This is a genomic window from Magnetococcales bacterium, assembly GCA_015231175.1.
In the GTDB taxonomy this organism is placed as follows: Bacteria; Pseudomonadota; Magnetococcia; order Magnetococcales; family DC0425bin3; genus HA3dbin3.
Map to the genome: position 1 here is coordinate 1 of JADGBZ010000004.1, position 93,645 is coordinate 93,645.

The 93,645-nt window shown below is 57.8% G+C and carries 73 protein-coding genes, 1 tRNA gene and 1 pseudogene; 42 read left to right on the plus strand and 33 right to left on the minus strand.

Annotated features, from left to right (window positions below; genetic code table 11):
• A partial coding sequence (locus HQL63_01390) for an IS1 family transposase (GenBank protein MBF0175492.1) occupies window positions 1–382 on the plus strand: 382 nt, incomplete at its 5' end.
• 132 nt (window positions 383–514) lie between these two features.
• Here the strand turns inward: HQL63_01390 and HQL63_01395 are convergent.
• From HQL63_01395 to HQL63_01405, 3 genes and pseudogenes are all read right to left on the minus strand, one after another.
• Window positions 515–1,900 (minus strand): annotated as a pseudogene (locus HQL63_01395) (DEAD/DEAH box helicase).
• A gap of 296 nt (window positions 1,901–2,196) precedes the next feature.
• Window positions 2,197–3,501: an insulinase family protein gene (locus HQL63_01400; GenBank protein ID MBF0175493.1), complete on the minus strand. Its 1,305-nt coding sequence runs from the start codon at window positions 3,499–3,501 to the stop codon at window positions 2,197–2,199.
• Window positions 3,502–3,521: 20 nt separating this feature from the next.
• Window positions 3,522–3,595 (minus strand) — tRNA-Gly (locus HQL63_01405).
• A gap of 119 nt (window positions 3,596–3,714) precedes the next feature.
• On the opposite strand from HQL63_01405, the gene HQL63_01410 reads away from it, so the two are divergent.
• Together HQL63_01410 and HQL63_01415 are read left to right on the plus strand one after the other, a co-directional pair.
• Complete coding sequence (locus HQL63_01410) at window positions 3,715–4,695, plus strand: sel1 repeat family protein (protein MBF0175494.1); 981 nt, start codon at window positions 3,715–3,717, stop codon at window positions 4,693–4,695.
• Between the two features lie 10 nt (window positions 4,696–4,705).
• Window positions 4,706–5,953: a glycosyltransferase gene (locus HQL63_01415; GenBank protein MBF0175495.1), complete on the plus strand. Its 1,248-nt coding sequence runs from the start codon at window positions 4,706–4,708 to the stop codon at window positions 5,951–5,953.
• Between the two features lie 12 nt (window positions 5,954–5,965).
• Here the strand turns inward: HQL63_01415 and HQL63_01420 are convergent, their stop codons facing one another.
• The 3 genes from HQL63_01420 to trpB are packed head-to-tail and all read right to left on the minus strand — an operon-like array spanning window position 5,966 to window position 9,194.
• Window positions 5,966–7,153, minus strand: coding sequence for an NnrS family protein (locus HQL63_01420; GenBank protein ID MBF0175496.1), 1,188 nt, complete (start codon window positions 7,151–7,153; stop codon window positions 5,966–5,968).
• Window positions 7,150–7,941, minus strand: coding sequence for a tryptophan synthase subunit alpha (locus HQL63_01425; GenBank protein MBF0175497.1), 792 nt, complete (start codon window positions 7,939–7,941; stop codon window positions 7,150–7,152). The genes HQL63_01420 and HQL63_01425 overlap by 4 nt, the downstream gene beginning before the upstream one ends.
• 8 nt (window positions 7,942–7,949) lie before the next feature.
• The gene (gene trpB, locus HQL63_01430) at window positions 7,950–9,194 is read right to left on the minus strand and encodes a tryptophan synthase subunit beta (protein ID MBF0175498.1); all 1,245 of its coding nucleotides are present in this window, start codon (window positions 9,192–9,194) and stop codon (window positions 7,950–7,952) included.
• A gap of 369 nt (window positions 9,195–9,563) precedes the next feature.
• On the opposite strand from trpB, the gene HQL63_01435 reads away from it, so the two are divergent.
• The 6 genes from HQL63_01435 to HQL63_01460 all read left to right on the plus strand — a co-directional run bounded on the left by HQL63_01435 (window position 9,564) and on the right by HQL63_01460 (window position 16,278).
• Window positions 9,564–9,977: a hypothetical protein gene (locus HQL63_01435; protein MBF0175499.1), complete on the plus strand. Its 414-nt coding sequence runs from the start codon at window positions 9,564–9,566 to the stop codon at window positions 9,975–9,977.
• 92 nt (window positions 9,978–10,069) lie between these two features.
• Window positions 10,070–10,993, plus strand: coding sequence for a UTP--glucose-1-phosphate uridylyltransferase GalU (galU, locus tag HQL63_01440; protein ID MBF0175500.1), 924 nt, complete (start codon window positions 10,070–10,072; stop codon window positions 10,991–10,993).
• Window positions 10,994–11,188: 195 nt separating this feature from the next.
• Window positions 11,189–12,505: a UDP-glucose/GDP-mannose dehydrogenase family protein gene (locus HQL63_01445; protein MBF0175501.1), complete on the plus strand. Its 1,317-nt coding sequence runs from the start codon at window positions 11,189–11,191 to the stop codon at window positions 12,503–12,505.
• Between the two features lie 5 nt (window positions 12,506–12,510).
• Window positions 12,511–13,908: a phosphomannomutase/phosphoglucomutase gene (locus HQL63_01450; protein ID MBF0175502.1), complete on the plus strand. Its 1,398-nt coding sequence runs from the start codon at window positions 12,511–12,513 to the stop codon at window positions 13,906–13,908.
• A gap of 261 nt (window positions 13,909–14,169) precedes the next feature.
• Window positions 14,170–15,273 (plus strand): hypothetical protein, encoded by a 1,104-nt coding sequence (locus tag HQL63_01455; GenBank protein ID MBF0175503.1) that lies wholly within the window; start codon window positions 14,170–14,172, stop codon window positions 15,271–15,273.
• A 30-nt stretch (window positions 15,274–15,303) separates the two neighbouring features.
• A complete protein-coding gene (locus HQL63_01460) occupies window positions 15,304–16,278 on the plus strand; it encodes a dihydroorotate dehydrogenase (GenBank protein ID MBF0175504.1) in 975 nt (324 codons plus the stop codon).
• A 128-nt stretch (window positions 16,279–16,406) separates the two neighbouring features.
• Here the strand turns inward: HQL63_01460 and HQL63_01465 are convergent, their stop codons facing one another.
• A complete protein-coding gene (locus HQL63_01465; GenBank protein MBF0175505.1) occupies window positions 16,407–16,613 on the minus strand; it encodes a hypothetical protein in 207 nt (68 codons plus the stop codon).
• A 266-nt stretch (window positions 16,614–16,879) separates the two neighbouring features.
• On the opposite strand from HQL63_01465, the gene HQL63_01470 reads away from it, so the two are divergent.
• Entirely contained in the window at window positions 16,880–18,277 is a 1,398-nt protein-coding gene (locus HQL63_01470) for an autotransporter outer membrane beta-barrel domain-containing protein (GenBank protein MBF0175506.1), read from the plus strand.
• 243 nt (window positions 18,278–18,520) lie between these two features.
• On the opposite strand, the gene HQL63_01475 is transcribed toward HQL63_01470, so the two are convergent.
• Window positions 18,521–20,596, minus strand: a complete 2,076-nt coding sequence (locus HQL63_01475) for an elongation factor G (protein MBF0175507.1) — start codon at window positions 20,594–20,596, stop codon at window positions 18,521–18,523.
• A 317-nt stretch (window positions 20,597–20,913) separates the two neighbouring features.
• Here HQL63_01475 and apbC point away from each other — a divergent pair, with 317 nt between their 5' ends.
• The gene (apbC, locus tag HQL63_01480) at window positions 20,914–21,783 is read left to right on the plus strand and encodes an iron-sulfur cluster carrier protein ApbC (GenBank protein MBF0175508.1); all 870 of its coding nucleotides are present in this window, start codon (window positions 20,914–20,916) and stop codon (window positions 21,781–21,783) included.
• Between the two features lie 532 nt (window positions 21,784–22,315).
• Here apbC and HQL63_01485 read toward each other — a convergent pair.
• From HQL63_01485 to HQL63_01510, 6 genes are all read right to left on the minus strand, one after another.
• The gene (locus HQL63_01485) at window positions 22,316–24,385 is read right to left on the minus strand and encodes a peptidoglycan DD-metalloendopeptidase family protein (GenBank protein ID MBF0175509.1); all 2,070 of its coding nucleotides are present in this window, start codon (window positions 24,383–24,385) and stop codon (window positions 22,316–22,318) included.
• An 86-nt stretch (window positions 24,386–24,471) separates the two neighbouring features.
• On the minus strand, window positions 24,472–25,167 hold the full coding sequence (locus HQL63_01490; GenBank protein ID MBF0175510.1) for a protein-L-isoaspartate(D-aspartate) O-methyltransferase: 696 nt from the start codon (window positions 25,165–25,167) through the stop codon (window positions 24,472–24,474).
• Window positions 25,149–25,886 (minus strand): 5'/3'-nucleotidase SurE, encoded by a 738-nt coding sequence (gene surE / locus HQL63_01495; GenBank protein ID MBF0175511.1) that lies wholly within the window; start codon window positions 25,884–25,886, stop codon window positions 25,149–25,151. The genes HQL63_01490 and surE overlap by 19 nt, the downstream gene beginning before the upstream one ends.
• A 12-nt stretch (window positions 25,887–25,898) precedes the next feature.
• The gene (locus tag HQL63_01500; GenBank protein ID MBF0175512.1) at window positions 25,899–26,234 is read right to left on the minus strand and encodes a MerR family transcriptional regulator; all 336 of its coding nucleotides are present in this window, start codon (window positions 26,232–26,234) and stop codon (window positions 25,899–25,901) included.
• Between the two features lie 377 nt (window positions 26,235–26,611).
• Window positions 26,612–27,511 (minus strand): TolC family protein, encoded by a 900-nt coding sequence (locus HQL63_01505; protein MBF0175513.1) that lies wholly within the window; start codon window positions 27,509–27,511, stop codon window positions 26,612–26,614.
• Window positions 27,512–27,666: 155 nt separating this feature from the next.
• Window positions 27,667–28,563 (minus strand): methyltransferase domain-containing protein, encoded by an 897-nt coding sequence (locus tag HQL63_01510; GenBank protein ID MBF0175514.1) that lies wholly within the window; start codon window positions 28,561–28,563, stop codon window positions 27,667–27,669.
• Here HQL63_01510 and HQL63_01515 point away from each other — a divergent pair.
• The 4 genes from HQL63_01515 (at window position 28,562) to HQL63_01530 (ending at window position 31,150) form a co-directional block, all read left to right on the plus strand.
• On the plus strand, window positions 28,562–29,368 hold the full coding sequence (locus HQL63_01515; protein ID MBF0175515.1) for a ComF family protein: 807 nt from the start codon (window positions 28,562–28,564) through the stop codon (window positions 29,366–29,368). The two genes, HQL63_01510 and HQL63_01515, sit on opposite strands and share 2 nt — an antisense overlap.
• A gap of 150 nt (window positions 29,369–29,518) precedes the next feature.
• On the plus strand, window positions 29,519–29,779 hold the full coding sequence (grxC, locus tag HQL63_01520) for a glutaredoxin 3 (GenBank protein MBF0175516.1): 261 nt from the start codon (window positions 29,519–29,521) through the stop codon (window positions 29,777–29,779).
• Between the two features lie 5 nt (window positions 29,780–29,784).
• A complete protein-coding gene (locus HQL63_01525) occupies window positions 29,785–30,633 on the plus strand; it encodes a carbon-nitrogen hydrolase family protein (GenBank protein MBF0175517.1) in 849 nt (282 codons plus the stop codon).
• Between the two features lie 130 nt (window positions 30,634–30,763).
• Window positions 30,764–31,150, plus strand: coding sequence for a hypothetical protein (locus tag HQL63_01530; protein MBF0175518.1), 387 nt, complete (start codon window positions 30,764–30,766; stop codon window positions 31,148–31,150).
• Between the two features lie 31 nt (window positions 31,151–31,181).
• Here the strand turns inward: HQL63_01530 and HQL63_01535 are convergent, their stop codons facing one another.
• The 12 genes from HQL63_01535 to HQL63_01590 all read right to left on the minus strand — a co-directional run bounded on the left by HQL63_01535 (window position 31,182) and on the right by HQL63_01590 (window position 45,022).
• Entirely contained in the window at window positions 31,182–31,436 is a 255-nt protein-coding gene (locus tag HQL63_01535) for a hypothetical protein (protein MBF0175519.1), read from the minus strand.
• A gap of 41 nt (window positions 31,437–31,477) precedes the next feature.
• Complete coding sequence (locus tag HQL63_01540) at window positions 31,478–32,413, minus strand: 4-deoxy-4-formamido-L-arabinose-phosphoundecaprenol deformylase (GenBank protein MBF0175520.1); 936 nt, start codon at window positions 32,411–32,413, stop codon at window positions 31,478–31,480.
• 13 nt (window positions 32,414–32,426) lie between these two features.
• Window positions 32,427–33,482: a bifunctional UDP-4-keto-pentose/UDP-xylose synthase gene (locus tag HQL63_01545; protein MBF0175521.1), complete on the minus strand. Its 1,056-nt coding sequence runs from the start codon at window positions 33,480–33,482 to the stop codon at window positions 32,427–32,429.
• 219 nt (window positions 33,483–33,701) lie between these two features.
• On the minus strand, window positions 33,702–35,132 hold the full coding sequence (locus tag HQL63_01550; GenBank protein ID MBF0175522.1) for an HU family DNA-binding protein: 1,431 nt from the start codon (window positions 35,130–35,132) through the stop codon (window positions 33,702–33,704).
• Between the two features lie 164 nt (window positions 35,133–35,296).
• Window positions 35,297–35,923 carry a TIGR04282 family arsenosugar biosynthesis glycosyltransferase gene (locus HQL63_01555; GenBank protein ID MBF0175523.1) on the minus strand — a complete coding sequence of 209 codons (627 nt, stop codon included), beginning with the start codon at window positions 35,921–35,923 and terminating at the stop codon, window positions 35,297–35,299.
• Between the two features lie 13 nt (window positions 35,924–35,936).
• The gene (locus HQL63_01560; protein MBF0175524.1) at window positions 35,937–36,677 is read right to left on the minus strand and encodes a ThiF family adenylyltransferase; all 741 of its coding nucleotides are present in this window, start codon (window positions 36,675–36,677) and stop codon (window positions 35,937–35,939) included.
• Window positions 36,678–37,028: 351 nt separating this feature from the next.
• Window positions 37,029–37,850 carry a formylglycine-generating enzyme family protein gene (locus HQL63_01565; protein ID MBF0175525.1) on the minus strand — a complete coding sequence of 274 codons (822 nt, stop codon included), beginning with the start codon at window positions 37,848–37,850 and terminating at the stop codon, window positions 37,029–37,031.
• Between the two features lie 52 nt (window positions 37,851–37,902).
• Window positions 37,903–38,943 carry a tRNA (5-methylaminomethyl-2-thiouridylate)-methyltransferase gene (locus HQL63_01570; protein MBF0175526.1) on the minus strand — a complete coding sequence of 347 codons (1,041 nt, stop codon included), beginning with the start codon at window positions 38,941–38,943 and terminating at the stop codon, window positions 37,903–37,905.
• A gap of 36 nt (window positions 38,944–38,979) precedes the next feature.
• Entirely contained in the window at window positions 38,980–39,969 is a 990-nt protein-coding gene (gene hemB, locus HQL63_01575) for a porphobilinogen synthase (GenBank protein MBF0175527.1), read from the minus strand.
• A gap of 145 nt (window positions 39,970–40,114) precedes the next feature.
• Window positions 40,115–40,654 carry an SET domain-containing protein gene (locus HQL63_01580; protein ID MBF0175528.1) on the minus strand — a complete coding sequence of 180 codons (540 nt, stop codon included), beginning with the start codon at window positions 40,652–40,654 and terminating at the stop codon, window positions 40,115–40,117.
• Between the two features lie 34 nt (window positions 40,655–40,688).
• Window positions 40,689–41,948, minus strand: a complete 1,260-nt coding sequence (locus HQL63_01585) for an alanine racemase (GenBank protein ID MBF0175529.1) — start codon at window positions 41,946–41,948, stop codon at window positions 40,689–40,691.
• Window positions 41,949–42,049: 101 nt separating this feature from the next.
• Window positions 42,050–45,022 (minus strand): MFS transporter, encoded by a 2,973-nt coding sequence (locus HQL63_01590; protein ID MBF0175530.1) that lies wholly within the window; start codon window positions 45,020–45,022, stop codon window positions 42,050–42,052.
• A gap of 581 nt (window positions 45,023–45,603) precedes the next feature.
• Between HQL63_01590 and HQL63_01595 the strand changes: the two genes are divergently transcribed.
• The 3 genes from HQL63_01595 (at window position 45,604) to HQL63_01605 (ending at window position 48,735) form a co-directional block, all read left to right on the plus strand.
• Window positions 45,604–46,461, plus strand: a complete 858-nt coding sequence (locus HQL63_01595; protein MBF0175531.1) for a serine/threonine-protein phosphatase — start codon at window positions 45,604–45,606, stop codon at window positions 46,459–46,461.
• 120 nt (window positions 46,462–46,581) lie between these two features.
• Window positions 46,582–47,496 carry an adenylate/guanylate cyclase domain-containing protein gene (locus HQL63_01600; GenBank protein MBF0175532.1) on the plus strand — a complete coding sequence of 305 codons (915 nt, stop codon included), beginning with the start codon at window positions 46,582–46,584 and terminating at the stop codon, window positions 47,494–47,496.
• 120 nt (window positions 47,497–47,616) lie between these two features.
• Window positions 47,617–48,735, plus strand: a complete 1,119-nt coding sequence (locus HQL63_01605) for a glycosyltransferase family 4 protein (GenBank protein MBF0175533.1) — start codon at window positions 47,617–47,619, stop codon at window positions 48,733–48,735.
• 135 nt (window positions 48,736–48,870) lie between these two features.
• On the opposite strand, the gene HQL63_01610 is transcribed toward HQL63_01605, so the two are convergent.
• Entirely contained in the window at window positions 48,871–50,040 is a 1,170-nt protein-coding gene (locus HQL63_01610) for a glycosyltransferase family 1 protein (GenBank protein ID MBF0175534.1), read from the minus strand.
• Between the two features lie 286 nt (window positions 50,041–50,326).
• Here HQL63_01610 and HQL63_01615 point away from each other — a divergent pair, with 286 nt between their 5' ends.
• Both HQL63_01615 and HQL63_01620 read left to right on the plus strand, forming a co-directional pair.
• Complete coding sequence (locus tag HQL63_01615) at window positions 50,327–52,348, plus strand: tetratricopeptide repeat protein (GenBank protein ID MBF0175535.1); 2,022 nt, start codon at window positions 50,327–50,329, stop codon at window positions 52,346–52,348.
• 311 nt (window positions 52,349–52,659) lie between these two features.
• Window positions 52,660–54,678 (plus strand): tetratricopeptide repeat protein, encoded by a 2,019-nt coding sequence (locus HQL63_01620; GenBank protein ID MBF0175536.1) that lies wholly within the window; start codon window positions 52,660–52,662, stop codon window positions 54,676–54,678.
• A 270-nt stretch (window positions 54,679–54,948) separates the two neighbouring features.
• Here the strand turns inward: HQL63_01620 and HQL63_01625 are convergent, their stop codons facing one another.
• On the minus strand, window positions 54,949–55,113 hold the full coding sequence (locus HQL63_01625; GenBank protein ID MBF0175537.1) for a hypothetical protein: 165 nt from the start codon (window positions 55,111–55,113) through the stop codon (window positions 54,949–54,951).
• Window positions 55,114–55,390: 277 nt separating this feature from the next.
• On the opposite strand from HQL63_01625, the gene HQL63_01630 reads away from it, so the two are divergent.
• A complete protein-coding gene (locus HQL63_01630) occupies window positions 55,391–56,980 on the plus strand; it encodes an NAD(P)H-hydrate dehydratase (GenBank protein ID MBF0175538.1) in 1,590 nt (529 codons plus the stop codon).
• Window positions 56,981–57,188: 208 nt separating this feature from the next.
• Here the strand turns inward: HQL63_01630 and nhaR are convergent, their stop codons facing one another.
• Window positions 57,189–58,076 carry a transcriptional activator NhaR gene (nhaR, locus tag HQL63_01635; GenBank protein MBF0175539.1) on the minus strand — a complete coding sequence of 296 codons (888 nt, stop codon included), beginning with the start codon at window positions 58,074–58,076 and terminating at the stop codon, window positions 57,189–57,191.
• A gap of 446 nt (window positions 58,077–58,522) precedes the next feature.
• On the opposite strand from nhaR, the gene HQL63_01640 reads away from it, so the two are divergent.
• Entirely contained in the window at window positions 58,523–60,760 is a 2,238-nt protein-coding gene (locus tag HQL63_01640; protein MBF0175540.1) for an NADP-dependent isocitrate dehydrogenase, read from the plus strand.
• Window positions 60,761–61,041: 281 nt separating this feature from the next.
• Here HQL63_01640 and HQL63_01645 read toward each other — a convergent pair whose 3' ends face one another.
• On the minus strand, window positions 61,042–62,535 hold the full coding sequence (locus tag HQL63_01645; protein ID MBF0175541.1) for a dynamin family protein: 1,494 nt from the start codon (window positions 62,533–62,535) through the stop codon (window positions 61,042–61,044).
• A 160-nt stretch (window positions 62,536–62,695) separates the two neighbouring features.
• Here HQL63_01645 and gltA point away from each other — a divergent pair, with 160 nt between their 5' ends.
• The 16 genes from gltA to HQL63_01725 all read left to right on the plus strand — a co-directional run bounded on the left by gltA (window position 62,696) and on the right by HQL63_01725 (window position 84,077).
• Entirely contained in the window at window positions 62,696–63,994 is a 1,299-nt protein-coding gene (gene gltA, locus HQL63_01650) for a citrate (Si)-synthase (protein MBF0175542.1), read from the plus strand.
• A 422-nt stretch (window positions 63,995–64,416) separates the two neighbouring features.
• Complete coding sequence (gene ilvB, locus HQL63_01655; protein ID MBF0175543.1) at window positions 64,417–66,117, plus strand: biosynthetic-type acetolactate synthase large subunit; 1,701 nt, start codon at window positions 64,417–64,419, stop codon at window positions 66,115–66,117.
• A gap of 11 nt (window positions 66,118–66,128) precedes the next feature.
• A complete protein-coding gene (ilvN, locus tag HQL63_01660) occupies window positions 66,129–66,614 on the plus strand; it encodes an acetolactate synthase small subunit (protein MBF0175544.1) in 486 nt (161 codons plus the stop codon).
• 53 nt (window positions 66,615–66,667) lie between these two features.
• On the plus strand, window positions 66,668–67,687 hold the full coding sequence (gene ilvC, locus HQL63_01665) for a ketol-acid reductoisomerase (protein MBF0175545.1): 1,020 nt from the start codon (window positions 66,668–66,670) through the stop codon (window positions 67,685–67,687).
• Between the two features lie 236 nt (window positions 67,688–67,923).
• Window positions 67,924–68,703, plus strand: coding sequence for a phosphatidylserine decarboxylase family protein (locus HQL63_01670; GenBank protein MBF0175546.1), 780 nt, complete (start codon window positions 67,924–67,926; stop codon window positions 68,701–68,703).
• A complete protein-coding gene (gene pssA, locus HQL63_01675; protein ID MBF0175547.1) occupies window positions 68,690–69,493 on the plus strand; it encodes a CDP-diacylglycerol--serine O-phosphatidyltransferase in 804 nt (267 codons plus the stop codon). Before HQL63_01670 ends, pssA begins: the two co-directional genes overlap by 14 nt.
• A 347-nt stretch (window positions 69,494–69,840) precedes the next feature.
• Window positions 69,841–71,379 carry a 2-isopropylmalate synthase gene (locus tag HQL63_01680; GenBank protein ID MBF0175548.1) on the plus strand — a complete coding sequence of 513 codons (1,539 nt, stop codon included), beginning with the start codon at window positions 69,841–69,843 and terminating at the stop codon, window positions 71,377–71,379.
• A gap of 975 nt (window positions 71,380–72,354) precedes the next feature.
• Window positions 72,355–72,819: a hypothetical protein gene (locus HQL63_01685; GenBank protein ID MBF0175549.1), complete on the plus strand. Its 465-nt coding sequence runs from the start codon at window positions 72,355–72,357 to the stop codon at window positions 72,817–72,819.
• A 53-nt stretch (window positions 72,820–72,872) separates the two neighbouring features.
• The gene (gene lepA / locus HQL63_01690) at window positions 72,873–74,696 is read left to right on the plus strand and encodes an elongation factor 4 (protein ID MBF0175550.1); all 1,824 of its coding nucleotides are present in this window, start codon (window positions 72,873–72,875) and stop codon (window positions 74,694–74,696) included.
• A gap of 78 nt (window positions 74,697–74,774) precedes the next feature.
• On the plus strand, window positions 74,775–75,644 hold the full coding sequence (gene lepB, locus HQL63_01695) for a signal peptidase I (protein MBF0175551.1): 870 nt from the start codon (window positions 74,775–74,777) through the stop codon (window positions 75,642–75,644).
• A 4-nt stretch (window positions 75,645–75,648) separates the two neighbouring features.
• On the plus strand, window positions 75,649–76,398 hold the full coding sequence (gene rnc / locus HQL63_01700; protein ID MBF0175552.1) for a ribonuclease III: 750 nt from the start codon (window positions 75,649–75,651) through the stop codon (window positions 76,396–76,398).
• Window positions 76,399–76,668: 270 nt separating this feature from the next.
• Window positions 76,669–76,992 carry a DNA-binding transcriptional regulator gene (locus HQL63_01705; protein ID MBF0175553.1) on the plus strand — a complete coding sequence of 108 codons (324 nt, stop codon included), beginning with the start codon at window positions 76,669–76,671 and terminating at the stop codon, window positions 76,990–76,992.
• A gap of 425 nt (window positions 76,993–77,417) precedes the next feature.
• Entirely contained in the window at window positions 77,418–79,397 is a 1,980-nt protein-coding gene (locus HQL63_01710) for a hypothetical protein (protein MBF0175554.1), read from the plus strand.
• A 5-nt stretch (window positions 79,398–79,402) separates the two neighbouring features.
• Window positions 79,403–79,837 carry a ferric iron uptake transcriptional regulator gene (gene fur, locus HQL63_01715; GenBank protein ID MBF0175555.1) on the plus strand — a complete coding sequence of 145 codons (435 nt, stop codon included), beginning with the start codon at window positions 79,403–79,405 and terminating at the stop codon, window positions 79,835–79,837.
• A gap of 437 nt (window positions 79,838–80,274) precedes the next feature.
• On the plus strand, window positions 80,275–81,756 hold the full coding sequence (locus HQL63_01720; protein ID MBF0175556.1) for a hydroxylamine oxidoreductase: 1,482 nt from the start codon (window positions 80,275–80,277) through the stop codon (window positions 81,754–81,756).
• A 347-nt stretch (window positions 81,757–82,103) separates the two neighbouring features.
• Entirely contained in the window at window positions 82,104–84,077 is a 1,974-nt protein-coding gene (locus HQL63_01725; protein MBF0175557.1) for a cytochrome b/b6 domain-containing protein, read from the plus strand.
• Between the two features lie 98 nt (window positions 84,078–84,175).
• Here the strand turns inward: HQL63_01725 and HQL63_01730 are convergent, their stop codons facing one another.
• On the minus strand, window positions 84,176–86,473 hold the full coding sequence (locus HQL63_01730) for an SPOR domain-containing protein (protein MBF0175558.1): 2,298 nt from the start codon (window positions 86,471–86,473) through the stop codon (window positions 84,176–84,178).
• 485 nt (window positions 86,474–86,958) lie between these two features.
• On the opposite strand from HQL63_01730, the gene ubiE reads away from it, so the two are divergent.
• From ubiE to ubiB, 3 genes are read left to right on the plus strand one after another with little or no spacing between them, the layout of a single operon-like run.
• Window positions 86,959–87,711 carry a bifunctional demethylmenaquinone methyltransferase/2-methoxy-6-polyprenyl-1,4-benzoquinol methylase UbiE gene (gene ubiE, locus HQL63_01735; protein MBF0175559.1) on the plus strand — a complete coding sequence of 251 codons (753 nt, stop codon included), beginning with the start codon at window positions 86,959–86,961 and terminating at the stop codon, window positions 87,709–87,711.
• A gap of 2 nt (window positions 87,712–87,713) precedes the next feature.
• On the plus strand, window positions 87,714–88,391 hold the full coding sequence (locus tag HQL63_01740; GenBank protein ID MBF0175560.1) for an SCP2 sterol-binding domain-containing protein: 678 nt from the start codon (window positions 87,714–87,716) through the stop codon (window positions 88,389–88,391).
• Window positions 88,392–88,401: 10 nt separating this feature from the next.
• Complete coding sequence (ubiB, locus tag HQL63_01745; protein ID MBF0175561.1) at window positions 88,402–90,045, plus strand: 2-polyprenylphenol 6-hydroxylase; 1,644 nt, start codon at window positions 88,402–88,404, stop codon at window positions 90,043–90,045.
• On the opposite strand, the gene HQL63_01750 is transcribed toward ubiB, so the two are convergent.
• Window positions 90,037–90,630, minus strand: a complete 594-nt coding sequence (locus HQL63_01750) for a sel1 repeat family protein (protein ID MBF0175562.1) — start codon at window positions 90,628–90,630, stop codon at window positions 90,037–90,039. The genes ubiB and HQL63_01750 overlap by 9 nt on opposite strands.
• Before the next feature lie 81 nt (window positions 90,631–90,711).
• On the opposite strand from HQL63_01750, the gene HQL63_01755 reads away from it, so the two are divergent.
• Complete coding sequence (locus HQL63_01755) at window positions 90,712–92,499, plus strand: ABC transporter ATP-binding protein (protein ID MBF0175563.1); 1,788 nt, start codon at window positions 90,712–90,714, stop codon at window positions 92,497–92,499.
• A gap of 320 nt (window positions 92,500–92,819) precedes the next feature.
• Here HQL63_01755 and HQL63_01760 read toward each other — a convergent pair whose 3' ends face one another.
• Window positions 92,820–93,197, minus strand: coding sequence for a DUF2934 domain-containing protein (locus tag HQL63_01760; protein MBF0175564.1), 378 nt, complete (start codon window positions 93,195–93,197; stop codon window positions 92,820–92,822).
• Window positions 93,198–93,645 lie beyond the last annotated feature (448 nt).

The following is a 93,645-nucleotide window of genomic DNA, read 5'->3' on the forward strand; positions in this document are numbered from 1 at the left end:
TGAAATGTGGAGTTTTGTTGGCAACAAGGGCCAACAACGTTGGCTGTGGCATGCGATAGACCATGTTTCTGGACAGGTTTTGGCATATGTATTTGGGCCACGGCAGGACCAGGCGTTTTTGGAGTTGATGGATTTGTTGGATCCTTTTGGAATTAAAAAGTTTTTTACGGACGACTGGGGATCTTATGGCCGCCACATTCCACCTGGGAAACATGTTGTGGGCAAAAAAGACACATGGAAAATCGAGCGCAAGCACTTGACATTACGAACAAGAATCAAAAGGTTGACACGTAAGACCATCTGCTTTTCCAAATCAGTTCACATGCACGACATCGTGATCGGCCTTTTTATCAACCGATTCGAGTTTGGTAGGGCTGTGTGACCGCGATCAACCAAGAAGGGACACTACCTGAAAAACCTTGCAACGCTCGGTTTCGAGTCTGATGAACTGACACTGCTGCCGCTTTTTGCGTCCCCGTCATATGTCAAGCCTCAAAAAACTTGAACATCGAGTTTCAAGCTCCTGGATGGTTTGTGCAGCGGTTGCCTGATCGACCAGTTTTTCCGCCCAGGTTTCGTACTCGCCTCCGGTCAGTTCCTCCTGGGCCTCGTCGAGATCGTCCGGAACATCAGTATGATATTCAGCCAGGGTTTCGGCCAATCTGTGACCGCGTTCGACCAGTCGTACATCGTCCCGGCGACTTTCAAGCCGTTTGCATCGGCGCTTGATGGACTGGTAGATGGCTTCCGGGCTGGAGGCAAGACGACGCTGTAACTGGGTCAAGGCAAATCCGATAGTTCCTTTTCTTTTACCATCAAGTCGATCCGCCCGGTTCATCTCGTTACGGACGTAATCCGTGACATGGGCGTAAAGCATGACCTCCAGGTCGGACAGCTCATATTCTGCCGTATAGGCGCGTCGTTCCGGAAACAAAGGGGTACCATCAAACTTGAGCAGATCCTCCTTGACCATACGGCGCATCATGTCGGAGACATCGACTTGGTGCGCCCCTTCCCGAAACTTGCCATAAAAGCGGTCACCGTCCAGCAGGGAGAGAAAAAGTTGAAAGTCGGTCTCCTTGCCGTTGTGCGGCGTGGCCGTCATAAGGAGGAAGTGACGACAAACCGATCCCAGTAACTTACCCAGCTTGAATCGTTTGGTCTCTTTGACCTGCTGGCCATAATAACCGGCAGACATTTTGTGGGCTTCATCGACGATGATCAGATCCCAATCCGTATGGGTCAATTTGTCCTGGAGTTCATCATTCCTGGAGAGTTGATCCATGCGGACAATGAGCAGGTTGTGCTCCTCGAAGGCATTTCCCGAAACAGAGGTTTGATCCAGTTCACGACTGAATACTGTGAACTCAATGCTGAATTTTTCGTACATCTCATCTTGCCACTGCTCCACCAGGCTACCGGGGGCGACGATGAGAACGCGCCTGGCATCCGCCCGTATCAGCAGTTCGCGGATCAGGAGGCCCGCCATGACGGTTTTCCCGGCCCCCGGGTCATCGGCCAGTACAAATCGTAATGGTTGTTTGGGCAACATGGATTCGTAGACAGCGGTAATTTGGTGCGGCAGAGGTACCACGTTGGATGTGTGGACCGCCATCATGGGATCAAACAGGTGTGCCAAACGAATACGGAAGGCCTCGACGCCCAGCTTGAAGTCGACACCCGCTGCATCAAACCCCCAGGGGCGACCTGTTTGTGCGAGAGTCAAACGCCCCTCATCCGAGCGGAATAACATCTGCTCGCCCAGGTGGCCCTGACTGTTTTTGTAATAGACCGTCAGGGCGTCCTGGCCAATCAAGTCGACGCTGACGACCCGAACGATTTCCCCATCCTCAATGCCACGGATCTGACAATTTTTTTTAACATCTTCCAGCTTCATCATGGTGTCAGGCCTGTTTTTTTTATGAATTGTCCAGGAGCAGGCAGGCTGCTATCAAGCCGCTGGGTCATAGCTTAGGTTGCGACAACCCGCTTATATCTCTGGGAGCGTGGGCGTCTCGCCCGCAAGAGGCGGGTACGATGCGGGCGAGACGCCCGCGCTCCCAGGGGGTCATCTGGATGCGGTTTAGGCCTGTTTTTTTACGAATTATCCAGGGACAGGCATGCTGCATCAAGCCACTGATTGTATGAATGGTCAAGGGTGGTCCAGGGCCTGTCGCACTGTCCGGATTTTGGCGTCTACGAGAGTTTTTTCAGCTCAGGCAGCAGGGTGTGGGCATCGGGTCCGACCAGGACGACGACCATGTTGGTGGGGTGGGTCAACTCCCTGGCCAGGGCGGGGAGGGTGGCGGGGTCGATGGCATTGATTCGTTCCCAGGCCATGGAGAGGGTCTCCACGTCGGCGAAGAGGCGGTCGGCGACGTAGCGTTCCATGAGTTCTGCCGGGCGATCCAGGGTGGTGGCGATGGCGGCCTGCCAGCGGGTGAGAATGCGGTCCCACTCTTCGGTGGTTGGGGGGCTTTGGCGCAGGTTGGCCAATTCGTGCAAAATGGCGGCGAACACGGCAGGAAGATTTTCGGGGGAGACAGAGGCGCCGATTTCCAAGGTACCGGCGTCGGAGAGGGCGGTGTAGGAGGCCCAAAGGTCGTAGACCAACCCCTGTTTTTCGCGGAGCGTGGCCTGGAGGCGGGAGGCGAAACCATCGTCAAGGATGCGCCGCAAGGCCGTCAAAGGGTGGTGATCCCGTGCCAAAAAACCCTTGGCGCGGAAGAACAGAACGAGGGAGAGTTGGGCGGTTTGATCGTTGACCGCCACCCAGTGCGGTCCCGGGGAGAGAGGGGGAGGTGGCATGGAGGGTGTGGGGTTGCCCCGGGGCAGATCACCCAAGGCGGCGCGGGTCAGGCGCACGGCCTGCCGGTGTCTGATGGGACCGAAAAAGGCCATGGCCATGTTTTGGCCGCAATAGTGCTGGGCGAGGAATGTTCTCAGGCGGTGGGTGTCGAACGTACCGATGGTTTGCCGGGAGCCGAGAACGGAACGGGCCAACGGGTGATCGGGCCATAATTTTTCACCGGCAAGGATGGCGGGAACGGTGATCTCGCCCTGGTCGTTCTCATCTTCCCGCATTTCGGCGATGACCACCTGGCGTTCGGTCTCGATGCCGGTGAAGGCGGGCCGGGTGAACATGGCGCAAAAGGCGGCGAACCCGGCCTCCAAAAAAACAGGAGGAAGGGTGATCCAATAAGCGTTATACTCCTGGCTGGTGGCGGCGTTCATGTCGGCGGCCATCGCCTCCAGGTGGATGTGGAACGCCGTGGGGTCCGGTATGGGTTCGATGCCCTTGAACAGCATGTGTTCCAGGAAGTGGGCCATGCCGGCATCGGAAGGGCTTTCAAAGCGGCTGCCGGCCCGCACGAGCAGCGTGGCGCCGACCTCATGCAGCCATGGCATGGGAAAGGTGCAAACGGTCAGGCCGTTGCGGAGACGGGAGAGCTGAAAGTTTGGTTCCGTGACGAGGGTCGGGCTGGGGACCGGTATGCTCAACGTGTCAGTCTGTATGGAGTTGGAGCGGGTGAGGGGAATCGAACCCCCGCCTTAAGCTTGGGAAGCTTAGGCCCTACCATTAGACGACACCCGCTTGACATGACCCTGGATTGTAGTCGATTTTTTTGGCGGGTCAACTCGGTGTGAACAAAAGAAGTGAAAAACGTCGCTGTGCCGATTCATGACAATTGACTGAACGACGAGGAAGTGACCGTGACACGGAAACATGCATATCGACTGGGATTTTTGCTCTGGGTTGCCGGCATGGGCATGGCGCATGCGGGTGGGCCGGCATTGCCCCAGTCCCGGGTTTGTCTTTCCCACTTTCTGGCCCAGGAGTGGGACGAGGCTGTTTCCGTGTGTCGTCCTCTGGCCGAGGAGGGGAACGATCCAGCGGCCCACTTTGTGATGGGCACCCTGTGGGAGGAGGGGAAGGCCCTGCCGCAGGATTTGGTCAAGGCCCTGCACCACTATACCCTGGCTGCCAAGGCCGGGCGTCCGGAGGCGCAATTCAATCTGGGGTTGATGTTTCAGCGTGGCCGAGGGGTCAGGCAGGATGCGGACGGGGCGCAGCTCTGGCACCGCCGCTCCGCCGAGCAGGGATTTGCCCCGGCCATGCACCATCTGGCTTCCCTTTTGCCGTTGACCGAGGCCCAGGCATGGTATCGGCGTGCCGCCGAGGCGGGATATACCCCCTCCATGAACAGTCTGGCCCAGTTGTTGTCGCAACTGTCTTCCGAGGGTGGGGAGAGGGAAAAAAATCTGGCCGAGTCGGTCACCTGGTGGCGGCAAGGAGCGGAAAAAGGGGATGGCGAAAGCGCCTTTTGGTTGGCCTTGGCCCTGATGGAGGGGCGGGGGGTTCCGGCAGATCTGGTTCAGGCGCGGGCATGGCTGGAAAAGGCGGCGGCCCAGGGCTCCGCCGATGCCCATTTGATGCTGGGGCGGCTCTACCGCTCCGGGCATGGGGTGGCCAAGGATGAAGAAAAATCCGTGGATCATTTGCGGCAGGCGGCGGAAAAGGGTTTGGCGCCGGCCCAATACAATCTGGGCATGCTTTTATTGACCGCATCGCCCCGTTTTTCCCGTCGCGACGAGGCCATGATCTGGTTGCGTCGTGCGGGTCAGAGTGGATTTCCCCCCGCCGTTGACCTGTTGGATCGGCTGAAGGGGTCATCTGGGTCAGAGACACCCTGAGTGACGTTTTGTGGCCAGAATTCTGATCCTGATCGGCAACCATCTGGCGACCGCTCCGCGTCCGCAGAAAGAGGCCATGGCTTTGGTGGCTGCCGGGCACCAGGTGGAGGTGATGGGTGTCTGGTCCGATGCCGCCGTTGTGGCGCGTGACGAGCTGCTGTTGCGTCGAGGGGTGTGGCGGTTTCAACCAGTGTTGGATTTTCGTCCCCAGGGGTGGTTGGGCAGGGTCACGCATCTGCGCGTGCGTCTCCTGGCCCGGGTGGCCCGGAAGCTCTATCGAACGACCGGGTTGCTGACGCCTGAATTGCTGGGCTACGGCGTGCGGGAGTTGTTGCGGGCGGCTTTGCAGCGGCGGGCCGATTTGACCATTGTGCATGCCGAAGGTGGGTTGTGGATTGGCCAACGTCTGCTTGCAGCGGGTTTGCGGGTGGGTGTTGATTTTGAGGATTGGTTTTCCGAGGATTTGCCTCCCGAGGTCAACCGGGACCGGCCCATTGCCCACTTGCGCGTGATGGAGCGGGCGTTGCTGCGCGGCAGTTGTTATGCTCTGGCCACGTCGCAGGCCATGGCCGCAGCTTTGGCGGCTCGTTATGATTTGCCCGCGCCCAGGGTGGTTTACAACGTTTTTCCCTGGGCGGACCGGGAGACGTTGGACGGAGAGTGTGTGGATCGCTCCCCGGAGCGGCGGGGTGTCTCTCTCCACTGGTTTTCCCAGACTTTGGGTCCGGGGCGTGGTCTGGAATTCTTATGGGCTGCCTTGCCCTATGTTCAGGCCCCTGTCGAGATCCATCTGCGTGCCGGGGCTTCGCCGGCGGCGCGGCAGTGGCTGGAGCAAAACGTGGCGCCTGCGTGGCGTTCCCGGGTTGTTGTGCATCCCATCGTTCCCAACCATGCCCTGCTCTCCCGCATCAGCGAACACGATGTGGGTTTATCTTTGGATGACACGCGCATTTTCAGCCGGGATTTGACGGTGACGAACAAGTTGTTTCAGTATCTTTTGGCTGGCTTGCCGGTGATTGCCACGGCGACTCGGGGGCAGAGGGAAGTTTTGGGTTCGTTTCCTGCGGCGGGTTGCCTGGTTGCGCCGGGGGATGCCAGAGGGTTGGCAGCAGCCATTGATGATCTCGCCGGGTGTTCCGAGCGTCTGGTGGCGGGCAAAAAGGCGGCTTTGGCATTGGCCAGAACCCGTTATTGTTGGGAGCTGCAAGCCCCGGTTGTGCAGGGGGCGGTTGCAGAGGCCTTGCAAAAAAACGATTGAAAAACCAGTCTTTCAAGCGTTGTTCTGTTTGATCCGTCGCCCAAAGGCCAGCAAACGTTGGCCAACCCTGACGCCCCAGTAGGCCAGTAGAAGGATGGCCAGCAAGGAGGCCACCGGCGCCCAGGCATCTCCCGACAGGATGCCCAGGGGAACGGCGGTACGCACGCCGGCCACCCCCATCCAAAGGATCAGCAGCAGTGACAACAACCGGTCATGCATGACCAAACCCCCGGAGAAAAAACCCGCCACCCGCGCCGTTATCCCCAGAATCATGGTGGTCACTCCACCAGCTGCGATAAGGTGCAACAGGGGATCCAGGGGGGGCATGTTCAGCAGGAACAACGCGCCTCCAGTCAAGGCTATGGATGCCAGGCCAGCGATCAACGTGACACCGATGGATGCCAGGGGTTGGGTCATCTGCACCGGGAAAAGGCGCGTGGCGAACATGAGCCACAGGGTGGCAACGGCCCAAAGCAGGCCTGTCCACGACCAGGGAAGCCAAACCAGAGCAGAACCCCAGGCGGCCAGCCAAGCCATGAACCAGATCAGGGTGAACAGATAAGCAGGCCTCCCTGTTGGGCGCGTACCCCCCAGAATGTTGGCCACCAGATGCTGAACGATGGCCAGGATGCAGGAGACAGGTCCAGCCAGGAGGGCGGCCAATGCCCAACCAGGTTCGGCCAGGTTCAGCCAAGGCGCTGCACCCAAACTGGCCACACCGATGACGAGAGGTATGCCCACTGGCAAAGCACGCTGCCGATCCGCCGTGCGCACCACACCCACCAGAGCGATTGCGGCGCCAATAAAAGATATTGAAATAAGCGTGTTACCGATATATTGGATGGCAGGTTCCGGCAGGACGCTGAGCAGAAAACCAAACCACAGGGGAAACAACAGGCGCAAGAGGGATGGGGAAGGGGGGGGTGTGCCGCCGATCACATGGGGTCCAGCCTGAAGGGCAAAGCCGAGGATGTAGGAACCGGCGAACAGGATGAGCTGCATTCTGCCGTGGAGATGGCGCAGTTCCGGGTAGAGGGGTGTCCAGGGGAGCAGGCCCCATTGTTGACACCAAAGAATGATTCCCAACGAGAATCCGCCTGCCAGGGCGATCAGGCCACTGCCCCAGAAGCGGTGTGCGACGGGTTCCCGGGTGATCGGGGTGGGGGCGGGAGGTGGAGAGATGGGAAAGAGCGGGATCATATGGTTTTGAGTGTTTTGAAAAAGTCCCCTACGGCTTCGGCGCCACCTGTTCGATGGATTTCGATGGCTGCGGTACCCACCACGGCGATATCGGCTTTGCCGACAAGATTACGAACATCATCGCCGGTTTTGACGCCGAAACCCAGGGCGAGCGGTACGGAGGTTGCGGCGCGGCAGCGGGCCAGGAAGGCATAGATGGCGCTGTCGAAGGCGGTCTGCCGTCCCGTCACCCCTTTGCGGGCCACGCAATAACAGAGACCTGCCGCCGCCGCGCCGATCTCGGCCAGGCGTTGTTCCGGGGTGGTTGGGGTCATGAGTTGAATCCAATCGACGCCGACCTCCCGGCACAGGGAGATGGCCGATCCTGCCTCATCCAGGGGGAGATCCGGCACGATCAATCCACTGCCACCCAGGGCGGCGGTTTGTCGAATGAAAGGTTCCCAACCACGGGCGTGCAAAATGTTGTAGTAGGTCATGAGCAGAAAGGGCACGGCGTGTCGTTGCACCATCTCTCCCAGAAAGGCCAAACCCTCTTCCACCCGAAAGCCGCGATCCAGGGAGGCCTGATTGGCCATGGCAATGACAGGCCCATCGGCGATCGGTTCGGAAAAGGGAATTTGCAGTTCGATGAGATCAACCCCCTGGGCCACCATGGCCGCGATGACCCGGCGGTTCTCCTCCAGGGAGGGGTAACCCAGCACGAGATGAGACATCAGCAAGATGGGAGCGGCTCCGTTTTGGCGGCGTCGGGTCAGGGTGTCACGAAGATGTCTCTCCAGGCTGGTCATTCTGGCGTTCATGTGGCACCTGTTGTGTCTCTGTTTGCATATTGCGTTGCCTTGGCGCGGATGAAATGCCGCCAGCCGGGATCGTCGATGGCATCGGCCACCGTGAAGATATCCTTATCTCCACGACCGGAGAGATTGATGATCACCACGGCGTCTGGGGGGAGACGCGGGAGTTCCTTCAAGGCCTGGGCCACGGCATGACTGGACTCCAGGGCGGGGATGATCCCCTCGGCCCGCATGAGTCGTTTGAGCGCGGCGACAACCTCGTGATCGGTGGCGGCGGCAAAACGCACCCGACCCGCGTCCCGCAGATGGGACAGGATCGGTGAAACGCCGACATAATCGAGTCCTGCTGCGACCGAGTGGGTATCGCGCATTTGGCCATCGGCGTCTTGGAGAAAGTAGGTTTTATAGCCATGGGCGACGCCGATGACCCCGTCTCCGGCCAGGCGGGCGGCATGTTTTCCGGTGGCCAGGCCATGCCCGCCCGCTTCGACGCCGACCAGTTCCACCCCGGTATCTTCCAGAAAGGCCTGGAAGATGCCCAGGGCATTGGATCCCCCGCCGACGCAGGCGTAGATGTGTGTGGGCAAGCGTCCTTCCTGGGCCAGGATTTGCCGTCGGGCCTCTTCACCGATGATGGATTGAAACCAGGCGACCATCTCCGGGAAAGGGTGGGCGCCACAGGCGGTTCCCAGGACATAGTGGGTATCATCCATGCTGCCGACCCAGTCGCGCAGGGCCTCGTTGATGGCATCTTTGAGGGTTTTGGACCCGGAGGTGACCGGAACCACCCGGGCGCCGAGCTGCTCCATCCAGAAGACGTTGGGTCGTTGGCGCTCGACATCTTCGGCGCCCATGTAGATGACGCACTCCAGCCCCATGCGGGCGGCCATGGTGGCCGTGGCCATGCCGTGTTGACCGGCGCCGGTCTCGGCAATGACCCGGTGTTTGCCCATGCGCTTGACCAAAAGCCCCTGTCCCATGACATTGTTGGCCTTGTGGGCGCCGGTATGGTTCAAATCCTCCCGCTTGATGTAGACCCGGCGCCCGCCAAACTCTTGGGAAATGTTTTCAGCCAGGGTGAGTGGCGTGGGTCGTCCCGAATAGTTTTCCATCAGGCGCAGATAATCGTCCCAAAAGGTGGGATCCCTTCTGGCCGTGCGGTAGGCTTCGGTCAGCTGGCGGAAGGTCTCCCGCAGGATTTCGGGTATGAATGCCCCGCCGAACGCGCCGTGATAGCCTTGAGACATGGGAACACAACTCCTTGAAAATAAAATATCTGCCCAGCAGAAACGACCAGGACCGGAACCAGTTTAGCCACCAGGTTGGTTGTGTGCCAAGTGGGAATGGAGCGTGATGAAAAAAAACCGTAATGATGCGCCCTGCTTTCGCGCCGATTTCCTGATGGTAGGCATAAACATTGCATGCAGACGTTATCTGGTTTTGGGTCACCCAGATCCTTCCCGGAAAAGGGTGTTGTGGCGCTTGCGCCGTGGTAAAAGGGGTGTCGCCGCTCTCGATCCGTGGTACAAGGGGGAGGGACGTGTTTTGCCGGAGGCGGTGGGTTGGATTGAACTGTCGCAACAAGACAAATGGGACAGCATGGGAAGGAGAACAACATGAACAGAGATTCCCGGGTGGGACCGATTTTGGCTGGAGCGGTGGCGTTTTTGGGGTTGTCGATCATGTGTACCCCGGCGAGCGCCGGCGAGGGCAGCAAGATTGCTGCGGCCAATGAGACCAGCTTTGCGAACGACATTCAGCCGATCCTTGTCTACCGCTGCCTGGAGTGTCACGCGGAGGGGGGAAAAGGTGAGGTCGAGAGTGGTCTGCGCCTGGATACCTACGAAGGGCTCATGAAGGGGACCAAAAACGGCAAGATCATCATTCCGGGCAACGCTCTTGCCAGCACGCTCAATCAATTGGTCAGTGGTCAGGCAGCCCTGCGCATGCCGCATAACAAAAAACCCTTGACCCCGTGCGAGGTTGAATCCTTCCGACGCTGGATTCAGCAGGGAGCCAAGAACAACTGAGGAAGGGGAGATGGTGGCTCGTTCGCAAGGAAGGGAAAGGTCGATCGACCGGGTGGGACAATGGGTATTCCATGGAAAAGGAAAGAGTCAATATGAAGATTCGTAAGGCGGTTTTCCCGGTCGCTGGGCTGGGAACGCGCTTTTTGCCTGCGACCAAGGCCATCCCCAAGGAAATGCTGCCGGTTGTGGACAAACCCTTGATCCAGTACACGGTCGAGGAGGCCCTGTCGGCTGGTATCGAGGAGATCATTTTTGTGACCAGCCGGGGCAAGACCCCCATGGAGGATCATTTCGACCGGGCGCCGGAACTGGAAGAGAAACTGCGTTGTCGTGGCCAGATCGAACTTTTGCACCAGATCGAATCCCTGGTGGCTGAGGAGACGTGGTCGGTTTGTTCTGTGCGCCAGTATGATCCGCTGGGGCTGGGTCACGCGGTCTGGTGCGCCAGGGATCTGGTAGGCGATCAACCGTTCGCGGTTATGCTTCCCGATGACCTGATTCAGCCCGTCCTGCCGGATGGCACGCTGGTGCAACCGGTGATGAAGCAGATGGTTGAGCAGTTCCAGCAGGTCCAATCCCCCCTCATGGCGGTGATGGAGGTGCCTGCCGATCATACCAACCGCTATGGCATCCTCAATCCGGGCGGGCCCCAATCCGCAGCCGGTCTGATTCCGATCAAGGGGTTGGTGGAGAAACCCAAGCCGGCGGATGCCCCCTCACGGATGGCCATCATTGGCCGATATATTTTGACGCCGGATATCTTTGGCCTTCTGGGACAGCAGCGCGCCGGTACCGGTGGCGAGATCCAGTTGACCGATGCCATGGCTGCCCTGCTGAAAAATCACGACCTGTATGGCTACCGTTTCCAGGGCATTCGCTACGACTGCGGTACCAAGGCGGGTTATCAGATGGGCAATCTCGCCCTGGCCCTGGAGGTTCCGGAGCTGCGTCGGCATCTGCTCCCCTTCATGCAGGAGCGGTTGGACCATTGGGCCGGTAGGACGCCACCGGCCTGAAGAGGGGTGGGGGGTGTGCCTCTGGCGTTATCACTCAACGGGGTGGAGTGGGAACGCTCCATCCGTGTTCAAGTCAACGTAGCTGTTCCGCGCTCCTTCACGAAAAATATTGACGTGAAAGACTTTGTCAGGGTCTTTCAATCGTTTTTTGGGTGGTGCTGAGCAGGTACAAGTCAACAGGGAATGCGATCTGACATGCGTATCACCATGATTGGTGCCGGATATGTAGGGCTTGTTTCCGGCGCCTGCTTCTCCGAATTTGGCGTGGATGTCACCTGCCTGGACACGGATGCGGAAAAAATCGCCCGGTTGCGGCAGGGTCGCATCCCCATTTACGAACCTGGTCTGGACAGGCTTGTGGAGCGCAACAGCCAAGCCGGGCGGCTGCACTTCACCACCGATGCCCCTACCGCCATTCGTGAAAGCGATGTCGTTTTCATCGCCGTCGGCACGCCTGAGCGGGGCAGCGACGGGGCGGCGGATCTGAGTTATGTCTACGAAGCTGCCCGCACCGTGGCCAGGCACCTGGACAAATTCACGGTGGTGGTGACCAAATCGACCGTTCCGGTTGGGACCGGCATGGAGGTGGAGAAGATCATCCTGGGGGAGAATCCCCGCGCCGAGTTTGCCATGGCCTCCAACCCCGAATTTTTGCGGGAAGGGTCCGCCATCGAAGATTTCATGCGGCCCAACCGGGTGGTGATCGGCGCCAGCGACCAGCGCGCCATCGACATGCTGAAAGATCTGTACCGTCCCCTCTATCTGATTGAGACCCCCATCCTGATCACCAACATTCCCACGGCGGAGCTGACCAAGTATGCCGCCAATGCCTTTTTGGCCACCAAAATCATGTTTATCAACCAGGTGGCCAATCTGTGCGAAAAGGTGGGGGCGGATGTCCATGGTGTTGCCCGGGGCATGGGGCTGGATCAGCGCATTGGCAAAAAGTTTTTGCATCCCGGCCCTGGTTTTGGTGGATCCTGTTTTCCCAAGGACACTCTGGCGTTGGCGACGACGGCCCGGGAGAACGATGAACCCATCACCATCGTGGAGGCGGTGATTGCCGCCAACCGGCACCAGAAGGAGCGCATGGCCAAAAAGATTGAGCTGGCCATGGAGGGCCAACTGCGCGGCGCTACCATTGCCGTGTTAGGCTTGACCTTCAAGCCCAACACCGATGATATGCGGGACGCACCCTCTCTGACCATTCTGCCGGCTCTGTTGCAAGCCGGCGCGCGCTTGCGCGCCTATGATCCGGAGGGCATGGGGGCAGCCCGCAAATATTTGCCCGATATCGAGTATGTGGATGGGGTCCATGAGGCCTGCCGGCAGGCGGATGCCATACTCATTCTGACCGAGTGGAACCAGTTTCGGAATCTGGATCTGGAGCGCATCAAGGCGGCCATGCGTCCGCGTACCGACGGCACCCATGTATTTTGCGATTTTCGTAACATTTATGAACCGGACACCATGCGTCGGGCCGGTTTTCGCTATGTTTGCGTGGGACGGTGAAGGTCATGGTCAATCCGCATATTTTTCGTGAGTACGATATTCGTGGTGTGGCAGGGCGTGATTTGACTCCAGAGGTCATGGTTGCACTCGGGCGTGTTTTTGCCGCTCTGGCGCGGGAGGCTGGGGGCGCCCGCGCCAACCCTCCGACCGTTGCCCTGGGACGTGATGGGCGTCTCTCCTCGCCTGAACTTGCCCAGGCGTTGGCTGCCGGTCTGGCGGCTGGGGGCATGGCGGTGATCGATGTGGGTCTGGTGACCAGCCCTGGACTCTACTATGCCACCCACCACTTCCAGACGGATGCCGGCATCATGGTCACCGGCAGTCACAATCCGAAAGATCATAATGGCCTGAAAATGATGCGGACGGGGAAATCCCTGTACGGTCCCGACATCCAGGCCATGCGCCATCTGTTGGAACAGGGCGGCGCCCCCGAAGTATCGGGGGGTTCGATCCGTTCCGAGCCCATCCTCGACTCCTATCTGGCCCGCATGACGGCGGACTTTCGTCCAGGCCGTCCCATGAAGGTCATCATGGATTGCGGCAATGGTGCAGCCGGGGTGTTGGCGCCTGCCCTGCTGCAACGCCTGCCCGGGATTACCGGCGAAGTGCTCTTCGCCGAGGTGGATGGCAACTTTCCCCATCACCATCCTGATCCGACCCTGCCGGAAAATCTGGAACAACTGCGGCAGCGCATGCAGGAGACCGGGGCGGAACTGGGCATTGCCTTCGATGGCGATGGTGACCGTCTTGGCGCCCTGGATGAGGCCGGGCGCATTGTTTGGGGGGATCGCCTGATGATCCTCTTTGCCCGCCAACTGCTCCAGGAGCGTCCCGGCGCCACGGTGATTGGCGATGTCAAATGTTCGCAACTGTTGTTTGACGCCGTGGCTGCGGCGGGCGGCAAACCCCTCATGTGGAAAACGGGCCACTCCGTGATCAAGGCCAAGATGCGCGAAACCGGCGCCCCCTTGAGCGGTGAGATGAGTGGACACCTCTTTTTCGCCGATCGCTGGTATGGCTTTGACGATGCGGCCTATGCCGCTGTGCGTCTGATCGAATTGCTGGCTGCGACCCCCTTGACCCTGTCGGCCCGTCTGGCCGACCTGCCGACGGTCTTCGCCACCCCGGAGTTGCGCATCGACTGCCCGGATGAGAGCAAATTCCAGGTGATGGAACGCATCCTGGCTGCCCAGCAGGCCGCCGGCAGCGATTTGAGTACGGTGGATGGGGTACGGGTGCGCCTGCCGGACGGCGCCTGGTGGTTGTTGCGGGTCTCCAACACCCAACCAGCCCTGGTGGCGCGGGTCGAGGCCAAAAGTCGGGCCCGGTTGCTGGAGATCGTGGCCGAACTGACCCGGTTGCTGGCGGCGGAAAACATTCCCTTTCCCAAGTGGCAGGTGTGAAGATCTTCATGCTTGGCGGGACACGGAGCGATCAGACCGGGCTGCCTCTTGGTATTGGGAAGTCCGAATTGAAGAGCCGGTCTTGATAACGATGCATTTGCTGTTTTGGAGTACGACCACTCCCGATAAGGGGGATGCGCTTCGGAAAAGAGATGGAGGTAAACGGTAGTACGTTTGTTACTCCACTTGATCCAGAGATAGGGTCGGTGTTTTCCAAGGTGCCGGATTTAGTCATGAATCATGTCAGGAAGGCCATGGAACGTGGTTTCTAAAATATCCAACCTGACTTTGTTGGGCGTCGATGGCAGTGCTTTACCCAACCTGACCTTGTTGGGTATCAATGGTAGTGCTTTTGAGGCTTGCGGGGAGGAGAACCTGTTGGTGTCCACACCACGGGGTGCTGCTCGTTTGGAGCCGGATGGTGTTTTGGTGGACGAGGTTGGCCGGGAAGACCTGGACGAGTTGTTCGACATGGGCTTGGTCACCCTGCTGAAAGAGGATGTGTCCTTCCCGAAGGTGGCTGGTCTCAAGGGTATGACCATGCGGCGGCATTTTCTTGAAAGCTACCAGAAAATGGTCGGATGCTCGTTTCCAAGTCTTTCAAGTCCATCGTTGACGTTACATTCGTTGCGAAAAACGGATAGTTTTTTGACAGTCGCTCCCTGTGAGGGGCTTCGCTTGGTTCGCGAGAATGCGGCAAGTCAAGTTCAATCGAAGATCAAGGAGCTTGTTTCAGGGGCAATGACGGGCCGTTTGGGAGAAATAGCCGAGGATTTGGAACAGCTTGCCGAATTGGGATCCGATGTGGTCTGGCCTCGCCACGGCGAGATTCACCTTTTGTTTCTCGGCATGGTGGCCTTGGCGCGTGGGGAAAAAGAGGATGGGGCCCATCTGCAATGGCGCTTGTTTCAGTTTCGTGTCAAGCCGGTATTTCCTCAACTTACTTTCGACGCTTTCAAAAAAAAGACGGAAGATGTTCTGAGCCGTTGGAAAGCTGAGTTTCTCTCCGGCAAGGTGGTGCTCGTTCGTACAGGAAAAGATGCCGATCAAGGTGCTGCTCCGACCGATCCTACACGGAAGCCTCCCCGTCAATTCCGTGATCGTGCCCGTCGGGCTCATGTCCGTCAACTCCTTGCTCGTGTCCGTCGGGTTCAGAAAGGACGACAGATGCGTGTCACTGTGATGGGAAAAGCAGTGGATGACGCCAACGTGGTTGTTCTTCCGAAGGGTGAGGGGAAGTCCGTCAAGTTGCTTGAAAAACATGTGCGCAATCAACAATATATCGCATGTTCCCAGAGGAAGGGTGTGTTGATGACTGGGCATTTTCGGAAGACGGGTCCGAAAGATATGCCGTCCAAGGTGTGACATGTGTGGTGGTTGTGAGTGAACTCTGTCATGGATCAGCAACAAAATATTGGCCTGCACGTCTCTTTCGCCGGCCTCACCCTGGCGACGCCCCTGGTTTTGCTGTCGGGTTGTGTGGGCTTTGGCGAGGATTTGCTTGCGTTGGAGGGGTTTGATTTCAGCCAGATTGGCGCCATTTGCCTGAAGGGTACCACTTTGGAGCCGCGACGTGGCAATCCGCCCCATCGTCTGGCCGAGACGACAGGTGGGCTTTTGAATGCCATCGGTTTACAAAACCCCGGGGCGCGTCATGTGACCGGGAGCATCCTGCCCCGATTGTTGGCGCAGCTTCGGGCTCGTGCCGATGGCCAGGGGGTGCATCTGATCGCCAACGTGGCCGGCGCCACCACGGATGAGTACGCCGAAGTGGCGCGCATCTTTGACGACAGCCCGGTGGCGGCTTTGGAGATCAACATCTCCTGCCCCAATGTCAAGGAGGGGGGGATGGCCTTCGGGTCCGATCCGCGCATGGCGGCGCAGGTGGTGGCAGCCGTGCGACGGGTTACTCGCAAACCCATCATCACCAAGCTCTCCCCGAACGTGACCAGCATTCGCACGATTGCCCGCGCCGCCCTGGAGGCCGGAACCGATGCCTTTGCCGCCATCAATACCTTGACCGGCATGGCGATCGATCGCCACACCCGCCGGCCTGTTTTGGCAAACGTCACGGGAGGGTTGTCCGGTGCGGCGATCAAGCCGGTGGCCTTGCTCAAGGTGTGGGAAGTCTACCAGGAGGTCGCCCCCCACCACTGCCCGATCATCGGTCAGGGAGGGGTGGTCAACGCTGATGATGCCGTGGATTTTTTGATCGTCGGCGCCACGGCTGTTGGTTTGGGTACCGTGCTTTTTCGTCATCCACTGGTGGCTGGTGACATCAACCAGGGCATGCACTCCTACCTGAACCAACACAACCTGAAGCATGTCGGCGAGGTGACCGGGACACTCCGCGTCTGCATGCCCCCCTGACTTTCAACAAGGAGAGGCAAGGGGGGTTCATGCAAACACGGACCGGGTGGTTTCCGACCGGAGAAAGGGGTTGCGTGGCGACCTGTTTGTTTACCGCGCAGGGGTTGGGCTGGCCCCGATCACCACCATCACTCGGTGTCGTCATCCTCCAATGCCCGCAGAAAAAGGGAGTGAAAATCGGACCGCTCATCGTCCGTGCTTCGTTGGTGGCTTTGTGGACGTTGAGGTTCCCGGCCATGGGTTCCCGATGCCTTTTGCACCACGCTGCCCTGATTTCGTTGTCGAGCCAATGTGCCATACAACACGGCCATACCGGCCTGGGATACGCTCCACATGTGCTTCTCCTTCCTGCCTTCAGTCGAGAGAGTCTCTTGAGGATTAAGATCGGTTCTCCCGTGGAAAGATGAAGCGAAATATTGCAACAATCCTTGCCCCCATGCCACGCCGTTTGCTACCCTCCGGCAGGGGGGTAGCGGGACGGGGCCTGCTTTTTTCCCCGTGCGGGACAGCGTGCAAACGCTCCGAAAACTTGTGTCCACGGGATGGTTTCCTTGTTTATAACTTCCATATGGAAATGACTTACGGAAAGGACAGGTAACAAATGAGGCGTTTTTCTTGGTCTTGTTTTCTTGGGTTGGGATTGGTGCTCCCCTTTTCTTCCGCTGCATTTGCAACTTCTACAACATGGACCAATCCCTACACCAATGAAGTCATCAGCTATTCGCCTGACCAACTTCTTCAGCCGGGCAACTCCATGACGCTATCGGGCAACAAGGGGACAACTTTTACCTCGTCATTCGATCAGTCTGGTACGTTGATCACCTTTACGGGTCAGATTTACACCGAGAATGGTCTTTATGCCATTCCAGCTGGTTGTACCTATAATACGACGACCGGTTCCCTCAGTTCGGCCTGTCCAAATGTGGACATATTCTCCAAAATGTACGGTCCTTCTTCCTCTTCTTCTTCTTCTTCTTCCGCTCTGTCCCATTATCCCTCCACGGAGGTGGTGGCGCCTCAGGAGCTGCGAACCGCTGTGACCCAAACCACCAACCAGATCGCCAATCGCGTGGCCACGATCATCCGTGGCAGTGTTTTTGGCTCGCAACGCTCCAGGCAGACCGGCCCCCAGGCCAGCCTCGCCGATGAGAACAAGGCAATGGCATCCCTCGCGTCGGAACTCTCCTCCCCTGTGGGCAGGGCGAAAAACACGTTCGATGGAAACGTCACCGGCGTGGCCGCAGGCAGTGCTCCGGGGGGACACTACGGCCTCTGGACGAATGGATCCTACACCTCCGCATCCGATGACAGTGTGGACTCAAACTCCCGTTCCGGGTTGGGTGAATTCCTTCTGGGTGGAGATATCAAGCTGAATCCAAAAATAGTGCTTGGGTTGGCACTCAATGCCGAAAAAATGTCGGTAAATACCTATTTCAACAACGGCAGGCTCAAATCGGAAGGCTTCGGCGTGACCCCCTATGCGGGATACAAGTTGAACGACAGTATTTATTTCAGCATGCTCTTGGGCTATACCAACCTCAAGTACGATCAAAAGGTTGCCGGGGTCAACAGCTCTCCGCGTGGTGACCGGTATTTCTATACCATTCGCTCGGACTATTATCAGCCTCTGGATGCTGAAGCAAGCCTCAATCTGTATGCCGGTCTGGTAGGCGCATCCGAAACCCTGAAGGCCTACACGGACAATGCCGGGACTTCGTTCAACAAGAAGACAACCCGCCTGAACCAGTTCAATACGGGCATCGAACTGGCACGTGTTGTTGCCAACCGCTTCGAACCGTTCGCCAACGCGGGATTCGAGTACGATTTCAGCCACACCACCATCCTTGGCCAGAGTTATGACACCACCGGTTATAGATTTGGTGCTGGAGTGCGCATTGACATCAACGATTCTCTCAAGGGTGAGGTCTCTGCAGCCGCTGGTATAAGGGCCAACTCAGACGATGAGACGATTGCCGGCAACCTGCGCTACGAGTTCTGATCCCCCAAATTTCAGTGTCCCCCCCCCCCCCGGCTTTTGGCGGGGGGGGGCACTGGGGGCATTGGGCTCCGACTGTTCCGGGCCTCATGGGTTCTTTTGAAAATAAACGGGTTACACAATTGGCTGTCATCGCGTAACTTGTTTATTTTACTTGAACTATCCTTGGACGTGGAATAGTCGAAGCCCGGCGCCTTCCCTACAATCCGTCCTGGAACGGTCGAAGCCCGGCGCCGGAATGAGTGGTTACCCGGCTTTTTTGCCTTCCAGAACTTTGCGGGCAATGTGGCTGGGGACCTCCTGGTAGGTGCCGATCCGCATGGTGTAGAGTCCACGTCCGGAGGTGATGGCATTCAGGACGTTGCCATAGTCCAAGACTTCGGCCATGGGAACATCCGCATGGATGACCTGGGCTCCAGAGCGGGAAACGACCCCTGTAATCCGGCCCCGGCGGCTGTTGAGATCACCGATGACATCGCCAACCACCTCATCGGGCACGGTCACATCCATTTTCATGACGGGTTCCAGGATGACGGCCCCACCCTCCTCCATCCCTTTTTTGAAGGCCATGGCGCCGGCGATGCGAAAGGCATTGTCGGATGAGTCCACCGAGTGGTGGCTGCCATCGACCAGACGCACTTTGAAATCCACCACCGGATAACCGCCGGCGGTACCGGCGGAGAGGGATTCGCGAATGCCTTTCTCGACCGAGGGGATGAACTGGCGGGGGATGACACCGCCGACGATGGCATCTTCAAAGACGAAGCCTGCATCGCGGGGCAGAGGTTCCATCTCGATCCAGCAGTCACCGAACTGGCCACGCCCGCCGGTCTGTTTTTTGAGCCGTCCCTGGACCCGCACTTTGCGGGTGATGGTCTCTCGATAGGGAACCCGGGGTGTTTTCAGAGTGGCCACGGCGCCAAACTTGCGCTTGAGGCGATCCAGGGCCACAGCCAGATGGGTCTGGCCCATGCCGGCCAGGATCATCTCATGGGTCTCCTGGTCGCGATAAAAATGCAAGGTGGGATCCTCTTCGACCAGGCGTCCCAGACCCGTGGAGACCTTGTCTTCCGTTTTGGTGTCCACCTCCACGGCAAAGGCCAGGGGGGGGTCGATATATTTGACCCGTTCATAGTTGATAGGGTGATCCATGGCGCAGAGGGTGTCGCCGGTTTGGGTATGGGCCAGTTTGGCAATGGCTCCCATATCGCCGGCGGAGAGCCGATCCACGGGTTGCATCTCCTTGCCCATCAACTTGAACAAACGTCCCCCTTTTTCCTTGTGTTGGCGTGTGCTGTTGTAGATCTCCTTTTCCGCTTCCAGGATGCCGGAGAAGACGCGCAGCACGGAGAGTTTGCCCGAATAGGGATCGATGGTGGTTTTGAACACCACAGCCGAGAAGGGATCCGTGGCTATGGGCTTGCGTGTCTCTTCCTGGTTGTTGTGTTCGGGATTTTTGCCGACGATGGGTTTGATGATCGCCTTGTCCTGGGGATTGGGCAGGTAATAAAGAAAGCCGTTGGCCAGGGCGCGCACCCCGATGTTGGCCAGGGCCGATCCGCAAAACACCGGCAGCAGGCGCCGGGTCAGGAGGGCTTCCTTCAAGCCCTGGTGCAGGACATCATCGGGTGGGGATTGGTTGTCTTCCAAAAATTTTTCCAGGAGTTGGTCATCGGCTTCGACAATTTTTTCGACCAATTGCTGCCGGTAGTGTTCGGCGTCGGCACGGGCGGAGGCGGGAAGGTCGATCTGGGTAAAAACGCCCTCCCTGGCCGACCAGGCCGTCATGGGGATCAGGTCGACGATGCCCATGAACGTTTCGCCGCTGCCGATGGGAATGGTCAGGGGCAGTGTGGCGATGTTCAGTGATGTTTCGATTTCACCCAGGGTGCGGATGAAGTTTGCCCGGGGTTTGTCCATTTCGTTGATGAAGCCAAGGGCTGGCACCAGGGCATCGCGGATCATGCTGGCGAGTCGTTCGGTTTCAGGTTTGATCCCCGACTCGCCGGAAAAGATGAGGACGGCCCCTCCCACCACCGACAAAACGCCCCGGGTGGCTTCCAAAAAATCGATATAGCCGGGGGTGTCCACCAGGTTGACCGCACAATCCCGCCAGGTGAAGTGGGCCACGTGGGGTGTGGTGGTGATGTGCCGGGCCACCTCTTCCGGTTCGGTGCTCATCACGGTGGTGCCTCGTTCCACCGCACCGCGTTTGGTAATGGATTTGGCGTTGAACAACAATGTCTCGGCCAGAGTTGTCTTGCCGCCGCCGCCGTGGGCGATCAGGGCGATATTGCGAAGCATGCGATTGTCGGTGGTCATCTTCTTTGTCTCCCCAAAAAGATTCGTAATCGTTCAGAGACCCCTGGACCGTAACCATTCACCATTCACCATTCAGCTCGGCGCCCGAAAACGAATCGGGGCCCAGGGGGCTGGCTCTCTGGCAGGTCCAGGACAGAGTCCTGGTGGGGTTCGGGGCGAAGCCCTGACAAAGGCTTTCATGTCCGGGTTTTTCTTGCAAGGGTGTTGGATAGTGACGATGGCCTTGGCTGCGCACCTGACCTTGACTCGATGGTGCAGGGGAGTATGCTTCAATTCCTACTGATTTAGTATGGTTTAACCAGCAAAAGGAGAACACCATGTCGGATACACGACCCGGCTCGATGCAGGATGCAGCCCAGCATGGCGGTCAGGGGGGATTGTTGCCGGGGGTACGCAACGTCATTGCCGTGGCTTCGGGCAAGGGGGGGGTGGGCAAATCCACCACGGCGGTCAATCTGGCTCTGGCTCTGCATCAGAGTGGCGCCACAGTGGGCATTCTGGATGCCGATGTTTATGGTCCCAGCCTGCCGCGTATGTTGAACGTGCCGCGCATGCCCAACGACAGTGAGGGGGGGGAGAACGGCATTTTGCCGGTGGTGGTGTATGGCATCAAGGCCATTTCCATGGGCTTTTTTGTTCCCGAGGGGGCCCCCATGGTTTGGCGGGGTCCGATGGTGGGCATGGCTGTCGAGCAGTTGTTGCGTGATGTTGACTGGGGCGTATTGGACTATTTGGTGGTGGACCTTCCTCCCGGAACGGGGGATGCGCAGTTGACTTTGACGCAAAAGGTGCCTCTGACCGGCGTGGTGATTGTCTCCACGCCGCAGGATGTGGCCCTGTCCGATGTGAGGAAGGGGATCAACATGTTTCGCAAGGTCGACGTGCCGGTATTGGGGATCATCGAAAACATGTCCTACCACATTTGTTCCAACTGTGGTCACCGGGCGGAGATTTTTTCTCATGGCGGGGCGCGCCGGCAGGCGGAGTCGGAGGGGATGACCTTCCTTGGCGAGATTCCCCTGGACCAGGAGATTCGCGAGGATGCCGATAGCGGCCAGCCGATTGTTGTGGCGCGTCCGGATGCGCCGCAGAGTGTCATTTATCGGCAGATTGCGGCGGCTGTGGTGGCACGTGTGGAGGAGATCAATCTTGAGAAGGGGGATGCGCCCCGTATTGTTGTCGAGTAAGGATTGAAAAACGGGGATGGAGGTCCAGGAGGAAGGGCTGCGCCCTTCCTCCAGGTGGGGTTTGGGGCGAAGCCCCGAAAAAAATACGACCGCACAGACCACCCTTCATGCGGTTTTTGCCATGCTGGGTGATTGCCAGGAGGCAGCTTTTCCCGTGGCCAACCAGTATGCGTATTCCGGTGCCAGACCAAAGCCGCAGGGCCAGGCAAAGGTAGGTCACTCATCAAGGGAGACGTGGCGAAACTCCTCCAGGTTGCGAAGAGGCGCGGCGGCTGGGACCATGTGAACCAGCTCTGCCAGGTCGGCCACGCCACTTTCGCCAGAGTTGTAAAGTCAGGCGCAACTGATAGTCCCCCACATACTCCACGGCTTGCAGGCAATGGGCATGGCACACCTCCTCAGACCAAAGGATCCACTTTGTGGAACTCATTGAAATACATGAGTACCACAATACCAAGGAATCTTGAAATTTCGGACACAAAAAACCACCGCTCTCAGGATATGTTGACCGTCCGTATACGCTGTTGGCTCCTTAATTTTTATCCAGATATTTGAGCGGATTGTAAGGTTTGATGCTCTTGCGCAATTCAAAGTGCAACCGGGGCGTGGTGGCGCGTCCAGATTGTCCAGAGTGGGCGATCACATCTCCGGCCTGAACTCTCTGGCCCCGGTTGACTGCGATGTTGCTGTTGTGGGCATAGGCGGTCATGTACCCTCCCGCATGCCGGACGATGATCATGTTGCCATAACCGGGCAGACTGTTGTCGGCATAGGCGACAACGCCGCCGGCAGCTGCCTTGACCGGTGTTCCAACCGGTACGGCGATATCGATCCCGTTGTTTTGCATCCCTTTGCGGCGTCCAAAATGGCTCACCACCTTGCCACCCTCGACGGGCCAGAGCCAATCCCTGGGTGTGCCGGACCTTGAGCCCAGGCGGCGGTTGTTGTGGTGGTTGGTCTCTTCTTCAGGTTCCGCTTTTTCTTCATCCTGCTGTCCGCTGCGGTCATGGGTGGGCAGGGAAGCGACCACTGTTGTGGCGGGTGCGGCGGCGGCGCTCCTGGCCTGGTCTGCCTGACCGGACCCTTTGGTCTCTTCGGCTGGGGCCTGACGGGAGGTTTGTCGTGTGTCGGAACCCTGGGCATGGGCTTGATCAGGTCTGGTACGGTTGTGGGCGCCTTGGTTGTGGGCCTGGGTTGCGGCGCGGGATTGGCGGTCGGCAATGGCCTTGCTTTTGGTTTCGGCGGCAGAGTGGGCTTGGGCAGCGATCCTGGTCTCGGCAGCGATTTTTGCCTTGGCTTCGGCGGCTGACTCGGCTTCGGCGGCCTCCTTGGCCTGGGCAGCCTGGGCAGCTTTTGCCCGGGTCACCCTGCTGTTGTCGTTCCTCTTGACCACTGCATCGCCAGGAACCTGGTTTCTGCCTCCGGTCTGAGTGGAACTCTCGGTGCGTGCCGTGGTGGCTTCATCCTGCTTCCCGGTTGCATCCGGGTTTTTGTCACTCCCCTTGTGTCCCGTCCTGGCTTGGGGATCGGCTTGACCGGCAGGGGAAGAGGGGTGCCGACTCTGGGCTGGGGTGGTTTTGTTTTGGGTCTCGATCGGCGCAACAGGGTGCTCCCCTTTGGCCGCCGTCTGGGGTGTGTACCCGGGTTTTTCCACGGGAGATTTGCCGGGAACGGGGGTTGGTTTTCCATGGGGGGCCATGTTGGATGCAACGGCTGTTTTTTCTTTTGCGGCGGAAGGGGTTGCGGCTGCGGTGGCCGCTTCGGCGGAGGCGCTGCGCGCCGTCGTGGCGGCGGCATGGGCGCCGGCTGTTGTTGGGGATGGGACCACAGCGGTGGCAGAGGAGCCGGCATGCGTGGCGCCGCTCGCTGTGGCCAGGGCAGCGCCGGTGGTGGCGAGGAGAGGAGCCCGTGCTTTTGTCGAAGCCGCTGTCTTGTCACCGCGAGTGGTTTGGTTCGGGGTGGATTTTGCCGACGGGGGTGGTGGGGCTACCCCGACTCCCGGGGCTGCGGGAGGTTGACCGGGTGATGCCGACGGGTTGGTGTGCTCTCCCGGGGGTGGCATGAGATCGGACTTTTCAATGGTCGCAGGGCGCTCGACAATGGACGGGGCGGCGATCATGCTGCCAGCGTCGGAAATCTCTTTTTCACTTCCGAGGGGTGTTTCGGCAGGGGTCTCGCTGGGGGCGGCGTCCTCCCCAGGTGCTTCTCCCGGGGGTGGTTGGCGCCATTTTTTGTGTCGTCTGGAGACTGCGGTCTCTTGGCCGGGCGGGGGCGTGACCACCAATTTTTGGCCGAGCAGCAGGAGGTCGGGATCGTTGATTTTGTTCCAGGCGGCCAGTTGTTCCACATCCACGCCATGGACCACCGCGATGGCCCACAGGGTATCCCCGGCCTGGACGGTGTATGTGCCCGAAGCGGAGCGGCTGATGCGTTGAGTTGGGGCGGGTGGGGTATCCCATGCCAGGGGCGGTCCGTTGGCGATACGGATGGGGGCCCGTTCGCGCCCGGGCCGATCCCGCAGTGGATCGGCAGATTGGCAGCCACTCAACACCACCAGGGCTGTCAGGATACCAACACCGTAAGTCAGATGGGTTACTTTCATAGACTCGACTTTGATCCCGTGCGGATCGATCCCTGTCAGATGGTGTCCAAAAGCATTTGGGCCGGTTTTTTAATTCCTGGTCGGCTTCAATGCCATCCTTGGGCGCCGAGCAGGGGGACGAAACAGCATGGCTCCAGGATTTCCCGGATCTCGCCGTGGCGATGATTGACGATGCGGAGTAGTTGTTGTTGTTCCTGGCTGCCCATGGGGATGACCATCACGCCACCGAGGGTGAGTTGCTGCATCAGGGTCTGTGGGACGACCGGGGCGCCTGCCGTGACCATGATCCGGTCAAACTGGCGCTCTTCCGGCCAGCCGAGGGAACCATCCCCCATCAGGCAGGTGACGTTGTGCAGCCCCATGCTTCGCAGCCGCCGAGCGGCCAGATGGGCCAGTTCGGGCAGGCGCTCGATGGTATGGACGTGGTGGCCCAGGCGGGCCAGGATGGCGGTCTGGTAGCCGGAGCCGGTGCCGATCTCCAAGATATTCTCCTGGCCGGTCAGGCGCAGGGCTTCGGTCATGCGGGCGACGGTGTAGGGGCGTGAGAGGGTTTGTTTTTCGCCGATGGGCAGGGTGACATCGCCGTAGGCACGCTCTTCCAGGGCTTCATCGACAAAAAGATGACGGGGAAGTTCCCGCATCACGGCCAGCACCTGCGGGTCGCTGATGCCACGCCCTTCAAGCTGTTCGCGCACCATGTGTTCCTGGGCGCGACTGGGGAGAAACCCGTTGCGGCGTTGGGGGGGAGCCGGGTGGGATTGTGTTAAAGAAAAGTGGGCCATTTGGCGAGTTCTTCCATGGCTTCGTCAAAAAAGGCATCGATATGCAGCGGTGTGACCGAGACATGGCCTGCCGCTACGGCCTGAAAATCTTCCATGTAACGTTTTTCGCTGGCGCCAGGATGGGGCCGCCAAAAGGCGGCACCCGTCACGGGACCGCCGGCAACCCGGGAGGGACGTGGACGGCGTCCGGTGCGTGTGACAACAGGGGTCTTGATAGCAAAAATCGGGCCATTTGGAACATTGATGTTCAGGAAGGTGGAGCGGGGGAGGAGGCGTGTGCGCCACTGACCGGCCAGGACGGTGGCAAAACGAGCGGCGGTTTCAAAATGCCAGGGGGGCTCGCCGGCCAGGGAGATGGCAAGGGCCGGAATGCCATGCAGGACAGCTTCGCGGGCAGCGCCGACGGTGCCGGAGTAGTAGATATCTTCGGCCAGATTGGCCCCGGCATTGATGCCGGTGATCACCAGATCGGGCAGGGTTGGCAGGATTTGCCGGACGCCTACCTGGATACAGTCGGCGGGTGTGCCATCGAGGCCGTACCAGCGTTCGCCATAGTCGGTGGCCTGGAGGGTGCGTTCCACGGTGATGGCATGGGAGGTGCCGCTGCGGTTGCGGTCCGGGGCCACCACGGTCACCTCTCCGAGGCGGGTCACCGCCTCGGCCAGTGCTTTCAGGCCGGGGGATTGGATGCCATCATCGTTGGCTATGAGGATTTGCATGGCATGCTCGCATCAGGGGCTTCCTGGCCTGGAGTGGGTCAGCAGGCGATGGAGATCCAGCAATTCACGATGGATCTCCCGCAGGGTGTCATGGGGTGGCAGCATACTCTCCTGGCGCAGATATTCCCGGACACCGGAGATGGTCAATCTTTGTTTGTAGAGCAGGTGGCGGACGCGCAGCAGCAGATCCACATCCTGCCGTCGGTAGATGCGCCGGTGACCGATGCGTCTCAGGGGGCGGATTTGGGGGAACTCCTTCTCCCAATACCGGAGCACATGCGGCGCCACGCCCAGGATGGCGGCCACCTCGCCCATGTCGAGGAAGCTTCTGTCAGGCAGCATTGTCATTCAGCCATTTGCTCGATGGTGTGGATCCCCCCAATTCCCCGAGGCTACGGGAAACCCTGTATTTCGTCAACCGTAACCATTCAGCACCCAGGGCAATCGCATGTGACATGGACCCACCCGGGGCCATGATCGCCTTTTGGAATGGGGGTCTAGTGGCTCAACCGACATGATTTGAAGTGTTCACTTTTCGTGACTATTCTGCACTCTTTCAAGAAAAGCTTGGAAATGAAAGCCTTTGTCAGGGCTTCGCCCCGAACCCCACCAGGGCGCTGCCCTGGACAAAGCCAGGGAGCCAGCCCCCTGGACCCCGTTTCATGGTTGAGCTGTTCCTGGAGCATTGGAACATTTCTGCACATCAAATCAACACGGTTGAGCCACTAGAGTTGCAGCATGAGGGAGTCCGTTTGACTGCGTCCGCCCAACCACTGGGGGGGAGCCGAGTTGTTCTGGTGGTTGCGGGCGGCAACGAGATCCAGGGTGGGCAGATGGCCGGCCCTGGCCTTGCTGACGCCATCGTGGGCAATCTCCTTGTCAAGACGGGCTTCAAGCAGGCCTGGATTGCTTTGCAGGGCGTTGGCGATCCAGGCGGTGATGTCGTCGGGGTCCGGGTGGTGCAGGGGAATCGGCTCGGGCAGAGGTTGCAACCGGGTGAGATACTGGCTGGTTCCGACAATCTCATGCAGAGCTTCCTCAGCGTTTTCCACGGCGTTGGCCGCATCGATGACACCGGTCTGGGCCAAATCATGGCCGGCCTGGGCCTCAAAGAGATCCGTGCGGATGGCGGAGCCCACACGCAGGCGCTCCTTGACCATCTCCAGGCGCACGGCCATGGTTTTCTTTTCCGCTTCGTTCACAGCCAGGGTCTCCCAGGCCAGGAGCAGATCGAAATAACGCTGCGCCACACGCATCACCAGACCTTGTTCGGCGGTGGCATAAGCCAGGATGGCTTTTTCCTGTTCCTTCTCCGCCTGGCGTAAATCCACGATGTTGTCCCAGTGGAAAAGTGGCACATTCAGTGTCAGGGTCTGGGCCGTCACGCCATAGCTTGTGGGAAAGGTCTCCCGTTGCTTCATGCTGGCTGCACTGGCCTGGGCCGACAGGGAGGGAAGCAGCCTGGCGAGACTTTGGGGGCGACGCTCCATGGCCACCATTTTTTGTTCCCTGGCCATCTGAAATGCAGCGTCCCGGATGGATGCGAGTTGGTAGAGTTGGGGAAGGGTCACCACATCCGCAGCGGCGGTCTGGGCACACAAGCCAAGGCAATCCAATATCAGCATCCATGTTCAATATCTCACGCGACGCCTCCTTGTTGAGTTTCTCATGGCGCTTTGAAATGGGGGTCCAGGGGACTGGCTCCCTGGCAAACCCAGGACAGAGTCCTGGTGGGGCTCGAAACAAAGCCCTGACAAGACAGGGTGCCGACTGGCGACGACTAAAATTTGACCCCACAGGTACGTGACCGGCGTTTATGGTGATCCATGCGGCAGGCGTGCCCAAAATAGACCTCCAGGGTCGCCTGTATGGATCCGTCGGGTTGGGGATAAAGGCTGCGGTAGATCGCTTCCAGCTCGTGCACAAACCCCTTGCCGGTCAGACCAGGGTGGCGGACGTGGTGATGGTTGCCTGCCCCCAGATGCTTAAGTCGCCGGAGAAGATCGGAGACCGAAGGGAAGGCAAGACGGTGATAATCCCGGTCCATCACCGGGATGGCCAGGCCGCTGGCGATCAGGTCATCGCCAACCCGGCGCATGTCCGGTGTTGCCAAGACGCGGGGCCACATGCGACCATGGCGTTGCTGATCGAGCGTGGCCAGGGCGCGGCGCAACTCCTTCAGGGTTTCGTCGCCGCAGGTGGTGAAAAGAAACATGCCCTCGGGGCGCAAAACGCGGCGCACCTCCCGGAAGACAGGCCCGGGCTCGGCACACCAGTGCAGGGCCATGTTGGAAATCACCAGATCGAAGCTGGCGTCAGCTAGGGGCAGGTGGGCCAGGTCGGCGGTCAGGGCGGGGTGCGGAGCCTCCCCCGGGTTGGGGTGCGGCGGAAAGCGACGTGGCGTGACCGGATCCAGGCCCACCCGCGTCAGGGAGGCTTGGGGCCAGCGGCTGTGCGACAGTGCGGCAACGACCCCGCTCCGGTCGCCCAAATCGAGGATATGGCCAGGTTGCAGGCGGATATCTTCCAGGCGGGCCACCAGGGCCGTGGCAATCTGTGCCAATGGCTCCGTGGCGTCCGCCCGGGCCAGAGCGCACCACAGCCGCCCCCGATCCACCAGGGACAATGGAGGAGAAAAGTCCGGTTCGCAGTCGTGATACGAGGAGTATGCATTCATGACCATAGCCGCTTTATTGTGCCATAGATTGAATGAGGGGAGAAGTTTTTTTCAACGGGTCCACACGAGCGGGCAACAGGGGTGGAGGTTGCTCCTTGACCTTCTCTTTCCTTCCCGGTGCCCGGTTTGTCAGACCTCCGTCGCCACACCTCACACGCTGTGCCGGGCTTGTGAACAGGATTTGCCGGCCAGGCCGGACGCCTTTTGCCGGCGTTGTGGGGAGATGACGGAGCAACCGATGCAGACCTGTAGCGCCTGCCAGGATGTGGCATGGGCGCCAGATGGTTTTTATTGTGCCTTCGTTTTTGAGGATCGCGTGCGAACATTGTTGCATGCTTTCAAATACAAGGATCAGGGACATCTGGCCAAGATGCTGGGTGGCCTGTGTTGGGAGCGTCTTGGCCCTGATTTACAACAGGAAACACTGGATGTGGTCATTCCCATGCCGTTGCACTGGCGGCGTTTGTGGTGGCGGCGCTACAATCAGTCCGCCTTGTTGGCCAGGGTGTTGTCCCATCACCTTGGCAAACCCATGGATACCGGAGGCCTGATACGGCGGCGCAACACCATCCCACAAGCCAATCTGGATGCTGGCGGTCGCCGGGAAAATGTGCGCGGGGCATTCCTGGCGGATGCCAGGCGGGTCCAGGGGAGGCAGGTGCTGCTCGTGGATGATGTGACCACCACGGGAGCCACCTTGACAGCGGCTGCGTTTGCCCTGAAGCATGCCGGGGCCAGGCGGGTGGTTGTCGTGGTTTTGGCGAGGGCCTTGCCGACCCATGGCGTGGTGTCGTCCATGGGTTGACCCAGGTCGTGCGATGCCAAGAAGGTCTTGCGTACCCAAATGCTTGTCGACCGTGGTAGAGTGTCTCCCCTGATGCAGTGTCTCCCCTGATGCCTTGTTTTGCCGGTCACTTATAAACTGTGCCCTGGATCCAATTCGAAGGAGAAAGCCATGCCCGAGATTGTCATCTACTCCACCACCACCTGTCCCTACTGTGTGAAGGCCAAAATGCTTTTGGACAAAAAGAAGGCCACCTACCAGGAGATCAATTTGACTTTGGATCCCAGCCGCCGGGATGAAATGCTCAAACGGGCCCAAGGCCGCAAGACCGTACCGCAGATTTTTATCGGGGATCACCATGTGGGAGGGTGCGACGACCTGTATGCCCTGGAGTCGGAAGGTAAACTGGATGCCCTCCTGGGGCGTGGATAGACACCATGGCTGGCAACCCGATCATTCCCGATGCGCGGTCGGTTTTGGCGGCGGTGATCCAGCTTTGTTCCGGATCGGACCGGGCGGCCAATCTGGACCGGGCTGGCCGTCTCATGGACCGGGCCGTGGACCGGGGCGCTGAACTACTCGTATTGCCGGAAAATTTTTCTTTCATGGGGCAGACGGAAGAGGAAAAACGCCGCCATCGGGAGGATCCAGAGGCCAGCCCGTCTCTGCAATTCTTGGTGGAGCTGGCCAGACGGCGGCGCGTCTGGATTGTGGGAGGATCGATTCCCATGCTGGTTGCCGGGCAGGAGAAAAGCACGAGCAGTTGTTGTCTCCTCGATCCGCACGGCGAGATCCGCGCCCGCTATGACAAGATCCATCTTTTCGACGTGCGCCTTGGATCGGGTGAACCCTATCAAGAGTCGGCGGTGATCGTGCCGGGGCGAACCCCGCTCTGTGGCGATACCCCTTTTGGCCGGATCGGGTTGTCCATCTGTTACGATCTGCGCTTTCCGGAACTGTACCGACGGCTGGTGTCGGCGGGAGCGACCTTGTTGACCGTTCCCTCCGCCTTCACCCTGACGACCGGGAAGGATCATTGGGAGTTGTTGCTGCGGGCCAGGGCAGTGGAAAATTTTGCTTATGTCCTGGCGCCCAACCAGGGAGGGGTCCACCCGGGTGGCCGCCGCACCTACGGGCACTCCATGATCGTCGATCCCTGGGGGAGTGTCATCGCCCGCTGCCCCGATGGAGAAGGGTTTGCCATGGCGGAACTGGATCCGGTCCGGGTTTCGACTTGTCGGGAACAGATACCCTGCCTGGCGCATCGTGTTCTTGCGGACCGATAAACGATTGAAAGACTGGGATGGAGGTCCAGGAGGAAGGGCTGCGCCCTTCCTCCTGGTGGGGTTCGGGGCGAAGCCCTGACAATATCTTTCATGTCAAAGCTTTCCATTTGGACTTTGCCGAGGTTGACCCATGATTATCAAAACCCTGAGCATCACCTGCGATTTGTTCGACGCCATCCCCCGCATCCAGGCACAGTTGGGAGCGGCTGGATTTACAGCGGATTTTCTCCCCCTGTTGCGGCACATCCACGACAATCTGGCCCAGGGCCCCAACCCGGATATCAGCACTCCCCTGGTGGATGCACTTGATTGGGGGTTCCACAGCCCCATTCAACCCGTCGTGGAGACCATCATTCAGGCTCAACGTTTCGACTGGCGTTTCATCACCGGGCGACGGCGCCGTTTCAAGGCATTGGCGCCCGGGCAGCCGGTGGCGCCGAATCTGGCAACCCTGTGGCAACGCGCCCTGGAGAAATCCACAGCCTGCATGGCCCATTACGGCAGCGCTTCCTCCTGAGAGGCGTTGGATCCGCAGGACGGGCAGGCTGTCAATCCAATGGCTGGTCCATACCCGTGATCCGATCAAAAATATGGTGTTCGGCATAGAGTTTCCAGAAATGGTAACGCTGGGCGTAGGGATCCGCCACTTGAACGCGGCATATCCCCCATGTTTTTTCCAACAAGGATGGGTCTGCGAGGGCCGCACGGCGCAAGACTGCCCAGTCGTTGCGACCACCCCGGGCAATGACATCATCAATGGCCGCAAGGGTGAATGTCTGGTGATTCAAATGCCGATGTTGCATGGTCGTGACGATCCTGAACGCACCGGGGCCCAGGGGGCTGGCTACCTGGCAGGTCCAGGACGCGGTTCTCCTTTTGGAACCAAAGGCCCCTGAATGGCCAGGTCTCCCGAGCGGCCCTCCACCTGACCCCATGTCACAGTGTGCAAGGGGAGATGTTCACCTGCCAGACGGCCATGGAGATCGGCCAAGGTGCCGATGACACAACCCGCTTGTCGCCACCCTCGCAAGAGGGCCTCCATGACCGGGAGCAACTTCATCCCCTCCAGCTCGGCGTGCAAAGTATAGACGTGACCCTGCGGACGAGGTGCCTGACTGGCGGCGAGAAGGTGTTGGGCAACATTGTCCGGGGTCAAACCATTCCTTCCGATCAACTCGTCCAGGGTGGGAAGGGTGGTGGGGAGTTGTACACAGGTGGAGCGGATACCCTGCATGAACGGCAGAAAGGGGTGGGTGCCACGGGTATCGCTGGCGTGGGAAAATCCGCCGCTCTCCTCCAGAGCCAGGGTGTGGGGGTTGACCTGCCATCCGGCAGCGCCATGCACCTGGGCCGGGTGGCCGAAAACCTCTTGATAGACGGCCTGGGCCTTGGCCATTTCGTGTTGCGTCCAGGTGTGATCCTGGCGGGCAACGTGGTCCTGCCAATAGACGTGATCGTGACAGTGGACGCCGGTTTCGTGCCCAGCCAGGGCTGTGGTGCGCAACACATCGCCGGCCTGACGGCCAATATGGGGGCCAGGCAGGAGAACCCCATACAGCACGGTTTTGAGGCCATAGTGGCTCAATACCGAAGTACGCCCAACCTTGTTCAAAAACCCCCGGCGAAAGACGCGCCGCAGGGCACGTCCGGTGTGGTCAGGCCCCAGACTGAAAAGAAACGTGGCGCGGACCTCATGGCGGTCGAACAGACGCAACAGCGCCGGCACCCCTTCCCGGGTACCGCGAAAGGTATCCACGTCAACCTTGAGGGCGATATGCATGACCTACTCCCGCCTACCCCCCTTCGTGATCGTCCAACAGGGAACCAGCCTGTTCCACTTCGTGGCGATAGGTATCAAAAATCTTGCGCAGGGAACTCCGGAGCGTGATGCGGGGTTGCCAATGCAAATCCTGTTGAATGTTTTCGATCCAAGGCACGCGGGTCTGGATATCCTGATACCCCTCCCCATAGTACTCTTTGGCTTGGACATCGACCAGGCGGACACTTTTCAATCCAGACTCGTATTCCGGGAACTCGGCTGCGGTTTCGAGCATAACCTCGGCCAGTTCGCGGATGGAGATGTCATTTTCCGGGTTGCCGATGTTGTATATTTTCCCCCTGGCCACCCCTTGAGGATTGCGGATGACTTCCATGAGAGCATGGATGCCGTCGTCAATATCGGTAAAGCAGCGCCGTTGCAGGCCGCCATCCACCAGGGAGATGGGCTCCCCCCGGGCGATATGGCCCAAAAACTGGGTCACCACGCGGGAGCTGCCCTCCTTGGGGGTGTGCAAATTGTCGAGCCCCGGTCCGATCCAGTTGAAAGGACGAAACAAAGTAAAATCCAGCTCCCGCTCCATGCCGTAGGCCCAGATGACCCGATCCATCAATTGTTTGGCACAGGAGTAGATCCAGCGTTGTTTGGTGATGGGCCCCAACACCAGGTGCGACAGATCCGGGTGGAAAGCGGCATCGGAACACATACCGTAGACTTCGGAGGTGGAGGGAAAGATCACCCGCTTCTTGTGGTTGACGCAGGCGCGCACGATGTGCAGGTTGGCCTCGAAGTCCAGTTCAAAGACCTGGAGCGGGTGCCGTACATAGGCTGCCGGCGTGGCGATGGCCACCAGAGGCAGAATGACGTCGCATTTTTTTATGTGGTACTCCATCCACTCCCGGTTGATGGAGATATCCCCCTCGAAAAAATGAAATTGTGGATGGGACAGGAGCGCCTCCACCCGATCGGTGTGCATGTCCATGCCGTAGACGTGCCACGGCGTGGTGCGCAAAATCCGGTGTGAGAGGTGGTGACCGATAAAGCCGTTGACACCGAAAATCAATATTTTCACAGAGATGGCTCACCCAGGCTTGAGAAGAAAGGCAACTATTCACCACTTGGCAACGAAGCGGGGTCCAGGGGGCTGGCTCCCTGGCAGGTCCAGGACAGAGTCCTGGTGGGGTTCGGGGCGAAGCCCTGACAAAAGCTTTCATATCCAAGCCTTTCCTGAAAGGGTGCTGAATAGTTACGAAGAAAGTATCTGTTCAGCACCGAAAGCGCCCAATCTTTATCAGGTCGCCGGCGCCTTGGGAAGAGTCACCGTGATGGTGGTGCCCTCTTCCTCGGAGGAGCGCATGGTGATGTGTCCATGTTGGGTTTTGGCGATCAGCATGGCCGAATAGGTACCCAGACCAGTCCCTGTTGATTTGCCGGAGGTCACATACTTTTCAAAAAACCGGGAGCGAATTTCCTCCGGGACGGCGCCAAAATTGTGTATGGTCACCATCACGTTTTCTGCGTGCCCAAACAGGATGGTGATGGGATGCTTTTTGGGGGAGGCCTCCAGGGCGTTTTTGAACACGTTGGTAAACATCGAATAGCTGAGCAACTCCTCGCCCCAGAAGAAACACGTATCACTCTCCTCGACAGGGCGGTCATCGATTCGCATCCTCAACTCGACCTGCTTGTATTTGATCTGGGCCTTGGCATCGAGCACAATACTGCGCATGATGGAGATCAGATCGATGGATGCAGGGTTGAGTTGGTAGCTGCCCCTCTCCATTCTGAGGATACCCAGGGAGAGGTTGACCATGTTGATGGCCCGATAGCCAAGATCTTTGATGATGTGGACGGTGCTCTTGTGTTCCGAGGCCAGGGTGTCCGCCTGTTCCAGAAAGTCGGCAAAACTGATGATGCCGTTGATGGGTGACTTGAGATCGTGGCGGGTGATGTTTTCAACGTCTTTTTTGAGGGCCTCGGTTGCCTTCAGGACGGCCAGTTCCTCCCTGGCCACAGCAGAGGCCTTTTCTTCCGTCAAATCCCGGGAGTAACCCACCGACCCCATGACGTTGCCGTTTTTGTCGCGCAGCAACAGGGCCGTGACCCGGGCGGGAAACTCCTCGCCGTTTTTTTTCCGACCGGTGATCTCACCGATAAAATGGCCTTGGGTGCGCATCTTCTCGCCCACAGCCAGAAACTCCTCTTCGCGGGCATAGAGCTGGGCGATGGACATGTTCGCCATTTCTTGCGGCGTATAGCCGTAGACCTTTTGCGCCGCCTTGTTGACGATCTTGATTTTACGTTGGGCATCCACGGAGACGATCATGTCCGCAGCCAGGTCGATGATGGCGTCGGTGTATTCCGTCTCCTCGACGAGGAGATCCATGGATGCCGCGTGGATTTGCCGGTCGTCTTGCGCTGCACAGATATTCCAGCGATCCTCCATGGAGCCTGGCGGTCGAGCCGGATCGGATTTTTCCGGGGTGAAAGTCACCACCCGGCACGCTGGCAGGTTGATCTCTTCACCTGAATGGTGCAGCCGGATGTTCCGTGCCTGACGGTCCACGGTAGAGAACGTTCCGAAACCTTCGAGGGTGACCTGGATTCCCTCCTCCAGGCTGTGCCGAATGTTGCGCGTGACGGCCTTGACGGCTTGGGCAGCCTGCTCCAGGCTTAACCCGGTGTCACGGGCGACTTGCGCTATGAGTTCGGATGGATCCATGGCCTGCCTTCCCACTCTGAACATGAAAGCCTTCGTCAGGGTCTCGCACCGAACCCCGCCAGGAAAAGGGCGCGGCCATCCCTCCTGGACCTCCATTCCGGTTCCCCTGGAGTATACCCCCCGGATGGGGGAGAATCCAACGCCCTGCATCGACCCGCCGCATGTCATCCGCCGAAGGTCGCCACAAAGCGTTGCCAGTCGGCAGGGGTATCCACATCCCATCGCAGGGGCAGTTCGTGCCACGACCAACCCAGGACGCCGAATCGTTCCCGCGTAGCCAGGGCCACGGTTGGTGTACTCCAGGCCATGCCCCGAAAGAGGGAGGGGTCGGTTTGGCGCAAGCCCAGCAGGAGGTAACCTCCATCTTCGGTCGGTCCGAGAACGGCAGGGTGTGTGGTCAGGGCCTGTGCAGCGGCATCCAGATCGGTCAAAGTCAGGGAGACGGCATCACCGCCGATCAGCAGCATGGCGGGCGACTCCGCCAGAGCGGCCCGGGTGATGGCCGCCATGCGCTCGCCCAGATCTCCCGATGGTTGCAGACGCAACTGCCCGACTTGGGCCAGGTTGGCACAGGCGGGATGCGTGGTGTTGGGGGTACACCACAACCGAAACAGGCGATCGGGTCCGGCAGCGCACCAGGCACGGGCTTTTGCCACCACGTGTGCCAGCAACCTGGCATGAGCATGGGCCGCTCCCTCCGCTCCCAGCATCGGCATCAAACGGGTTTTGACCAGACCGGGTTGCGGCACCTTGGCCATGAGGTTCAAAGAGATGTAAGCCGAGCGCACCATGGTCGCGAGGGTGTCATGACCCGGAGGAAAACGGGGCAGCCTTCACCATGCTCCAAGTCGCTGTCGCTGCATCAAAAAACTGGAGGGTCTGGTCCGGCGATGGCATGCCAAGCACCACCTTGATAACCTCGCTTGCCGCTGCATTGGCCACCAATCCCGCCAAAACGGATCTCTGCCCATCTGGCGAAACATCCTGACCGAAAACAGTTTTTTGTTGGACCAGCAAGCTCTCTTCCACCCCGGAAAGGGATCTCTCTCCCCCATGGAGCGTGAACACCGCGCCCCAGAGCATCTCCCTGCGAGCAACGATCAGGGGCAACGCTCGTTCCCGGCACATCCGGGCCAAAATGCGCGTGCTTTCCGGTCGATTGCCACAGTCGAGAAGCAGTTGGCAGCCAGCCAGCCAGGGTGTGGCCATGCCCTCGGTCCAGTGCGCCACCACCGAGGTTATCTGGACATCCGGGTTCAAGTTGTGGAGCGCATGGGCCGCAGCAAGGGATTTGGGGGAACCGATCTGCGATCTGGCGTAAACGACTGCGTGTTCGGGTGTGGCCGCTGTCACCGCCGCACCATCGATCAGGGTGATGTGGCCCACGCCGGCAGCCGCCAGGTACAGTGCCGCGACCGAACCCAACGCACCCGTCCCCAGCACCACCACCCCAGCCGCCAACAATCGCGCCTGCCCCAGACCACCGATCTCACGCAGCATGATCTGCCGCGAGTACCGCTCCATCTGACTTTCGGTAAAATCCATGGTAACCGTTCAGCACCCATCCAAAAAAAGCTTGAAAAAAAGGTAACCATTCACCACCCTTGCAAGAAAAGCTTGGACATGGAAGCCTTTGTCAGGGCTTCGCCCCGAACCCCACCAGGACTCTGTCCTGGACCTGCCAGGGAGCCAGCCCCCTGGACCCCGATTCGTTGGCGGGTGGTGAATAGTTACAAAAAAAGTAACTATTCAGCACCCTTTCAAAAAAAGCCTGGATATGAAAGCCTTTGTCAGGGCTTCGCCCCGAACCCCACCAGGACTCTGTCCTGGACCTGCCAGGGAGCCAGCCCCCTGGACCCCGATTCGTGGTCGGGTGGTGAATAGTTACGAAAGATATCACTCCCCTTTGGGTCGGGCAGCGCTGCGGGCGACGCGGAAACCAAGGCTTTCTCTCCGCTCCTCCCCGGAAATGCCGCCCCGATTGGCACATCGTACATACCACGAAGTGCCATCCCAGGAACCCCCGCGATAAACACGGTTGGAATTGTTCTCTTCGTACAGAGGATCCACGGGTGCGTGTTTTTTGTAGGCCTGTTCCTGGTAGGCATCCTGGACGAACTCCCAGATATTACCCAATATGTCATGCAGACCGAAAGCGTTGGGGCGCAACTGGCCCACCGGGTGCATTTCGTTGCGGGAGTCGCCGTCAAACCATGCATAGAGGCTCATTTCATCGACTCGGTTTCCCCAGAAACGCGACGTTGTCGATCCGGCCCGGCAGGCATACTCCCACTCGGCCTCCGTGGGCAAACGGTAGGTTGTGGTCTTTTCCATGATGTTCAGACGCCGGATAAACTCCTGCACATCACTCCAGCTCACCTGATCGACGGGAAGATCCCGTGCCCTGAATTTGCTGGGGTTCTCTTGCATCACAGCCACCCATTGTGCCTGCGTCACCTCATACTTGCCCAGGTAGAATGGTTTGCCGATAGTGACACGATGCTGCGGCATCTCATCGGGGAAGGCCTCGGCATCAAAATTTTTGTCGGAACCCATCATGAAGGTTCCGGATGGTATCAGAACGAACTCCATGCCAAGGCGATTGGCATAGACCTTGACAGACTCGGTGCGCACCGGCCCATGTCCAGTTGGTTGCGCTGCAACCGACGCGGCAGCAACCAACCAACCAAAAAGAGTCAAGCAACAAAACCGTTTCATGTCCGTATGACGCCAACGTACTGGAAGAACAAGTGATCCCTGGGAGAATGGCTCAGATGTACCATGTGTCAGGAATGGTCTCCGGTGCCAGAGGTGCGACCACCTGGCGGGTTGTCTCCTCTCCGCAGGTCATTTCCATGGTGACCTCTGGAAGATGCCGCCCCTTGCCATAACGGGCGACAAGACGGCAGAGCAAATGGACGCCATCCTGGTCTGGCGTCCCCTCCACCAGTGCCAGGGGGCCGGGAAGATCCGGCGCATGCACCATGATCCGACCGTGCCGAAAACCCCGCAAAAAATTGTTCTCGGTCTCATCGCGACCGATGATCACCTTGTATGCCGGGTCGGGGCGCAGATGGCGTCCGGCCTTGAGCAGAAGAATATCGTCCAGGGTGTATTGTTTGCTGCCGCGCGTGTGCCAGAGGTCGCGCAAACGGCTGGCATAATTTTCATCGGTCAAAAAACAGCAGCCGCCCGATGGCGAGGGGTAATCCGTGATGCCAAAATGGGCGGCCAAATCCATTTGCGGCGTGCGGGTGCGGCCCGAAAAACCCAGCAGGCGCGAACGATCCACCCAACCCCGCTTTTCCGGTTCGGTGATCGGCAGCCGCAAGGCGCAGAGAGGTCGCAGCAACCATCCCTCCGCTCCGGCATCGCGGGAAATCACTGGCATGGTGTCCTTGCGTTGACTCATGGGACGCTGTCCGACCACCTCGCCGGTGAATAGAAAGTCAAACCCGAGCCTCTCCTTGATCTCCATGGCCTTTTTGACCATGAAAACCTTGCAGTCCAGACAAGGGTTGAGATTTTTGCCATAGCCATAGCGGGGCTGCGTGACAATCTGCACATAGGGTTCGGAGATATCCACCATATGCAATTTGATACCCAGCGCCTTGGCGGCGTGCAAGGCATCGTGCCGAGGGGGTGGAGCGCCCTCCCTGGGATTGCGAATCGCCCCCGTATGAGACTGGATGCAAAAGCCGGTGAAAAAATTGACACACTCCACGACGATGCCCTGTTCCTGGAGCACACGCACGGCCAGCGTGCTGTCCAAACCTCCCGATAAAAGTCCAAGGGCGCGAATTTCGGACATTTTTTGCTCCTTATGTCCGTTGCGGAAGGTGCATGTTCACCCCTGCAACAGTCGGGCGGCGTGCAGGGCGTGGTAGGTCAGGATCAAATCCGCCCCGGCTCGCCGGAAAGCAGTCATGATCTCCAAAACGATCCGATCCTCATGGATCCAACCCTGGCTGGCAGCGGCCTTGACCATGGCATATTCGCCGCTGACATTGTAGACAGCCAGGGGAAGATCAAACCGGTCGCGCATCTCCCGCAGGATATCCAGGTAGGCGAGACCGGGTTTGACCATGACCATGTCCGCTCCCTCGGCAACATCGAGGGTCACCTCCCGGAGGGCCTCGCGGCGATTGGCGGGATCCATCTGGTAGGTGCGCCGATCGCCGAATTGTGGCGTGCTGTCGGCTGCATCGCGAAAAGGTCCATAAAATGCGGAGGCGTATTTGGCAGCATAGGACATGATGGGCACATGCGTCGATCGGGCACCATCCAGACCGCGACGAATGGCAGCCACCATGCCATCCATCATGCCCGATGGCGCCACCATGTCCACCCCAGCCCGGGCATGCGTCACGGCGGATTGGCTCAACCTCTCCAGGGTGGCATCGTTGTCCACATCCCCTGCCTGGATGACACCACAGTGACCATGGCTGGTGTACTCACAAAAACAAAGGTCGGATATGACGAACAGATCCGGTTGGGCATCTTTGATGGCACGAATGGCCCGCTGGATGATGCCGGTATCCTGACAGGCATCTTCCCCCAATGGATCCTTCCGCTCCGGGATACCAAAAAGGATCACACCTCCCAGCCCCGCCTCGACGGCGGAGCGCGCCAGCAGCAAGGTTTGATCAATGGATCGTTGCTCCACCCCAGGCATGGATGGAACAGGCCGTCGAACCCCGTCGCCTGGCACCACAAACAGAGGCAAAATCAGGTCGCTCGGCTGCACCAGGGTCTCTCGTACCAAACGTCGGACCGACTCCGTGCGACGCAAGCGGCGCGGACGATGGCAGAGAGGGGCGGCTGTTGAGTCGGGCATGATCGGATACTCCAGACAATAAACGCCCTCCGTCTGCGGTGAACGCATGGCGCCACAGGATGCCCATCCCGGCGCCATCCGGCAAGAGTCCATGATGACCGGAATGGCGCAAGCCCCTGCCTCGAAGCGGAACAAACCCCCTGGCCTATCGAGCCAGAGGCATCTCCAGATGGACAGCGGGAAATCCGGCGCCCTCATTGCCGGATCCAACAGTTGCATGCCCGGGGGAGTCTGCACGGTTGCCCTCAGGGTGAAAAACGACACCAACGATGGCGCGGAGCCGTTTCCGCTCTGCAAGCGTCAGATGGCGATAACCGGAGATGGCGCCAAAACACCCGGGTTCGCCGCACTGGCACTCAAAGGGGGAGGCCATATCCCATTCCGTCGTCAGATAGTTGAAGGTGATCTCCTCACCAACCGCTATGGGACGCAGCGTTCTCACCGACAGGGATGAAAAGTCAATACAACAGTTTGGTTCACACGAATGATTGATGAACCCCCATTGCTTCCCCTCGGGGAGCATGTGGCGCCCGTTGCCCAACTGCAAGGTATACCTGGACGGACGATCCACCTCGCGACCGGACAGAGGCAACACGGCCTCGCCTTCGCGGAGGGGCACTTTGGTAAAAACCGCCTTGCCAACCTCCCGCTCACGAATTTCAATTTTCTCCAACCAACCGGTCATTCATTCGCTCCTGCTTAGGTGTCATTAGGTGGCATCATGAGGACGTGGCATCCACGGTCATGAGCCGAAAAGCGCCATATCCGTTGAACCGCGTGGCCAACTCAAGGGAATAGGCGCCGAGGCAACCAACTTCTAGCCAATCTTCAGCCGCCATGTCGAGAGGCAACCGATAGGGTCCAGGAAAAAAATCATTGCTGTCACAGGTGGGACCGGCAAGGGAATACTCCTCCATCGGAACCATCGCCCCGTCATCCACCTTCCCCGCCCGGATGATACGCCGCACCGGATGCATGGCGCGCATCCACCACAGCTCGGAGAGCAAACCATGTTTCCCATCACCCAGAACCAACTGGTTACCCTTGCGTGCGATCACCTGAACCGCCACGCTGCCCGCATGGGCCACGACGCAGCGTCCGGGTTCGCTCTGCACGATCAGGGAAGGTTCCCATGCGTCCTGCGCCCGTGTGAGGGCTTCTCCAATACTGGCGCCAAACAGGTCCAGAGAGGGTTCGGAATCACCATAGCGGGCCGGAAAGCCGCCACCCACATCGAGAACCGACAGGGGAATGGCCATCTCCCTGACAAGTTGGGCCACTTCGGCAATGGCGGTTGCATAGGCTTGCGGCTCCAGGCACTGACTGCCGACATGAAACGTCAGCCCGCAGGCGATACCGCCAGCGACGATACGGGCCAGCAAATGTTTGGTTTCGTCCCGTGTGGCCCCAAACTTACCACTCATATCATAAACGGCTCGTCCCCGACTGACCTTCATTCTGACGATGAAACACAAGCCATGAACACCTTGTGTGGCGGAAAGCAACCTGTCCAGTTCATCCTGGGAATCGAGGGCAAAGGTCGTCACGCCCAGGCTCACGGCTTTCTGGATCTCGTCCCTGCTCTTCACGGGATTCATGAAAGCGCAGGTTGCATGGGGCGCCACCTTGCGCACTGCGAGGAGCTCTTCCAGGGATGCGACATCAAAATGTGTCACCCCCTGGAGGGCCATTCTTGACAGGAGATCAGGATGGGAATTGGCCTTGACGGCGTAATGAGGAAGAGGCAAAGCCGCAAGGGTGGTGTGGATCAGGCGGGACAAGGTATTCAGGTTCAGGCAAAACAGCGCTCCCCCGGTTGGTTCCCGGACGATGCGTTCGGCAAGAACCAGCCGACTACCCCAATCGACCCCCGCCGTCCTGATGGGCACGCAGGAGCCTGGAATGTCGGAATTTTTGTTGAGAATTCCTGAGTAGACCATTGAGTCCATGAACTCCTCTGCACCCTCGCCAGGTTTCATGCAACGGGCGCTCCGGCGGTGTCCCGCCACTTTTCTCAAAACCGGCCCTTGATTCCTTGGCCAGATTTCCAGGGATCCCCCTGTTGCCGGAATCCGACTGCCTAGACCTTTCTTTCAGCTGCTCGAAGACGTTGGGACATGCTGCGCAACAGAACAGTACCAATACTGGGAAACGTTTCGAGCAGGTGGCTGAAACTCCGGGATGAGAGACGCAACAACCGGGTTTCTTCGAGAACTGCACAACTGGCGGAACGGGGTTCATTGTCCAACAGCGACATCTCGCCGATGCCCGCGCCGGGGCCGAATCGTCCCACCTCTTTTTCCTGCACTGTCACAGCAACCAGGCCCGATTGCACGATGAAGAAAGCGTCCCCCTGATCTCCTTGTTGAAACACTATTTCCCCGGGAAGACAGACCCTCGTGTCGAACAATTCCGCCATGATCGCCAAATAGTCCGCAGGGACATCCTGGAACAGAGGGACTTTGCTCAAAAAAGAGACCTGCGAAATGATCTCGAAGGCGTTTGTTTCCTGTGCAGCCATGCCGCCCCCCTCTCTCTCGTGATTCGCTCCATCATACAGCACGACCCGGTTCAGCCACTTCTCCGCAACGAGGAGTTCATCCGGCGCGGAATGATCGGCTCTACCAGGCGTTGCAGGTTCAGCCAGCAGAAACCTGTTGAGTAGCGGCAACACCAACCCTTGGTCATGCCGATTCAGCATCGTTTCCAGCAGTTCCATGGAGTTGGCTTGTTTGGTTCCCTGAGTGCCGCACACCTGTCTCCAGATATTAAACACCTTTTCACGCTCATACATCAATGCCAGCAACCCAAAAAGCAGTTCGAAGCGCAGCCGCAGGTGATCCTGGTAAAGCCGGGCGATAAACGGGTCTCTGGGTATCGAGGTCTCCCAGATGGTCAGAAGCCACTGGATGCTGTGGCAATGTTTCTGAAATATGGGAAGCCATGGAGCCGTGTCATAACGATTGCGGTTGCTTTTGCTCATCAGCCAGTTCAGGGCCTTTGCTGCTGTCAGGGCCTCGATGACACCGCGCTTTCCTGTGCAGTGCGCCAGGAGGGTGACCTCTGCCTCATTCCCACCGATCTCCCCCAGAACAGACAGCAAGGTCAATCGATCGATCACACTCAAATGGTCGCCATGCAACAGCACCGCCAATGACGGCACCCCTTCCTGGGGCATTTTCATCAACGCCATGATGACGGCATCACGTTGCTGGGAATCGTGCAACAAGTGTATCAGATCGGGGATCAGATCAGGATCACGCAACCAGCGCACAGCGCACACCGCCGTCTGTCTCACAGTATCCGAGACATCTTTGAGTAATCCTCTGAGCAATCTTCCCGAGCCGTTGCCACCCATGGCTTGCAGGATCGCAACCGCCTCCACCCGACGTTCCGGGCGATTGTCGTTCACCAGGCTATGAAAACGATGGAAGGCCATCATGCGCTGGTCCAGTTCCCCGCGTAACGCCAGGCAACTGGTGGCTGCGACCCGCACTTCTTGATGGGGAGACTCCATGTAGGCGGCGGGAGAGGGCACGGCGGTGAGAGCCCGCAGCCGGCAGATGCTTCGAATGGCTGTGGCAACCACTGCGGGGCGAGGATCTTTCAGTGCCTCCAACAAGTGGGTTTGCTGGGTCTGTGGCAGCAATTTCAGCGCCGCAGTCGCCAGCGCCGGATCGGCGCTTTTTGCAAGCAGGAGCACCTGGGGTTGAAATGGATCCACTCCGTGTTTCTCCAGATTCTGGAGCAAAAACTCGATGGCTGCCTTGTCACTCCCCTCCAGCAGGGTGCGCACCGCCGTTTGCCCTTCTGGACTTGCAAACAAGCGAGCCAGGCTGTCCTGATCCGTAAACGGTGATGCCAGAGAGGATTCCAGAGCCCTGCGGTATTGGGGAATCAAACGCACCAACAACGTGACACAAAGCCCCCCCAACAAAATGATCAGCAACGAGGAGGCGATATGACCGAGCCCAATCAGGCCCAGCAGCAACAACATCACCCCGCCAATCCCCTGCCCTAACGGCGCCATGGCCCCGCCCATCAGGGGTTGAGCCCTGTCGCGAACACGGCTGTTCAAGGGATAAAACAGCAGCTCCCGTGTCGGGACATCAAGCGTCTCGTCAAAGGAGGAAAAAACAAACAAAACGGCGGCGGCTGTCATCAGGGACGGAGACAGCATGAAAACCAGACTGGCGATGAGCAGCATGATCGGGTTGATCATCAAGCTGCGCAAAATGCCAAACTTGCGCAGCAACATGGAAACCAACCCGAACTGGATGACTATCTGGACCAGCCCCAGAAAACCATAGAACTGGCCGTAAAAGACGCACATCTCCACCTTGTTGAGGGTACTGCTTGCTATCGATTTTACTTGGAAATCGGCAACAACCGTCATGGAAAATACTGCAATGACAACAAAATATATAAGAACAATGTAACGGTTCTTCAATAGAGACGAGAACGGCGCCTGTCGGCCCGATGCATCTTCATCGCCCTCCCCCGAAGAGTGCCCCAGAGGTTGGTGAAAGTGACTGATGACCACGGGGAAGATGGCCACCACCACCAGAAGGGGGGCACAGAGCAGCAACAGATCCTCAGGCGAAAAGATCCCCAGTAAACCCTCTACACCGTAACCCATGACCAGGGTGCCCAACGGCAACCCGCCGTTGATGTACCCGAACAGGCGCCGAGCATCGCGAGAGTTGAAGTAGCTGCCGATGAAAGTATAAAAAAACGTGGTCAGAACCTGCCCGCCGACAAAAGTCCAGATGGCAAGAAGAAAATACAACACCTCGCGTTTTGGGTCCAACAACAGCCAAAAAATGACGATGGTGGCCGCCAGGCCGAGCCCTACGATCAGAAACAATCGTTCCGGGGAATACCTTTGTTGCAGATGCCCTACCAACGTGGCAACCAGGGCCGTCGCGCATGCAATGCCTATACAGAGCCATGGCAGCATCGTTTTGGAGCGTTCCGGTCCCAGACTGGACAGAAACAGCGTATCACCCAGGGTTACTCCCAGGGTAAAATAGATGCTGATGACGAACAACAACAGAAAAAAGGCCTGTACGCGCCAAAACTCGGCAGACCTTATCTGAAAAAGTGTCTGGAAGAGTGTACGAACCAGGGGAGTATCTCCGAAGTGGAAAAAGGAATGCGGAAGGCGACCATGCCGCCCACACTCCCTGCACACAGGGCAAAGGCACTCCAGAGGCACCGGGAGAAGATGCACCCCTGCTGGCGATCTGCGGGGCGCATGATGCTCCGTCAGAATCTCCCTGTCAACGTGCATTGGTCAGAATGACATGGAGTTCTCACAACAATCCCACACCCTTTTTCAGTACCCTTGCAAGAAAAGCCTGGATATGAAGGCCTTTATCAGGGCTTCGCTCCGAACCATGCCAGGGTGCCATCCCCCTGGATCCTCGCCCACGATGGCGGGAGATGCGGGAAGCGTCAAACTCCCGCTCAGTGGGTTGTAAAGGAGTGGGGGTGTCGGCAAAAGTCCTTGGTAATTCGACCGACATTCCTGCATACTTGCAGATGCTGTTAAAAGGGAGGGCCGTGTGGTAGGCTGTCGCCCGGTAGAGTGTTGCACTCCCGTGGCTCAGAGGAATCCCAGGAGAAGGATGCATGAGGCAACTGGTGGCGAGTTGTATAAAGGCAGCAGGTCGCACGGATGTGGGTTGTGTCCGTACCCTCAACGAGGACAATTTTTGGATCGATGAAATGTCCGGCCTGCTCCTGGTCGCCGATGGGATGGGTGGGCACGATGCGGGCGAAGTGGCCAGCAGCCACGTTGTCGAGTCCATGCTCGACATGCTGAAGCAACCCATGCCGGGAAACGCGGAAAATAAAGGTGAATATGGCGATCAGGAAGATGATGGTGAGATCGTCACCCTCTCCCCGGACGAGGTGGCCGAAGAGCTGGCCAGCGAGATGGAACAGCAGGAAAAAAAGATCGTCCAGAAGGTCCAACGCGCCATTGCTCAGACCAATCTCCTCGTCAACAACATTAACCAGGACCGGGGCTATCCGGAAGGATCCGGCATGGGCTCCACCCTGGTGGGATTTTGGGCGCCGCCAGGAAGCATGCGGGGCGTGGTGTTCCACGTCGGCGACAGCCGGCTCTACCTCATGCGCCAGGGTCAGCTCAAGAGTGTCACCCAGGATCATACCCTCTACCAGCAATGGCTGGATTTTGGCTCCAAGGGACAGCCGCCAGCCCAGAACGTGATTCTGCAAGCCATGGGGCCTGTGGAGCAGGTCATGCCGGATGTGCAAACCCTGGATCTACAGCCGAAAGACCTGATTCTCATGTGCTCCGATGGCTTGACGGGTATGCTCGCCGACGCCACCCTTGCAAAGATTTTGTCGACCGCCAACGAAAAAAATCTGCAAGAAGTGTGCAATCGTCTGGTCGATATGGCCAAGGAAAAGGGTGGCAAGGACAACATCACCGTGATTTTGGCCTGGATCTCGAAGCCGTGATAAATGCCGGCATCAGGGTCGGTTGCGTGTTCGCGCCGGCAAAAGCAGAATGGGTCATATCGGGAATGTTTGAACCATGGCAAGGGTAACACCGGAAGGGGGGATCGTTGAGGAGGCATCGTGAGAGAAAATAAGCGTCTTTCCATCATGTTCGCCGATATTGCCGGCAGCACCCGCCTCTACGAGCAGTTGGGTGACGCCAAGGCGCGGGAGATCACCTCCCGGTGCATCCAGCTCATGAGCGGCATTGTGGCGAAGTACCGTGGACGGGTGGTCAAAACCATCGGGGATGAAGTGATGTGTACCTTCCCCACTGCCGACGATGCCGGTGAGGCTGCCATCCGCATGCAGGAGGATCTGGCAGCCCAGGCCGACTCTTTCGAGGCCACGGTCAAGATACGCATCGGTTTTCATTTCGGGGATGTGATCGAAGAGAGTGACGCCGCCCGGGCCGATGTGTTTGGCGATGCTGTCAATCTGGCGGCACGCATGGCTGCCCAATCCAAGGCCGACCAGATCATCACCACCGGCGAAACTTTGGAACAGATGAACCCGGGCCTGCGCATCAACAGCCGCATGCTGATCTCGACAACCGTCAAGGGCAAACAAAAACCCGTCGACATCTACGAACTCACCTGGGGCGAAGAGGAGGAGTTGACGGTCATGGGCGGCATCGGGCTGGGGGTTGGCGTCCCCAAGGCACCCAAGATCATTCTGACCGTCTCCTACCAGGGGCAGGACATTGTCGTAGGGGAAGATCTGGGCTCCATGACCATGGGACGCGGCAAACAAAACAACCTCATGGTGCCGGACACCATGGCCTCCCGTACCCATGCCAAAATTGAATTTCGCCGGGACCGTTTCCTGATCATCGACCAAAGCACCAATGGCACCTACGTCACGGCCAGCAATGGCGAAACCTCTTTCGTCCACCGTGACGAGCGGCGCCTGTCCGACGAAGGGGTGATCGGTCTTGGCCAAAAGGTCCATGCCGGTCATGACATGGCTGTGAGCTATAAAATTGGCATGAGTTGACCCTCTGGGCATCACCGATCGGCACCCGGCAATGGCTCGGGGTTCAGGTGGATTCGGGATCCAGGGGCGTGGCCTCCTGGCAGGCCTTAGGGGAGTGATGGCCTGCACCGGGGGTGCCGTGTGAGTGTCCTGTCGTACCGAATCCTGCATACCGAGGCCTCCCTGGGGCTTGGAGGTCAGGAGATCCGCATTTTGACCGAATTGGCGGGTCTGATCGGTCGCAACCACCAGGCAACCCTGGTTTGTCCACCCTCCTCCCGCATTCGCGACGAGGCGTTGCGCATGGGTCTGCCGGCGACGGCTTTACCCATAGGCCGCAAAAATCTGGCAGGATTGCGGAGCATGTCGGCCTGGTTGCGTCACCATCCCGTGGACGTGGTGATCAGTCATAGTTCCACAGACAGTTGGTTGACGGCTTTGGCCACCCGATTTTTGCATCCACGGCCCTTCTTGATACGGGTGCGGCATATCTCCACGCCGGTGCATGACAATCTGCCCACCCGTTGGCTGTATCAGAAGGCTGCCGGACATGTCATCACCACGGGCGAATGCATTCGCCGACAATTGATCGACCAGCGGGGGCATCCGCCGGAGAGGGTCACCTCCATTCCCACCGGCATCGACCTGGCCCGGTTCACCCCCGGTGACCGCGTTGCGGCGCGTCATCAGCTTGGTTTGCCCCGCGAGCCCTTTCTGGTGGGAATCGTGGCCAGCATGCGGGATTGGAAGGGGCACCAGATCCTTTTGGAAGCCTTCAAGGCGTGGGCAAGGCCCGATACGCGGCTGGTCATCGTCGGTGAGGGGGATCGCTGGGTCGAGATCAAACGCCGCATCGCCGAGCTTGACCTGGGTGAGCTGGTTTTCATGCCTGGCAATCAAGCCGACGTGGCGCCCTGGTTGCAAGCCCTGGATCTCTTCGTCCTGCCCTCCCTGGCCAACGAGGGTGTTCCTCAGGTGATTCTTCAGGCCATGGCTTGTGGTCTGCCCGTGATCGGCAGTGCCATAGGTGGCATACCGGAGGTGATCGACCATGGAATGACGGGTCTGTTGGTACCGCCCGGGGATGTCCATGCCCTGCGGCAGGCACTGGTCGGATTGATGGACCATCCCGAACAACGTCTCTCTTTGGGTCTCGCTGCCCAACGCAGTGCAACGCCCCGTTTCGGTGTGGAGGTCATGTTGGACCACACCGAGGAGCTGTTGCACTCTTGCTTGAGGCAAAACAAAAAATCGTGGTAACTATTCACCATCCGGCCACGAATCGGGGTCCAGGGGGCTGGCTCCCTGGCGGGGTTCGGGGCGAAGCCCTGACAAAGGCTTTCATGTCCAAGCTTTTCTTGAATGGGTGGTGAATAGTTACAAATCGTGACACAATCAACGCTGCAACAGAGAGACGATTTCGCCGATCCTGTTCGTGAATGTATGGTTTTTTATGACATTTTCATACCCCTGGCGCGCGATTCTTTCCCTGGCCAGCGGATTGTTTTCGTAGAAGCGGATTTTGTCGAGCAGTTCATCAACGTTCGCATACATCTCCAGGTCCACCCCTTCCCGAAACACCTGGGAGAGAGTCTCCTGCCGATTGGCCAGGAGAAATCCACGGGCAAACAAAACATTGAAGATCCGGTCGCTGAGACCGTCCAGGCTGTAAATCCTGGAAATGGAAAGATTGATACGACTCTCCGCAAAAACCCGTCCCGAGTCTTTGTACTGATCGCACAAGCCATGGTAGTGAATGTTGGGCATGTCTGATTCAGCCCAATCCGCTGGTCCAAAAACGTCAAGATGGGGAATGGCTTGAAAAAAATATTGTCTCTGCATGAAGGCCACTTCCTTGGCCAATAAGGCAGGAATATTGATGGCCGCAAAACCATGAAAAACACTGTCGATGCTGCGAATGTATTGAGTCACTCTTTCCGACAGTTCTGGCAGAATATACTGAAATTTCTTGGATGCATCAGACTGCAAATTCAAAATTCTCGAAAAAATATGCATCAATCTGTCAGCAAGAAGCTGAATCTCTGGCAAAGAATCGACAAATCTTTCCTTCATTTCTGAGATAAATTGACGATAGTAATTGTTTTCACCCAACTCAATCGTGCCAACAAAAGTAACGCCATATTTTTTTTCAACGCTCACGTGATCGACAGGAGTGATATTGCATACATTGAGAAAATACTCCGACCGCACACCGATCCTTTTCAGGTAGGCAACATCTTCTGTATACGTACAAAAAACATAATCATTATCAGCAAACATCTCCCTGGGCCATCGGTCGTGTTCGATCATCTTATCGACAAGCCAATGAAAGACCGGAATGCTCAACGTGGAGCCCATACGAGAGACGTATGGGGAAAAAACCGGATGACACAAGATAAAATCCGGATGGAACCGGTTAACCAATGCCAAAATGTTGGTCAAATCCTCGTGGGTTTCGCAATACTCGGCAGCCACTTCAAGACCATTTTCGACACACGCCCTTGAGATATCATCGTAGTACTTGTAAGACCGGAATTTGACCAGGAGGCAACGTTTTGGTTTCATGGCCACACTTCGAATGGTGTTGCACGACACGAGGAATTGCCACAGGATGGATCGCAAAAAAGACGCCATAACTGGCGAAACAGCAAACGGAGCACGGCATCAATCTTGCGAAGACTCCCCATGTGCAAATTCCCGCAACGATTCAGCACCCTTGCAAGAAAAGCCCGGATATGAAAGCCTTTGTCAGGGCTTCGCCCCAAACCCCACCAGGACACTGTCCTGGACCTGCCAGGGAGCCAGCCCCCTGGACCCCGATTCGTTTTGATCGTTACGAGGAATTCTGCCCATGACGCGGCAAAAGGAGCAACCAGAGGTCAACCCGGCCCCCATGGATATGACTCGTATCATTGAAGAGATACGCAAGCTGGATGGCCTTGTCCAGGCCGGACGTATGGATGAAGCCATCCGCGTCGGTGAAAATGTGCTGGCCTCTTTACCGGACAACGTGGAGATCATCTCTCTCCTGGCCGACATCCACTGGCAAAACGGCGCCCTCGATGAGGCGGAAAAATTGCTGTTGCGCGGCCTGGAACGGGCTCCGAACCATGCACAACTCCACCTGCGCATGGGGGATATCGCCAGAACCCGTGGACAAATCGACACGGCCATGGCTTGTTACCGGGAGAGTGTCCGCCTTGATCCCAACAGCGTGGACGGGCATTTTCAATACGGGGCCCTCCTCGCACGCAAGGAACGCTATGCCGAGGCCATCTCCGCATTGCAACGCGCCCTGAACATCAAACCGGACCTGATTGAAGCCCACCAGTTGCTGGTCATCCTCTTCCGCCGCGAAAACAAAATTATCCTGGCCAATGTACACGCCTTGCTGCACGACCATTACCAAACCACAGGTTCGCGCCAATACGACGGGAATCTGATTCAGGACACCTACTTTCTGGATACGCAAAGAGCCCTGGAGAAGGCTCGGCAGGGTTTACTGCTCCCTTCCAACCGGGAGGCACCCATCCAGCAGATCTGCTACCATCATGATGCCAGCACAGATCCTGGTCCAGACACCCTCGTTCACCTCCCCTTGAATCGCGTCCCGGCTTTTTTTTTCGATTACCATCTGCGCCCCCCTACCACGGTCGACTTCGATCCAACCGACTCCTTGCAGGTGCAAATGGCCCTTGCAGTCGCCAAAAGTGTCGACAGATCCGTCATATTACGCACTTCGACCATCCAGACCACCGTGACGCTCAACATCCATCAGGCGCCCGAGTTTGAGCCGGGGGAACCCTTGAGCGTCTTCATGTTTGTCAGCCGAAACAACACGGTCGCCGCAACTGAAACAAACCATATCGCCAAGGCCCTTGCCAGACAGGGGTGCCGGGTTCATTGCGAAACCGAAAAAAATGGCATGGAAATTTTGGATACCTACCGCCTGCTCAAGTCGTTCTACGCCTTCAATCCGCATGTGACGATCCATTTCAACCACGCCAATCATGCGCATCTGCATGCGGATGTGTTCAATATCATCTGGTATCAGGATCCCGCACAGGCCATGCAGGGCGGCAAGCCTCCTGTCTGGCGCAAACGCGACATTATCCTCTCCTCATCCCCCGTGATCGATACCTGGTTACAGCAGTGTGGAGCCCGGGAGATCCACCGTCAAAACCGCTGTTTCGACCTCACACCCTACATAAACACGACCCCCTGTACAGAGCGGCGCAAGGTGGTTTTTGTCGGCCATGCGCACCACCACTACCTGCATGCATTGCCCCGCGACAAGGTGGAACCCATTGCCCAGATCCTGAACAACGTATTTGACCGCGGTGTGGCCTTGCCCGACGCGACACTACATGAACTGGCCGCACGAACCCAGTTTTCCTACACCGCAATCACCCATTTCATCTACCCGTATGTGGTGTGTCATCGCTCCATCCTATGGTTGTGTGAATGGGCACGGGAACTCGATATCGACCTGGAAATTTATGGCCAGTTTTGGGATGAACTCCCCGAAGTGGCACCCTTTCATCGTGGTGTGCTCTCCAATCCCCAGGCCGTTTCCGCCGTCTACAACCAGGCCCGTTACGCCTTGATCACCGACCCGGGCCAGCTCCAGACACAAAATCTGGCGGAAATCACCGCGTGCGGTTGTATCCCCATCGTTTACGACATCCGGGTATGCGTCCCCCCTCCCCATTGGGATGATGCCATCCTCTATTTCCGCACCCGGGATGATTTGCGGCAATGTTTGACCCAAACACCCCCTCAGGAACCGGCAACGATTGCCCAATCCCTCTCCTGCGACTCCCTGGCCCAGCGCATTGTCGGTTGGGTCAGGCAGGCAACCACCAACATTTAAAGCATCGACCACCCGGCCACGCATCGGGGTCCAGGGAGCTGGCTCCCTGGCAGGGCCTAAGACAGTGTCCTGGTGGGGTTCGGGGTGAAGCCCTGACAAAGGCTTTCATATCCAGGCATTTCTTGAACGGTCGGGTCAGCCAGGCAAGCAACAGCATTTAAAGCATCGGTACATTAATTGCGTGCCCAGGGTCTCAGAACGGATGCCCGGAAATGCGGTTCGTGCCTCTGAACAGATGCCCGGAAATGCGGTTCGTGCCTCTGAACAGATGCCCGGAAACGCAGATTGTGCCTCTAAAAGGAAAAGCAGCCATGACAAAACAGGAGATGGAAAGTTCAGTCGTTCCTGACGGGTCACCTCCACTCCGGCAATTGATACAAAATTTACAAGAGGTTCCTCACCTTGTCGCAGCAGGATCGTTGGACGAAGCCAGCGATATCTGCGAAAGAGTTTTGCGTGTCTGGCCCGACAAGATCGATATTTTAATTTACCTGGCTGAAATATATATGCAGAAAGGATCCCACGACCGAGCCGAAGAACTTATCACCCAAGGTTTGCAGCAAGCGCCACGGGAGGCCCTACTACACCTGATGATGGGGGAGATTGCCAACTCACGTCACGACATCGACAAGGCCATGTCGCACTTTCTGGAGGCTGACCGCCTGGATCCCGACAGCGTGAATGGACAATACCAATGTGGCACCATCCTGGCCGAACGCGAGCGCCACGAAGAGGCCATAGCCGCTTTCCAACAGGTCTTGGAGCGCAAACCGGACATGGCCGAGGCACACCAGTCCATTGCGCATGTCTTCAATGTGGTCGGGGCGGAAATTCTGGCCCATGTGCATTTGCGCCTGCATGACCACTTCAAACAACCGGAACAACCTTTATATCCAGCGCATCAGATCGGGGATACCTTTTTCCTGGATGGTAAAAAAGCCCTGGCGGCTGCCCACGCCCATGCAACATTCAAGTTCAGAAACTATTTCCAGGTGCAGCGACTCTGCTACCACTCCAGCCCGGCCATCGCCGAAACACACCTGGACAATCTGATCTACATTCCCACATCCAACATCGCCCATTTTTTTCTGGAAACCCGCTTCCGCCCGCCGACCATCATCGATTTTGACCCCGGAGATCCCTTCCAGGTGACCATCGCCCTGAAGGTGGCCGAGGTGATCAACATGATTCCCAGGTTGAGCATGAGCGCCATGCAGCAGGCGATCTCCCAATATCAACGTCCGGGACTGGATTTTGCGACCACACCCTGGCGCGTCTACATCTCGACCTCGCGTTGGTCGACCGTCATGCAATATGCCTCCCGTAACATGGCCCAGGCCCTGGAACGCCAAGGTTGCAAAGTCTCGTTTGCCATTGAAAACGACGAACGGGAAGTTTTGAACGCATGGCACGTGACCATGCAGACTCTCGATTATAACCCCCACATTGTCTTCAATATCAACTATCAGAATAATCTACACCTGCTACCGGATGTGTTCAATATCGTCTGGTATCAGGATCCGATGGCGGAGATTCGTCGCGAAGAACCCCTCCCCTGGCGCAAGCGCGATATCGTCTTTTGTGCCTATCCCTGCTTTGACGACATGATCCGCAAGACAGGGGTGCAACAGGTCCACCGCCAGGATTTGTGCGTCGATTTGAATTGCTTCGGCATGACCCAACCCCGTGCGGAACGTCGCAAGGTCGTCTTCCTGGGTAGCTCCCAGCACCGTTTCCTGAACGGCGTGCCCGGAGAAGATGTGGTTGTACGCGAATTGACCGAAATGGTCGAACAAGGGATGGTCATCACGGAGCCCCATATCCAGGATCTGGTTGCGCGCACCCGCATCCCCTATATCCACCTGACTCAATACCTCTACCCTTACGTGGTCCGCAGTCGTGCCGTTGAGTGGCTTTGCGCGTTGGCGCCGGAGTTGGAGTGGGAAGTCGAGATCTACGGTCGTCACTGGGATGAGGTACCCAACGTCGCCCCCTTTTTTCGCGGCGAGGTTCCCCACGGTGCTGCCGTCGCCGAAGTCTACAACCAATCCCGTTACGCCCTGGCGGCCCATCCACAGATGGTCAAGTCACAAAGGTTGGCAGAGATCTCCGCCTGCGGTTGTATCCCGGTCCTCTTCGACGACCGCATCCACGCAGAAGGCCCCCTGTGGGAAGATGAAATCCTCTTCTTCAAAACCAAGGCCGAATTGCGCGAACGCCTGCACCAGGAACCCAAAAACGACCCCTCCACCATCGCCCAGGCCTATACCTACGATGCATTTGCCAAACGTATCCTGCACATGGTGCGCGAGTCGCTGAACATGACGTAACATTTTTTGGGGCTCTACCCCAAACCCGCAAGGGCGCTGCCCTCGACCCGTATATGGACCCACCCCTGATTGCAAGGCGGAATCGACTCTTGACAGCACAGACGAGGGGTAAGATTGCACCCGTATATTCGGCCTCTCAGTGGGGATCTTCATGTTTGATCCCCGGGCCATGATGGGAATCGCGCTCCCTCCCCCAGATCGCCAGGACGACCTTAAAAGTGCCTGCGGGTCAAACGGGTTCGGAAGGAGCCGGTCCAACCTGTCTTGCCGTCATCGGCGTCTCGCCGCTTCGCAATCTCCGGCAGGATCTCCAAAGTCAAAACGTTGCTCCGCCAGAATCCCTCGCGCCTGGTTCCCCATCGCCGTCCGATTCTTGACCAACCGTTGCCGAATCCGGTGCAAGAACTGCATCCCCTGCTGTTCAACCGTCTTCACCCCCACAAACCGCATCTGGGGCCGTGTTCTCTACACGATCTTCCCACGGCTATCCATCCCGGTAATCTGGAAAACAGGCTTGGCAAGGTCGATACCGATTGTCGTAATATTTATCCTGGACGCTCCCTCTCTCAATGTGACTGGTTTGGTACTGCTTTCCAGTGTGGCCCATCAGAAGCTGAATTTGAAGAGGGGTGGGTCCATCCCATCACCAGGGAGCCAGCCCCCTGGACCCCGATTCGTTACCGGGGGGTAAATCGTTACGCAAGGAGATCCTATGACCCCATTGTTGACGGGCGCCCAAATGGCGGCGGTGGATCGTCGCACGATCGAGGAGTTGGGATTGCCAGGAATCGTGTTGATGGAGAATGCGGGAGCCGGTGTGGTGGAGACCCTGCGCCAGCATGTGCCGGATCTGCTGCAACGGCGTGTGGTGGTGGTGGCAGGCCTGGGCAACAATGGTGGGGATGGCTTTGTTGTGGCGCGGCGCCTACTTCAGTCTGGTGTGGCAGTCCAGGTGTTTCTGCTGGGCGAGGGGGATCGTCTGCGCGGCGATGCCTTGACGAATCATCGTGTGTACCAGGGTTTGCAGGGAGCATGTCGACAGGTGACCAGTTCGGATGATCTGCCTGGCTTGCGCCATGCCCTGAGCCATGCCGGCGTGGTGGTGGATGCTCTATTTGGCACGGGGCTGCAACGGGAGATCACCGGCCTGTTTGCCGAGGTGGTCACAGCGATCAATCAATCCGGCAAGCTGGTGCTGGCCGTGGATCTTCCGTCGGGTGTGGCGGCGGATGATGGCCGGGTGTTGGGTGTTGCCGTGCGGGCCCATTGGACGGTGACTTTCGCTGCGGAAAAAATCGGTCACCGGACTCACCCGGGTGCGGCCCTTTGTGGGGTGATCACTGTTGTTCCCATCGGCATTCCAGAGCGTTATCTGGCCCATCCGGGACACCGTGTGGCGCGCAATCGGATGACCGATCTGGTAATTCCCGCACGTGCCCCGGATGGGCACAAAGGGCGTTTTGGGCATGTGTTGATTTTGGCCGGCAGTCGTGGCAAGACCGGCGCGGCGGTTCTTGCCACCCGTGGGGCGTTGCGCACCGGGCCGGGGTTGGTGACCCTGGCCATGCCGGAAACGGCGCTCTCTTTGGTCGCTCCGGCGTTGGTCGAGGCGATGACCCTCCCTTTGCCTGTCGCGGCCACGACACACGAAGACCTTGTGGGTGATGTTGTTCCCTCTGTGGTGACCGGCGCCGGGGTGCAGCCTGATGCCATGGCCATGGGGCCGGGTTTGGGGAGGAGTCCGGGTGTTCTGGCTGCCCTGTGCGCCCTCTGTAGACGCTTTGACGTGCCGACGGTTTTGGATGCCGATGCCCTCAATGTTTTGGCCTCTGACCCAGGTATGATTGCAGCGTTGGTTCAGGGACGCCAAACCCCCTTGGTGCTGACCCCCCATCCTGGTGAAATGGCGCGTCTGGTACACAGTGACACAGCCACTGTGCAACGGGATCGACTGGGTATGGCGACCCGGTGTGCGACGGACTGGGGCGTCTGGATTGTTCTGAAAGGGGCTGGCACGGTGATTGCCGCGCCCAGCGGGGATGCCTGGGTCAACGACACCGGCAATCCTGGCATGGCTGCCGGTGGCAGCGGGGATCTATTGACCGGCATCATCGTTGGACTTTTGGCCCAGGGGTGGCCGGTGGCCAGTGCGGTGCGTGGTGGTGTGTGGCTGCATGGCGCCGCTGGAGATGCCGCTGCCGTAGTGTGTGGCGCTGGAGCTGTCGGCATGGTGGCCTCCGATCTGCTGCCGCATGTGCGGCGCCTGCGTAACGAGGTGTTCGACAACTTGGAAGCTTGGTAACCATTCGCCACCCGGCCACGAATCGGGGTCCAGGGGGCTGGCTCCCTGGCTTTGTCCAGGGCAGCGCCCTGGTGGGGTTCGGGGCGAAGCCCTGACAAAGGCCTTTATTTCCAAGCTTTTCTTGAAGGCGAAGCCTTGATAAAGGCTTACCTGTCCAGGCTTTTCTTGAAAGAGTGCGGCATAGTCACGCTCGGTTGGTCCACTGGTGTCAGGGTTTATCCTGACGATAGCCTGTCTGGATCGCTAGCGTGGCTGGGTGGTTGACCTGTCGTTCGACCGTGATGGCAAAATAATCTGCAAGCACTTTGTGGGTATGGCCTATGATCTCCACGCGATGTTGGAGAACGATATCATCCTCGATGATGCTTGGACTACAGAAAAAGCCGACGCCAGCTTGCCCAAATGCCTTCATCAAGGCCGAGTCCTGAAATTCAGCGACGATCTTTGGGGTGATGTTCAATCCATCCAGCCAGTGGATGATTTCACCTCTGATGGCATTTGTATTGGTCGGCAGGAGCAACGGCGCATGATCGAGTCGCGCCGGAAAGAGGCCCGGATAACGTTCCACAAGCGCCGATGTGCCAAAGAAGGTGAGGCCGCTGGCGCCGAGAGGGTGGTGAAAAAGGCGAATGGGTGAGTGAGATCGAATCGGTCCGTCGGCCAGCACCATGTCCAGTTTGTGAAGAGCGAGATCCGCCAGTAGATTTTCCAGCCTGCCTTCATGACAAGTCAATTGCACTTCCCGTTCACAGTGTAAGGCGGGCTCCAGAAGACGGTAGGCAATGAGCTTGGGCACCACTTCCGCAACGCCGACATGGAAGCGAATCGGACGTTTCGTCGGCATTCCCTTGAGCGACTCCTCCAACTCATTGCCGAGCAGAAACATGTCATTGGCATAGTCGAATGCGACCCTTCCGGCGTCGGTCAACTCCAAACGGCGACCGATGCGGGCAAACAGTTGCAACCCCAGCACCTCTTCCAAGGCTTGAATCTGGGTACTCAAAGTTTGCGGTCTCAGATGCAGCAGCTTGCAGGCCTTCGTGATGCTGCCGGCCTGGGCCACCTTCCAAAAATAGTGCAGGTGTTTGTAGTTCATGACCGATATTCTAAAATATATGATAATTTATAAGAGATTATCTGATTTGACTGAATGGCGCAATCGTCTACCTTGTCGAAGTCGGGTGGTCCGGGTAGGAAACTTGATGCAAAGGTATGACAAGGCGGGCTTGTGTGTGACATGAGATGTTGTGAAGCGAAGACGAAACAGGGTAGTCTTGACGGCGCAATCGGGACAGAGGGGGGCGTGCGCGGGATGATCGGTGGATGGTGCGTGCCTTTGTGATGCCCGAGCGCTCAGAGTCATCATAACGAAGTCGAGGCCGTGGCGACGATCACGGGCACCCGTACAGGCCGGCGTGAACAGCTCATTGGTTCTGGAGACTCTTGGCAGTGTGTCGCCTCACTTTCCAGGTGCCATGCAGTCGGTGAGGGGTTCGCGCCTGCGAGTACCAGGCAACATGTTTGAATCGGGAGGAACGGAAGATGTCAAACCAGAACACAGAGGCGCATGTGGATATCATTTATACCAAGGTTGATGAGGCTCCGGAACTGGCAAGCGGGTCTTTTCTTCCCATAATCAAAGCATTTACTCGTCCGGCTGGTGTCACCATAGGAACGAAAGATATTTCATTGGCAGGGCGCATCATCGCAAGTTTTCCTGAAAAACTCTCTGCCGCCCAACAGCAACCTGACGACTTGGCGGAGCTTGGCAAACTTGTCAAAACTCCAGAAGCCAATGTCATCAAGCTGCCCAATGTCAGCGCCTCGGTTCCCCAGCTCAAGGAAGCGATCAAAGAACTGAAAGCCCAGGGTTACGATCTTCCAGACTATCCGGAAAATCCGCAAACGGATGCCGAGCGCGACGCCAAGGCCCGCTACGATAAAGTCAAGGGGAGTGCTGTCAATCCCGTCATCCGGGAGGGCAACTCGGACCGTCGGGCGCCGCTTTCGGTCAAAGAGTTTGCCAAGAAAAATCCCCACAAGATGGGCGCCTGGTCTCCCGACTCCAAAACCCACGTCGTGTCCATGCAGAGCGGGGATTTTCGTTCCAACGAAAAGTCGCTGACGGTTGCAGCCGCTTCGGCTGGCCCTGCACGGATCGAGTTTGTCGATGGCGGCAAGGTGCAGGTGCTGAAGGATAAAGTGTCTCTAAAAGCTGGTGACGTGATCGACGGCACATTCATGAGCATTGCCGCCTTGCGCACCTTCCTTGATGAACAGGTCAAGGATGCCAAGAAACAGGGGGTGCTTTTCTCCCTGCACATGAAGGCCACCATGATGAAGGTCTCCGATCCCATGATTTTTGGTCATGCGGTGACGGTCTTTTTCAGGGATGTGTTCGAGAAACACGCCGCCCAGATCAAAGATCTTGGCGTGGATGTCAATAATGGTTTTGGCGATCTGATGGCCAAGATCGGCAAACTGCCGGAAGACAAACGGAAAGCGATCGAAGCGGATATCCAGGCCTGCATGGCCAAACAACCCGCCCTGTACATGGTGGACTCTGGCAAGGGGATCACCAACCTGCATGTGCCCAGCGACATCATTATCGATGCCTCCATGCCGGCCATGATTCGCAACAGTGGCAAAGGGTGGGGACCGGATGGCAAGGAACATGACACCAAGGCGGTCATTCCGGACAGCAGTTACTCCTGGGTTTATGACGAGACCATCAACTTTTGCAAGCAGCATGGGGCCTTCAATCCCGCGACCATGGGCACTGTTCCCAACGTGGGCTTGATGGCGCAGAAGGCGGAGGAGTATGGTTCCCACAACACCACTTTCAAGGCTCCCGGCAATGGGACGATCCGGATCGTCGATGCGGCTGGCAAGACCCTGATGGAACACAACGTCGAAAGTGGTGACATCTGGCGCATGTGCCAAACCACGGATGCTGCCATTCGTGACTGGGTGAAGCTGGCGGTGACCCGCTCCAGACTCTCCAACACGCCGGCCTATTTTTGGCTGGACAAGGATCGCGCCCACGATGCCCAGTTGATCGGCAAGGCGGAAGTCTATCTGAAGGATCACGACACCTCCGGATTGGATATTCGTATCTTGTCGCCGCGTGAAGCCACCCGTGTCTCTTTGACCCGCATGAAAAATGGTCAGGATACCATCTCGGTTACCGGCAACGTGTTGCGCGACTATCTGACCGACCTGTTCCCCATCATGGAGTTGGGAACCAGCGCCAAAATGCTCTCCATCGTGCCCCTCATGCAGGGTGGTGGGCTCTTTGAAACCGGCGCTGGTGGTTCTGCACCCAAACATGTGCAGCAGTTTGTGAAAGAGGGGCATCTGCGGTGGGACTCACTGGGTGAGTTTTCGGCATTGGGCGCCTCCCTGGAGCATCTGAGCCACACCAAGAAAAATCCAAAGGCGGCGGTTTTGGCCAAAGCCCTGGATTTGGCCATCGGCAAACTCTTGGACAACAATATGTCTCCCGGGCGGGCCGTGGGCGAAGTGGACAACCGGGGCAGTCATTTCTATATTGCCATGCACTGGGCACAAGCGATGGCTGACCAGAATGACGACGCTGATCTCAAAAAGCATTTTGCGCCCATTGCCAAGAAGTTGAAGGAAAATGAGGCCAAAATCTGGGAGGAGCTGAAGAGTGGGCAGGGCAAGGGCATGGATTTGGGTGGTTACTACCACACCGATCCGACGAAAGTGGCCAAGGCCCAACGGCCCAGCCCAACCTTGAACGCCATCATCGGCTGAGTTTCAAGGTGGGTGGTTGTCTGCCCGAATGCATGTGCAATACAGGTTGCTGACCGCAAGACACGCCTCGGCGCCTGACAGGGAGTAGAGGGATGGAACAGGAGGAGGGGTGCGCCCCTTCCTCCTGGGCCTCTGCCCCGGTCGATTCACCACTTGGCCACGCTCGGGTCCAGGGTGCTGGCTCCCTGGCCGGTTTGTATAACTATTATTTTCATGTTGTCGCGCCACCCTCTTCTTCCAGGCTGGAAGAAGAGGGTATGCCTGTGTGCCGGAAGGTGAGGTCAGGAGTGGGCCTGGGGATTCTGCTCGCCGGCCCGACCCGATGGGTTGGTGAACTGGTCGTTCAGATCCTGGACGTAAAGATCGGCGTCCTTCAGGACGCTCTGGATCATTTTTTCGCTTCGGCTGCCCCACCCGGCGGGTGTCAACGTCAGGATGGAACGGAAGGGCCGTGTGCTTCTCTGAAAGGCGCGGGTCAGGAAGTCACGGATGTCGGGTTTTTGGATATCGCGCAGGGCGTTGTTCAAAGTTAGTTTCGCCACGGAGCGCCGGACCAGGACGTGGACGGAACCCAGGATGCCGAGAACGACCAGGGCCGCAGCGAGGATGCCAGCCTGGTGCAGACCCCAAGCCTGCGGGGACCACTCCGTGGAGAGCAGGGATTCGAGCCAGAGACCCGGGGAGGTGTGGGCGCCCTGGGCGGTCGAAAAATAGAGACCAAGAATGCCCAGGATGGCAAGAAGGATGGCGTCGGTGACCAGGACATTTTTGCGCCAACTGCGCAACATCTCCCGCACCCGGGGAACGGTCTCGTTTTCGATCAATTTTGCCGTATGGTCCAGCACGCCGATGATCCTATAGGCCCGCTCGATCTCGACCCGGTTGAAACGCTGGATGATCTCGTCCATGTCTTCGTTGCGTTTGGCTTCGTAGCGGGACTTCAGGACGGGGTCGGGGATGGGGTTGGCGCAATCCAGGTTGTAGATTTGGTAGAAGCGGCCTGCTGTCAATCCAGATTGGGCCAGGGCCCGTTGCCAGGCGGCGACCACCTCTTCAAGGTTGTCTTCGCGGACGGTGCAGTCAACCTGGTTCAGGACGAACAGAAATTTGTTGGAATCATGGCGATTGATGGTTTTGGCCACCAGGTGATCCAGGGTGTCCCGCATGGCACCGGGTTCGGGATGCCGGGCATCGAAAAAAACCATAACAAGATCGGAAAGATTGATGATATGATCCGTGATGCGCAGGGTGGAAGTGCGCTGGGCGTCGGCATCGAACCCGGGAGAGTCGATGACGATGCGTCCACGCAGTTTCTCTGTCGGGCAGGTTTTGAGCTGGAGATAGGCGTCGATGCGCCGTCCTTCCCCGGAAACCACCTGTTCGATCTCGTGACTGATCTGGTAGAACGGAAACCTTGGATCGGCATCCAGGGCCAACCCGGGCAGGGTATGGACCTTCTCCTCGTTGCTGTAGCAGATGACCGTGAATTTGTCGTCCACCGCCTGGTTGCCGGTTCGTTGCAGGGGCATCTCCAGAAAGTGATTAATAAAGGTCGATTTTCCGGCGCTGAAGGTACCGAGAATCGAAATCAGCGGCCACCAAGGAACCCGTGTGGCAAAGGACTCCTCCGGGTTGAGGATCCCCATCCGGTAGGCAACCCGATCAAGTTCCCGAAAGCTCTGTACCACCTTGAGCAGGATCGGATTCTCCTCCTTCAGGTGTTTTTCCAGGCTGTTGAGCCTGCGGTCAATCTGCGTGTTGTTGCTTGCTGACATGAAAGTCTCCACAAGTCCGGGGGGAAACGATGCGGGAAGTGACTCTTTTCTGGTATAACCTGAAAGCCTGGGGGACTCAACCGATCGAGATTCGCGGATAGAACACCGAACCTCCCCAATCACCCCACCCTCTTTTTAGAGCAAAAATTGGAGTGACGCTATGGATAGGAATTCCCTGACAATTCGAGACAACCGCACTGGCAAGGAGGTGACGCTGCCGGTCAGAGAGGGTTCCGAAGGGCCGCCCGTTGTAGAAATTAGCAATATTTTCAAGGAATTCGGACTTTTTACCTTAGACCCCGGGTTTCGTTCCACAGCCTCCTGCGAGAGCGAAATCACCTTCATCGATGGGGATCAGGGCATTTTGTTGCACCGGGGCTATCCGATCGAGCAGTTGGCGGAGAAGAGCAGCTACCTGGAGGTATGCCATCTCCTGCTGTTTGGTCATTTGCCTACGGCAACCGAATTTGCCGAATTCAAGCACCTGGTGACGCACCACTCCATGATTCATGAACAACTGCAAAAGTTCTATCAGGGGTTTCGGCGGGATGCGCACCCCATGGCCATCATGGTGGGGGTGGTGGGTGCGCTATCGTCGTTCTACCACGACTCCCTGGATATTGCGAACCCCCGGCATCGGGAGATTGCCGCCTACCGGCTGATTGCCAAGATGCCGACGATCGCCGCATTTTCCCACAAGTATTCCGTCGGGCAACCTTTCATGTATCCCCAGAACAGCCTGGGATACGTGGAAAATCTTCTGCACATGATGTTTGCCGTGCCATGTGATACATACCACGTCTCTCCGGTGTTGGCGCGGGCGATGGAAAAGATCATGATTCTGCATGCCGACCATGAACAGAACGCTTCCACCTCCACGGTCCGTTTGGCAGGCTCGTCGCTGGCTAATCCTTTCGCTGCCGTGTCGGCGGGCATCGGCGCCCTGTGGGGACCGGCGCACGGCGGTGCCAACGAGGCTGTGCTGGGCATGTTGCAGGAGATTGGCCACCCGGATCACATTGGCAGTTACATCAAACGGGCGAAAGATCCCAGTGATTCGTTCCGCCTGATGGGGTTTGGCCATCGCGTCTACAAAAACTATGATCCACGGGCCAAAATTTTGCGGGTGGCGGCCCATGAGGTTCTCCAGGAACTGGATCGCAAAAATGATCCACGCCTGCAGATTGCCCTCCAGTTGGAAAAGATTGCTCTGGAAGATGACTATTTCATCAAGAAGAAGCTCTACCCGAATGTCGATTTTTATTCGGGCATCATTTTGTCGGCCATAGGCGTTCCCACCAGCATGTTTACGGTGATGTTCGCCCTGGCCCGTTCCGTTGGTTGGATGAGTCAGTGGATGGAGATGATGTCCGAAAAGGGACAGTCCATCGGTCGTCCGCGCCAGTTGTATACCGGGGCGAAGAGACGGGACTACGTACCCATCGAAAATCGCGGCTGAAATTGAGGCTATGTCAGGTACCGGCGGAGTGCCCCTCACTCCGCCGGACCCCGGTGGGGTCTGTGGGTCGTCCAGGCAGATAATGGCGTAGCTATTCACCACCCGGCAACGAATCGGGGTCCAGGGGGCTGGCTCCCTGGCAGGTCCAGGACAGAGTTCTGGTGGGGTTCGGGGCGAAGCCCTGACAAAGACTTTCATATCCAAGCTTTTCTTGAAAGGGTGCTGAAGAGTTATCCCATAGCAAAGATTCTGTGCGACCTGCCGTTGACAGTTCCAGCGGAAATTCATAGTGTCTCTTTCCCTTTGCCGTGAACATCGTATCGCGACTTGCGTGATCGGAGGGTGGAGCAGGGTTGCCTTCATCCGTTGTGAGATGACACAGGGTCGGGAACACAGGAACCCATCGCGTTGGAGAATGAAAGTTGAAGCTGAACGGCGCAGAAATCTTCGTGCAGTGCCTACAGGAAATGAATGTCCGGACGATTTTTGGCTACCCGGGAGGGGCCATTCTCAACATTTATGACGAGATCTATAAAGCCAAGTTTCTGCGGCACATCCTGGTGAGGCATGAACAGGGGGCCGTGCATGCCGCCGACGGGTATGCCCGCGTCACTGGCGAGGTTGGCGTGGTTCTGGTCACCTCCGGGCCTGGCGCCACCAATGCGGTGACGGGTTTGGCCACGGCCAACATGGACTCCATTCCGATCGTCTGCTTCAGTGGCCAGGTCTCTTCCAGTCTGATTGGCAACGATGCCTTCCAGGAAGCGGATACGGTGGGCATCACCCGCTCCTGCACCAAGCATAACTATCTGGTCAAAAAGGTGGAGGATTTGGCCCGCATCATTCGCGAGGCCTTTTATATTGCCCGTACCGGACGGCCCGGGCCGGTCCTGATCGATATCCCCAAGGATATTCTTACCCAGAAGACCGAGCATGTCTATCGGGACGGGCGCGTCGATATCCCCTCCTATCGGCCTACCATCGAGGGGCACACCGGGCAGATCCGGCGCGCGGTGAAGTTGATGCAGAAGGCCCAACGTCCGGTCATCTACTCCGGGGGCGGGGTCATTCTCTCCAACGCCGCTCCAGAGTTGACGGAGCTGGCCCGGATTCTGGGGGCGCCGGTCACCAATACCCTGATGGGCCTGGGCGGGTTTCCAGCCAATGACTCTCTGTTCCTGGGTATGTTGGGCATGCATGGCACCTATGAGGCCAACATGGCGGTTACCCGGTCGGATCTACTGATTGCCGTGGGTGCCCGTTTCGATGACCGGGTGACCGGCAAGGTCTCCGAGTTTGCCCCCGAGGCCGAGATCATCCATATCGACATCGACCCGACCTCGGTCTCCAAGAATGTCAAGGTGGATATTCCCATCGTCGGGGATGTCAAACACGTTTTGAGCAAAATTGTCGAGTTGGTCAAGGAGTCGACCTTCCGCAAACAGAAGCCGGACTATGCCGCATGGTGGGGTGAGATCGAGACGTGGCGGCGGCGGGAGTGCCTCAAGTTCAACCAGGATGATCGGGTGATCCAACCCCAATCGGTCATCAAAAAATTGCATGAGTTGACCCAGGGCAACGCCATTGTGGTGACCGATGTGGGGCAACACCAGATGTGGGCGGCGCAGTTTTATGGGTTTGAGCGGCCCAGGCGTTGGCTGACCTCCGGCGGACTGGGCACGATGGGGTATGGTCTCCCTGCCAGTCTGGGCGCCATAGTGGCCAAACCCGACGAACAGGTTTTTCTCATCTCGGGTGACGGCTCCATCCAGATGAACATTCAAGAGTTGGGAACGGCGCGACAATACCGTCTCCCCATCAAAATTTTGATCCTCAACAACAGCTTCCTGGGGATGGTCCGGCAGTGGCAAGAGCTGTTCTATGGCCGTCGCTACTCGGAGACCGACCTGTCGGATATGGCTGCCCCTGACTTTCAAAAACTGGCCGAGGCGTATGGCGCCACGGGCCTTTTGGCCGAGCGTCCGGATCAGATCGAGCCGGTGCTGCGCCAGACCATGGAGACGCCCGGCATGGTGATCGCGGAGTTCCGTACCAACCGGGAGTGCAATGTTTATCCCATGGTGCCAGCCGGTGCTGCCATGAACGAAATGATTCTGTTGTAGAGGATGACGCCATGAGACATGTCCTGTCGGTGTTGGTGAACAACGAACCCGGTGTTTTGACCCGGGTTTCCGGGCTGTTTTCTGCCCGTGGTTTCAACATTGAAAGCCTCTCGGTGGCCCCGGTCGGCGATGGCAGCAGCTCCCGCATCACCATGGTGAGCCATGGCGACAGCCAGATCACTGAACAGATCACCAAACAGTTGAACAAACTGATCCCGGTGATTCGCGTGGTGGATTTGACCGATGGTCCTCATGTGGAGCGGGAACTCATGCTGATCAAGGTCTCCGCCGAGCGGGAGATGCGGGCCGAAATCATGCGTATCGCCGACATTTTCCGTTCCCGGGTCGTGGATGCCACCCAGGTCTCCTTCATCATCGAGGTGACCGGCGGCAGCGACAAGCTCGATGCCTGTCTGGCCATGTTGTCCCCTCTCGGCGTCGTGGAGATGGTGCGCACCGGCAAGGTGGCCATGTCCCGGGGTGAGAAAAAGACTTGACGGGAGAGTTGACCCGTCCCACAAAATCGTTGTCATCAAGGAGAATATTTTCCATGAAAGTCTATTATGATCGCGACGCGGATTTGGGTTTGATCAAATCCCGGCGGGTGGCCATCCTGGGGTACGGCTCACAGGGACATGCCCATGCCCAAAATCTCAAGGATTCTGGTGTGAATGTAGTGGTCGGGTTGCGTGCCGGGTCTGCTTCCTGGTCAAAGGCGCAAAATGCCGGGTTGGAAGTGGCTGAAGTGGCCCAGGCTGTTGCGGGGGCCGATCTGGTCATGATCCTGGTGCCCGATGAGCATCAGGCCCGGCTTTATCGGGAAGATGTCGCTTTGCACCTGAAAAATGGCGCCACGCTGGCTTTTGCCCATGGCTTCAACATCCATTTTGGTCAGATCGATCCGCCAGCCGGCGTGGATGTCATCCTGGCGGCGCCCAAAGGCCCGGGTCACCTGGTCCGCTCGGAGTATGTCAAAGGGGGTGGGGTGCCTGCCCTGGTGGCGATCCATCAAAACAGCTCCGGTCGTGCTTTGGAGACCGCCCTGGCCTACGCCACGGCCATCGGGGGTGGTCGGGCCGGGATCATCGAAACTTCGTTTCGCGAGGAGACCGAGACCGACCTGTTTGGTGAACAGGCTGTGTTGTGCGGAGGGATTTCAGCGCTTATCCAGGCCGGTTTCGAGACCCTGGTCGAGGCAGGTTACGCCCCGGAGATGGCCTACTTCGAGTGTCTCCACGAAACCAAGCTGATCGTGGATCTCATCTACGAGGGTGGCATCTCCAACATGCGCTACTCCATCTCCAACACCGCCGAGTATGGCGACCTGACCCGGGGCCCCCGGGTAATCACCGACCAGACCCGCCAGGAGATGAAAAAGATTTTGCGTGAAATCCAGACCGGGGAGTTTGCCCGGGAGTGGATTGCGGAAAATCAGGCGGGTGGCCGCGCCAAATTTCAGGCGTTGCGCCGTCTAGGTCAGGAACATCCGGTTGAGGAGTTGGGGCGCAAGCTGCGCGCCATGATGCCCTGGATCCAAAAAGGCAAGCTGGTGGACAAAACCCGGAACTGAGTTCACAATCAGCAGAAGACTGGGCGGTTGCATGGTTTGAAAAACTGGGATGGAGGTCCAGGAGGAGGGGCTGCGCCCTTCCTCCTGGTGGGGTTCGGGGCGAAGCCCCGACAAAGGCTTTCATCTCCAGAACGTTTGAAGGACTGGGATGGAGGTCCAGGAGGAAGGGCTGTGCCCTTCCTCCTGGTGGGGTTCGGGGCGAAGCCCCGACAAAGGCTTTTATGTCCAGGGCTTTCATGCCCGGGTTTTTCTTGCAAAAGGTGCTGAATCGTTACAGTTTGTATTGGTTTGGCAGGGGAGTGACCGGGCCGCATCCGGTGCGCCGGGGTGAGCTTCGGTATGACAGGAGGTCGGAGGAGACGGTGCGTATTCCCATAGCTCGGGAGGGTTGGCCCTTTATCGCTGCTTTTGCCGGCGGGACCGCGTTGATTGCGGCGTTTTGCCCCAGTGTGGTGGGGGATATCCCCCCGGTCCTTTTGACTCTTTGGTGCGTCTGGTTTTTTCGGGATCCGGAGCGTGCCACGCCGCAGGAAGCCGGTTTGTTGATAGCACCGGCAGATGGCCGGGTCGTTGCTGTGGAGGAGGTGGCTGCTGCGCCCTTGTCCGGCCAACCGGCCCGCAAGGTCTCCATTTTCATGAATGTGTTCAGTGTGCACGTCAACCGCATGCCGGCAGCCGGACGGATCCAACGTCAGGTCTATCATCCGGGACGTTTTCTCAACGCCGCCTTGGACAAGGCCTCGTTGGAGAATGAACGCATGGAGCTTTTGCTGGTGACAGATGCAGGACCGGTTGTCGTGGTCCAGGTGGCGGGATTGGTGGCGCGGCGCATTGTCTGCCGGGCCGGAGAGGGGAGCCAGTGGTTGCGTGGCGAGCGGTTTGGTTTGATCCGTTTCGGCTCGCGGGTCGATCTTTACCTGCCACGCACTGCCCAGGTTTCCTTGAACATCGGTGATCGAACCCGGGCAGGTGAGACCATCGTTGCGCAGGTGGAGTCCTCCCGTGCCAACGTCTGAGCTGCGTCCCAGTCGGCGTGTCTATATTCTGCCCAACCTCCTGACCACAGGGGGGCTGTTTTTTGGGTTCTATGCCATCATGGCGGCCCTGGACGGCAAGATCGAGCGCAGTGCCATGGCCATTTTGGTGGCGGGTATTTTTGACATTTTGGATGGTCGGGTGGCCCGGGCCACGGGGGGAGTCTCCGCCTTTGGCAAGGAGTATGACAGCCTGGCCGATTTTCTCTCGTTTGGTATTGCCCCGGGTATTCTGGTTTACCAGTGGGCTTTGGCCCCTTTCAGTCGGCTTGGCATGGCTGGGGCTTTTCTTTTCATGGTGTGTGGCGCGTTGCGCCTGGCGCGTTTCAACGTTCAGCACTATGTGCAGGACGAGCGGTTGTCGCGCCGCTATTTCCAGGGATTGCCGGTCCCGGCTGCGGCGGGCATTCTGGTGGCCACCATTTTGTTTTTTTTGGATGTGGGTCTGCAACCCTGGCAGGGTGGTACCGCCGAACGTTTCCTGTGGCACTGGTGGCCGTTGGCGACGACCTACTTTTTGGCCTTTCTCATGGTCAGCACCATCCGTTTTCGCAGTTTCAAGGATATCACCTGGCATCGGGAGCGTCCCTTTTTTGCCCTGGTAGTGACCGTGTTGTTCATGGCGATCCTGACCATCGATATGCCCATCACCCTGTTCGTTGTCGGTTTCATTTATTTGGGTTCGGTTTTTCAGAGTCACAAGGAGTATCGCCAACTGCTGGCCGAAGGCAAAGAGACTCCTGGAGATGAGGTGGAAGATTTGTCGGTCTGAGGCGAGGGTGCATTGCTTTTGTAACCATTCAGCACCCTTTCAAGAAATACCTGGATATGAAGGCTTTTGTGTAACTATTCAGCACCCTTTCAAAAAAAGCCTGGATATAAAAGCCTTTGTCAGGGCTTTGCCCCGAACCCCGCCAGGACTCTGTCCTGGACCTGCCAGGGAGCCAGCCCCCTGGACCCCGATTCGTGGTTGGGTGGTGAATAGTTACGCTTTTGTCAGGGCTTCGCTCCGAACCCCACCAGGAGAAAGGGCACAGCCCTTCCTCCTGGACCTCCATCCCGGTTTTTCAATCGTTTTTTGTGTGGGTGCCGGACAGACACTTTTACGGAATCAGGACCATGGCCAACGAACGGATCATCATTTTTGACACCACCCTGCGCGATGGCGAGCAATCTCCCGGCGCTTCCATGAATGTGGAAGAGAAGTTGCGCATTGCCCGCCAACTTGAAAAATTGCGCGTCGATGTGATCGAGGCCGGGTTTCCCATCGCCTCCCAGGGCGACTTTGAGAGCGTCCAGGCTGTGGCCAAGGGCATTCGGGAGTGCAGTGTGGCCGGCTTGGCGCGCGCACGCATGGAGGATATCGATCGGGCCTGGGAGAGTCTCCAGGGTGCGGCCAACCCACGGATTCATACTTTCATTGCCACCAGCCCCATCCATATGGAACATAAGTTGCGCATGCAGCCGGACGCGGTGGTGGAGGCTGCCGTGGCGGCGGTGCGGCATGCACGAAAATATACCTCCAACGTGGAGTGGTCGGCGGAGGACTCCGGACGGGCCGAGATGGATTTTCTCTGCCGGATCGTGGAAGCGGTGATTGCCGCCGGGGCCACCACAGTCAACATACCGGATACGGTGGGTTATACCCTGCCGCACGAATTTGGCACCCGGATTCGCACCCTTATGGAGCGGGTGCCCAATATTCACCAGGCCGTCATTTCGGTCCATTGCCACAACGATCTGGGATTGGCCGTGGCCAACTCCCTGTCGGCGGTCATCAACGGGGCCAGACAGGTCGAGTGTACCATCAACGGTTTGGGCGAGCGGGCCGGCAATGCCTCCCTGGAAGAGTTTGTCATGTCGCTGCGTACCCGCCGCGACATACTCCCCTTTGATGTGGGGGTCGAGACCACGGAGATCATGCGCTCCTCCCGCCTGGTCTCCACGATCACGGGGTTTCCGGTGCAACCCAACAAGGCGATCGTGGGAGCCAACGCTTTTGCGCATGAATCCGGTATCCATCAGGATGGCGTCCTCAAGAATGCCTCGACCTATGAGATCATGACCCCGGCCTCGGTCGGGCTTACCACCAACCAACTGGTCCTGGGAAAGCATTCGGGTCGTCACGCCTTTCGCGACAAACTGCTTGGCCTGGGTTACGATTTGACCGACGACCAGCTGGCCCTGACGTTTCAGCGTTTCAAAAGTCTGGCGGATAAAAAGCAGGATTTATACGATGAGGACATCCAGGCCCTGGTGGAAGATGAGGTGGTGCGGGTTTCCGACCATTTTCGTCTGATTCGTCTGCATGTGACCTCAGGTACCCGTGACACGCCCGTGGCGGTGGTGGAGCTGGAGATTGGCGGCGAGACCTGTCATGGCTCCAGTTGGGGCGATGGCTCGGTGGAGGCGGTGTTCAAGGCGGTCGGACAGGCTGTCCCCATGGCCCGGGATACGGTGTTGTCCCTCTATCAGGTGCAGGCCGTGACCGGCGGCATGGATGCGCAGGCCGAGGTGACCGTGCGCCTCACGTTGGACGATGCGCGGGTTAATGGCCAGGGGACCGATTATGATGTCATCATCGCTTCGGCCAAGGCCTACGTCAACGCCCTGAACAAACTGGCCACCAGGCGTGGCGAGATTCGCCGAGGGGTTTGACGGTACTGATCCGCGCCCCCTGTTTGCTGATTTGATCCTTGATTTCTAGTGGACCAACCGACATGATTTGAAGTGTTCACTTTTCTTGACTATTCCGCACTCTTTCAAGAAAAGCCTGGGCATGAAAGCCTTTGTCAGGGCTTCGCCCCGAACCCCACCAGGGCGCTGCCCTGGACCCGCCAGGGCGCTGCCCTGGACCCCGTTCATGGCTTGCCTGCACATCAAATCAACACGGTTGAGCCCCTAGTGGACCAACCGACTTGATTTGAAGTGCTCACTTTTCGTGCCTATTCCGCACTCTTTCAAGAAAAGCTTGGAAATGAAAGCCTTTGTCAGGGCTTCGCCCCGAACCCCACCAGGGCGCTGCCCTGGACCCGCCAGGGCGCTGCCCTGGACCCGCCAGGGAGCCAGCCCCCTGGAAGGGAGCCAGCCCCCTGGATCCCGATTCATGGCTTGCCTGCACATCAAATCAACACGGTTGAGCCACTAGTCACTGTTCAGCACCTGGCAACGCATCGGGTTCAGGAGTCAGGCTCCCTAGGCGGATCCAGGGCAGCGCCCTTGCGGGGTTCGGGGCAGCGCCCCGTTTTGCTTTTGTACGCCCCCCTTCTCCCAGGCCTTTTTTGCGTTTTTTGCAAAAAAGGCCCAGGGGCGGGCCTTGGTCCACCATCTGGTGCGTCTTTTTGCGCCAGAAGGCGGACGCATTGCAGGTTTGAAAAACAGAGATCGGCGGCACGCCCTTTCAAATGCGATTGCCCTGGCATCGGTTGCTTGGCTACTTGTCATGACTGGTTGGATGAGAGATACTGACGGGGTGTTTGCGACTTGTCCGGGAACGCTGGCCGACGAGGTCTTCAGTCGGTGTCCTGAACAAGCCGGCCATCAAAGCGGTGAAATTCTCCGGGGAGTTTGAACTTGGCACGATACTTGTTTGCCCGTGGAGTGAAGCAACTTACACGATGAGAGGATGACTCCATGACAATCCGCCGTGTGGACCACTCGGGCAAATCGCTCGCCAATACGAGTGTCAAAAAACAGTCCCGGACCAGCGAAGGGGTGCCGGGGGAAAAATTTACCCGGGTGATGGATGCTCTTGCCCCCATGGATGGTCCACATGTCGTAACGGCCACCGATGAGGTCACCGCAACGGACACCGACCCCTCTCCACACCAGCGACGGCAACAACTCCGGCATGCCGGTGAGTTGCTCGATTCGTTGCAGGATTTGGAACAAAATCTTCAGGAGGGGGATGCGCAACAGGATGACACAGGGAAAAATGTGCCGGATCAGGCCCATCTTCGCCTGCGGGAGAGCCGCGATCAGGCCCTGCAATCCCTGACGGAGGCGCCCAACAAAGGCGCCGAACGCGATTTGTTGCATCGAACGGCGGTTTTGGCCACGGTAGAACTGGCGAAAACGGACCGGGGGGATTATAAGTAACCCCGTCGCTTGTCATCTTTTCTCCCGCCGGTGAAAGGTGATCGGTCGGTCGGATGTCGCCCGGCTGGATCCCGAATTCGAGACCCTTGGAACACATAAGAAACTTTTCCATCATTGCCCATATCGACCACGGCAAGAGTACCCTGGCGGACCGCCTATTGGAGGCGACCGGTGCCCTGACGCAACGGGAAATGGTCGAGCAGGTCTTGGATAGTATGGACCTGGAGCGTGAGCGTGGGATCACGATCAAGGCCCACTATGTGCGGCTGAACTATCGGGCCAAGGACGGTATCACCTACGTTCTCAACCTGATCGATACCCCCGGGCATGTCGACTTTTCTTACGAGGTATCCCGTTCGCTGGCGGCTTGTGAGGGGGCGCTGTTGGTGGTGGATGCGGCACAGGGGGTGGAAGCGCAGACCCTGGCCAACGTCTACCTCGCCCTGGACCACGACCTGGAAATCATCCCCATCCTGAACAAGATCGATCTCCCCTCCGCCTCTCCGGAAATGGTGCGCAAACAGATCGAAGAGATGGTGGGGCTGGATGCCAGCGAGGCGATTCCGACCTCGGCCAAGACCGGCGTTGGCATCGCAGAGATTCTGGAGGCCATCGTTGCAAAAATTCCCCCGCCGCGTGGAGATCGGCTGGGGTTGCTCAAGGCGCTCATCATCGACTCCTGGTACGACAACTATCTGGGGGTGGTGTGTCTGGTGCGGGTTTTTGATGGCACGCTGGAGGTGGGACAAAAAATCCGCCTGATGAGCAATGGCCGTGAAGTGTTGGTGGATCGCCTCACGTTGGCCATGCCGGCCATGACCGATTGTCGCACCCTGGGCCCTGGTGAAGTGGGTTGTGTCATGGCGAGCATCAAGGTCGTGGCGGATGCCAAGGTGGGAGATACCATTACGGACGCCCGTCGGCCAGCTCCCACGCGCCTGGAAGGGTTCAAGGAGGTCAAACCCATGGTCTTCGCCGGGCTCTACCCGGTCGATTCCGCCGATTATGAAAACCTCAAGGTCGCCCTGGAAAAGCTCTCCCTGAATGATTCAGCTTTCATCCATGAACCGGAAACCTCTCCCGCGCTTGGCTTTGGTTATCGGTGTGGCTTTCTGGGCATGTTGCACATGGAAATTGTCCAGGAGCGCCTGGATCGGGAGTTCAACCTGGATCTTGTGACCACGGCTCCCACCGTGGTTTACCAGATTCTCATGACCGACGGCACGCTGCGCGAAATCCACAACCCCTCCGATCTGCCACCCACAGTCAGGGTGCAGGAGATCCAGGAGCCGTTCATTCATGCATCCATCATGGCTCCGGCTGAATACATGGGCGCCATCATGAAGCTGTGCAACGAGCGCCGGGGAACCCAGAAAAATCTGACTTATGCCACCGAGACGCGCGCCCTGCTGGAGTATGAACTTCCCCTCAACGAGGTGGTGCTCGATTTTTTTGATCGGCTGAAGTCCATCTCCCGGGGTTATGCCTCCCTGGATTACGAACTCCGTGAATACCGCCCTTCCGATCTGGTCAAGCTGGACATTTTGATCAACGGCGAACCTGTGGATGCCCTGTCGATCATCGTGCATCGGGCCAACAGCTTCCACCGGGGGCGGGAGCTGGCCAAGCGGATGAAAGAGGTCATTCATCGGCAAATGTTCGAGGTCTCCATACAGGCCGCCATCGGCGCCAAGGTGATCGCCCGGGAGACCGTCAAGGCCTTGCGCAAGAACGTGACGGCCAAGTGTTATGGGGGTGACATTACCCGCAAAAGAAAACTTCTGGAAAAGCAAAAGGCCGGCAAGAAACGTATGAAGCAAATCGGCAAAGTGGAGATCCCCCAAGAAGCATTTTTGGCAGTCCTCCAGGTGGAGTGAGGTTGGGTCCGGAAAATGCAAATCCTTCACGCGGTCGGACGCGCTGTTCCATGCCATCACGAACGGATTGGGTAGATCATGAGTGACAGGGGGTTTACGAAAAGGCATCTCCAACATGGAGCCATGTTTCTCATTGCCGGGGTTTTCATGTTCGGCAGCTATATGGTGTTGGGTGTTGATACCATCCTGGAGCGCATGGGGCCGGCTGCCACGGCGGGGTTGTGCATGGTGGCTTTTGGCATTTTCCTGCTTTTGCCCGGGCAGCGGATTCTGGACAGACCCTCCTGGTTTCGGGAGTACTACGATGCCATCGTTTTGGCGGTTGGGATCGCCCTCTTTGTCCGCACCTTTATCATCGAACCTTTCAAGATTCCCTCTGGATCGATGATCCCCACCCTGCTGGTTGGTGATTACCTTTTTGTCAACAAACTTGCTTACGGTCACCGGATTCCCTTTACCCGGGACCGGGTTTTGTTTGGGCATGGACCACAACGTGGTGATATCGCTGTCTTCGAGTATCCACGGGAGCCCAACAAGGATTATATCAAGCGTATCATCGGCCTGCCGGGTGACCGGATCGTTTACGACCATAAGCGGCTTGTCATCAATGGGAAACCCGTGGCTTATGAAACATCTGGCCCCTTTTCCTACAAGAATGAGCATACTTACGAAGTGAACGCCGAGCGGCGTCTGGAGAGCATCGGGAAGGGGGCCTACAGCATTCTGGTGCAGCCGCAGTTGGAATTCATGGATCGGCGCACCGAGACGGTTGTGCCGCCTGGTCACTATTTCGTCATGGGGGACAATCGCGACAACAGCAATGATTCGCGTGTCTGGGGTTTTGTTCCCAGTTACCGGCTGGTTGGCAAGGCAGTGGCCTTGTTTTGGTCATGGGATTCCCATGCCTCCTCTCCACGCTGGTATCGGGTGGCCAGTGCTGTGGAGTGAACATTTGCAGCTTGACGTTCTTCAAGACCGTATTGGCTATCGCTTCCTGAACCAGTCGCTTCTGCATCAGGCGTTGCGGCACCGTTCCAGCCTGCTCCCGGAGGGAGAGGGAGATCTGCCGGTCGGATCCCAGTGGCATAACGAGCGGTTGGAGTTTTTGGGCGATGCGGTTTTAAGTCTGTTGATATCGGATCTGCTGTTTACCCGGTTTCCGGACCTTGCCGAAGGGGCGCTTTCCCGCTGGCGTGCCACCCTTGTCAATACCGATGCTCTGAGTCACCTTGGCCGTGAGATGGGCCTGGGAAATTGTTTGCAAATGGGACACGGCGAAGAGTTGAGCGGTGGCCGGGAAAAAAATTCCATTCTGGGCAATGCCATGGAGGCTCTGTTGGGCGCCATCTATCTAGATGGTGGTCACGCCGCCGCTCAAAGGGTGGTCAATCGCATGTTTGCCGATGCCATTGCCGCCATTCGACCAGAGCGCCCTGGAAAGGATTGCAAATCCCTCCTGCAAGAAAAATTGCAATCCCTGGGGCGCCCTCTGCCTGTCTATCGTGTCATCCAGGCGGAAGGGGCGCCGCACCAGAGAATTTTTACGATTGAATGTGTTGCCGATGGTTTGCCCCCCAGACGTGGCCAGGGGCAGACAAAGCGCACCGCAGAACGCGAAGCGGCGCGCAGGATGCTTGAACTTTGGCCGGATACCAGCCATGGTGAGGCGTTGACGCCAAGTGGCGAGTCGTTCCCGACTTGAAGTGTAGATCCAAGAGTTCTATTCTGGAAACGGGGTGGAAAGCTGTGTCGTGCGGTCCGGGCTCAATCCGATATGCGTATTTTTAAAAATAAGGTAACTATTCACCACCCGCCAACGAATCGGGGTCCAGGGGGCTGGCTCCCTGGCAGGTCCAGGACAGAGTCCTGGTGGGGTTCGGGGCGAAGCCCTGACAAAGGCTTACAAAGGCTTTCATATCCAGGCTTTTTTTGAAAGGGTGCTGAATAGTTACAAAAATAAATCGTTTGCCCGATGACGAAAACCAAGACATATAAAAGTGACGCCTTTGCGGCCATCCATGAAACGGCGACCGGAATGTGTGATGCCGGAGTCATTGACATGCAAACGATGCGTTGTTTTGATCGCTCTTGCCTGACACCCATTCGTGATTTTACTGGCGATGATGTGCGTGCCTTACGTGTACGTGAAGGAGTCAGTCAGGCCGTTTTTGCCCACTATCTGAACGTGACTAAAGATTACGTCAGCAAGTGGGAACGCGGAGAAAAAAAACCGACAGGTACCTGCCTGGAGCTCCTTTCCATTGTGGAGCGCAAGGGACTTGCTTCCATCACTTAGCAAAACCCGGCTTCTCCAACCACGCCACTCTTTTTGGCGGTGGGCGCCACGGTCGTTCTATCAACCGCAAGCTGCAAGACATCACGGAGTCTGTTCCGGTCTGACGATTCAACCTGATGTCTGGATCGATCTGCGTCCTGATGGGGCAGCGTGTCGTACATGGGCAGAGGACAACAAGCCATGCGGGGCGGAAAGGATACTCCGCTTTTTCGTGCCATGTCCCGCGCCGGGATTGATGGGCGGATCATCGGAAACCTTCCAAACGGAATCGTCCCTGATCGGAATCGTTCCAAAAGCGTGGATTTTTGTCCATAATGGACCTCACGATGCCGAGAGGGGGTGTCAAGGGTCGGGGGACGTTGTTGCGTGTTGGCCGTCATGCCAACCCTGGGCGGGATAACTGGCAAATCGGGAATTTTCGATCTATGGCTGAAGAGACGACCCATGCGTTGCAACCGGGCCAGTACCGGCTGTCGGATCCCGCGCTCTTGATGGGGATGCGTTTGCAGCAGGAAATCAAAGTTCCCGGCTCCGATGCGATCCTCGTTCCCAGGTACACACCGATCACCACCAAACTCGTTGCGCGTCTTGTCCAGCACGGGGTTGAGACGCTTTTTGCCGAGCCTGTTCAGGAAAAGGCCGTTGTGACGTCGGTTGAACAGATGAAAAAAATGTTCACCGTCATCGAAAATGTTGTCAGCGGGGCCCTGGGGGGGGTTGAGGATATTGCACTCTCCTTTCAAAATCAGCAGCAGATTCGTGATCTGGAACGACTCATCCAGTCCAATCTCAATGACATCGACAGTCTGTTCAAATCCGACCCGACCGAAAAGCTGATGGCCTTGACGCAACACCATAGCGGTACGGCCCGGCACAGCATCATGGCCAGTTTCCATTTGATGGCCATCGGTCGTGAACTGGGTTGGCCGGACGGCAAGATTGTTCGCGGGGCCATCGCCGTTTTCAATCATGATGTGGGCAAAACCAGGGTCAAGCTGGAGACGCTCGATTGGCCGGGCCGACTGGACGGAAACCAATGGAAGGAGATGCAACTGCATCCGCTTTTTGGGTGTCGTCTGCTGTACCGGGTTGGAGAGAAACCCGATCTCTCCATGCTGACGGCTCTCTTGCATCACGAGTGGCATGCCGAAGTCGCCGGCAAGGGGTATGGCGGTTTGACCCTGTTCGCCGATTACCTCAAACGCACCTTGCAGTTGGATATTCCCAAGGTGGTGGCGGAATTGGATCGGGACGACCTGGATTGCATCCAGGCCTCTTCCTTGGTGGACATGGTCTCTGCCCTTGAGGAGAGACGGGCCTACAAACGTGAGTTGGACTCCTTCAAGGTTTTGGTCATCATGAACAGCGATGCCATGTTGGGGCATTTTCACCCTGAGCATTACGCCGCCTGGCATCGGATCTATATGCGGCAAAACCCCAATCTGCTCCCCCGGGGTCGGCGTTTTGCCCTGCCTCGGGAAAAAGAGCGGCGTGTCTTTACGCCCCAAAAACCCAGGAAGGTTTCCCAGTTGGGGTTGCTCACCTACCAGGAGATGGAGCAGCTTGGCTTCATGCCCGTGTTGCGTAACGTTGGCATGGATGAAGAGCGCATCCGTCGTCGGGGTGGATTGACGTTGAAGGTTCTCGAACAGATCAAGAATGATAAGCGCCTGGAGTTCGATTGCTCTCCCGAGGCCATCCGGGCCGCCGGCCTGAATCCGATCAAGGATCAGGTCGTGCCGGAGATGGAGATGATCGAACTGGATGTCTGGCGGGAGTGGTTGACCTGGGATGAGTTGGAACGTTCCGGCCTTCTGGCGAAGGCAAAGGCGCACCTGTTTGATCTTGAGTTGATACGCAAGGACGGGGGCATGCGCCCGGAGCGGTTGGTCAAGCGCGGTATCCCCCTCAATGAAAAAAAATTGGCGAGTCAGGGAATCCTGATTTTGAAGCCATGGACCATCAAACTGCCCGGCAGTGAAAACCGTTTGACTGCGGCGGATTTGCTCAAACTGGGTGTCTCGGACCAGCAGTTGGAGAAGGCCGGGTGCCTGGACCGGGTCAGGAAGGTCAAAAGCGGCGTGCCCATGGATTGGCTGGTGAATCAGGGGATCATGATCGTGCCTGCCGATCTGGGGAAAAATGGTATTGACCCGATACGCAAGGTGTTCTACGACATTCTGGTGACCGAAGAGATCAGTTCAACCAGGGCCAGGTTCATGCTCCTGAGGGAGGGCGACGAGGTGAAGAATCCGGACGAAAACAGCAACCAGGATGATCCAGACCCGATTCGCAACCTTCTGCTCAACAAAATAGGGGAGGTGGTGATCGATTTTGTCGATCTTGTGGCCATGCCTGATTTGAGCGGTGTGACCATGGGCGATCATTGGGGTGTTCGGCGATAAGGGCCATGTCCAAACATTTCGATCTGAAAAAAGCCGGTTTGAAGGCGACCCTGCCGCGCATGAAGATTTTGACCCTCTTCATGGCCGAAACAGGGCAGCATCTAACAGCCGAAGATATTTTTCGCAAATTGATCGCCGACGATGATGAGGTAAGTCTGGCCACGGTTTATCGGGTTTTGACCCAATTCGTCCAGGCCGGATTGTTGACACGGCACCACTTTGAAGGCGGCAGAGCCATCTATGAGGTCAATCATGGGGATCACCATGACCATCTTGTTTGCCTGCAATGCGGCCATGTGCAGGAGTTTGTCGATGAAGAGATTGAAAAACGTCAACATGTGATCGCCCGGCAATACGGCTTTGAAGTGGAGGATCATGCCCTCCATATCTATGTGGATTGTCTGCGAGAAAACTGCCCACGTAAAAAATCTTCCCCTTAAGTAGAAACCACGATCATTTTTTGGCATCGGGATCCAGGGGGCTGGCTCCCTGGCGAATCAAGGGCATCGCCCTTGCGGGGTCCGGGGCAGCGCGCCGTTTTGTTTTTGTACGCCCCCCGTAACTATTCAGCACCCGACCACGAAGCGGGGGCCAGGGGGCTGGCTCCCTGGCAGGTCCAGGACGGAGTCCTGGTGGGGTTCGGGGCGAAGCCCTGACAAAGGCTTTCATATCCGAGCTTTTCTTGAAAGGGTGGTGAATGGTTACCGCCCCCCTTTGATTGTGACAGAGGTTGACTTGATTTCGGCAATAGGTCAGCCTGTAATCGGGGTGTGCTGGATGGTTGCCGGTTTCCAATATGGGTCTGAATATAGGTCTGGTTGATGGGGTGGTGGCGATGATAAAGCAGGGACGTGCTGGAGGCTGGGGGGTATGTGGCATGCGCCAGGGTGTTCGTGGTCCGGTGATCCTGCTGCTCGTGTTGGTGCTGGCGCTGGCTCTTGCCCAGGTGCGGTCGGTTGCAGCTGCCGCCGAAACCAAAGGATCCGACACAGGAACCAAAAATGAGGCCGTGCATGCAGCCAAGGCCGAGGCGAAAGGGGATGCAACCGATAGAGCGGTGCGGCGAACCTTCGACGCCTTGAGCAAGGAGAGTGCGACGTGTGTCTCTTGCCACACCGAGGATAACCGTGGTTTGTACCAGCAGTGGGGCCGGTCAAGACATTATGGCGCCAATGTGGGTTGTTATGAGTGCCACCGTGCGGAACCCGGGGATCCGGATGCGTTCATGCACAAAAAGTTTCTCATTTCCGTCATGGTCACGCCCAAGGATTGTGGCCGGTGCCATGAAGGTGCAACCAGGGAGTTTGGCCAGAGTGTCCACGCCCGGGCCGGGGAGATCGAGGGAAGCATGTCCCATACCATGGCCACGGTGGTGCAGGGGATGCCTGAAGAATCGATGCGTGCGGCGGGGCAACACGGATGTGTGCAATGTCACGGATCCAAGGTCAAGGTAAAACCCAGCGGCAAGCTGGATGCCACGTCCTGGCCCAACAGCGGCGTAGGCCGCATCAATCCGGATGGTTCCAAAGGGGCGTGTTCGGCCTGCCATCAGCGGCATGAGTTTTCTTTGGTTCAGGCCCGGCATCCGGATACTTGTGGCAAGTGCCATGTGGGTCCGGTCCATGCGCAAAAGGAAATTTACGGCGAGTCCAAACATGGCATTAATTTTTACGCCAACCAGGATCGCATGAACGTCCACTCTTCCAAGTGGATTCCGGGTGAAGATTATGATGTCAGCCCCACCTGTGCGACCTGCCACATGTCGGCCACGGTCGATGCGCCGTTGTCCCACGATGTCAGTCAACGCATCAGCTGGGATCTCAGGGCCCCAGTCTCCTTCAAGGTGGGGAAAGATTCGGCGGAGTCTGCCACGCTGTGGAAAGAGAACCGCAAGCGGATGCAGGCGGTCTGCTCCGCTTGTCACCTTGAGAGCATCATAGGCAATTTTTATCAGCAGTTTGACAACGTCGTCATTCTCTATAACGACAAATTCGGCAAACCGGGGCAGGAGTTGATGGAAAGCCTGTTGCGCGAAGGCCTTCGCACCCCGGCGGACTTTGACGAGAGCATCGAATGGACCTGGTTTGAAATCTGGCACCACGCAGGACGCCGGGTCCGTCAGGGGGCGTCGATGCAGGCCCCGGATTTTGTACAGTGGCGGGGATTTTATGAAATTTCCCAGCTTTTCTATACCCAACTGATTCCACAGGCCGAAGCCTTGATGGTCCAGGCCCGGGCAGCGGGGAAAAACAGTCATGCCGATGCGGTCGCCAAGGTTCTACAAGAAATTTTGAGCCGTCCTGAGCATGCCTGGTTTCTGAAGAGTTCCGGGCCAAAACAGGAGAAGGCTGCCCCCTGACCGTGTCATGCGCTTCGTATTCAAAAACGATTGAAGACTGGGTTGGCGGTCCAGGAGGAAGGTTTGTGCCCTTCCTCCGAGTGGGGTTCGGGAAGAGGCCATGACAAAAGCTTTCATACCCGTAACTGTTCACCACCCGCCAACGAATCGGGGTCCAGGGGGCTGGCTCCCTGGCTTAGTCCAGGGCAGCGCCCTGGTGGGGTTCGGGGCGAAGCCCTGACAAAAGCTTTCATACCCAAGCTTTTTTTGAAATGGTGTGGAATAGTGATGAAAAGTGAACATTTCAAATCATGTCGGTTGGCCCGCTCGTCATGAGGCTCCTTGGAGTCATCCTGGGATGGGTGGTTTTGCTTGCGGTGCAAGCGCCGGCCAGCGCCCAGCCGGAGGAGATGCAACCTTCCATCGCCCAGCTGGAGGAGATGCAGCCTTTCTCCGTGAACCGCAGCACCTCCAACGTGCGCTGTTACGGTTGCCACGGGGAGAAGGGGTTTGGTGTCCCCCTGGCAGAGGGGGTACGTTCGGCGAAGCGTTTGCTCTACGTTGACCGGGAAAAACTGCAAAACAGCGTCCATGGGCAAAGGCTCTGCGTCGATTGCCATCGTGGCATCACGGTCATTCCGCACAGCAAGAATGACCGGCCTGAGGTGGATTGCATCACCTGCCACAGCAATTTGCACAATCAGGAGTGGCGCTCGCAGGAGTGGCGCTCGCACCAAAGCCATGCCGGAACGATACTCGACAAAGTGGTGCAAAATATTGCCTTCTACATGGAGTCGGTGCATGGCAAGACCCGCAAGGATGGATCTGGCCGATCCAACGCCGGTTGCTCGGATTGTCACCAGGGTCATACCATAGCCCATAAAAACACCCCGGAACGAGAGGCTTTCCGACTTGCCACCCCCGAAATTTGTGGCCGGTGTCATCCCGCTCAGTTGCGCCTTTACGAAGATTCGGAACATGGCTCCCTGGTGTTGCGGTACAACAACACCAAAGCGGCGGTTTGTGCGGATTGCCACACGGCACACAAAATCTCTTCGCCGCATGCTGATCCGGCCAAGCTGGTGATCACCAAGAGCTGCGGCAACTGCCACCAGGATTCCTACAAGACCTACACATCGACCTATCATGGTCAGGTCAATGTGCTGGGGTATGCCCACACGGCCAAATGTTTCGACTGCCACACCGCCCATGCCAACCGCCGGGTGGACCATCCCGATTCATCGGTCTTTGGGAGGAACCGGGAAAAGACGTGCCAAAAGTGCCACGAAAAGGTATCTCCCGGCTTTTTAAAATTTTTGCCGCATGGCAACGCGCATGATATCAAGCGGTATCCGGAACTATGGTGGGCATCGAAGTTGATGATCGGTCTTGTGGTTGGCGTCTTTCTGTTCTTCTGGTCCCATTCGGCGCTGTGGTTCTACCGGGAGTTCAGGGAGAGACGTTCCAGGCGAGAGGTGGTGCCAGCGGAGACATGTGCCCGGGAGAGGGTGCCCCACATACAGCGTTTTCCTTTTCTGTGGCGTTTGGCGCACCTGAGTTTTGCTTTGTCCATCATGACGTTGGCCTTTACTGGCATGACGGTGCTCTATTCCGACGCCTTTTGGGCTCCTACGGTTGCGCGGTTTTTGGGTGGGGCCGCCATGATGGCGTTGGTGCATCGAGTGGCGGCTGTGGTCTTTACGGTGGTTTTTTTCGCTCACCTGGGCGCGGTGCTCTACCGGATTTTTTGGCGCAATCGCAAAACGTTCCGCTGGTTCGGTCCCACCTCGCTTCTCCCGCACTGGGGAGACCTCAAGGATTTCATTGCCATGATGCGGTGGTTTTTTGGCAAGGGGCCGAGGCCTGTCTTCGACCATTGGACCTATTGGGAAAAGTTTGATTATTGGGCCCCTTTCTGGGGCATGTTCATCATTGGCTCCTCGGGTTTGATCCTGTGGTTTCCCAAGATAGCCGGGGAGTATTTCCCGGGGTGGATATTCAACGTTGCCACCATCATCCACGGCGAAGAGGCTTTTTTGGCGGTGGTCTTCATCTTCTCCGTACACTTTTTCAACTGCCACTTCCGGCCCAGTAAATTTCCTCTGGACATCATGATGTTTGTTGGCCGGATGCCGCTTGAGGAGTTCAAGCACGAGCGTCAGGTGGAGTACGCCCGGCTCAAGGAGAGCGGGCAGTTGGTAAATATCCTTGCCGAGCCCCCTTCGTCCAGGTTGACATTCTGGTCGCGGATTCTGGGGTTCACTTTGATTGCCATCGGCTTGACCTTGTTGCTGATCACCCTGAGTGGTTTTGGCTTGCATGCATGGGAGGGAAAGCTGTAAACGGGCGCGTGACCCTTTCAGGAAAAGCCTGGACATGAAAGCTTTTGTCAGGGCTTCGCCCCGAACCCCACCAAAACTCCGCATGACCGGATGCTGAATCAGTACGACGCCACCTTGGCCTGAATGCCGGTTTCGCTGGCGATGCGGCTTTGGGCCTGTTCGGCATCAGCCAGGGTGGGGTAGGGACCGGAACGAACCCGTTGGAAACTCTTTCCGTTGACCTCGGCGCTCTCCAGGAAGACCGTCAGGCCGCTTTTGCCGACTTTCTGGTGCAGTTCGTTGGCATTGGCCTTATCGGTGAAGGCGCCCAATTCCAGATAAAAATTCCCCCGGACGGCGTGGCTGCCGCTGGCAACGGGCATGGGGGCAGCTCCGTGCTGACCAGGAGGTGGTTCCGGCGTGGCAGCCGGGGACAGGCGGGCGGGAGCGGAAAAAGAGGGTTGATGTTCGGGCACGACCGGCAGAAGATCCCCACTGCCGGGAGAGCCATAGAGCCCCCTGCCCCCACCAGGCCGGCCAAAATCCAGGTAGGAGCTGCCGGAGTTGCGGGGAGAGGGCAACAGGGGTGATACAGGCTGCCGAAGTATTTGTGGACGTTGGGCGGGGGTGATGCCGCCCACTTCCGGGGCGGTCTCGGTACCTGCTGCGGGTGGGGCGGGCATGGCCGGGGTGATTCTTTGCACGACGGGCGTTTCGAGCACGATGGGGCCTCCAACCAGGGCCGTACCGGGTGTCCTGCCCCGTGACCCGGGGACGACCACGGGCCGCAAAAAAATGACCAATTCGGTTTTGGTGGGTTGGGTATCGTTGTGTTTGAACATGTTGCCGAGTACGGAAAAACCCTGGGAACCGGATGCAGCCGAGGCGGACTTGTCCGTTTTATCCTGCATCAGTCCGCCCATGACGGCGACTTGTCCGCTGCGGACCCGCAGGATGGACTCCATTTCGCGTACACGAATTTCCGGGATGAGGTTGGGAGACTCCACACCGGTCAGGGTGTTTCCTTCCACCAGACCCGGGTTGGGATCCTTCACCCAACGGCTGACAGTGGTGAGGGTCGGACGCACGATCATGCCGACCATGCCGTTGGCATCGATCTGGGGGGTCACATGCATGACCAGGCCTACCGGAACGGTGTGAATTTCGGTGCTGTACATGCCGGCGCTTCGGTTGGAGCTGCCGATCAGGGAGACGGAGTTGTGGGTCGCAGGGGAGCCCTGGGCGCTCAGGGTGAAATAGATTTTGTTGTCCACCACCTTGAGGATGGCGGCTTGATTATTCAAAGCCATGATTTTGGGGCTGGAGAGCACTTTGACCTGGCCGAACTGGTGCAAAGATCTAACCATGGTGGCGACCGGGTTGCTGGATCCGGCCCCATGGCCCGGCATGGGCAGCGGGAAGAAAGGCATGTCGGCGGAGTTTCCAGGACCAACCGGACCGGCTATCGGACGCCCCGAACCAATCAGGACATCGGTTGATGCATGGGGCAGATTGGCCCAGTTCACGCCGTCCTGATAACGGCTGTTCAACTCCACTTCAACCACGGTCGACTCGATGAGCACCTGTCTGTTGGCGCTCTCAAGAACCTGATTGATGAGCTCCTTGATCTGTCTGTGCTGGGCTGCCGTGGCATGAATCGTCAAGACTCCAGCCTCCCGGTTGATGGAAACGATACCGGGTTTTTGGGGGGTGCCGTGTTCATCCCCCCCGCCCTGGGCCGCATGGTCCCCCTGAACGAGAAGCGACTGAATGGTGCGGGTCAAGCCCTCCCAGAACGTGTGCTGGGAGTGGCCACCCCTCCTGGCTTCTGGCCGACCGGCCTCGGCGCCCGGACTGGTGGCGTTCTCTGTGCCCCGCTCCAGGTTGACATAATCGACCTGGTAGTTGCGCGTGAACAGTTGATCCGGGGCGATGACGATGACGTTGTTCCGAATGTCGTAGCGGGCACGGGCCTCTCTGGTGACCCTGTCCAGAATTTGGGGCAGGGTCTGGTCGACGACGTTCAGAGAGATGCGGGCGCGGATGCCGGGGTCGATATCCACGTTCATGCCGGCATCGCGGGCCAAACCGGTCACAAAGTCACGCAAGGGCATGTTACGGACTGAAATGGTATAGAGTTCGCCGTTTCCTCTATCGTTTGTCTCATCTCTCCCGGCACGGGTGTCGCTGTGTTCAACGATCGGAGTCGGGTCGATCGGTGCGGCAGGGATGCCTCCGATAATCGTGGCCTCCGCAGGACGGATTGGCTGTGGGAAGGGGTTCTGGACATAGCGGACCTCGGCAGCGTGACTACAGCCGGACAGCAGGGTACCCGCCAGAATAACGCCGGGCCAGAAAAGACCCGATCCCCTGTTCAGTTTCTGCACACGGGCCGGTTTTGCAGCGCACCACTTCATGATTGTCCACCACCTTGCCGTCAGAGGATTGACCATTCCCGGTTGGGACTCTGTATGGGCCGTAACTATTCACCACCCGGCCACGAACCGGGGTCCAGGGTGCTGGCTCCCTGGCAGGTCCAGGACGGAGTCCTGGTGGGGTTCGGGGCGAAGCCCTGACAAAGGCTTTCACGTCCTGGCTTTTCTTGAAATGGTGGTGAATAGTTACTATGGGCCAAAGGAAACATCTGATTGCAGGGTTAAAAACCCGGAACCAAAACATGCCTCCCAGGTCGTTTCCTGGCGTTGTTTCTGGACAGCAATAGATGGACCAAACGTGATAGAACAATTCGTTGGCATGGCTTCGCGGCTCCTTCCTCCGGCGGAGTGGCGGACTTTCTCCCCCAGATCACTTTTCATTTTGGGGTATGTGCCTTACTATCCACGGATGGTATCTGTTCAGCACCCACCTAAAAAACGCTTGCAAGAGTGGGGGAGTCTCGCCCATGACCGATGAACCATCCACCACCCATTTTGGGTATCAGGAAATTCCCGTTGCCGACAAGGTTCGCCACGTCGGGGAGGTATTCGATGCGGTTGCGGACAGATACGATTTGATGAACGATCTGATGTCTCTGGGTATCCATCGCCTGTGGAAGCGGCATGCCATCCGTCGCCTGCGCCTCTCCCCCGGCCATCATGCCCTGGATCTGGCAGGTGGCACCGGCGATTTGGCGCGGTTGATGATCGAAAAGATGCAACATCGCGGTCGGGTGACTCTGTGCGACATCAACGCAGCCATGCTGGCCACGGGACGGCAGAGATTGACCGATGCCGGATTGGTGGACGGTATCGACTGGGTCCAGGGCGATGCCGAGCGGTTGCCGTTTCCGGACAATACATTCCATGCCGTGACCATCGGTTTTGGCATTCGCAACGTGACCCGGATCGAGGTGGCGTTGGCCGAGATGGTACGGGTTCTGCGGCCCGGGGGACAGCTGCTGTGTCTGGAGTTTTCCCGGTTGGCCATACCCCTTTTGCAACCTCTCTACGATGCCTATTCGTTCAAGGTGCTGCCGGAACTGGGTGCGCGTGTGGCCAACAATCGGGAAGCTTACCAATACCTTGCCGAATCCATCCGCCGTTTTCCCGACCAGCAGACCTTGAAATCCATGCTGGAGCGGCAGGGGCTGTTTCGAGTGGACTATCTTAACCTCGCGGCTGGCATCGCCGCGATCCATTTTGGCTTCAAGGTGTGAACATGCTTCTTTCTCTGCTCCCAAATCCCTTGCAATGGCTTCCCAGCTCGGCCACGGCCATTGGCCTGGGCATCACCATCAACCTGTTTTTTTTACGCTACCCCGATCTCCAGGAGCGGTTGCGGCAGTTGGAGGGGAAGATTTTTCGGTTTGAAGTCGAAGATTTGCAACAGGAATATTTCATGGAGGTGGCGGAGGATGGGCGGGTGCGCATCCATACCTACGCTGACCAGGATCCCCACGTCACCATGAGCGGGAGCAGCAAGGCCTTTCTCTCTTTGCTGTTCAACGTCGCCGATCCAGACTCCCTGTTTTTTTCCCGTGAACTGAACATGTCGGGCGAGACCGATACCGGTCTCCATTTCAAAAATATTCTCAACAATGTCGAGATCGACTGGGAAAAGGAGCTGGCCGCATTTGTGACGACACCCGTAGCGGGTGTCCTGAGCCGCCTGGCGCGTCAGGCCCATGCAAGCGGCAATCGTGCCCGCGATGGCGCAGGCGCCATCGTGGAACAGTGGCTGGAAGAAGAGCAAGTGCTGCGGCAGCGGGAGATGGCCACGGTTCGGGATGATGTCACCACCCTGGAAAAGCAGGTGGAGCGTCTGGACAAGCGCCTGATACGTTTGAGCCATCGGGTTGCCTTGCATACTGGCTCTTCGCCTTCCACCGGGAGTTGATACCCACCTCATGTTCGATACTCCCCGCACCTGGTTACGTCTGGCAGCCATCATTCGGATTCTTGCCATCCATGATATCGAGCCGATCGCGGAGCGTTTTTTCCCCTATCGTGTTTTGACCTGGTTGGCTGGCATCAATCCGGCCACCTATCGTTTTCGGAGGAACAACTCCAGCGGTGCGCGTATTCGACTCGCCATGGAGAGGCTTGGACCGACTTTCATCAAGTTTGGTCAGGCCATCTCGACCCGGGTGGATGCCATTCCTGACGACATGGGCCTGGAGATGAAAAAACTCCAGGACGATGTTCCCCCTTTCCCGTTTGCCCAGGTACGTGCCATCGTGGAGGGGTGCCTGGATGGTCCACTGGAGCAATTTTTTTCACGTTTTGACGAAAAGCCGGTGGCCTCGGGGTCCATTGCCCAGGTACACCACGCCTTTACTCGTCAGGGCCGCGAGGTGGCGGTCAAGGTCAAGCGGCCTGGCATCAACGCCGTGGTCAAAGCGGATATCCAGACCCTGTATTATCTGGCGGATCTGATTGAAGAGCACATTCCGGATTGGCGGCGTTTCCATGTCCATCGGGTGGTGAACGAATTTGCCGCAACGATTCGCAACGAGATGAATTTTCATTTGGAAGCTTCCCGCGCTCAGGAGTTTCGCATCAATTTTCTCAAAGATCCGGAACTGCACATTCCCGAGGTCTATTGGCCCCTCACCTCGCAGGATATTTTGACGCTGGAGTGGATCAAGGGCATCCCCATCGACGAGCTTTCCCGTTTTCCCGGTGATCCACTGGATGTGATTCACATTTCCAACAGCATTGTTTCCGTCTTTTTCAAGCAGGTTTTTCGTGACGGCTATTTTCATGCCGACCAGCACCCTGGCAACTTGCTGGTGCGTGACGATGGCACCCTGGTCGCCATCGATTTTGGGATCATTGGTCGGGTGGACCTGCAAACCCGGATCTGGCTTGCCGATATGTTGCACGGCTTTTTGGAGCGCGACTACAAAAAGGTTGCCCGGGTGCATCTGGATGCCGGTTACATTCCCTTCAACACCAACCTGGCCGATTTCGAGGAGGCCTGTCGCCAAATCGGGGAGCCGATTTTTGGCCAACCTCTCAAGGAGATTTCGCTGGCGCGCCTTTTGTCGCAACTGTTCAAGACCACGGAACGGTTTGCCATGGAGGTGCAACCGCAGCTTTTGTTGCTGCAAAAGACCATGCTGACTCTGGAGGGTGTGGGGCGGGAGATCAACCCCAACCTCAATGTCTGGCTGCTCGCCGAACCTCTGATCCGCGCCTGGATGAAGGAAAATCTGGGCCCCAAGGGAAAGTTGCGTTCCCTGCACAAGGATGCCGGCGAGATGGCGACCACGGTGGGTCTGTTGCCCAAGGTGGTCCATACGGCCATTGAGCGCATGGCCCGCGATCAATTCCGTCCGCGCCTGCATCCGGAGAGTCTGGCCCCTCTTGAGGATCGCCTCAAAACCGGCCTGCGTACCCAGACCTACGCCCTGACCGGGGGAGCCTGCCTGATCACGGCAGCCATACTTGAGTCCGCCGGCAAATCCTTGTGGTTGACTCTGCCCCTGGTCCTCATGGCCCTCTACAATTTTTTGCGTACTCCGCATCGGTCGCGGCGTCTACTGTGAGGTCGAAGGCTGCCACGCCCTGGCCATTTGTTGTGCCTGCTCCATGTGCTCCCGGGTCATGTGACGGGCCACCGAGGCGCAGTATCGGCACGGCATGCCTGCATGGTTTTCAGCCGATGCGGGTGCTTTTTTATGGTGGGCCATTTCAGCCAGGGCTTGCCACATGTATGACTTGACATAATCTTTTGGCAAACCTTGACCTTTTTCGTACATCCAGCCAAGGTTTCTCCGCGCCAGAACGTGGCCTTGCCGGGCGGCCAGGCGAAACCATCGGGCAGCCTCCAAGAAGTCTCTTGGCACACCCTTGCCGTTGTCGTAGAGGGTTCCGATGCCGTTTTGCGCCTCCGCATCGCCCTGTTCGGCTGCCTGACGGAACCAATACATGGCGGCAACATAATCTTTCTGGACCCCCTCGCCGGCGAGATACATGTTGCCAAGTTTGCTTTGGGCGCGGGCATGGCCGTTTCGGGCCTGTTGCAGCGTAGCGGAAAGAGGGTCTGCCGAAGCGTTGGAACCCAGGCCCGTGGTGGCAAGGATGATCCATACCACCCAAACCATGGGTTGGAAGAATTTTTGCTTGTGCATCACGGGTGTTTCCTCCTTGTGGTTGGATTTTGGGCCAAATCGTGACGATGCACCACCCGGCAACGATATGAAAGATCTTGAATGAATATAAAATTATACGCCATGCTGGTTTTTTTCTTTCGGCCTTTCCACCGGCAATTTTTTACCTTGTTGGCTATTGTCATCATTTTTACAATATCGGAATCCGTTTCTTTGGCGGTTGCTTTTCCGTTGATGTCGATGCTGTTGGGTACCGACGCCTTTGGGAGTGGCGGTCGTCTCTTGAAATACCTGTCGGACTGGATCGTCAACATCCATCCAGGCGACCCCATGGGGTTTACGATATTCTTTTTCTTTTTGATGATGGGTTTGACCGGATTGTTTAACTATCTGCGCGAATATTATTCCTTTTCCGTGGCGCAAAGGATACGTTCATATTACGGCGGAATGGTATTTGATAAATTCATCAAGTCCGATTTCGAGTATATGATCGAGCAAAAACAGGGCGTTATCGTCCACAACATCCTGGCTGCGCCGTCCCAGATGTCAACCATATTTTTTCGTGCGCCGGTGTTTTTTGGCAACTTGTTAAAACTGGCGGCTATTTTTTTTGTATTGTTGACCATTTCCGTTCCCGTGACCATCGGCATGACGGTTATCGGTATGCTGTTTCAATGGAGTGTTCACGCCATTTCACAAAAAGTGACGCTTCGACTCGCACGGGAGATGGTCAGGGCCGATGAAAACGCCACTGTTGTGGTCAACGAGGCTTTGACCGGTTTTCAGCAGGTCAAGATTTATCAGGGGGAGTCGCACTGGGTTGGGCGTTTGGTGGAACATTTGCGGATTTTTGAACATGCGCACAGCACCAGCATGTTTTATCAGGAGATGGGAGCTTTTGCCGCCAAATTCGGTGTCCTGGCGGCGGGGTGCGGCGTGTTTTTGATTTTGCATGTCTGGTTTCCGCGTGAGTTGACTGAATTTTTGCCCATCTTTGGCATCTTTTTTCTGGCCATGGTGCGGGTGTTTCCGGCTTTGCAGATGATTGCTGCTGATTGGCTGACCATACACGGCAGATTGCCATTTGCCGAAAGTGTTTATCGGGCCCTGCACGAAGAGAACCGCCGCATGATTTGCGGAGAGGAGGCGCTGCCCCGAGGCGATGGGGTGATTCGCTTTCATGCGGTCTCCTATCGGTACCGCTCCCGGGAGGCCATGGCGGTCGAGGCGCTGGATTTTGTGATCGAGCCCCTGCAAATGACCGCCCTGGTGGGTGAATCCGGATGCGGCAAAAGCACGGTTGCCAATCTTCTGCTGGGATTGATGGTTCCCACGGCGGGAACTATTTTTGTCGATGAGGTTCCTCTGTCTCGCATTGCTCCGCATGCGTGGTTGAACCATGTTGGTTTGGTCAGCCAAGATACATTTTTGTTTCACGGCACAATCCGGGAGAACATTTTGTTTGGACATGCCTGTTCCGAGGCTGACATGGAAGAGGCAGCCAGGCAGGCCAATGCTCACGAGTTTATCGTTGATTTTCCCAAGGGGTATGACACCGTGGTGGGGGACCGTGGGCTGATGCTGTCAGGCGGCCAGAGACAGCGCCTGGCCATTGCCCGCGCCATCTTGCGTAAACCCCGCCTGTTGGTCATGGACGAGGCCACCAGTGCCTTGGACAGCGCCTCCGAGGCTGCTGTCTGGGATGCCGTGCGCCGACTGACCCGCAACTACACTGTCGTGGTGATCGCCCACCGTTTGGCGACCATCCAGGAGGCCGACCACATCATCGTGCTTAAGGAGGGGCGGGTGGCGGCGACAGGCAAGCATGACACGCTGCTGGCTGACCAGGGCGAATACGCCCGTCTATATCGGAAGATACAGAGCCGGTAGCCTGCCTCTGACAAAAGGTTTCATATCCGTAATAGTGACTCATATCGTAACCATTCACCATCCTTGCAAGAAAAGCTTGGATATGAAAGCCTTTGTCAGGGCTTCGCCCCGAACCCCACCAGGACACCGTCTTATTCCAATTCCAGATCAAGATGGATGCGAGGCGACAACAAGTGAGCGACGAGACAGTACGCGTTTGGTACAGCGAGGAGCGAACGCGGCAGTCAACGAAGCAGACGCTTGATCTGGAATTGGAATGAGGCCCTGCCAGGGAGCCAGCCCCCTGGACCCCGATTCGTTGCTGGGTGGGTGGTGAATCGTTATGCGTCGCGTTTGTTTTTTTTGGTTTTTTTAGTTTTCGTTCCTTCTGTTGTCTCTTCCGCAGTGGTTTTGGCCGCTGATTTTTTAGGTTTGGCCTGGCGCTTGGAAGCGCTTCCGACTGCGTCATCTGTGACGGATGCCGATTTTTTTGTTTTGGCTTTGGTCTTCGTATTCGTTTCGGCGATTGGGACGGCCTGGGCAGAGGGGGCAGAGGCGGCTGCGACGGACTGGGGTCGCGACTCTTGTTCCATCTCCTGGTCGACCAGGCGCGTTGCCTGAGCCCAATGCTCCTCGCTCTTGCCTTCCGGGTGACCCGATTGTTCCCACAGGAGATGGGCTTTTTGCCGAATCCGCTCTTCGCGACTGAGTGTGTCCATCAACTATCCCCCTATGAATGAACCGAAATCAGTGCCGACTACCTGCACTTCCCCGGCTATTCTAGCAGGTTTTTTGTGAGTAGTCCTCTGATTTGTGGCGCCATTCCGGGCGTTTGAAAAAACGGGTGGTGCCCGACATTGACCTAATTGCCTGATGTGGCGTAAATTTTCTCTGACACGGTGACCTTGCCATGGAAGGAGAAAAACATGCTGCCCTTGGGGGCTTTTTGTTGCCAGAACCCAAATTGTCCTGATGCGGGGATCCGAGGAAAGGGGAACCTTAAGTGGCATGGCTATAGCGGCCATAAGCGACAGATTCGAGGACTGTTTTGCAAAACATGCCGCAAATATTTTTCCGAACGAAAGGGCACCGTGCTTGAACATAGTCGATTGGAAACAGGGAAAGCAGTTTCACTCCTGAAGCATCTACGTGACGGCTGTGGCGTCC

Excerpts from the sequence above, each read along its gene's own strand:
- ilvN (MBF0175544.1), top strand. The coding sequence starts at position 66,129 with ATGAGACATGTCCTGTCGGTGTTGGTGAACAACGAACCCGGTGTTTTG.
- trpB (MBF0175498.1), bottom strand. The coding sequence starts at position 9,194 with ATGTCTCAAGGCTATCACGGCGCGTTCGGCGGGGCATTCATACCCGAA.
- HQL63_01580 (MBF0175528.1), bottom strand. The coding sequence starts at position 40,654 with ATGACCGGTTGGTTGGAGAAAATTGAAATTCGTGAGCGGGAGGTTGGC.
- HQL63_01615 (MBF0175535.1), top strand. The coding sequence starts at position 50,327 with ATGACGCGGCAAAAGGAGCAACCAGAGGTCAACCCGGCCCCCATGGAT.
- HQL63_01755 (MBF0175563.1), top strand. The coding sequence starts at position 90,712 with ATGAATATAAAATTATACGCCATGCTGGTTTTTTTCTTTCGGCCTTTC.
- HQL63_01535 (MBF0175519.1), bottom strand. The coding sequence starts at position 31,436 with ATGCAACATCGGCATTTGAATCACCAGACATTCACCCTTGCGGCCATT.
- HQL63_01420 (MBF0175496.1), bottom strand. The coding sequence starts at position 7,153 with ATGATCCCGCTCTTTCCCATCTCTCCACCTCCCGCCCCCACCCCGATC.
- HQL63_01505 (MBF0175513.1), bottom strand. The coding sequence starts at position 27,511 with ATGCTGATATTGGATTGCCTTGGCTTGTGTGCCCAGACCGCCGCTGCG.
- HQL63_01710 (MBF0175554.1), top strand. The coding sequence starts at position 77,418 with ATGGCTGAAGAGACGACCCATGCGTTGCAACCGGGCCAGTACCGGCTG.
- HQL63_01610 (MBF0175534.1), bottom strand. The coding sequence starts at position 50,040 with ATGAAACCAAAACGTTGCCTCCTGGTCAAATTCCGGTCTTACAAGTAC.
- HQL63_01540 (MBF0175520.1), bottom strand. The coding sequence starts at position 32,413 with ATGCATATCGCCCTCAAGGTTGACGTGGATACCTTTCGCGGTACCCGG.
- fur (MBF0175555.1), top strand. The coding sequence starts at position 79,403 with ATGTCCAAACATTTCGATCTGAAAAAAGCCGGTTTGAAGGCGACCCTG.
- HQL63_01425 (MBF0175497.1), bottom strand. The coding sequence starts at position 7,941 with ATGACCAGCCTGGAGAGACATCTTCGTGACACCCTGACCCGACGCCGC.
- apbC (MBF0175508.1), top strand. The coding sequence starts at position 20,914 with ATGTCGGATACACGACCCGGCTCGATGCAGGATGCAGCCCAGCATGGC.
- HQL63_01750 (MBF0175562.1), bottom strand. The coding sequence starts at position 90,630 with ATGCACAAGCAAAAATTCTTCCAACCCATGGTTTGGGTGGTATGGATC.
- HQL63_01490 (MBF0175510.1), bottom strand. The coding sequence starts at position 25,167 with ATGGCCCACTTTTCTTTAACACAATCCCACCCGGCTCCCCCCCAACGC.
- ubiB (MBF0175561.1), top strand. The coding sequence starts at position 88,402 with ATGTTCGATACTCCCCGCACCTGGTTACGTCTGGCAGCCATCATTCGG.
- HQL63_01645 (MBF0175541.1), bottom strand. The coding sequence starts at position 62,535 with ATGTCAGCAAGCAACAACACGCAGATTGACCGCAGGCTCAACAGCCTG.
- HQL63_01720 (MBF0175556.1), top strand. The coding sequence starts at position 80,275 with ATGCGCCAGGGTGTTCGTGGTCCGGTGATCCTGCTGCTCGTGTTGGTG.
- HQL63_01465 (MBF0175505.1), bottom strand. The coding sequence starts at position 16,613 with ATGTGGAGCGTATCCCAGGCCGGTATGGCCGTGTTGTATGGCACATTG.
- ilvC (MBF0175545.1), top strand. The coding sequence starts at position 66,668 with ATGAAAGTCTATTATGATCGCGACGCGGATTTGGGTTTGATCAAATCC.
- HQL63_01595 (MBF0175531.1), top strand. The coding sequence starts at position 45,604 with ATGAGGCAACTGGTGGCGAGTTGTATAAAGGCAGCAGGTCGCACGGAT.
- HQL63_01705 (MBF0175553.1), top strand. The coding sequence starts at position 76,669 with ATGACGAAAACCAAGACATATAAAAGTGACGCCTTTGCGGCCATCCAT.
- HQL63_01685 (MBF0175549.1), top strand. The coding sequence starts at position 72,355 with ATGACAATCCGCCGTGTGGACCACTCGGGCAAATCGCTCGCCAATACG.
- HQL63_01525 (MBF0175517.1), top strand. The coding sequence starts at position 29,785 with ATGGCTGGCAACCCGATCATTCCCGATGCGCGGTCGGTTTTGGCGGCG.
- surE (MBF0175511.1), bottom strand. The coding sequence starts at position 25,886 with ATGCAAATCCTCATAGCCAACGATGATGGCATCCAATCCCCCGGCCTG.
- gltA (MBF0175542.1), top strand. The coding sequence starts at position 62,696 with ATGGATAGGAATTCCCTGACAATTCGAGACAACCGCACTGGCAAGGAG.
- HQL63_01620 (MBF0175536.1), top strand. The coding sequence starts at position 52,660 with ATGACAAAACAGGAGATGGAAAGTTCAGTCGTTCCTGACGGGTCACCT.
- HQL63_01640 (MBF0175540.1), top strand. The coding sequence starts at position 58,523 with ATGTCAAACCAGAACACAGAGGCGCATGTGGATATCATTTATACCAAG.
- HQL63_01475 (MBF0175507.1), bottom strand. The coding sequence starts at position 20,596 with ATGACCACCGACAATCGCATGCTTCGCAATATCGCCCTGATCGCCCAC.
- HQL63_01760 (MBF0175564.1), bottom strand. The coding sequence starts at position 93,197 with ATGGACACACTCAGTCGCGAAGAGCGGATTCGGCAAAAAGCCCATCTC.
- HQL63_01530 (MBF0175518.1), top strand. The coding sequence starts at position 30,764 with ATGATTATCAAAACCCTGAGCATCACCTGCGATTTGTTCGACGCCATC.
- ubiE (MBF0175559.1), top strand. The coding sequence starts at position 86,959 with ATGACCGATGAACCATCCACCACCCATTTTGGGTATCAGGAAATTCCC.
- lepB (MBF0175551.1), top strand. The coding sequence starts at position 74,775 with ATGAGTGACAGGGGGTTTACGAAAAGGCATCTCCAACATGGAGCCATG.
- galU (MBF0175500.1), top strand. The coding sequence starts at position 10,070 with ATGAAGATTCGTAAGGCGGTTTTCCCGGTCGCTGGGCTGGGAACGCGC.
- HQL63_01470 (MBF0175506.1), top strand. The coding sequence starts at position 16,880 with ATGAGGCGTTTTTCTTGGTCTTGTTTTCTTGGGTTGGGATTGGTGCTC.
- HQL63_01550 (MBF0175522.1), bottom strand. The coding sequence starts at position 35,132 with ATGGATCCATCCGAACTCATAGCGCAAGTCGCCCGTGACACCGGGTTA.
- HQL63_01585 (MBF0175529.1), bottom strand. The coding sequence starts at position 41,948 with ATGAAACCTGGCGAGGGTGCAGAGGAGTTCATGGACTCAATGGTCTAC.
- HQL63_01450 (MBF0175502.1), top strand. The coding sequence starts at position 12,511 with ATGGTCAATCCGCATATTTTTCGTGAGTACGATATTCGTGGTGTGGCA.
- HQL63_01730 (MBF0175558.1), bottom strand. The coding sequence starts at position 86,473 with ATGAAGTGGTGCGCTGCAAAACCGGCCCGTGTGCAGAAACTGAACAGG.
- HQL63_01485 (MBF0175509.1), bottom strand. The coding sequence starts at position 24,385 with ATGAAAGTAACCCATCTGACTTACGGTGTTGGTATCCTGACAGCCCTG.
- nhaR (MBF0175539.1), bottom strand. The coding sequence starts at position 58,076 with ATGAACTACAAACACCTGCACTATTTTTGGAAGGTGGCCCAGGCCGGC.
- HQL63_01570 (MBF0175526.1), bottom strand. The coding sequence starts at position 38,943 with ATGTCCGAAATTCGCGCCCTTGGACTTTTATCGGGAGGTTTGGACAGC.
- HQL63_01670 (MBF0175546.1), top strand. The coding sequence starts at position 67,924 with ATGCCCGGGTTTTTCTTGCAAAAGGTGCTGAATCGTTACAGTTTGTAT.
- hemB (MBF0175527.1), bottom strand. The coding sequence starts at position 39,969 with ATGCCCGACTCAACAGCCGCCCCTCTCTGCCATCGTCCGCGCCGCTTG.
- grxC (MBF0175516.1), top strand. The coding sequence starts at position 29,519 with ATGCCCGAGATTGTCATCTACTCCACCACCACCTGTCCCTACTGTGTG.
- HQL63_01630 (MBF0175538.1), top strand. The coding sequence starts at position 55,391 with ATGACCCCATTGTTGACGGGCGCCCAAATGGCGGCGGTGGATCGTCGC.
- HQL63_01460 (MBF0175504.1), top strand. The coding sequence starts at position 15,304 with ATGGATCAGCAACAAAATATTGGCCTGCACGTCTCTTTCGCCGGCCTC.
- HQL63_01565 (MBF0175525.1), bottom strand. The coding sequence starts at position 37,850 with ATGAAACGGTTTTGTTGCTTGACTCTTTTTGGTTGGTTGGTTGCTGCC.
- HQL63_01740 (MBF0175560.1), top strand. The coding sequence starts at position 87,714 with ATGCTTCTTTCTCTGCTCCCAAATCCCTTGCAATGGCTTCCCAGCTCG.
- HQL63_01555 (MBF0175523.1), bottom strand. The coding sequence starts at position 35,923 with ATGGTGCGCTCGGCTTACATCTCTTTGAACCTCATGGCCAAGGTGCCG.
- HQL63_01510 (MBF0175514.1), bottom strand. The coding sequence starts at position 28,563 with ATGAATGCATACTCCTCGTATCACGACTGCGAACCGGACTTTTCTCCT.
- HQL63_01515 (MBF0175515.1), top strand. The coding sequence starts at position 28,562 with ATGACCATAGCCGCTTTATTGTGCCATAGATTGAATGAGGGGAGAAGT.
- lepA (MBF0175550.1), top strand. The coding sequence starts at position 72,873 with ATGTCGCCCGGCTGGATCCCGAATTCGAGACCCTTGGAACACATAAGA.
- HQL63_01560 (MBF0175524.1), bottom strand. The coding sequence starts at position 36,677 with ATGGATTTTACCGAAAGTCAGATGGAGCGGTACTCGCGGCAGATCATG.
- HQL63_01680 (MBF0175548.1), top strand. The coding sequence starts at position 69,841 with ATGGCCAACGAACGGATCATCATTTTTGACACCACCCTGCGCGATGGC.
- HQL63_01445 (MBF0175501.1), top strand. The coding sequence starts at position 11,189 with ATGCGTATCACCATGATTGGTGCCGGATATGTAGGGCTTGTTTCCGGC.
- HQL63_01500 (MBF0175512.1), bottom strand. The coding sequence starts at position 26,234 with ATGACAATGCTGCCTGACAGAAGCTTCCTCGACATGGGCGAGGTGGCC.
- HQL63_01435 (MBF0175499.1), top strand. The coding sequence starts at position 9,564 with ATGAACAGAGATTCCCGGGTGGGACCGATTTTGGCTGGAGCGGTGGCG.